This is a genomic window from Pseudomonas sp. W2Aug9 (assembly GCF_023127755.1).
In the GTDB taxonomy this organism is placed as follows: Bacteria; Pseudomonadota; Gammaproteobacteria; order Pseudomonadales; family Pseudomonadaceae; genus Aquipseudomonas; species Aquipseudomonas synxantha_A.
The window spans coordinates 1-85,455 of record NZ_SPKL01000004.1 but is presented as its reverse complement, the minus strand read 5'-3'; the positions used below and the strand labels follow the sequence as shown (position 1 = coordinate 85,455).

The 85,455-nt window shown below is 60.2% G+C and carries 74 protein-coding genes, 2 rRNA genes and 1 pseudogene; 37 read left to right on the top strand and 40 right to left on the bottom strand.

The window, feature by feature from the left end:
* The first annotated feature begins 202 nt into the window (after positions 1 to 202).
* From rrf (E3O56_RS03145) to mrdA, 3 genes are all read left to right on the top strand, one after another.
* A 5S ribosomal RNA gene (rrf, locus tag E3O56_RS03145) occupies positions 203 to 318 on the top strand.
* Between the two features lie 109 nt (positions 319 to 427).
* Positions 428 to 543, top strand: a 5S ribosomal RNA gene (rrf, locus tag E3O56_RS03140).
* A gap of 218 nt (positions 544 to 761) precedes the next feature.
* A complete protein-coding gene (gene mrdA, locus E3O56_RS03135) occupies positions 762 to 2,654 on the top strand; it encodes a penicillin-binding protein 2 (RefSeq protein ID WP_005786773.1) in 1,893 nt (630 codons plus the stop codon).
* A gap of 1 nt (position 2,655) precedes the next feature.
* Here the strand turns inward: mrdA and E3O56_RS03130 are convergent, their stop codons facing one another.
* Positions 2,656 to 3,057, bottom strand: a complete 402-nt coding sequence (locus E3O56_RS03130) for a GFA family protein (RefSeq protein ID WP_103735413.1) — start codon at positions 3,055 to 3,057, stop codon at positions 2,656 to 2,658.
* Between the two features lie 99 nt (positions 3,058 to 3,156).
* On the opposite strand from E3O56_RS03130, the gene E3O56_RS03125 reads away from it, so the two are divergent.
* Positions 3,157 to 3,615, top strand: a complete 459-nt coding sequence (locus tag E3O56_RS03125; protein WP_248089568.1) for an SRPBCC family protein — start codon at positions 3,157 to 3,159, stop codon at positions 3,613 to 3,615.
* A 77-nt stretch (positions 3,616 to 3,692) separates the two neighbouring features.
* Here the strand turns inward: E3O56_RS03125 and E3O56_RS03120 are convergent, their stop codons facing one another.
* Complete coding sequence (locus E3O56_RS03120) at positions 3,693 to 6,452, bottom strand: autotransporter outer membrane beta-barrel domain-containing protein (protein WP_248127827.1); 2,760 nt, start codon at positions 6,450 to 6,452, stop codon at positions 3,693 to 3,695.
* 99 nt (positions 6,453 to 6,551) lie between these two features.
* Complete coding sequence (locus E3O56_RS03115) at positions 6,552 to 8,765, bottom strand: TonB-dependent siderophore receptor (RefSeq protein WP_248127825.1); 2,214 nt, start codon at positions 8,763 to 8,765, stop codon at positions 6,552 to 6,554.
* A 212-nt stretch (positions 8,766 to 8,977) separates the two neighbouring features.
* On the opposite strand from E3O56_RS03115, the gene E3O56_RS03110 reads away from it, so the two are divergent.
* From E3O56_RS03110 to E3O56_RS03100, 3 genes are all read left to right on the top strand, one after another.
* Positions 8,978 to 11,335: a DNA polymerase II gene (locus tag E3O56_RS03110; RefSeq protein ID WP_223019135.1), complete on the top strand. Its 2,358-nt coding sequence runs from the start codon at positions 8,978 to 8,980 to the stop codon at positions 11,333 to 11,335.
* Positions 11,336 to 11,384: 49 nt separating this feature from the next.
* Positions 11,385 to 12,017, top strand: a complete 633-nt coding sequence (locus E3O56_RS03105) for a glutathione S-transferase (RefSeq protein WP_248127823.1) — start codon at positions 11,385 to 11,387, stop codon at positions 12,015 to 12,017.
* A 152-nt stretch (positions 12,018 to 12,169) separates the two neighbouring features.
* Positions 12,170 to 12,742, top strand: coding sequence for a DUF4174 domain-containing protein (locus E3O56_RS03100; RefSeq protein WP_032876911.1), 573 nt, complete (start codon positions 12,170 to 12,172; stop codon positions 12,740 to 12,742).
* Positions 12,743 to 12,801: 59 nt separating this feature from the next.
* Here E3O56_RS03100 and E3O56_RS03095 read toward each other — a convergent pair whose 3' ends face one another.
* The 15 genes from E3O56_RS03095 to E3O56_RS03025 form a co-directional block, all read right to left on the bottom strand.
* A complete protein-coding gene (locus E3O56_RS03095; RefSeq protein WP_032876909.1) occupies positions 12,802 to 14,208 on the bottom strand; it encodes a lipid II flippase MurJ in 1,407 nt (468 codons plus the stop codon).
* Positions 14,208 to 15,029 (bottom strand): acyltransferase, encoded by an 822-nt coding sequence (locus E3O56_RS03090; protein ID WP_005786788.1) that lies wholly within the window; start codon positions 15,027 to 15,029, stop codon positions 14,208 to 14,210. Before E3O56_RS03090 ends, E3O56_RS03095 begins: the two co-directional genes overlap by 1 nt.
* Positions 15,026 to 16,429: an O-antigen ligase family protein gene (locus E3O56_RS03085; protein WP_005786790.1), complete on the bottom strand. Its 1,404-nt coding sequence runs from the start codon at positions 16,427 to 16,429 to the stop codon at positions 15,026 to 15,028. Before E3O56_RS03085 ends, E3O56_RS03090 begins: the two co-directional genes overlap by 4 nt.
* Positions 16,429 to 17,532 carry a glycosyltransferase family 1 protein gene (locus E3O56_RS03080; protein ID WP_248127821.1) on the bottom strand — a complete coding sequence of 368 codons (1,104 nt, stop codon included), beginning with the start codon at positions 17,530 to 17,532 and terminating at the stop codon, positions 16,429 to 16,431. The genes E3O56_RS03085 and E3O56_RS03080 overlap by 1 nt, the downstream gene beginning before the upstream one ends.
* A complete protein-coding gene (locus E3O56_RS03075) occupies positions 17,523 to 18,737 on the bottom strand; it encodes a glycosyltransferase family 4 protein (protein ID WP_103735418.1) in 1,215 nt (404 codons plus the stop codon). The genes E3O56_RS03080 and E3O56_RS03075 overlap by 10 nt, the downstream gene beginning before the upstream one ends.
* A 22-nt stretch (positions 18,738 to 18,759) precedes the next feature.
* Positions 18,760 to 20,100, bottom strand: coding sequence for a beta-xylosidase (locus E3O56_RS03070; protein ID WP_103735419.1), 1,341 nt, complete (start codon positions 20,098 to 20,100; stop codon positions 18,760 to 18,762).
* Positions 20,097 to 21,278, bottom strand: a complete 1,182-nt coding sequence (locus E3O56_RS03065) for a glycosyltransferase (protein WP_248089560.1) — start codon at positions 21,276 to 21,278, stop codon at positions 20,097 to 20,099. The genes E3O56_RS03070 and E3O56_RS03065 overlap by 4 nt, the downstream gene beginning before the upstream one ends.
* Positions 21,278 to 23,257: an exopolysaccharide transport family protein gene (locus tag E3O56_RS03060; RefSeq protein WP_248127819.1), complete on the bottom strand. Its 1,980-nt coding sequence runs from the start codon at positions 23,255 to 23,257 to the stop codon at positions 21,278 to 21,280. The genes E3O56_RS03065 and E3O56_RS03060 overlap by 1 nt, the downstream gene beginning before the upstream one ends.
* A gap of 70 nt (positions 23,258 to 23,327) precedes the next feature.
* Positions 23,328 to 24,155, bottom strand: coding sequence for a polysaccharide biosynthesis/export family protein (locus tag E3O56_RS03055; protein ID WP_032876894.1), 828 nt, complete (start codon positions 24,153 to 24,155; stop codon positions 23,328 to 23,330).
* A gap of 6 nt (positions 24,156 to 24,161) precedes the next feature.
* Entirely contained in the window at positions 24,162 to 25,073 is a 912-nt protein-coding gene (locus E3O56_RS03050) for a glycosyltransferase (protein ID WP_078820824.1), read from the bottom strand.
* Positions 25,073 to 26,533 carry a mannose-1-phosphate guanylyltransferase/mannose-6-phosphate isomerase gene (locus E3O56_RS03045; RefSeq protein ID WP_005786806.1) on the bottom strand — a complete coding sequence of 487 codons (1,461 nt, stop codon included), beginning with the start codon at positions 26,531 to 26,533 and terminating at the stop codon, positions 25,073 to 25,075. Before E3O56_RS03045 ends, E3O56_RS03050 begins: the two co-directional genes overlap by 1 nt.
* Positions 26,533 to 27,972 (bottom strand): undecaprenyl-phosphate glucose phosphotransferase, encoded by a 1,440-nt coding sequence (locus E3O56_RS03040; RefSeq protein WP_078820826.1) that lies wholly within the window; start codon positions 27,970 to 27,972, stop codon positions 26,533 to 26,535. The genes E3O56_RS03045 and E3O56_RS03040 overlap by 1 nt, the downstream gene beginning before the upstream one ends.
* 432 nt (positions 27,973 to 28,404) lie before the next feature.
* Positions 28,405 to 30,891: a TonB-dependent receptor gene (locus E3O56_RS03035; protein WP_103735422.1), complete on the bottom strand. Its 2,487-nt coding sequence runs from the start codon at positions 30,889 to 30,891 to the stop codon at positions 28,405 to 28,407.
* Between the two features lie 105 nt (positions 30,892 to 30,996).
* Positions 30,997 to 31,947 carry a FecR domain-containing protein gene (locus E3O56_RS03030; RefSeq protein ID WP_032876880.1) on the bottom strand — a complete coding sequence of 317 codons (951 nt, stop codon included), beginning with the start codon at positions 31,945 to 31,947 and terminating at the stop codon, positions 30,997 to 30,999.
* Positions 31,934 to 32,449, bottom strand: coding sequence for a sigma-70 family RNA polymerase sigma factor (locus tag E3O56_RS03025; RefSeq protein ID WP_103735423.1), 516 nt, complete (start codon positions 32,447 to 32,449; stop codon positions 31,934 to 31,936). The genes E3O56_RS03030 and E3O56_RS03025 overlap by 14 nt, the downstream gene beginning before the upstream one ends.
* A 130-nt stretch (positions 32,450 to 32,579) precedes the next feature.
* Between E3O56_RS03025 and E3O56_RS03020 the strand changes: the two are divergent.
* Positions 32,580 to 32,750 (top strand): annotated as a pseudogene (locus E3O56_RS03020) (LysE family translocator); the annotation flags it as partial.
* A gap of 499 nt (positions 32,751 to 33,249) precedes the next feature.
* Here the strand turns inward: E3O56_RS03020 and E3O56_RS03015 are convergent.
* A complete protein-coding gene (locus E3O56_RS03015; protein WP_216091010.1) occupies positions 33,250 to 33,930 on the bottom strand; it encodes a DJ-1/PfpI family protein in 681 nt (226 codons plus the stop codon).
* Between the two features lie 88 nt (positions 33,931 to 34,018).
* Here E3O56_RS03015 and E3O56_RS03010 point away from each other — a divergent pair, with 88 nt between their 5' ends.
* On the top strand, positions 34,019 to 34,987 hold the full coding sequence (locus E3O56_RS03010) for a helix-turn-helix domain-containing protein (protein WP_248127817.1): 969 nt from the start codon (positions 34,019 to 34,021) through the stop codon (positions 34,985 to 34,987).
* Here E3O56_RS03010 and E3O56_RS03005 read toward each other — a convergent pair.
* Genes E3O56_RS03005 through E3O56_RS02995 form a run of 3 tightly spaced genes read right to left on the bottom strand, consistent with a single transcriptional unit; the run spans position 34,973 to position 38,491 of the window.
* Positions 34,973 to 35,884 carry an alpha/beta hydrolase gene (locus E3O56_RS03005; protein ID WP_248127815.1) on the bottom strand — a complete coding sequence of 304 codons (912 nt, stop codon included), beginning with the start codon at positions 35,882 to 35,884 and terminating at the stop codon, positions 34,973 to 34,975. The two genes, E3O56_RS03010 and E3O56_RS03005, sit on opposite strands and share 15 nt — an antisense overlap.
* The gene (locus E3O56_RS03000) at positions 35,872 to 37,698 is read right to left on the bottom strand and encodes a glycoside hydrolase family 15 protein (RefSeq protein WP_248127813.1); all 1,827 of its coding nucleotides are present in this window, start codon (positions 37,696 to 37,698) and stop codon (positions 35,872 to 35,874) included. The genes E3O56_RS03005 and E3O56_RS03000 overlap by 13 nt, the downstream gene beginning before the upstream one ends.
* A complete protein-coding gene (locus E3O56_RS02995) occupies positions 37,691 to 38,491 on the bottom strand; it encodes a glucose 1-dehydrogenase (RefSeq protein WP_248127811.1) in 801 nt (266 codons plus the stop codon). Before E3O56_RS02995 ends, E3O56_RS03000 begins: the two co-directional genes overlap by 8 nt.
* A 198-nt stretch (positions 38,492 to 38,689) precedes the next feature.
* Between E3O56_RS02995 and E3O56_RS02990 the strand changes: the two genes are divergently transcribed.
* The 7 genes from E3O56_RS02990 (at position 38,690) to E3O56_RS02960 (ending at position 45,894) form a co-directional block, all read left to right on the top strand.
* Positions 38,690 to 39,064 (top strand): cytochrome c, encoded by a 375-nt coding sequence (locus tag E3O56_RS02990; protein WP_103735445.1) that lies wholly within the window; start codon positions 38,690 to 38,692, stop codon positions 39,062 to 39,064.
* A gap of 98 nt (positions 39,065 to 39,162) precedes the next feature.
* Positions 39,163 to 39,660, top strand: coding sequence for a sigma-70 family RNA polymerase sigma factor (locus E3O56_RS02985; protein WP_248127809.1), 498 nt, complete (start codon positions 39,163 to 39,165; stop codon positions 39,658 to 39,660).
* A gap of 26 nt (positions 39,661 to 39,686) precedes the next feature.
* Positions 39,687 to 40,637 (top strand): FecR domain-containing protein, encoded by a 951-nt coding sequence (locus tag E3O56_RS02980; RefSeq protein ID WP_248127807.1) that lies wholly within the window; start codon positions 39,687 to 39,689, stop codon positions 40,635 to 40,637.
* A gap of 97 nt (positions 40,638 to 40,734) precedes the next feature.
* Positions 40,735 to 43,140, top strand: a complete 2,406-nt coding sequence (locus E3O56_RS02975) for a TonB-dependent receptor (RefSeq protein ID WP_248127805.1) — start codon at positions 40,735 to 40,737, stop codon at positions 43,138 to 43,140.
* Positions 43,141 to 43,301: 161 nt separating this feature from the next.
* Positions 43,302 to 44,354 carry a type III secretion effector protein gene (locus E3O56_RS02970; RefSeq protein ID WP_248089541.1) on the top strand — a complete coding sequence of 351 codons (1,053 nt, stop codon included), beginning with the start codon at positions 43,302 to 43,304 and terminating at the stop codon, positions 44,352 to 44,354.
* A 140-nt stretch (positions 44,355 to 44,494) separates the two neighbouring features.
* Positions 44,495 to 44,812 carry a hypothetical protein gene (locus tag E3O56_RS02965; RefSeq protein WP_032876842.1) on the top strand — a complete coding sequence of 106 codons (318 nt, stop codon included), beginning with the start codon at positions 44,495 to 44,497 and terminating at the stop codon, positions 44,810 to 44,812.
* A gap of 419 nt (positions 44,813 to 45,231) precedes the next feature.
* Positions 45,232 to 45,894, top strand: a complete 663-nt coding sequence (locus tag E3O56_RS02960; protein WP_228309674.1) for a type III secretion effector protein — start codon at positions 45,232 to 45,234, stop codon at positions 45,892 to 45,894.
* 9 nt (positions 45,895 to 45,903) lie between these two features.
* On the opposite strand, the gene E3O56_RS02955 is transcribed toward E3O56_RS02960, so the two are convergent.
* Positions 45,904 to 47,055: an MFS transporter gene (locus E3O56_RS02955; protein WP_032876840.1), complete on the bottom strand. Its 1,152-nt coding sequence runs from the start codon at positions 47,053 to 47,055 to the stop codon at positions 45,904 to 45,906.
* A gap of 596 nt (positions 47,056 to 47,651) precedes the next feature.
* Between E3O56_RS02955 and tssI the strand changes: the two genes are divergently transcribed.
* From tssI to E3O56_RS02935, 4 genes are read left to right on the top strand one after another with little or no spacing between them, the layout of a single operon-like run.
* Positions 47,652 to 49,667 carry a type VI secretion system tip protein TssI/VgrG gene (gene tssI, locus E3O56_RS02950; RefSeq protein WP_078820838.1) on the top strand — a complete coding sequence of 672 codons (2,016 nt, stop codon included), beginning with the start codon at positions 47,652 to 47,654 and terminating at the stop codon, positions 49,665 to 49,667.
* Positions 49,667 to 50,503, top strand: coding sequence for a DUF4123 domain-containing protein (locus E3O56_RS02945; protein ID WP_078820839.1), 837 nt, complete (start codon positions 49,667 to 49,669; stop codon positions 50,501 to 50,503). The genes tssI and E3O56_RS02945 overlap by 1 nt, the downstream gene beginning before the upstream one ends.
* Positions 50,504 to 50,507: 4 nt before the next feature.
* A complete protein-coding gene (locus E3O56_RS02940; RefSeq protein WP_248127803.1) occupies positions 50,508 to 51,269 on the top strand; it encodes a hypothetical protein in 762 nt (253 codons plus the stop codon).
* 14 nt (positions 51,270 to 51,283) lie between these two features.
* On the top strand, positions 51,284 to 53,434 hold the full coding sequence (locus tag E3O56_RS02935) for a lipase family protein (protein ID WP_248127801.1): 2,151 nt from the start codon (positions 51,284 to 51,286) through the stop codon (positions 53,432 to 53,434).
* 8 nt (positions 53,435 to 53,442) lie between these two features.
* On the opposite strand, the gene codA is transcribed toward E3O56_RS02935, so the two are convergent.
* The 5 genes from codA to E3O56_RS02910 all read right to left on the bottom strand — a co-directional run bounded on the left by codA (position 53,443) and on the right by E3O56_RS02910 (position 58,368).
* Positions 53,443 to 54,678, bottom strand: coding sequence for a cytosine deaminase (codA, locus tag E3O56_RS02930; protein ID WP_032876831.1), 1,236 nt, complete (start codon positions 54,676 to 54,678; stop codon positions 53,443 to 53,445).
* A 50-nt stretch (positions 54,679 to 54,728) separates the two neighbouring features.
* Positions 54,729 to 55,997, bottom strand: a complete 1,269-nt coding sequence (gene codB / locus E3O56_RS02925) for a cytosine permease (protein ID WP_078820844.1) — start codon at positions 55,995 to 55,997, stop codon at positions 54,729 to 54,731.
* A 149-nt stretch (positions 55,998 to 56,146) separates the two neighbouring features.
* Entirely contained in the window at positions 56,147 to 56,770 is a 624-nt protein-coding gene (locus E3O56_RS02920; RefSeq protein WP_078820845.1) for an NUDIX hydrolase, read from the bottom strand.
* Between the two features lie 65 nt (positions 56,771 to 56,835).
* Complete coding sequence (gene queD / locus E3O56_RS02915) at positions 56,836 to 57,192, bottom strand: 6-carboxytetrahydropterin synthase QueD (protein ID WP_003190259.1); 357 nt, start codon at positions 57,190 to 57,192, stop codon at positions 56,836 to 56,838.
* Positions 57,193 to 57,288: 96 nt separating this feature from the next.
* Positions 57,289 to 58,368 carry a patatin-like phospholipase family protein gene (locus E3O56_RS02910; RefSeq protein WP_228309680.1) on the bottom strand — a complete coding sequence of 360 codons (1,080 nt, stop codon included), beginning with the start codon at positions 58,366 to 58,368 and terminating at the stop codon, positions 57,289 to 57,291.
* Between the two features lie 159 nt (positions 58,369 to 58,527).
* Here E3O56_RS02910 and E3O56_RS02905 point away from each other — a divergent pair, with 159 nt between their 5' ends.
* Genes E3O56_RS02905 through E3O56_RS02890 form a run of 4 tightly spaced genes read left to right on the top strand, consistent with a single transcriptional unit; the run spans position 58,528 to position 61,119 of the window.
* A complete protein-coding gene (locus E3O56_RS02905; RefSeq protein WP_005786863.1) occupies positions 58,528 to 58,830 on the top strand; it encodes a PepSY domain-containing protein in 303 nt (100 codons plus the stop codon).
* A complete protein-coding gene (locus E3O56_RS02900; RefSeq protein ID WP_078820847.1) occupies positions 58,830 to 59,141 on the top strand; it encodes a PepSY domain-containing protein in 312 nt (103 codons plus the stop codon). Before E3O56_RS02905 ends, E3O56_RS02900 begins: the two co-directional genes overlap by 1 nt.
* Positions 59,141 to 59,809 carry a response regulator transcription factor gene (locus E3O56_RS02895; RefSeq protein ID WP_005786867.1) on the top strand — a complete coding sequence of 223 codons (669 nt, stop codon included), beginning with the start codon at positions 59,141 to 59,143 and terminating at the stop codon, positions 59,807 to 59,809. The genes E3O56_RS02900 and E3O56_RS02895 overlap by 1 nt, the downstream gene beginning before the upstream one ends.
* Complete coding sequence (locus E3O56_RS02890; RefSeq protein WP_032876820.1) at positions 59,806 to 61,119, top strand: sensor histidine kinase; 1,314 nt, start codon at positions 59,806 to 59,808, stop codon at positions 61,117 to 61,119. The genes E3O56_RS02895 and E3O56_RS02890 overlap by 4 nt, the downstream gene beginning before the upstream one ends.
* A gap of 128 nt (positions 61,120 to 61,247) precedes the next feature.
* On the opposite strand, the gene E3O56_RS02885 is transcribed toward E3O56_RS02890, so the two are convergent.
* Positions 61,248 to 63,395: a methyl-accepting chemotaxis protein gene (locus E3O56_RS02885; protein WP_103735436.1), complete on the bottom strand. Its 2,148-nt coding sequence runs from the start codon at positions 63,393 to 63,395 to the stop codon at positions 61,248 to 61,250.
* Between the two features lie 236 nt (positions 63,396 to 63,631).
* Between E3O56_RS02885 and E3O56_RS02880 the strand changes: the two genes are divergently transcribed.
* The gene (locus tag E3O56_RS02880) at positions 63,632 to 64,951 is read left to right on the top strand and encodes a Na+/H+ antiporter NhaC family protein (protein ID WP_177464540.1); all 1,320 of its coding nucleotides are present in this window, start codon (positions 63,632 to 63,634) and stop codon (positions 64,949 to 64,951) included.
* A 123-nt stretch (positions 64,952 to 65,074) separates the two neighbouring features.
* Positions 65,075 to 66,754: a methyl-accepting chemotaxis protein gene (locus tag E3O56_RS02875; protein ID WP_078820849.1), complete on the top strand. Its 1,680-nt coding sequence runs from the start codon at positions 65,075 to 65,077 to the stop codon at positions 66,752 to 66,754.
* Positions 66,755 to 66,758: 4 nt separating this feature from the next.
* On the opposite strand, the gene yegQ is transcribed toward E3O56_RS02875, so the two are convergent.
* Positions 66,759 to 68,072: a tRNA 5-hydroxyuridine modification protein YegQ gene (gene yegQ / locus E3O56_RS02870; RefSeq protein ID WP_103735438.1), complete on the bottom strand. Its 1,314-nt coding sequence runs from the start codon at positions 68,070 to 68,072 to the stop codon at positions 66,759 to 66,761.
* 171 nt (positions 68,073 to 68,243) lie between these two features.
* On the opposite strand from yegQ, the gene E3O56_RS02865 reads away from it, so the two are divergent.
* On the top strand, positions 68,244 to 69,311 hold the full coding sequence (locus E3O56_RS02865) for an AI-2E family transporter (protein WP_005786879.1): 1,068 nt from the start codon (positions 68,244 to 68,246) through the stop codon (positions 69,309 to 69,311).
* 3 nt (positions 69,312 to 69,314) lie between these two features.
* Here E3O56_RS02865 and E3O56_RS02860 read toward each other — a convergent pair whose 3' ends face one another.
* The 3 genes from E3O56_RS02860 to E3O56_RS02850 all read right to left on the bottom strand — a co-directional run bounded on the left by E3O56_RS02860 (position 69,315) and on the right by E3O56_RS02850 (position 70,377).
* Positions 69,315 to 69,497: a hypothetical protein gene (locus tag E3O56_RS02860; protein ID WP_005786881.1), complete on the bottom strand. Its 183-nt coding sequence runs from the start codon at positions 69,495 to 69,497 to the stop codon at positions 69,315 to 69,317.
* Positions 69,498 to 69,588: 91 nt separating this feature from the next.
* Positions 69,589 to 69,783 (bottom strand): hypothetical protein, encoded by a 195-nt coding sequence (locus tag E3O56_RS02855; RefSeq protein WP_003190284.1) that lies wholly within the window; start codon positions 69,781 to 69,783, stop codon positions 69,589 to 69,591.
* Positions 69,784 to 70,002: 219 nt separating this feature from the next.
* Positions 70,003 to 70,377 (bottom strand): hypothetical protein, encoded by a 375-nt coding sequence (locus E3O56_RS02850; protein ID WP_078820851.1) that lies wholly within the window; start codon positions 70,375 to 70,377, stop codon positions 70,003 to 70,005.
* 156 nt (positions 70,378 to 70,533) lie between these two features.
* Between E3O56_RS02850 and E3O56_RS02845 the strand changes: the two genes are divergently transcribed.
* The gene (locus E3O56_RS02845; protein ID WP_248089531.1) at positions 70,534 to 71,352 is read left to right on the top strand and encodes a shikimate 5-dehydrogenase; all 819 of its coding nucleotides are present in this window, start codon (positions 70,534 to 70,536) and stop codon (positions 71,350 to 71,352) included.
* Positions 71,353 to 71,466: 114 nt separating this feature from the next.
* Here E3O56_RS02845 and E3O56_RS02840 read toward each other — a convergent pair whose 3' ends face one another.
* Positions 71,467 to 72,117, bottom strand: coding sequence for a DUF480 domain-containing protein (locus E3O56_RS02840; protein WP_032876803.1), 651 nt, complete (start codon positions 72,115 to 72,117; stop codon positions 71,467 to 71,469).
* A gap of 116 nt (positions 72,118 to 72,233) precedes the next feature.
* Here E3O56_RS02840 and E3O56_RS02835 point away from each other — a divergent pair, with 116 nt between their 5' ends.
* Positions 72,234 to 72,743 (top strand): DUF1993 domain-containing protein, encoded by a 510-nt coding sequence (locus tag E3O56_RS02835; RefSeq protein WP_005786889.1) that lies wholly within the window; start codon positions 72,234 to 72,236, stop codon positions 72,741 to 72,743.
* A gap of 68 nt (positions 72,744 to 72,811) precedes the next feature.
* Here E3O56_RS02835 and sstT read toward each other — a convergent pair whose 3' ends face one another.
* Complete coding sequence (gene sstT, locus E3O56_RS02830; RefSeq protein WP_078820854.1) at positions 72,812 to 74,032, bottom strand: serine/threonine transporter SstT; 1,221 nt, start codon at positions 74,030 to 74,032, stop codon at positions 72,812 to 72,814.
* 241 nt (positions 74,033 to 74,273) lie between these two features.
* Here sstT and E3O56_RS02825 point away from each other — a divergent pair, with 241 nt between their 5' ends.
* Positions 74,274 to 75,428, top strand: a complete 1,155-nt coding sequence (locus E3O56_RS02825; RefSeq protein ID WP_216091021.1) for an MFS transporter — start codon at positions 74,274 to 74,276, stop codon at positions 75,426 to 75,428.
* Between the two features lie 21 nt (positions 75,429 to 75,449).
* Here E3O56_RS02825 and nhaR read toward each other — a convergent pair whose 3' ends face one another.
* A complete protein-coding gene (nhaR, locus tag E3O56_RS02820; RefSeq protein WP_032876794.1) occupies positions 75,450 to 76,352 on the bottom strand; it encodes a transcriptional activator NhaR in 903 nt (300 codons plus the stop codon).
* A 134-nt stretch (positions 76,353 to 76,486) separates the two neighbouring features.
* On the opposite strand from nhaR, the gene E3O56_RS02815 reads away from it, so the two are divergent.
* The 4 genes from E3O56_RS02815 to mnmH all read left to right on the top strand — a co-directional run bounded on the left by E3O56_RS02815 (position 76,487) and on the right by mnmH (position 79,750).
* Positions 76,487 to 76,738 carry a hypothetical protein gene (locus E3O56_RS02815; protein WP_148854435.1) on the top strand — a complete coding sequence of 84 codons (252 nt, stop codon included), beginning with the start codon at positions 76,487 to 76,489 and terminating at the stop codon, positions 76,736 to 76,738.
* Positions 76,739 to 76,769: 31 nt separating this feature from the next.
* Entirely contained in the window at positions 76,770 to 77,519 is a 750-nt protein-coding gene (locus E3O56_RS02810; protein ID WP_005786902.1) for a TerC family protein, read from the top strand.
* A gap of 93 nt (positions 77,520 to 77,612) precedes the next feature.
* Entirely contained in the window at positions 77,613 to 78,647 is a 1,035-nt protein-coding gene (gene selD / locus E3O56_RS02805; RefSeq protein ID WP_032876791.1) for a selenide, water dikinase SelD, read from the top strand.
* Positions 78,647 to 79,750 (top strand): tRNA 2-selenouridine(34) synthase MnmH, encoded by a 1,104-nt coding sequence (mnmH, locus tag E3O56_RS02800; RefSeq protein ID WP_223018810.1) that lies wholly within the window; start codon positions 78,647 to 78,649, stop codon positions 79,748 to 79,750. Before selD ends, mnmH begins: the two co-directional genes overlap by 1 nt.
* A gap of 109 nt (positions 79,751 to 79,859) precedes the next feature.
* On the opposite strand, the gene E3O56_RS02795 is transcribed toward mnmH, so the two are convergent.
* Together E3O56_RS02795 and E3O56_RS02790 are read right to left on the bottom strand one after the other, a co-directional pair.
* Positions 79,860 to 80,915 carry a permease gene (locus tag E3O56_RS02795; RefSeq protein WP_032876785.1) on the bottom strand — a complete coding sequence of 352 codons (1,056 nt, stop codon included), beginning with the start codon at positions 80,913 to 80,915 and terminating at the stop codon, positions 79,860 to 79,862.
* 58 nt (positions 80,916 to 80,973) lie between these two features.
* The gene (locus E3O56_RS02790; protein WP_005786910.1) at positions 80,974 to 81,675 is read right to left on the bottom strand and encodes a hypothetical protein; all 702 of its coding nucleotides are present in this window, start codon (positions 81,673 to 81,675) and stop codon (positions 80,974 to 80,976) included.
* Between the two features lie 252 nt (positions 81,676 to 81,927).
* On the opposite strand from E3O56_RS02790, the gene E3O56_RS02785 reads away from it, so the two are divergent.
* The 3 genes from E3O56_RS02785 to hemB all read left to right on the top strand — a co-directional run bounded on the left by E3O56_RS02785 (position 81,928) and on the right by hemB (position 84,563).
* Positions 81,928 to 82,626: a glutathione S-transferase N-terminal domain-containing protein gene (locus tag E3O56_RS02785; protein WP_248127799.1), complete on the top strand. Its 699-nt coding sequence runs from the start codon at positions 81,928 to 81,930 to the stop codon at positions 82,624 to 82,626.
* Between the two features lie 3 nt (positions 82,627 to 82,629).
* Positions 82,630 to 83,472 carry a PhzF family phenazine biosynthesis protein gene (locus tag E3O56_RS02780; protein ID WP_248127797.1) on the top strand — a complete coding sequence of 281 codons (843 nt, stop codon included), beginning with the start codon at positions 82,630 to 82,632 and terminating at the stop codon, positions 83,470 to 83,472.
* Between the two features lie 116 nt (positions 83,473 to 83,588).
* Positions 83,589 to 84,563: a porphobilinogen synthase gene (gene hemB / locus E3O56_RS02775; RefSeq protein WP_248089522.1), complete on the top strand. Its 975-nt coding sequence runs from the start codon at positions 83,589 to 83,591 to the stop codon at positions 84,561 to 84,563.
* 75 nt (positions 84,564 to 84,638) lie between these two features.
* Here the strand turns inward: hemB and E3O56_RS02770 are convergent, their stop codons facing one another.
* Both E3O56_RS02770 and E3O56_RS02765 read right to left on the bottom strand, forming a co-directional pair.
* A complete protein-coding gene (locus tag E3O56_RS02770) occupies positions 84,639 to 84,941 on the bottom strand; it encodes a contact-dependent growth inhibition system immunity protein (RefSeq protein ID WP_078820861.1) in 303 nt (100 codons plus the stop codon).
* On the bottom strand, positions 84,938 to 85,455 hold a 518-nt coding region (locus tag E3O56_RS02765; protein ID WP_348984251.1), incomplete at its 5' end, for an RNase A-like domain-containing protein. The genes E3O56_RS02765 and E3O56_RS02770, both read right to left, overlap by 4 nt.

Sequence of the window (85,455 nt, the reverse complement as noted above, 5' to 3'; positions counted from 1 at the left end):
AGGCGTTGAGCTAACCAATACTAATTGCCCGTGAGGCTTGACCATATAACACCCAAGCAATTTGACTACTCTAACGAGCATCAGATTGCGGTGTGTGAAGACGCAATGAACCGAAAGTTCGACGCTTACAAAACACCGAAAACTATCACATACCCAATTTGCTGAAGCGAGGCCAACTGGTCGCGACTCAGTACCCGAATTTCTTGACGACCATAGAGCATTGGAACCACCTGATCCCATCCCGAACTCAGCAGTGAAACGATGCATCGCCGATGGTAGTGTGGGGTTTCCCCATGTGAGAGTAGGTCATCGTCAAGATTAAATTCCGAAACCCCTGTTTGCTAACGCAAACAGGGGTTTTGTTTATGTAGAAGCTCATGAATTTCACCGGCACGTTGCCAACTCAACGGTCTGGTACACAGAATTTCTTGACGACAATAGAGCATTGGAACCACCTGATCCCATCCCGAACTCAGCAGTGAAACGATGCATCGCCGATGGTAGTGTGGGGTTTCCCCATGTGAGAGTAGGTCATCGTCAAGATTAAATTCCGAAACCCCTGTTTGCTAACGCAAACAGGGGTTTTGTTTTGGGCGGTCGAAAAGCCGGCTGCCTCTGGGACTCTCGCTTAAATAGCGTGCCGTTGGGGAAATCAATGCAAAGTGTTTCTGCATTTTTGGTATGGTGCAGCACATTTTCACAAGGACTGATCGTTACCCGCAGGAGGCGGCGTCGCTAATTTCCAACGAGATGCTGTAGAAATGCCTGAACCGATACCTATCAAAGATCACGAAAAAGAAAACCGCCTGGTCAACAAACGCTTGCTGGCCTGTGCACTGCTGGTGGTAGGCATCACCTGTGCCCTGGTGGGGCGTATGTATTTTCTGCAAGTGGTGCAGTACGACTACCACTCCACGATCTCGGAAAACAACCGGGTCCATGTACTGCCGATCACGCCAACTCGCGGCTTGATCTATGACCGTAATGGTGTAGTCCTGGCCGACAACCGTCCGAGTTACAACCTGACCATCACCCGTGAACGCACCACCGACCTTAAGGGTGAGCTGGACGCGATCGTCAATCTGCTGCATCTGCCTGCCGAAGACCGAGCGATGTTCGATAAGGCGCTTAAGCAGGCTCGTCACCCGTTTGTTCCGGTCACGCTGTTCTATGAGTTGAACGAAGAACAGATCGCCGTTTTGGCCGTCAACGAGTTCCGTCTTCCAGGGGTGGACGTCGAGCCCCAATTCGTCCGCCACTACCCGCTGGGTGCGCACTTTGCCCACTCCATCGGCTACGTCGGCCGCATCAATGAGAAAGAATCCAAGACCCTTGATTCCGTGGAGTACCGCGGTACCCAATCCATCGGTAAAACCGGGATCGAGCGTTTTTATGAGGCCGAGCTGCACGGCCATGTCGGTTATGAAGAGGTCGAGACCAACGCCCAGGGGCGCGTACTACGCGTGCTCAAGCACACCGATCCGATCCCTGGCAAAAACATCGTCCTGAGCCTCGACGTCAAGCTTCAGGAAGCCGCGGAAGAAGCCCTGGGCGACCGGCGTGGTTCGGTCGTGGCTCTGGACCCGCAAACCGGTGAAGTACTGGCCATGGTCAGCAAACCGAGTTTCGATCCGAACCTGTTCGTCACCGGCATCAGCTTCAAGGAATACGCCGCGCTGCACGATTCCATTGATCGGCCGCTGTTCAACCGCGTGCTACGTGGGCTCTATGCGCCGGGTTCAACCATTAAGCCGGAAGTTGCTATCGCGGGTCTCGACAGTGGCGTTGTCACCCCGCAAACCCGGGTGTTTGACCCTGGCTATTACCAGTTGCCGGACTTTGACCACAAATACCGCAATTGGAACCACAGTGGCGACGGTTGGGTAGACATGGACGCCGCCATCATGCGTTCCAACGACACTTACTTCTACGACCTGGCCCACAAGCTAGGCATCGATCGCCTGCACGACTACCTCGCCGAGTTCGGCCTTGGTCAGAAGGTGTCCCTGGACATGTTCGAAGAGTCCGCAGGTCTGATGCCATCCCAGGCCTGGAAGCGTGCGACCCGTCGCCAGCCCTGGTTCCCAGGCGAAACCGTCATCCTTGGCATCGGCCAGGGCTATATGCAAGTGACACCACTGCAACTGGCCCAAGCCACTGCATTGATCGCCAATAAAGGCATCTGGAACCGTCCGCACCTGGCCAAGACCATCAACGGCGTGCCTCCGGTGGATGAGAACCCGATGCCCAACGTGGTCTTAAAAGACCCGCGTGATTGGGAGCAGGTCAACCATGGTATGCAATTGGTGATGCACGACCCACGCGGTATCGCCCGGGCGGCAGCGCAAGGCGCCCAATACCGCATCGCCGGCAAGAGCGGCACCGCCCAGGTAGTGGCGATCAAGCAGGGTGAGCGCTACAACCGCAACAAGACGCTGGAGCGTCATCGCGATAACGCCTTGTTCGTCGGTTTTGCGCCGGCCGAACATCCGAAAATCGTGATTTCCGTCATGATTGAAAACGGTGAGGCCGGAGGCCGTGTGGCTGGGCCGGTTGTGCGGCAGATCATGGATGCCTGGTTGCTTGACCAGGAAGGTCATCTCAAGCCGCAGTATGCGACGCCAGCCAAAGCGCCAGGCGACCCACGCGTCTGACTCAGGCCTGCCACTCGTCCCAGCGCTCTAAGCCTTCATAGGCCAGCCATGGCACCTCATGGGCCATCCAGATATGCGAGGTGGGCCTGACGCCGGGATCATCGTCCAGCGTCGCCACCCGCACGATCACGTGGGGCTGATGCCCCCGTTCGGCAATCAGATGTGAGCCGCAGCGCGAGCAGAAGCGTCGGAGTTTCCCCGGCGAGGATTCAAAGGATGCCAAAAGCTCTTCACCGTGCGTCCAGCGAAAATGCTCGCGCATCACCCCGGCAGTGGCAACAAACGCAGCTGCGTGTGCCTTGCGACAGCTGTCGCAATGGCAGTGGCTGATGGGCATGTCCAGGCTGTCCACCTGATAGCGCACACCTTTGCACAAGCAACTTCCATTCAATGGGTCAGTCATAACCTATGGCCAGGTCAAGGAGGGGGTCATCATCATCGCGCACAACGCAAGGTTGCGCATTGGTCGATGTCGCCTACTGTTCAAAGAAGGAGGTGACTCATGCACGTATTAGATCGAATCGAACGCAAAGTCCTGCTCAATGCATCGCGTAAACAAGTTTGGGAGGCTCTCACGGATGCCGAGCAATTTGGCAGCTGGTTCGGTATCGCGCTCAAGGGCAAAACCTTTGTAGCCGGGCAAACCATCGAAGCGCCAATTACTTACCCAGGCTACGAACATGTGGTCTGGAAGGCCAGGATCGAACGCGTCCTGCCGCAAACCCTGTTCTCTTTCTGGTGGCACCCCTTCGCGGTAGAGGAGGGCATCGACTACGACAACGAAACACCGACTCTGGTGGAGTTCACCATCGAGGATCACGCCCCCGGCATCCTGCTGCGGGTTGTCGAATCCGGTTTCGACCAGGTTCCCGAGGCACGGCGCCAGAAGGCGTTCAAGATGAACTCCCGTGGTTGGGATGAGCAGATGCGCAATATCGAAAGCTACCTGAGCCCAGCCTGACCCGAACGGGCATCATGGCCGATGCCCGTCTTCACGGCAGCTTCCCGGCAGCGTGCAATCGATTGCTGCAGGCGTTTTTAAAAACTCATCTGCCACTGGCCCACCACCGCATGATTGCGGCTATTGCTGCCCAACTCACCGTTGTAGCCGACACTCACGTTCTGCTGCGCAGACAAACCCACCGCCAACCCCACTTCAACCATCAAGCTGTCGCGGTCCAGTGCGCTACCGTCAATATTGAACGCGTCGCCGCCAATCAAAAAAGCCTGCCGAGTCTTGCTGTCGACATTGCCATAGAGGTGCCGCCAGCCGAAGCTGGCTTGCGGCGTCAGGCTGATGCCATTGTCCAGTTGGCTGAGATGAGCCAGGCGCACCCCGAAGGTACTGCTGACATTGTCCTGGGTTTGCGCGTCCACCTTGAGAGAAGCATCGCCGCCTTTCTCGCGATAGCTGTCGCGGTGATAGCGCTGATAGCCGAGGTTGGCGAAGGGTTCGATATTCAATCGGCCGTTACCCAGCATGTAACCCAGCTCGGCAAAGGCTTGCTGGCTATCGGCATCGTAATCACCCTTGGGGCGCTCGCTGAAACCTGCGAACTCCACTGTGCGCTTGTTGTTACCCCTGTGTTGGCTGTACGCGGCCCCCAGGCGCAACGCCAGTGGGCCATCCTGGCGTACGGCATATGCCCCCGCGTGCCAGCTGCGTAATGAATTATCGACGTTGTGGCTGTCCATATCGGTCTTCGAATAGCCGCCCAGTACACCCAGGCGCCAGAGAGGCGGCAAGGACCAGTCAATACCCAGCAGACTGCCTTGTGTGCGTTGCTGTGAAGACGCATTGCCGTGTTGACCATCAAGCTTGCCGTAGCTGCCGATACCTTGCAGCCACACGCGGCCTCGCGCGTTTGGATCATTCAAGTTGCGCGCACTGCTGGGGATGCCAGTTGCGGCCAGCTCAGGTGTTTGCGCCGGCTCAAGCCCGACGAGCAAGCTTGAACTGCTGCTCATCTGGCGCATGGCCGACAGCATGGACGTGCCCACTTGGCTGCTGGCCGCCAGCGTGGCACTGGCGAGGTTGGCGTTGCCGCTGCCTGCCAGGGCCTCGAGCGCGGCGCTGGCCGTGGTCTCCGAGGTGGCCAGCAGCGCGTCGTAGAGCGGGTTGGGGTTGGGCATCATGGACGGCGGAGGGAAAGAGCCATCCCAGTTGCTCCAGTGGCTCCACTTGATGGACTCGATGCTGTTGACTGCGCGGGCGGCGTTGCGAGTACGGGCGTAATCGATGAACTCGACATCGTTGCGTGTGTAGCTCAGGTTCACGCGGCTATTTTCGTAGCTGAGTGTTGGCGACAGGAACGCGTAGTAGCTGCGCAGGTTGGATTCATCAAAGGTACCCGTGATGCTGCCTGCTTGTAGGACGGTGTACGTGCTGTGCCAGGGATACTCCATCGAGTAACCCGGCTGCGGCCACAAATAGGCACCGTTGAGGCTGGCATTGCCGGCCACATGGGTTGTCGCAGCACTGCCGTCGGGATAAGTAGCGAACTCGAATGTAGAGCCTGGCTTCATGATCAGGTTGCCGTTGACCTGAGGAGCGCCGACAACGGTATCCGTGATCAACCTCCCGCTGACGGTAAGATTGTTGACTGAGCCTCGGCCCCGGTAAGTCGCGCCTTGGTCGACGATCGCGTCACCAGCGATATTGCCCTGGTTGTTTAAGTGACCATTGGCAGAGAGGCGCGCGCCTTCGCTGAAATCGCCGCGACCATTGAGCAGCCAGTAGCCGCGACGCACTTGTAGCAAGTCGAAATTGCGCGTTGCCTCGACCGTCCCGTCGGGTTCACGCGTATCTGAAGGATAATATTGGTAGCCCTCCAGAATCATGGTGTTATGCCCTGCGCCGCCGTCAACTAACCCCTCAAAACGGGCGCCGGGGTACAGCGTCAAGGTGTCGTTGCCGCCTCCCATGTCCAGGGCTACACCATTACCCCCGCTGATCAGGGCACCGTTGAATACCCGGTCGTCGAAATTACCGATAAAACGCGCGCCATAGCCATCAAGCCCACGCAGGTCGACGAAATTTCTAAGCTCCGTTGCGCCGGTTGCCGCCCCATCATGGCCATTACTTACTAAGAGGCCATTGTTGGCACCTGTGATTGAGCCGGTACGTGGAATGCCTGTGGAAGGATCAAAACTGCCGCCGTTGAACAGGTAGCCGCTGCCAATCGATACCCCATCGCTGGTGTTGGCTCGGCCATTATTGTCCGCTCCACTGGCGCCCAATGCCCGGATAACGCCAGAGTTTTCGATGTGGGCAATGCCGCCTACGCGTAGGCCATCGCCATCGATATTCTCCAGGCTCCCCTCTCGTCCGCCAGTGATCGTGCCGTCGTTGTAAACCATGGCATCACCCGTTATCGAGACTCCAGCGCCGTCACGTCCGGTAAGCGTGCCATTATTGCTCAGTAAATTGAGTTGTTCGCCTGAGATTGCGTGCCTGGCGCCCGAGATTACCCCGGTGTTGTCGATGCGCACATCGGTCGCAGCGCCCAGGCTGATCGCGTCTAATTTATCGGCACTGATCGAGCCGTCATTTTGAATGAAGACATTGCGTTGCCAATCAGGCAGGTTTTGGCGAACGCTGACGGCGGTCGTATGGGTGGTGATGCTGCCGGTCTTGGTCACCCACAAACTGGGATTGTAAAAATAGCCACTGCCCACGGTGAGCGGGGTATTGGTTGGGGTATCGATGAATACTTGAGCATGGCTGGCAGGAGAAAGCGAGGCGCCGGAAACAATCAACGAAATAGTCAGGGCCAGACGGCGGGGGACGAACGACATGCGCGAAATCCTTTTCTTGAGTCGTGCTATCTTCCTATATAGCCATTTGATATTGCCAGCGCATTCTCCTCATTAAGATGCGCTGGCCACTCAGGGAGGTTAGAAATCAATCGTCGCCGACAACTTCGCCACCCGCGGATCACCCTGGCTCAGAAATCCACCCTGGGCCGATTCCCAATACTTCTCGTTGGCCACGTTCTCCACCGTGGCGCCCACTGTCACCTCGCGTTGGTCCAGCATGAAGGTGTAGCGCGCACCCACGTCGAAGCGGTTCCAGGCCGGCAGGCTCAGGTTGTTGGCCGCGTCGGCGTACTGCCCGCCGGTGCGCAGCATACGCCCGCTGAGGCTTACGCCTTGCAGGCCGGGCACATCCCAATCCACCCCGGCGTTGAGCTGGAATGACGGTACGCCAATGGCACGGTTGCCGTCGTTGGCGCCGTTGAGGGTGCCCTTGAGTTCGGTTTTCATCAGGGTCACCCCGCCCAGCAAGCGCAGGCCGCTGACCGGTTCGCCGAATACGTTGAGCTCGACGCCCTTGTTGATCTGCTGACCTTCCCGCACGTAGCGGGCGGTGGTGGCGTCGATGGCCTCGGCATAACCCGCGCCGGGCTGCTCGATACGATATACACCCAGGGTCGCGCCATAGGTGCCCATGTCCACTTTGACACCCGCTTCGATCTGCTTGGACCGGGCAGGCGCATAAGCTTGCCCGCCACCGATGACCGTCAGGTTGCCTGATTTGAGCGGCGACGTCGGGCCCTGAGCCAGGCCTTCAATGCGGTTGGCATACAGAGATACGTGCTCCCACGGTTTGAACACAATGCCGTAGACCGGTGTGGTGATCGATTCGTCATAGTTGGCGGTGCGGGTACCGCTCATGTAGTTGTAACTCTGCACCACCATCTGCTGGCGACGTGCACCAACGGTCACTAACAGGCGGTCATCGAAGAACCCCAAGGTGTCGGATACCGCGACGCTACGCACGAATGTCTTGTCGGTGATGGTCGGATCGCTGAAGTCGGTACCTGGGGTATTGCGTGGGCTGTTGAGGGCCGGCGGCGCGCCGGTCACGGGGTTGTAGATATTGGTCAGGGTTTTTGCGCTGGCGAATACATAGGCGTTGCGCGCCTCGGTCCAGATGCCTGCCAGGCCGAAGTTGAGCCGATGGCTCACCGGGCCGGTGTGGAACTTGCCATTGAGGCCACTCATGGCACTGGTATTGTTTTCTTCGTGGGCGATAGTCGAGCCGCTGGCGCTGGCATTGCCGAGATTATCGCTCAAGGTCACCGACGAGTAGCGCCCCATTTCACGGCTGTGCTTGGCACCGGCTGCCGCGTAGGCGGTCCAGTTTTCATTCAGGTCATATTCGGCGCGCAGCATCCCCAAGGTGTCTTCAAGGTTGGTACTGCTCCAGCTTGGCGCGTAGTTGGTGTCTGCCGACGGCGCATCCGGCACCTGGGTGATGGTGCCAAGGAACACCGAGTTACGCCCACCGTTGATACGCTGCTTCTGATACACAAAATCACCGGACAGCCGCAAAGCATCGCCGCGGTAATCAAGGCCGACGGCAAACAGCTTCGAACGCTGGTTTTCATCATCAATCCCGGTATCGCCTTCGCGCTGGGACAGGTTGACCCGTGCGCCAAACCGGTTGTCTTCGCCGAAGCGCTGGCCAATATCCAAGTGTTCGCCAATCCGCCCATCACTGCTGATGTCGGTACTGAAACGACGCAGTGGCACATCATCGGCTCGCTTGGGTTGCAGGTTCACGCCGCCACCAATCCCCGAGCCGGTGGGGGTGACGCCGTTGATAAAGGCGTTAGGGCCCTTGAATACCTCCACGCGCTCCAAGGCGTCAGTGGAAATGATCTGGCGCGGCAGGACACCGTACAAACCGTTATAGGAAATGTCATCGCCATTCAACGGCAAGCCACGAATCATGAACGTCTGGGACTGGTTCGCATACCCCGAGGCCTGGCGCACAGAAGAGTCATTGAGCAACACGTCGCCGACGGTTTCCGCCTGCTGGTCGCGAATCAGCTTTTCGGTGTAGGAGGACATGCTGAAGGGCACATCCATGATGTCCTGGTTGCCCAGCACACCCAATTGGCCGCCGCGTGCAACCTGGCCACCTGCAAACTCAGGGGGCAGCGCTGTGGGCGCCAGGGCTTGGACATTGATGTTGGTGGCGCCCAGTTCCAATACGTTGTCTGAGGCCGCTGGGGTTGCCGCCTGTGCAGCAAGGCTCACGGAGCAACAAAGGGCGAGCAGGGTCGGGCGAAATGGCGCAGCGAAAAGATTGCAGAGGGGCATGGTCGATCCAGACGGCTAACTTATGAGGAAGGGGGCAGCGACGTTGCGCTTCCTCACTGCGCGGATACGACTCCGACGCAAATGATAGTGATTGTTATTAATGTCCTGCAACAAATTTATGCGATTGCGCTCTGCGTGCGCGTTAACCTGCCGCGTTTGTAGAGATGCCGAGTAGAATCACGCCCTGAAAGCGATTCCTGAGGTGCGGTACGGTGGATTTACAGCAGGGTTTTGTCCTGACCCGGCATTGGCGCGATACCCCGTTAGGCACGGAGGTCAGTTTCTGGCTGGCCACCGACCACGGGCCTCGGTGTATTCGCCTACCCGTGCAAACCTCGGTGATGTTCATCCCCGAAGTCCATCGCAAGCCGCTTGATTGGCTGCTCAAGGGCGAGCGCGATCTGGAGTTGCGTGCGCTGCAACTGTGCGACTTCCACCATCGCCCGGTCCTGGGCCTCTATGCCCGCCAGCACCGCCAATTGATGGACATCGAAAAGCGCCTGCGCAGCGCCGGGGTCGATGTCTACGAAGGCGACGTGCGACCGCCCGAGCGTTACATGATGGAGCGTTTTATCACTGCCCCCGTATGGTTCGGCGGCACGCCCGACGCGAACGGCACCGTGCTCGACGCGCAGATGAAGCCCGCGCCCGACTACCGCCCGCGCTTGAAGTTGGTGTCCCTGGACATCGAAACCACCGCCCAGGGCGATCTGTATTCCATCGCGCTGGAAGGCTGCGGCGAGCGCCAGGTGTATATGCTCGGCCCGCCAAACAAAACCGATGCCGTGGACTTCAAGCTCGACTACTGCGACACCCGTGCGCAACTGCTCGAACGCCTCAACCAATGGCTGGCCACCTTTGATCCCGATGCGATCATCGGCTGGAATGTGGTGCAGTTCGACCTGCGCGTCCTGCATGAGCACGCCCAACGCCTGAACGTGCCGCTGTTGTTGGGGCGTGGCGGTGAAGCCATGACCTGGCGCGAGCACGGCAGCCGCAATCATTACTTCGCGGCAGCGGCGGGGCGCTTGATCATCGACGGGATCGAAGCGCTGCGCTCGGCGACCTGGAGCTTTGAATCCTTCAGCCTGGAAAACGTCGCACAAACCCTGCTCGGCGAAGGCAAGGACATTTCCACCCCGTACCAGCGCATGGACGAAATCAACCGCATGTTCGCCGAGGACAAGCCCGCCTTGGCGCGCTACAACCTCAAGGACTGTGAGCTGGTCACACGGATTTTTGAAAAGACCGAGTTACTCAAGTTCTTGCTGGAGCGTGCCAGCGTCACTGGCTTGCCGGCCGATCGTAACGGCGGTTCGGTCGCCGCCTTCACCCACTTGTACCTGCCGTTGATGCATCGCCAGGGTTTCGTCGCGCCGAACCTGGGCGACAAACCGCCCCAGGCCAGCCCTGGCGGGTTTGTCATGGACTCACGCCCGGGCCTCTACGAATCGGTGCTGGTGCTGGACTACAAAAGCCTTTACCCATCGATCATCCGCAGCTTCCTGATCGACCCGGTGGGCTTGATCGAAGGCCTCAAGCATCCCGACGACAGCGACTCGGTAGAGGGCTTTCGCGGCGCACGTTTCTCCCGCACCCGGCACTGCCTGCCGTCCATCGTCACTCGCGTATCCGAAGGTCGTGAAGAGGCCAAGCGCGAGCACAACGCACCGCTGTCCCAGGCCCTGAAAATCATCATGAATGCCTTCTACGGCGTGCTCGGCTCCAGTGGCTGTCGGTTTTTCGATACGCGGTTGGCGTCGTCGATCACCCTGCGGGGGCACCAGATCATGCGCCAGACCCGCGAGCTGGTGGAGGCCCAGGGTTATGAAGTGATCTACGGCGACACCGACTCCACCTTCGTCTGGCTCGGCAGCGCCCATTCTCCGCAGGATGCCAATCGCATCGGCCTGGCGCTGGTGCAGCACGTCAATGATTGGTGGCGCGCCCACCTGAGCACCGAGTACGGCCTGCGAAGTGCTTTGGAGCTGCAATACGAAACCCACTTCAGCCGCTTCCTGATGCCGACCATCCGTGGCGCGGAGGAGGGCAGCAAGAAGCGCTACGCCGGTTTGGTGGTGCGCGACGATGGCAGCGAAGAGATGGTCTACAAAGGCCTGGAAACCGTGCGCAGCGATTGGTCGCCTCTGGCCCGGCAATTTCAGCAGGAACTCTACCGGCGCATCTTCCATCGCCAGCCCCATCAGGACTACATACGCGACTACGTGCGCCGTACCCTGAGCGGCGAATTCGACGAGTTGCTGATCTACCGCAAGCGCCTGCGCCGGCCCTTGCACGACTACGAACGCAACGTCCCGCCCCATGTGCGCGCGGCACGCCTGGCAGACGAGTACAACGACCGCCTGGGGCGCCCGCGCCAGTACCAGCGCGGTGGCTGGATCAGCTACGTGATCAGCGTCAACGGCCCCGAACCCTTGGAAGTGCGGCAAGCGCCCATCGACTACGACCACTATGTGACCCGGCAATTGCAGCCCGTTGCTGACGCGATCCTGCCGTTTGTGAATGATGACTTCGGTACCCTGGTGGGCGGGCAGATGGGGCTATTCTAGGCAATGGATCACACTGTCCCTATCGCCCATCGCTCAGGAGGCAACGCCCATGTACACACTTTATGGCACCGACGAATCCGGTTCCTGCATGATCGAAATCGCCCTGCAGCGCTGCGCCGTGCCGTGGCATCGCGTGGACGCCAGCTCCTGGCAGGACGGCGAGGGCAGCGACGCTCTTGCACGTATCAATCCACTCAAGCAGATCCCCACCCTGGTCACCCCCAATGGCCAGGTGCTGACCGAAAGCGCCGCTATCCTGATCCACCTGGGCCTGGAGTACCCCAAGTCCGAGTTGCTGGCCGGCGATCGTGCGCAGATCCTGCGCGGGCTGTTGTACATCGCCGCCAATTGCTATTCGGCGATCGGCATCATCGACTACCCGCAACGCTGGTTGGGTAATGCCGATGAGGCGCAGCAAGCGCAACTGGTCAGCGGCACACGGCGCTACCTGCACCAGGCCTGGGTCGTGTTTGCCGATCAGTTTGCCGACCAGCTGTTTACCCCGGGCAATGTGCCGAATGCACTGGGCATCATGGCGGCGGGGGTGTCGCGCTGGGATGACGCGCGCGAGGTGCTCGGCAACCTGGCGCCGGGCTTTGCGCAGAGCCTGGAGCGGGTAGACGCCGGCCCTGTTGTGGCCCCGGTTTTTGCCCGGCATTGGCCGCAGTGGAAGGTCTCGTAACCGGAAGAAACAATGCTCCGGCCACTGTCCAAGCCCTTGCGTCGCGGGCGTCCTGACCTACTCTTCTCAAAGTGATGTAGGAATCATCCTTGAATTTGACTGTCGCAGACATGAAACTCAAGAACCCTGCATGGAATTCAAAGGAGGTGCGCATGCTCATCCGGTCGCTGACCCTGGCTACCTTGATGGCTTTTACGGGGCCGTTGTTGGCCGCTGATGATAATCCGCTCAAGCAGGAGTTGGGTAAGACGCGCCCGCTGGTGGTCGTGGAGCTTGATGCTGGAAACCCGACACTGGCAACGCTGAAGAAACAACTGGAAGAGGCTGCCACCAAGCAGTCCTTCGAAGAGCGCAGCATGGTGTTCTACACCGTCAAGTTCGGTAGCATTGGCGCCGAAGGGGAGAAGTTCGCCAAGGACCCAAAGGACAGCAAAAAGCTCACGCCGCCTGAAACCAACGCGCTGATCCGTGCCCTCAAGCTCGGCGTCGGCAGCGGCACCAAGGTGATCCTGATCGGCAAGGATGGCGAGAAGAAACTGGAGAAGACCGTACCGCCGGATACCCTCGACCTGAAGGAATTTTTCAGCGCCATTGACCAGATGCCGATGGCCGAGAAAGAAGCGGCTGCTCCGGTTGTGCCAGAACCTGCGCCTGCGCCTGGCAAGAACGCTACCAAAGCGGGTAAGGCAACCAAGCCGGCTGCGCCTCAACAGCTGGATGACTGAGTCCGTGCAGGAGCTGGCTTACCAGCTCCTGCGCAGGCCGTTGCGGTGGTGGCTCCAGTTCACTGTTTCCACGGCTTGAACCACCCAGCCAACCCTCCCAATACCAGGGCCGCCGTCACGGTACTCAAGCCCAGTTGCCAGCCATCGTTTTGCAGTGGATGCAAGATGACGGCTGCAGAACCCAGTAATACCGCACTCAGCCCCCATTGCAGCGGCCAGCGCAGTTGCCCAAGCAATTGCTGGCGTTGCATCAGCAGCAGGTTGGTGACGATAACCCCGCCCAACGCCGCCAGGGCGATACCCGGCAAACCCAGAAAGTACGGCAGCAGCACCAACAGCAAAGCGTTGACCCCGCTGCCCAGCAATTCGCAGCGCAAGGGCAGGCGCGTGTCGCCGCTGGCATAGGCGTAGCGGGCGAGCATAGCGTTCCAGGCGCCGAACACCAATGGCGTCGCGAACCAGGCCAGCAGGGCGGGCAGTGGGCTGTCGGCGCTTTGGGCGGGCATCAGCAGATGAATCAGCACCGGGCTGGCGCCGATCAGGCCGAGGGCGGCCGGCAGGCTGAGCAGGGTCGCAGCATCCAGGCCTCGGCGCAGCAGGGCCAGGCGCTGCTGGCCTTGTTCGCCGCTCATCATGCCCAGCAGGACCTGGTTGAGGCTCATCAGGGCGATCAAGGGCAGATTGATCAGTTTGCGTGCAAGGTTGACCCACGTGACGGCACCTTCTCCCAGGTAACTGGCGATCAAGCGCTCTAGCAGCGCCAAACCCTGGCTGGCGACATTGCTGGCCAACAATGGTCCGATGCGCCCCAACAGTTCGCGGCCCGCCAGCTTGTCGCCAGTGACTTGCCACGGCCGCCAGCCGAAAGACCAGACCGGCGCCAGCAGCGGCAGGCACATCAATACACTGCCGGCAAAAAAGCTCATGGCCAGTTCGCCGCTGTCGCTTGCGCTGCCACGGATAAACAGGTACAGCACCGGCGGCAGGTTGAACAGCAAAGAGCCCAGCCCCGGCAGCACAAAACGCTGGCGTGCCTGCAAGGGAATACTGAACAACCCATGCATCACCAGGCCCGGCGCACAGGCCGCCAGCCAGCGCAAGTTAGCGGCGGCTTCGGCATGGGCTGCGGCGTCCAGGCCGGGGCCGATCAGGCGCACCCACAGCGGCGCGCCCAGCGCCAATACGGCAAACAGGGCCAGGCCTACTCCCAGCAGGCGTGGAGAAAGGCTGGCCAGCCAGGCTTGCTGGCGTTGTGGGTCGCGTTGTTGATAGAGGGGCAGGGCAGCCGCCGCAAGCAAGCCGGCGGCCAGGGTCATGCGCAACGCTTCGGGCAAAAACACCGCCACCAGAAACCCGTCGCTGCGGCTGCCCGCGCCCCAGGCCGCCACCAGCAGCCATTCGCGGGCAAAACCGGCGACCAGCCCTGCGAGGGTCGCGACGGTCAGCCAGAGCGTGCTGCCGAACATCAGTGGAACAGGGTGAACAGGCCCTTGCCACCCACCTTATAGTTCAGATCATGGCAACGTTCGCCCATGATTTTGGCCCCGGAACCGCCAATGATTTTGTAGGGGGCCACAGCCTTGGCCACCACGGTATTGGCGCTGATCACCGAACCATGACCCAGGTGCGTGCCGTAGCCGATCAACGCCCGGCTGCCGATCCACACGTAGTCGTCGATGTAGATCGGCCCGGAAATCGACCAGAACTCCGGTGCCTGCAAATCATGACTGCCGGCGATGATCAGCACGTGGGAGGCAATCGCCACGTGGTTGCCGATCACCAGCCCGGCGCGGGCGTCTACCTGGCAATGCCAACCGATCACCGTATCGTCACCGACTCTCAAATTGTGGATGCCCAACACTTCGGTGTTACGCCACAAGCTTGTGCCCTTGCCGATCTTCGCGCCGCCCAGGCGCAGCCAGGCAATGCGCACATGGTGGCTGGGGATCTTGTTGATCAAAATGTTGTAGGCCATGTCCCAGGCGTTGCGCCAGCGATCCTTGATCGTTGCCCAGTTTTTGCCATAGCGCGGCAACAGCTTGCCCGGCAGGTCCTGCTTCATACGGCGGAACAAAAGGCGGGCCACCGGGTGCTCAAGGGCGGGTTCCAGGTCGATGGAGTTTATCCAGAAGCGCTTGTTGTCGCCTTCGCCCTCTTCAAACACCACGTCGTTGGCCAGGCACCAGTCCAGCGCCTCTTCCAGGTCCGGCAGGCTCACGCCCAGTTCAGCGGCCAGTGTGGGGAGGCGATCGCGCAAATCGGTGGAGTGAATCATCCGGTGTTTCATGGTTGGTTATCCTTTGGCGCAATAGCAGCAACAGGGGCGGTAATGGAGGGGCGCAGACGCACCTGTTGCAGGCTCATGCCCATCAACAGCCAGAACAGCGCGATCAGTACAAAGGTGAAGCTGAAATAGTGGTCGAAAATCCCCGTCAACAGCGCTGCCATCACGCCGCAGATACACCCCAGCCACAGGGCGTTGTCGGCGGTGACCTTGCGCACCTGGCCCAGCGGCCGCACTTCACGCCACCACAACACCGTGACGGTGATAAACAACAGCATCCCCGGAATGCCGACCTTGTAGATGAAGTTCAGCCACAGGTTGGAGATGCCCAACAGGTTGGTGCCGGGTACGGGTGGGTCGATCTTGAAGCCGATCCCCAGGGGGTATGTCGACATGGCCTCGGGGAATCTTGCGTACTCGTCGAAGCGGATTTCGGTACTGGCGTTGGTGGACGAAAAGATAGTCAGCAAGCGCTCCTGCAACGGCGGATAGAACATCACCAGCGCAACCCCAAACGCCACGCCGATACCGATGATGCGCCCGCTGTTAGGTACGCGCTTATAGGTCAGCCAGATCAGCACCAGCGCCAGGGCCACGATGGCGCCACGGGAAATACTCAGCAGCAGGCCGGCGCAACCCAGCACCGCCACCGCCAGGCCCAGCGCCCGGCGCCAGCCGCTGCGGGTCCAGCCGTAGAACAGCGCCAGGGGGATAAACAGCACCAGCACGCCACCCGTCAGGTTTGGGTGCACCCAGGGCGAGGCCATGCGCGTGTAGTTGGCGGAAAAAATATCCTTCACCGCTTCCGGGTGGGCGTACTTGAGGTCGGTAAGCACCTCGATCATCGACATGGCGTTGCGCGTTTTCAAAAACATGAAAATCGACAGCAACAGCATCGCCAGGTTGCCCAGCAGCAGGGCGACCACCACCTTGTCGCGGTCGGCGTCGGTGCGCAGCAGCAACGGCACGATAAACAGCAACGACAGGTTCATCAGCCAGCGTACCCAGTTCACCGGCCCGTTGCCTTCGGCATGGATGATGACCATGCCCCAGATAAACGGAATAGTGCTGAACAGCATCAACCACATCAGCGCGCGCTCGGTCGGACGCCACAGGATCAAGCCGCGGGTCTTGCCGATAAACGATTGCCAGAACACCCCGACCCAGGTCAGCCCCAACACGGCTTCGCTGATGGTGGTGCGGATCCCCAGTTCCAACGTGGTGTAGGGAATGCTGGTGGCCAACACCGCGAAAATCAGCAAGCCCCACAGGGGAAAGCGGATCAGGGTCAAGGCCACACCCGCGCCGGCCACGACCAGCAAGGCCTTGATCGGCGACAGGGCCAACAGCAAAATGCCGAAGACCAGGCCCAGGAGCAGACTGATGAGTTTTCCTGGCAGCATTAGCGGTCCAATTCCTTGAGCAAAGTATCCAGGCGCGAGCGATAGGCCGGTTCGGCAAATTGCCGGGCCCAGGCGCGCTGCGTTTCGGCGTCTGCCTTGTCGCCCGCGGTTGCCAGTTGCTGCATGACGTTCTGCAATTGCCTGGCATCGTGTGGGTCGAAGCGCGGGGCGCCGGGCGGCGCGACTTCATCCAGGGCGGAACCGCGTGCCACCGCCACCGGCGTGCCGACACTCAAGGCTTCCACCACCGGCAGGCCAAAGCCTTCGGCATAAGACGGCTGCCATAGGCAGTCGGTATGACGGTAGAGGGCTTGCAGTTGGCCGTCGGATAAACCGCTGCACCAATGCAGGCCCGGCAGTTCGCCAAGGGCGGACGGTACATCGCTGGCGTGGCCCACCAGCACAAGGTCCGGCACCTCAGGGTTCGCCGCACGGCAGGCCTGCCATTGGCGCAGGAAAAATGCCATGTTCTTGCGCGGCTCCCGTGTGCCCACCACCAGCCAGTAACGCGCCGGCACGTTGTCTGGCAGCGGTTCTGGCGCTGCATTCAATTCGGGCACCAGGTTGCTCAACACCCGGAACTTGGCCCGGGCCCAGGGGAATACGCGGGCGGCTTCGTTGCAGGAAAACTGCGAAGGGCACCACACCCGGTCAGCCTGCCACACCGACCAGGCAATCGAGGCGCTGTCGATCAAGCGATAGGCCAGGGCCTTGAGCCTGGAGCGATGGAAGTTACGCTGAGTCAGCTGAAACAGATCATGCAGCACCAGGACATAACGGGTGCCGGCGGGTTTGCGGCACAGCGGCAAGCCCATATTGGCCGTGGCGATGTGCAGGTCGATCTGTTGCTCGTGCAAGGCTCTGGGCAAAAATTTGCGCTCGAACCGCAAGCGTACCTGCGGCCGTTGCAGGCCATCCAGCGGGCTGGCCCACGGTGGGCAAATGGCGTTCTGGCGTTGCGGGTGGTCCAGGGGCGCCTCAGTGAACAGCACCACCTCGGTGTTGCCCCGTGCGCGCAGGGCATCTTCCAGCGCCAGGACCTGGCGGGCGATGCCCGACGAGGGCGCAACCGTGGCGGGGCGATAGTCCAGGGCTACGCGCATGGCTGAGACTCCTTAGAGGCGATCAAGGTGCGGTAGATGTGCTCCAGTTCGTCACCGGCCACCGCCCAGTCGTGGTAATGCCGCGCATAATCGCGTGCCGCATCGGCCAGTTGCCGGGCCAGCAGCGGCTGATCCAGCAAACGCACGATGGCATCGGCCAGGGCCTCGGCGCTTTCGCCCGCGAGGTAATGCGCCTGGGATTGCACCGCCAAACCGGAAACACCCTGGGCCGTGCTGACCAGCGGCAAGCCGGCGGCCATTGCCTCCAACACCTTGAGCTTGGAGCCGCCGCCATGGCGCAACGCGGCGACAAAACCGGCGCAGCGCCGTTGCAGGGCGCACAGATCAGGAACAAACCCCAGCCACTCGACACGTTCATCCGGCCAACGGTCGCGCCAGTGTTCGGGCAAGCCGTAACCGGCCACTGCCAGGCGCGCGTTCGGACACTGCAGCCAGACCCGGGGGAATATCTCCTCAAGCAACCACTGCACAGCGTCCAGGTTCGGTGCGTATTCGTAATTGCCGACAAACAACAAACGCTGGCTCTGCGCATCGGCACTGACCTGGGCGAAGGCACGGCTGTCGACGCCATTGACTACCACGCTTACCGGCGTTGCAGTCAACGGCCGCATGGCCTGGGCGTCCGCGTCGGTCACCGCGATCACATGGGCGGCGGCATCGAACGCCTTGCGTTCCCATTGCCGGCAGCGCCATTGGTCGTACTGCACGAACGGCGCAGCCCACTTGGGGAAACGGTCATAAGTGGCGCCACCCAGGCTTGACTCCAGGTTGTGCTCGGTCAGCACAAACTCGCGCTGGCGCTGCTGCAAGGTGCGCAGAAACGGTTGCAGGCTGTAGCTGTGTTCCACTTGAATCACGTCCCAGCGCTCGTTCAACAGTTGCGCAAATTGGGCTTGCAACGGTGCCGACAGGCCATTGACCGTGGTCAACAGCGGCCACGGTGCGAATACGCCCGCGAGCAGGGTCATCGGGTGTTTCAGCGGCCGGCGCGGCACCACGATCAGGCGTTCGAGCAACGGTTCAAGGGCTGCGTGCACCGCGTCACCGGCCGGTGTCTTCGATTGCGCCAGCAGCGTGATGCGATGCCCGCGCTCACTCAAGGTGCGCAGCAAATGATACTGCCGGGTCTTGCCGCCGCTGGTGGTCGGCCACGGCAGATAGGGCACAATCCATAGGATTCTCATGTACAGCTCTCCATGCCCGGGGCTACCACACCAGTATCTGCAAACTCGGCTTCACCGCTGGGCGAATACCGTTGTCGTCGTTCAGGGGCTGCCGGGCTCCGGTCAGCGGGTCCAGCAGTTCTGCGTGTTTGATGTCCGGCAGGCTGATGCTGCTGCCTTTGGCACTCCAGTACATCAACAAGTGTTTTCCGTCAGGCCGAGTCCAGGCCACGCTGTAGAAACTGTCCGGCACATCCTCAAGCTTGGGCGTGGTGCCGGGTTTAAGGGAGGGGCCGGTGATCTCAAGGAAGCGGGCGAGGGCGGTGTATACCGGCTTGGGTTCGCCGTCCAGGTTCAGCAGGCCGTAATGCTGGTCGCGTGGCGAGGCGCGTTGGTCGAGGTCGGACAGCGCGAACAGGAAAATCTTCTGATAGTCCTGGGACGCCATCAACGCCAGGCGGCGCAAGGTGTAGTCGGCCTGCCCGTCGATACCGATCAGGTCCTGCATCTCCTTGGGGCCGGCATAGCTGGACCAGCCCCACTCGGTAGCCCATACGTTCTTGATCCCGGCGCCGTGCAGCATGGTATTGAGTTGATCGCCGCGCAGCAGCACTTCGTTCTTGCCCGGTTCATCGGTTTCCGGGGTCATCGAATAAGGGTGATAGGCCGCGACCATGCCCAGGTTTTGCACGCCCAGCGCGCCGAGCGCTTCGAACATCAGGGTTTTGCCACGCGGCGGCATCTGGCTGTAGTACGCCATGCCGCCCATGACCTGCAGTTTGCCGGGCGCGGCAATATTCAACGCCTGGTGACTGGCCAATAACAATTGCCCGTACTCCTTGGCGTTGACTTTGGGGCGCCAGTTGTTCGGCAGGTTCTGCTCGTTCCACACCTGCCAGGCATCGATATTGGGGTAGCGCTTGGCCAGGAGTGCCAGGCGCAGCGCGTAGATTTCGGGGTCCCGCGGGCGATACTGGTCCTGGAACTGCGCGCCCTTGGGGGCGGTGGTGATAAAGGGCGCCGAGCCCACCAGGTAAAACACCGAGCGGATTTTTTCAGCGCTCAGGGTGCGGTCCAGTTCATCGAAGGTGCTGAGTTGATAACCGTCTTCTGTGGGCTCCAGGCGATCCCAGTGCAGGTCGACCCGCACCCATTGCAACCCAAGTTTCTTGTATTGCTTGATCTGCTGGCGGTACTGCTCGGGCGTGAACCACAGAAAGTGCGCGTTCACGCCAAGGAAGTCCTTCCATACCACAGTGCGCTCCGGGGCCAGATTCACCGGCTGCGCATCGACTTTCTCACTCGACAGCAGGGCGCCACCCACGGCGATTGCCAGCACCAGCGGCAGATAGCGCCACATCGGGCGAACAGATGAAATATTCATCGCAACGGCTCCTCACAAGCATCCCGAAATAATTCGGCAAAACGTTGGGCCGTGGTGGCCCACTGGCGTTGGTGGCCGATTTCCGCTGCCCGGGCAGCCCATTGCCGGGCCTGCTGCGGGTCGAGGATCAAGCGGTTCAAGGCGTTGCTCAAGGAATCGATATCGCCCTGCTGATAGGTGATGCCATTGCCGCCGGCCACCTCTTCAGCAAAGGCACGCGCATTGGAGGTGATCACCCCGCGCCCGCAGGCATTGGCCCACGACAGCGCGCCACTGGTGCCACGCATCTGTCCCAGGAAACCGAGTTTTTTCGATTCGCGGTAGGGCAGCACCATCACATGGTGCGCCTGGATCGTAGCGGCGATCTGCGCCGATGGCAGGTCCAGCTGCCAGTCCACCACATCCTCCAGGTGCAGCGCGCTGATCTGTTGGCGCAGGCCGTCGAGGTAGTTGCCGGCCGGGTCGAAGGTCATTTCCGGGGCGGTGCCGCCGGCCAGGGTCAGGCGTACCTGGCCTCGGCATTGCGGGTGAGCGGCCAGTGACTGGGCCAGGGCCTGGAGCAGATCTTCAATGCCCTTGCCGCGATAGATAAAGCCGAAATACAACAGACGCAGCGGCGCAAGCGGCGGCAAGTCCTGGGGCGCGATGGGCAGGTTGCCGTGAGCAATCACCGCCACTTGCTGCGGGCGCAGGCCCATGCGTTGGCGCAGGCAGTCGCCTCCCAGGCGGGTGAGGGTGATCAGCCGGCGCATACCTTTGGCCAGGCGTCGTTCTTCGTGCAAGGTCAGCGGGTCGGCCAGCAGCGCCGCCGCCTGGGGCAGCGGGTGGGGCAGGCGTTCGAGCAGGGTCAAGGGGAAAAACAGCTTGGCCCGGCGCCAGATCAAGCGCTCCGGGTCATGCACCGTGGCGGTCAACGGCAGTTGTGGGTGTGCCCGACGCAGGTAGTCAAGCGCCTGGAACTCACCGAAGCGCCCACCTCCCAATTCGGCATGGACCAGGTCCACACCGTGCCAGTCAAAGGCTTGCAAGCGCCGCAACTGTTCAGCCAGGTCCTGGCAACCCGCGAGGGGGGTCACCACTTCAAGGCCCAGTTCGATCAACGCGTTGCGCAAATGCGCGGCGTAATCGGCGATTCCGGTCTGCTCCGGTGGCAGAGGTGCCAGCAATGCAATACGCATCAGGCCGCACCGCGCCAGCTGTTGATCCGCGCCAGGACCTTGGCCGGTACTTCGAAGCGGCGGCGGTTGAGGATCATGCCGTCGACTTTGCCGAACGCGGTGGTCAGCAGCGACACCGCGTTCTCGATGGTCGGTACGGTACTGGTGCGGGCTTCGATCACCAGCACGATCTGGTCGGCACGGCGTAGCGTCAAAAAGGCCTGCGGGTTGGACGACAAGGCCGAGGCGTCCAGCAACAGCACTTCACCCGCCGTGGGCGCGTTCGCCCCGTCGACCGAGACGCGGTGGCCACGCTCTTCCAGCAGGCGCTTGAGCTGCTCGATGATAAACGTCACGCCCTCGCCATGCCGCGCCGAGGTCAGGCCCAGGGCAAAGCCTTCACTGGCGATGCGCTCCAGGGGCAGCAGGCTGTACAGGCGATAGAGGCTGGCGGTGACGGCGGCCGGCGTGGCGTCTTGCACGTCGGGGATGCTGCTCCACAGCGGCACCTGGAACATCTCCTGCAAGCGGGTGCCATCGTGGATGCGTTGGTCCAGCAGGTACAGCACATAAATGGTCAAAAAGCCCACGGCTACGCCGGCGGGAATGGCGAACAACAGAATCAGCAGGCTTTTGGGAAACACACGTGACGGGTTCAGGGTGGCGTGTTCGATCAGCGCGATGTTGCTGATCTGACTGTTGTCCAGTTCGTGGTCGATACGCGCCTGTTCAAGATTGTCCGAGTACAAGGCGTAGCTTTTTTCGGCGGCGCGCAGTTGTTGGCTCAGCTTGTTGAGTTCCGGCTCATCGGTCATCGCCTTGTCACGCTGGTCACGCAGTTCGGCGAGGGTCTTGTCGTAGTTCTCGATCTCCCCGGCCAGTTTGCGCTCTTGCAATTGGGCGTCGATCACTTGCTGCTTAACGTTGATCACCAAGCTGTTGGGCGCAGTGTTTTGCGAGCGTTCCAGGCGCGTAGCTTCCTGAGCGCTGAGGGCTTCGATGTCGCGGATGTTCTGTTCGATCTGATTGACCTGCGGCGTGCCCGGCAGGTAGGTGCGCAACAGGCGTGCGCGTTCCACTTGCAGCGCATTGAGCTGGCGCTTGAGGTCCAGTTGGGTGGGATTGAGGCTGGTTTCGCGCATCGTCACCACGTCTGCCGGCTGGCTCTTGATCTGCTGGCTGGCGTTGGCCAGGAGGCTGCGAATGCCCGAGATCTGGTTTTGTGCGCTGACCTTGGCGTCGGTGACACGGTCGATCTGACTGGTGAGGTTCTTCAGGCGCGCATCGACACTGATCGAATCGATCTGCTTCAAACGGCCTTGCAGTTGGTCCTTCAGGCTTTGGATATTTTCCGCCACCTTGGCGCGTTCGGTTTCGTAGAAGGTATGCAGGCTCTTGCGCCCGAGAATCCGCGCACGTTCCTCAAGGTAGGCGTTGACCCATTCCTCGACGATTTTTTGCGCCACAGCCGGGTCGTCCCAGGTGAAGGAAATCTCGATCACTGAAGAACCCGGCTCGTGACCGGCTTTGAAGTTCTTCTCCAGCGAGGTCGCCAGGCGCTCCAGCGGGCTTTGCTTCTCGGCAAGGCCTACGAACTGCAGCACGCTGCGCACGCCGTTGATGACTTCGCCAAGGCCCTTCTTGATGTAGAACTTGGTGACCTTCCAGAAGCCCTGCGGCGGCTCGGAGGTCATCGCCATATAGCGCTCGGCAACGATATGCACGATGGGCCGGCCCGTGAGCATTTTTTCTTCGTCGACAATCGGGTCGTGCTGGGTGCTCGGGGCAATCAGCGTCTGGCGGTTGGCGGCTTCGATCGGCAAGGTGGTGTTGTCCCGCCCCGGCTTGACCAGCAAGCGCGCGTCGGACTCGTAGCGAGCCGGCAACAGGAAGGCACCCAGCACCGCGACGACGATCGTGGTGATCACTGCCAGTTTGAATTCGCGGCGGTAGATGAAAAACAGCCGCAGCAGGTCGCGAAGAGAGCGGATTTCGATCACAGGATCACTCCATTGCATATGGGGTTTACGAAAGACGGGAACGCTTGGTTCGAGTGATACGACGCCCGCTTCATAATCCTTGGCCTGCGTTGATGGTTGGGTTGTTGTAGATGGTGTTGCCGCTGTTTTTCACGTCGCTCTTGTTCAGGTCGTAATTCAAGCCAATGCCAATGCCCTTGTTGATCGGAAACAGCTTGGTGAAGTACATATCCACGGCCTCCACCGTCGCGCCGATGCCCGACTGCGGCACGAAGATCAAATCGCCGCGCTGCAACGCCACCCGCGGGTGATTGGGGTTGGTCAACATGCTCTCCAGGCTGATGAAGTACGTTCTGTACTTGCCATCTGGCCCGGTGCGCAGCAAGGCCACGTTGGAGGCATCCGCCGAGGGCAATACACCACCGGAACTGAGCAGTGCCTGCTCGACGCTGACGTTGCCGGCCAGGTCGAAAAACGCCGGGTTAGACACCGCACCGCCGATAAACACCTTGTTGCTCGGTGCGCTGGCGATGTTCACCGTCACCGCGGGTTCGCGGTAGATGCGCTTGTACTTCTCGGTGATTTCCTTGCCCAGGTCTTCGGGCGTGCGCAGGGCGGCCTTGACCCGGCCAATATTGGGTACCGAGATCACGCCGTCGGGGCGCACGACGAATACGGTCATGTCATCGGCCGCCGCCGGTTCCTGGGCGTCGCGCACGATCCGCAGCGAGTCGCCGGTCTGGATCAGCACCTGGGGTGGTGGCAGGTCGGCCAGGGTCAGCGCCGCTTGATGGCCGGCCTTGAGCGTATTGTTGTCAGGAAGCGGCACCCGCGCAGGGGTCGAACAGCCCGCCAGCCAGATTGAGGCACTCAAGAGGCTGAGCAGGGTAAGACGGGAACGTCGGTTGGTAGTCTTCATGACGGCTCAAGTCCAGTAGGTGGAAAACATGCCCAGACGCCGTTTAAGCGAGTTGGGCAAGTGGCGTTCAAGGTGGCCGAGGCGATAACCCAGCAATTTAAAGGCGCTGCGCATTACTACTTCTGGCGCACGGTGCAGCGCGTTCGCCTCGCGCAATGCGCGCAGTTCGGCCAGCACATAACGCTTACCTTCGCCGCCCGCATCGCCGAACGCCTGGCGAATCCACGCCTCGCGGCCGTAGAACACACCGATATCGAAGTAGCGCTTGAACTCGTCCAGCAAGCGGTAATCGTGGGAGTGATAAACCTGCGCACTGGCGGCGTAGCGCACCTGGTAGCCGGCCAGCAACATGCGTGCGGCGACGTAGGCGTCTTCGCTGCCAATCACATCCTGGGGGAAACCACCCACCGCCTGCAGGGCGCTGCGTCGGTACACCGAAAACGAGTCGGAGCTGAAGCAGGTCTTGATCCCTAGCTGCGGTGCATCGGCCAGGCTTTTGCTGCGGCTGGCCGCCGGGTAATTGAAGTGCCGCGACTGTGCCCCCAGCACCCCTGCACCGGGGTGCGGCAGCTGCCGTCCATAAGCCACGCCATTGAGCGGCTCCAGTTGCAATTCGGCGATCAGGTTGGCGAACGTCTCGGCCGTGGCGGGGATTGCGTCCTGAGTCATGACGATCAAAGCGTCGCCGCCCACCTGTTCACTGGCCCAGCGCCGAGTGCCGCCGTGGTTGAAGTCGCGGGCATCAATCACCTCCACGCGCGCGCCAAACTCGCGAAAGCGCGCCACGGTGTCATCGCTCGATGCGCTGTCGACCACCAGCATCTCGTCCGGTTGCAGGGTTTGCATGCGCAGCGCCGGCAGTAAGCGGTCCAGATGGCTGGCCGCGTTGCGGGTGGGGATGATCAGGGACGTGCGCATCAGGGTTTCTCTTCCACCGGCGCGCGGCCGTAGATGTCGTCATAACGCACGATGTCGTCTTCGCCCAGGTACTCACCGCTCTGTACCTCAATCATCACCAGATCGATGATGCCGGGGTTGGTCAGGCGGTGTTTGTGGCCGGCGGGAATATAGGTGGACTCGTTCATATTGAGCAGGATTTCGCGCTCGCCATTGGTGATCATCGCTGCGCCGCTGACCACCACCCAATGCTCGCTGCGGTGATGGTGCATTTGCAGGGACAGCGAGCCTTTTGGCTTGACCACAATGCGCTTGATTTTGAAGCGCGTGCTTTCTTCCAGCACCGTGTAGGTGCCCCACGGGCGGGTGACTGTGCGATGCAGACTGAACGCCGGGTGATTCTGGCGCTTGAGTTCGGCGACGATATAGCGCACGTCCTGGCTGCGGTGCGCGTCGGCGATCAACAGTGCGTCCGGGGTGTCGACGATGATCAGATCGCGCACGCCCACTGCACCGAGTACCCGCTTGGGCGAGTCGATGTAGCAGTTATGCACGTCGTGCAGGATCGCCTCGCCATTGATCTGGTTGCCATTGTCATCACTGGGGGTGAGTTGGCGCAGCGCTTCCCAGGAACCGATATCGCTCCAGCCAATGTTGCAGGGCACGACCGCGACCTTTGCGGATTTTTCCATCAGGGCCACGTCGATGGAGATGTCCGGCGCGGTACCGAAACCTTCCGGGCTCAGCTCACGCTGGCGACTGCTGCTGTTCTGCAGGCTCTGGCTGTGCTCGAGTGCGGCCTTGGCTGCGTCCAGCACTGCCGGGGCGTGGCTGGCCAATTCTTCCAATAGGCTGGCCGCCTTGAAGCAGAACATGCCGGCGTTCCACAGGTGCTTGCCGCCGTCCAGATAGCCTTGGGCGGTGGCCAGATCGGGCTTCTCGACAAAGCGCCGGACCTGAAACCCGGCCCCCAACGCTGCGCCTTGTTCTATATAGCCAAAGCCGGTTTCGGCACGGTCAGGCTGAATGCCAAAGGTCACCAGGTAACCGGCTTCGGCCAGTGCGCGGGCTTTTTCTACCGCTTGGGCGAAGGCCGTTTCATCAAGGATCAGGTGATCGGCGGGCATCACCAGCAACTGTGCTTCAGCGCCGAAATGCTCCTGCACATGCAAGGCGGCCACGGCGATGGCGGCGGCGGTGTTACGGCCAAACGGCTCCAGCAGCAGCTCCAGGGCCAATCGCTGGGTGTTCACCGCGCGGTAGTCGTCGAGGGTGCGAAACAGCAGGTCACGATTGGTCACCGTCAGGATGCTCTCCACCCCCGGCAAGTGGCTGGCGCGCAGGAAGGTCTTTTGCAGCAGGCTCTGGTCGTCGCGCATGCGCATGAAGGGTTTGGGCATGTTCTGCCGCGAAACCGGCCACAGCCGCGTGCCCGAACCACCGGAGATGATGCACGGGATCAATCCGTTAAGAGGGTTCATCAATAAACTTCCTTGGTGGAAAGGACGGCCGGAACCGTCATGAAAACGATGTACAGATCCAGCCACACCGACCATTTGGCGATGTATTCCAGGTCGTATTCGACTCGCTTCTGGATTTTGAACAGGGTGTCGGTCTCGCCACGGTAGCCATTGATCTGTGCCCAGCCGGTGATGCCTGGCTTGACCCGGTGGCGTGAGCTGTATTCGCTGACCGCTTGCTCGAACGGAACCCCGGCGGCCTTGGTGGCCGTGGCGTGGGGGCGCGGGCCGACCATCGACATATTGCCCAGCAGCACGTTGAACAGTTGTGGCAGCTCATCAATGCTGGTCTTGCGAATGATCCTGCCTACCCGGGTGATGCGCGGGTCCTGGCGTGTGGTCTGGTTCTCGGCGTTGAGGTCGGTCTGTTCGACGTACATCGAGCGGAACTTGAACACTCGGATCAGGTTGTCGTTGTAGCCAAAGCGCTTCTGGCGAAACAGCACCGGGCCCTTGGAATCGAGTTTGATCGCGATGGCCGTCGCCAGCATCACCGGTGACAGCAACAACAGGCCGAGGCTGGCCAGCAGCAGGTCTTCGCAACGCTTGATAAAGGGTGACCAGCCGCGCAGCGGCAACTGCGAGGTGTTGAACATCAGGATGCCGCCCACATCGGTGATGCGGTTATGCCCATAACGCAAGGCAGCCATGTCGGGCACCAGCATGACGTTCACCGACATCTGCCGCAGGCGTTTGACCAGCCCGTTGATACGCTGCTCGGCGGCCCAGGGCAGGGTGATCATGACCTGGTTGACCTGTTCGGAGCGGATCAGCTTTTCCAGGTCGCGGGTATTGCCCAGCAAGGGCAGGCGGCTCAATTCCTTGGGAATGCGCTCGGTACGGTCGTCGATAAAGCCGATCAGGCCGGAACGGATATCGCTGTTGCGCGACAGGTGTTCAGCCACATGCACCGCCGTCTCGGTAAAACCCAGGATCACCGTACGCTGCAAGAATTTGCCGTTCTTCATCAAATGGCGATACAGGCGCAGCATCAATATCCGCTCCACGCCAAACAGCACCAGGCTCATGGAGAACCAGGCCGCCAGGTTGCGTGGGCTCAACTGTGGGAACAGCAGCAGGATCTGGTACATGAACAGCAGGATGCAAAACGCCGAGACCCAGGCCACCAGCATCACGCGAAAACGCAGGCGATTGCTGAACAGATCCTCGGAGTACACCCCCAGGGCCTGGAACAGAATGATGGTCAAGAGCGCAAAGAATACCAGCAGGCCAAGGTAGTGGTTGCGCATGTGCTCGGCGACGGGTTCCGGGTAGAACAACAGGATAATTGCCGGCACTACAGCAGTGAGGCCGTGGATCAGTTTTACGAAGACGACAAAAAACTCAACGAAACCGGGACGAGTCAAAAACAGGCTATCGACCGACGATTTACCGCGCATAGATCAGATCCTCAATACACCACCAGAACGTTCCTATTCGTTTTGCTCATCCATAAGGCAGGTTTGCTTTACAAGTGGTGCAAATCGAACAACTGCAGTTGCTGGGTAATACGTAATGCCTGTTCAGACGCAGGAATTTACGGAGTGATGGCTAAATAGTGGCTTCCTTGAGGTTCCGTGTCAATGATTTGGCTTTTTTTGCCGTTGCCTTCAATGGCTCTCATGAGGCTCCCATGATATGACGATTTATTGACATGAGAGGCCGTGCTTTCAGAAAAATCGAGAATCGATGATGGCTTTTTGGAGTGTAGGAACAAACGTGGGGATTTGCCTGCCAGCGAAAAAAGCTTTTTTTGACAGAAGCAGGGCGGGGGAAGGGGGGTTGTCGAACCAGAGCCGGCTTGCCGGCTCTGGTGCAAGGACTGCTGATGTTTAGAAGTTGCCTTTGAGGCTCAGCGTGAGGTTGCGCGGCTCTCCATAAAGATTACCCCAGCCTGAGGTACCCACGGTCTGGTAGTAGTTTTTATCGAACAGGTTGTTGCCGTTGAGCGCCACAGTCCAGGTGTCGTCCACCTGATACGCAATGCGCGCATTCCACAACGCATACCCGGCCTGTTCCAGTTTGATAGTTTGCAACCGGTAGTTGCTGCTTTGGGCGTTGACCCCTGCGCCGACTGTCCATTTTGACAGTGCACCGTCCAACTGGTAGTCGCCCCACAAACGCAGCATATGCCTTGGTACGTAGGTGTTGGACACCGCGCCTTCGGCTGCGCTGTCGATGTTCTTCAGGTTCTTGGTTTGCGTGTAGGTGTAGCCGCCAAACACTTGCAGGCGTTCAAGCAATTCGCCGCTCAGCTCGGCCTCGACCCCTTGGGCGCGAACTTTGCCCGTGTCGGTGTAGCAGTAGCCGTCGGAGGAGCTGCCGCAGCGGGTCTCGAAATCGGTTTGGGCGGCGTTTTTTTCGATGGCGCGAAACAGCGCCAGGGAGCTGTTGAGGCGCCCGTCAAACCATTCGCCCTTGATACCCAGCTCATAGTTCTCACCCATTTTCGGCTTGAGCGCCGAACCGCTGACCGTGGCGTAGGAGCTTTGTGGCTGGAAGATATCGGCGTAGCTGGCGTACACCGAAAGGTTGTCATTGAGGTCGTAGATCAGCGCGGCAAACGGCGTGACCACGCCGGTTTCCTTGGTGCGTGCATCCTGGTCGGCCCACTCGCCCCAAGCCAGGTTCAAGGACTCACGGCGGTTTTCATACCAACTGACGCGACTGCCGAGAACCAGCATCAATGGTTCGGCCAGGCGCAGGCGCAAGGTGGCGTAGGCGCCGTATTGGGTGGCGGTTTCCTTGACCGTGCCGCCACGGTACATGTTGGGCCAGAAGGTATCGTCGGCAGGTTCCGGGAAGTGGTGGTTGGGGTTGAAAACGCTTTGGCGCTGGGGCAGGTTGCGGATCGCGTAGACATCGTCCTGGGTGCCACGACTGCCATTGGCGCCGAGGATCAACTCATGTTGCAGGCCAAACGCTTCAAATTGACCATCAATGTAGGCATCCAGGCCGTAGTCCTTGTGATCGTAATCCAGCAGCGCGGCGTAGCTGGTGAGCGTAGGGGCCGGGTTGCCATAGTCCACGGTGCTTTCGCTGGCGGCGTATTTGATGTCTTGCAGGTTGCGGCTATGCACGGCGCTGACTTTGAGCTTCCAGTCGTCGTTGAAGTGATGGGTCAGATCGGCGAACAGCGTGGTGCGCTGGCTTTGCCAATCGTTCCAGGCCTGGCCCAGGCAGGTGGAGCGGCTCAGGCCGAGGCTTTTGCCGTCGCGGTAGCGCGGCAGGCCGCTCCAGCACGGTGTGGCGTCGACATCCTCATAGCTGGCGCCGAAGCCTAGGGTGGTGTCAGGGCTGACATCCATGTCCAGCGCCGCGTAAAACGCCTGGTCCTGGCGCTTGGCAAGGTCCATGTAGGAGCCACGATTCTGCTGGCTGACCGACGCACGGCCGCGCACCGTGCCGCTGTCGTTCAACGGGCCGCCGGTGTCGAGTTCGGCGTGGTAGTTATCCCAGGTGCCCGCCGACAGCCCGAGGCTGGTGGTCGGGGTGGCTTGGGGCCGCTTGCGCACGAAGTTCACTGCACCGCTGGCGGTGCCGGCGCCCTTGAGCATACCGGCGGCGCCTTTTAGCACCTCTACCCGGTCATAAATCGCCATATTCGCGCTGAAACTGTCGGCCTGTATGTAGTCCTTGCCGATGTCCAGCGGCACACCATCGAACTGGTACTGACCGAGCATCTTGAAGCCCCGGGAGTAAAAATACTTGCCGCCCATGGGCGACTCGTAGCTGGTGATCCCCGGCGTGCGCTCCAGCAATTGGTCGATGGTGGTGATGTTCTGGTCATCCATCAGCTTGCGGGTCATCACGCTCACCGATTGCGGCGTGCGTCGCAGGCTGTGTTCACCCTTGCCGATGGTCACCGCACCGGTGGTGTAGGAACCGCTGCCTTCGGTGGTGGCGCCCAGACGATCACCAGTGATGGTGGTGGCGCCCAGGCTCAGCGCCGAGCCGGCTTGCTGCTGAGGTAGCAGTAACCAGGCGTTCTGGCCCTGGCTTTGCGCCTGCAAACCCTGGCCCTGGAGCAACTGGCTCAGGGCCTGTTGTGGGGCCAGGGTGCCGCTCAGCCCCGGGCTGCTTTTGCCGGCCACGCTGCCTGCGTCATACGACAGGCTGATACCGGCCTGCCGCGCAAACTGATCAAGGGCGCCGGCCAGAGGCCCGGGCGCAATATTCCAGGCGCGGGCCTGGCGCTCGCTGCCGGGTTCCTGGGCTGTTGCGGTATACGGCAAAGCGCTGGCTGCCACGCACGCGCCAAGAAGAGTGGCATTGAGGGCGTGTCTGAGGGGGGAACGCTTGGAGGGGAACGCTTGCATGACCGCGGGATGCTCCTGAAGGAAGTGGACAACACCGGCCTGTTGATCGGCCTTTCCTTACAGGTCGAATGGCAATGAGAATTCACCTCATTTATTTTCGGCCGCTCAAACCCGAGCGGAGACGGTCACCCAATAGGGGCTGCGGTAGGTCACATTGATCGACAACGATTGCGCCACCAGCTTGAGTACCTGATCGGTGTCTTCCAGTTGATAGGTGCCCGAAACCCGCAGCCCCGCGACGGCTTCGCTGCAACGGAGCAAGCCGTTGCGGTAGCGGCCCAGTTCGGCCAGGAAGTCGTCAAGGCGCATATTGTGGGCGCTGATGACGCCGTCGCTCCAGGCCCAGGGATCCAGGCCATTGGTGGGAGAAGGGCGAATGCCGCTACGGTTGAACAGCACCTGTTCGCCCGGCTTGATCATTTGGCGTGCGCTGGCGTCATGGCTGTCGGCATACACCGCGACCGCACCCTGCTGCACAGCCAGCAGCGTGCCTTGGGCTTCTTCACGTACCACAAAGCGCGTGCCGAGGGTGCGCAGGTAACCATCGCGGGTGTGCACCCAGAACGGACGGTTGTCAGCGCCGGTATTGACCAACACTTCACCCTGACGCAGGTTCACCAGACGCCGCTCGGCATTCAGGGTGATATCGATGGCACTGGCGCTGTTGAGCTGGACCTTGCTGCCATCGTTCAACGCCACCCAACGCCGCTCGCCGGTGGCCGTGCGGTAGTCCGCCATCAGGGCGGGCAGGGGCGTGTAGTCGCGACCCAGCCAGGCCAACCCGGCGGCGCCGGCAAACAAGCCCAGCAGCTTCAAGCCTTCACGCCGACTGATACGTTGGCGCGCGCCATCGAGGGCATGGCGACTGACATGCGCCGGCAGTTGGGTGAAGTCGTCATTCATGGTCGCCACGCGCTGCCACGCCAGTTGATGCGCGGCGCTGGTGTGCAGCCACTGCTCAAAGGCCGCCGTGCTGGCGTCGTCAGCGGTGTTGAAGCGCAGCTTGATCATCCACTGGATGGCCTGGTCCACCAGGCGCGGATCAGCATTCGGCATAACGTAACCGATAGCAGGCGTGCAGCGCCTTGGACAGATCACGCTCCACCGTGGCCTTGGACACGTCCAGGCGCAGGGCGATTTGCGCGCAGGTCAGGCCGTCCAGTTGGGCCAACAGAAACGCCTCGCGCACCCGTGGCTTGAGCTGGTCGAGCAAGCGGTCGATGCGCGCCAGGCTGTCGAGGATCAGCAGGCGGGTTTCTTCGCTCGGCACCTCGACTTGAGGAAAGTGCGCCAGGCTTTCCAGGTAGGCACGTTCCAGTTCGCGGCGTCGGTATTGGTCGATCATCAAACTGCGCGCGATGCTGCTCAAGTAAGCACGCGGCTGCTGCAGGGTTTGTTGCTTGCGCGCGTTGAGCAGGCGCACAAAGGTTTCCTGCGCCAGGTCAGCGGCGTGTTCACGGCAGCCGGTGCGTCGGCTCAACCAGCCGCGCAGCCAGGAATGGTGGGCTTGGTATAGCTGGCCGATGGCGGCATGGTCCAGTGGGTGATCGCTCGACATGGTCATCCTGGCGCAGCAGGCTTAATTGATAATGTTTCGCATTCTAGACGTTGGTTGTGGCATTCAGCAATCACTGGTTTGCTGCGTCAGTAATGTATCCAGCACAATTTTTGTAGAGCCTGTGAGCGCCGTGCTGGCGCTGATCGCGAGTGTGTTTCACGTGCTGCTGGGCATGTTTGGCGGGGTGCTCAGCCGCTTCTTCGCCAAACGCACCAAAAGCGCCTGGCTGCAGAAGTGGGGATTGGCGGCGGTGCTGATGGCGTTGGCCGTGCGCTTGGCGGTGATGTCGCGTCCTGCCTGACGACACGCGGGAAGCCAAGCAGGTTTCTGTGTGGCGAGGGAGCTTGCTCCCGTAACGGCCTGCCAGTCGATGCTCATTTACCTGACACCTCACAATCCAATTGTGGGAGCTGGCTTGCCTGCGATGGCGGCCTGACAGGCGATGCTTCTCTACCTGACACCCCGCGATCCAAATGTGGGAGCGGGCTTGCTCGCGAAGGCGGCCTGACAGCCGACACAGTCATACCGAGTACATATCCATTCCTGCGGTAACGGCCACTTAGGGTTCCGCCCTGACAGCGGCTCACTTTTGAACAGCGTGTCCGGTCCGTACAGGTTGAAGGTTCGCAACGCAGTGTGGTGTTGGGGATTTGCCGGATGGTAGAGGGCGTTCAGTTGCTGGTTGATCGGGTAGTAGAGGGAGGCGGCGAGACGCGAGCGCAGTAACGGCGATGCCTGTCAGTTAAGAAGCAGCGCTGTACTGTGGCGAGGGAGCTTGCTCCCTCGCCACGGATGAACATTCAACCCAACCGTGCAGCCGCCCGCGCCACAATCTCCCCACGCACTCTGCGTGACTCCACCGTGCGCTTGTTGGCTTCCTCCAGCACATGCCGGGGCGCAGTCTCCGGGCGGCCGGAGTCAAACGGTGGGGCCGGCGCATATTCGATCTGCAGTTGCACCAGTTGCGCCGCCGCTTCGCTGTACAACTCTGCGGCCAGGGTCAGGGCAAAGTCGATGCCGGCGGTGATCCCGCCGCCGGTAAACAGGTTGCCGTCACGCACCACGCGCTCCTGCACGGGAACAGCACCGAGCGGGGCGAGCAGGTGGTGGTAGGCCCAGTGGGTGGTGGCCTTGCGACCGCGCAGCAACCCTGCCGCGCCCAATACCAATGAGCCGGTGCACACCGAGGTCATGTAGCGCACTGTCTGTGCCTGGGCCTTGAGAAAATCCAGGGTTTGCGGGTCTTCCATCAACGGGCCCACACCGGCGCCACCGGGTACGCAGAGCACATCCAGGTTCGGGCAGTCGGCGTAAGTAATGGTCGGCGTGAACACCAAGCCAGTGCTGGAGGTGATCGGCGCGAGGTCTTTCCATACAAGGTGAAGCTTCACGTCTGGCAGCGAACCGAGGACATCATAGGGGCCGGTCAGGTCCAGTTGCTGGATGCCGGGGAACAACAGAAAGCCGATCTGCAAGGTCATTGTGCAAGCTCCGAAAGAAATGGACGACCGCACTGTAGAAGCCTAGGCTTTGGCGTGTACGCCATTGAGCCCACTAATCACGCCAATCATGCCCAAGATTATTCATGTACTCGCTTTTGAAAATGCCCAGGTGCTCGATGTCACCGGGCCTATGCAAGTGTTTGCGTCGGCTAATGACCTGTTGCGCCAACGTGGTTTACCGTTGCCCTACGCGGTGAACGTGATCGCCGCTCAGCCTGAACCGGTGAGGACTTCTGCCGGCCTGGCGCTGCTGGCTGAACCGCTGCCCGCCATCGACGCGCCTTGCGATACCCTGGTGATCGCCGGTGGCTGGGGCGTGTACGCTGCCGCTGAAGACCCGACACTGGTGCAATGGGTGCGCGATAAATCCCGGCACACCCGGCGCATGGCTTCGGTGTGCACCGGGGCCTTTCTGCTGGCCGCCAGCGGTTTGCTCGATGGTTGCCGAGTGGCCACGCACTGGACGCGGTGTGAAGAACTGGCACGCAAGTTTCCCGCACTCACGGTGGAGGCCAATCCGATTTTCATCCAGCAGGGCGCGGTATGGACGTCTGCTGGTGTGACCGCCGGGATCGACCTGTGCCTGGCCCTGGTAGAGGATGACCTGGGTCGCGCCATTGCCTTGGAAGTGGCGCGCCACTTGGTGGTGTTCCTCAAGCGCCCTGGCGGTCAGTCGCAATTTAGCGTGACGTTATCCCTGCAAAAGAGCGACAGCCGCTTTGCCGACCTGCACGCTTGGATCGCCGACCATCTGACGCTGGATCTGAACATCGCCACCCTGGCGGCCCAGGCTGGCATGAGCGAGCGTAGCTTTGTGCGCCATTACCGCGCCGAGACCGGCCAGACCCCGGCCCGGGCCGTGGAACTGATCCGTGTCGAAACCGCGCGCCGGCAATTGGCAGACAGCACGACCTCCATCAAACGTATCGCCATGCAGTGCGGTTTTGGCTGTGAGGAGACTTTGCGCCGCAGCTTTGTGCGGGCCTTGTCAGTGACGCCTCAAGCTTACCGGGAGCGTTTTTCACCGCTCCAGTAGTTCCAGCAATGCTTCAAGCGTGACCTGGGGCGCTTCCTGGAAAACATTATGACCAATGCCTGGCAAAACCAGCCGTCGATAAAAACCGCTGAAGTGCTCCACATCGTCATCCTCAAGCGACGGCGGGCCCACACCGTCGTCGGCCCCGCATAACGAAATGCTGGGCACCTTTATCGCCGGTTGCTGCACCAATGCCTGCTCAATGGATTCCAGCGCGGGATCACCCGGCGCATACATGAAACGATGGCGGTAAGAGTGAATCACCACCGCGACAAAGTCCGGGTTATCAAATGACGGCGCAGTCTTGCCATACAGACTTGGCCCTTCACGCCAGGTCGGCGACCAAAGCCGCCATAACAACTCACACAGCTCATGTCGATTGGCGGTCAAACCGTCGACCCCACGCTGGGTGTGGAAGTAATACTGGTACCACAATCGATGCTCGGTTTCCGGTGCCCGAGGCTCAAGGGACTTGGCGATGTTCTGGATGTTGTAACCGTCCCCCGTCACCAAGCCGCGGACCCGCTCGGGCCATAGCGCCGCGACAATACACGCCGCGCGCCCACCCCAGTCATACCCGGCGAGCGTGGCCTGCTTAATGGACAGCGCATCCATGAAATCCAGCAGGTCCTTGGCCAACGCCGCCTGTTGGCCGGAGCGCATGACCTGGTCGTTGATAAACCGCGTCGGGCCATAACCGCGCAAATAGGGGACCAACACCCGATAACCACGCTCGGCCAGCACCGGTGCGATTTCGTCATAACCGCGAGGGTCATAAGGGAAGCCATGCAGCAGGATCACCGGCTCGCCTGCGATGGGGCCGTGGGTTTCATAAGCCACGTCTAGCATGGACGTGCGCACATACAACAGCGGGGCAGGGGACGTCAGGGTTGCCATACAGTCTTCTCCCCACTGAGTTTGCGGTCCAGGAAGGTTGCCGCACTGATCAATGCCAAGTGGCTCAACGCCTGAGGTGTGTTGCCCAAGTGCCGAGCCTGGCTGTCGAATTCTTCGGCGTACAGTCCCAGCGGGTTGGCGTAGCGCAGCAGCTGTTCGAATTCCAGGTGGGCCTTTTCCACTTGCCCGGCGCGGGCCAGGCATTCGACGTACCAGAACGAGCAGGCGGCAAATGCGCCTTCGGTGCCTTGCAGCCCATCGATCTGGCTGTCGTCATTGCGGTAGCGGTAGACCATGCCGTCGCGCACCAGGCTTTTCTGGATCGCTTCCAGCGTCGCCAGCCAGCGCGGGTCGGTGGCCGCAACGAAGCGCACCAGCGGCATCAACAGCATCGAGCCGTCCAGCGCCGTACTGCCGATATGCTGGACGAAATGCCCGCGTTCTTCGTTCCAGAAGTTGCTCCAGATGTCGGCGTAGATAGCCTGGCGTGTCTGGTCCCAGCGCGCGAATGGGGCGGGCAGCGAGCGTTTGGAGGCGAGGCGAATAGCACGGTCCAAGGCCACCCAGCACATCAGGCGCGAGTGCAGAAAGTGGTGTTGCTCGCCGCGCATTTCCCAGATGCCTACGTCTTTGTGGTTCCAGATCTCACACACTTGGTCGACCACTTCCACCGTATGTTTCCAGCCTTCGTGGGAAATGGCTTCGCCGTACTTGTTGACCAGGTAAACCGCGTCCATCAGTTCGCCGTAGATATCCAGCTGGATCTGGTCGAACGCTTCGTTGCCCACGCGCACCGGTTGGGCGCCGCCGTGGCCGCGCAAATGATCGAGTGTGGTTTCCGGCAACTCCTGGCGACCGTCGATGCCGTAGAGAATATTGATTTTGGTCGGCTGGCCGCAGCAGTCGCTGACTCTGCCTTTGAGCCAGCGCATATAGGCGTTGGCTTCCTCGACAAACCCCAGGCGCATGAACGCGTAGACGGTAAACGACGCATCGCGTATCCAGGTATAGCGGTAATCCCAGTTGCGCTCGCCGCCGGGGCTTTCCGGCAGGCCGAAGGTGGCGGCGGCGATGATTGCGCCGTGCTTGCGCGAGGTCAAAAGCTTCAACGCCAAGGCTGAGCGGTTGACCATTTCGCGCCAGCGCCCTCGGTAATTGGACTGGGAGATCCAGCCGCGCCAGAACTTGAGGGTGCGTTCCAGGTACAGGTCCGTGCAGTTGTTGACCACCCGCGGATCATCCTGGCCGCCGAGCACAAATTCGGCGCCCTCGTCCTGAGCCAGAGTAAAGCGGGATACGACTGCATTTTCTTCGAGGGTCAGCGGGTGGCTGCCTACCAGGCGAAGGCCGGGCTGACCTTCGGCGCTGAACAGCACGCCGCTGTCATCGGCTGTGGTGTGGGTCTTGGCACGTGCGTAGTCGTGGCGCACGGCGCAACGCAGGTGCAGGTTGGCCTGGCCGCTGACCACCCGTACTCGGCGAATCAGCAAAGGCAGCTCGTCGACCTCTTCGCTGACCGCCAGCAGGTCGGTGACTTCTACCACCGCCTCGTCACTCAGCCAGCGTGTTTGCAGCACGTTGGTGTCAGGCAGGTAGATCTGCTCGCGGCGGGCGTTAGGCAGGTCCGGGGTAAGCTGGAAGGTGCCGGCGTCGGGCGTGTCGAGCAGTGCGCAGAAGATCGACGGGCTGTCGAATTCCGGCCAGCAGAAAAAATCGATGCTGCCACGGTCGTTTACCAGTGCGGCACTGCGCATGTCGCCGATGATGCCGTGGGCATCGATGGCGCTTTGGGGTTCTTTTTTCAGATCAACCATTGCCGCGAAACTCCGGATAAAGGCTCATGCCACCATCGATGAACAGCGTACTGCCGACCACATAATCAGAAGCATCACTGGCCAGCCACACCACTGCATTGGCCACATCTTCTACATCGCCGACGCGACCGTAAGGAATCAATTTGAGTAACTCTTTCTCCGCAGCGCCTTCAGTGGCTGCGCGGTTGATCGCCGTGCGAATCGCCCCCGGCGCAACGCCGTTGATGCGGATACGTTGCTCGCTGACTTCCTGGGCGAGGGTGCGCATCAGCATCTCCACGCCGCCCTTGGACGCTGCATAATTCACATGCCCGGCCCACGGAATGACTTGATGCACCGAACTCATATGGATGATTTTGCCGGCCGCTCGTGACACGCCCTCACGAACGCCCTGACGATTGAAGATACGCACTGCCGCTCGGGCACAGAGGAACTGCCCGGTGAGGTTGACACCGATCACGGTGTTCCAGTCCTCGAGGCTCATGTCGACCAGGTTGGCGTCTTTTTGCAGGCCGGAGTTGGCCACCAGAATATCCAGGTGGCCGAAGGCATCGAGGGTCTGTGCGAACAGGCGCTCGACATCAGCCTCCTTGGACACATCGCCACCGATGGCAAGCGCCCGACCGCCGTTGGCATTGATCTGTGCGGCAAGGGCCTTGGCGGGGGCCGCCTGGGAATTGTAGTTAAGCACCACTGACGCGCCCGCGTCGGCCAGGGCTTTGGCTGCGCCAGCACCGATACCGGAACTGGCGCCGGTGACCAGAGCCACTTGTTGCTGCAAGGAAATCTGCATCGCCCACCCACTGTGTTTATCCGAGTCCTTTCAGCTGACTGGCGGCGGGGAGCGGAAGTTCACCGCACGGCTTTTACGCCTAGACCGCGGGCCGCAGGTGTAGCGCCGGGGCGCAAGGCAAAGGTTTATCGTAATATGCTGAAAACAAAAGGTAAGGGATGGAGCAAAGGAATGTGTATGTCGACAAGCACCCCAAGGATGAAAAGTTTACTCATTGGCTTATCAGCCGTTTTATCACTGGCTCAGCCATCATTGGCTGTTGCGGAAAACAGCAATGGAAAAACGCTTTATCTACAGCGATGCGGCGTGTGCCATGGACCCGATATAAAGGCCACCGGGCCATTGGCTAAAAAAAGCAATCCCCCCACGCCTGACCTTACAACCGCCGCGTTCAAACAGAAGCTGCATGATTATCCGGGCGTGATCGTCTCGTCGATAATACTTCGCCCAAATGGCAACCTGATTCCAAAGACGTTGAAGGACAACGGTGTGAAGATAGCGCCGCACGCGTGGAGCGTTCAGGATTTCCGCGATCTGCATCAATACATGAGTAGCGTGATTTCAAAAAGTTGAGGGGTTTGAGTGCGGCGGGCGTACCGGCGATGGACAGCAATTGCCCCACTTAATAGGAAGCATTACTATTCACGCCCCGCCTCCTCAGTGCCTTCGCGATGATTCCTCAGCCGCCCCGCAGAACAGGCTTTTTCGAGCACTACGAAGAGTTGATCGGCACCTGGACGCGCCGTTTGAGGAACCGTCAGCAAGCCGAGGACCTGACCCACGACACTTTTGTGCGAGTGCTTGAGTCCGACGCCAGCGAGGTTGCACAACCGCGCGCCTACCTGCATCAAACCGCGCGCAATATCGCGGTGGACGCCTACCGGCGCGCAGAACGCCGCGCGGCGTTGACGTTGCAGGCCGTTGATCACGCCCCCCACAGCGGTGATCCGGAGCATTACATGCACGCGATTCAGTTGGCCGACTCCATCGAGCGGGCCCTGGTCGAGTTGCCGCTCAACTGTCGCAAGATTTTTATCTGGCAGAAAATCGAGGGGCTCACCCAACAGGAAATCGCCGTGCGGCTGGGGCTGTCTAAAAACATGGTGGAGAAGTATATGATCCGCACCCTGCGGCATCTGCGTGACCGCCTGGATGCAATGGCGCCATGACCCGCTTTGAAACAGGATCTTCCACGATGGATAAGCGTGTCCGTGACGAAGCGGCGCAATGGTTTGTGCGCCTGCAAGACGGCCCGTTGAACGCCGAAGAACGGCAACGTTTCGAGGCCTGGCGTGCCGAGCAGCCCGAACACCAATATGAATTCGATGTGCTGCAAGGGCTGTGGAGCGCCACGGATCTGCTGCCCCAACCCCGTTTGCAGGCTTTGTGCGATGCGCCGGCCGAGCGCCCCAGGGGTGGGGCGGTGTTGCGCTATGCGGTAGTGGCCGGTGTGGTTGCCATTGCCGTGGGCCTGGGTTTGTTCAGCGGGCTGGGCCAGTCCAAGCCCTACAGCGCCGAGTTCACTACCCGGGTGGGCGAGCAGCGCCAGGTGGCCTTGCCCGACGGTTCTGTGATGGACCTCAACAGCCGCAGTGTGGTTGCGGTTCACTACGAAAAAGGTCGGCGGGGCATTGAGCTCAAGCAGGGTGAGGCGATGTTCAGTGTCGAGCACGACGCCAGTCGCCCGTTCGTGGTGGCCGCCGGGGCAGGGCAGGTAACGGTCACCGGCACACGCTTCGATGTGCGTCGCGATGACGACCGCACCCGCGTGGTGGTCGAGACCGGCACCGTCAAGGTGCAGGGACGAGCGTCGGCTCAAGTCGTGACGCTCACCGCCGGCCGCGGCACTCATGTCGATACTCAGGGCGAAGTGGCTGCGGCCTATGCCGTAAACCCTGAAGAGCTGACCGCATGGCGCACCGGCAAACTGGTGTTCAACAACGCTAGTCTGGCCGAAGTGGCGCGGGAAGTGTCGCGCTATCGCGAGCAACCGTTGCGCATCACCACGGCAGCGGTGGGCAACCTGCGTCTGACCAGCGTGTTCAACGCCAGTGACACCGACGCCTTGCTCAAAGCCTTGCCACATATTCTGCCGGTTGCCTTGCGCACCTTGCCGGACGGCAGCCAGGAAATTATTTCACGCTGACATTCAGGTTTTTTTCGCATTGTTCGTCTTCTCCTGCAACTGCAACTGGTTTGCATTAACAGCCGCACACTTTTGCGATCACAGGACTAGGTTCGACGTGAAAAAACTCGCCCTCCACAACAATAAAATCTCCCGCTGGGCTCCTCTCGCCCTGGCTATCGCAGTCAGCATCGCGCTGCCTGCCGCACAGGCTGGCGAAGGCGTTCATATTCGCGCCCAGCCCCTGGGTGCAGCCTTGAGCCAACTGGGCCAGCAGACCTCCCTGCAAGTGTTCTTCAGCCCCGACATGGTCGCCGGCAAGCAAGCCCCAGCAGTGGATGGCAACCTCTCGCCTGAACAAGCCCTGCGCCAATTGCTGGAAGGCAGTGGGCTGGATTACCAGATCGACGCAGGCTCCGTAACCTTGCGCACGCTGAGCTCCGGCACTGGCGAAGCTGGCTCGCCGCTGGAACTGGGCGTCACCGACATCAAGGTGGTGGGCGACTGGCTCGGCGATGCCGATGCCGCCGTGGTGCAAAACCATGCGGGTGCACGCACGGTGGTGCGCCGCGAAGCCATGGTGGAGCAGGGCGCGATGAACGTCGGCGACGTATTGCGCCGCGTGCCTGGCGTGCAGGTACAGGAATCCAATGGCACCGGGGGCAGCGATATTTCTCTCAACGTCGGCGTACGCGGCTTGACCTCACGCCTGTCGCCACGCTCCACCGTGCTGATTGACGGCGTACCGGCAGCCTTCGCCCCGTACGGCCAGCCGCAACTGTCGATGGCGCCCATTTCCGCCGGTAACCTTGACAGCATCGACGTCGTGCGTGGTGCCGGGTCCGTGCGCTATGGCCCGCAGAACGTCGGCGGCGTGATCAGTTTCGTGACCCGCGCCATCCCGGAGAAATTCTCCGGGGAAGTCGGCACTACCCTGCAAACGTCCGCCCACGGTGGCTGGAAGCACGTCGAAAATGCGTTTATCGGCGGCACCGCCGACAACGGCATCGGCGCCGCGCTGCTGTACTCCGGGGTCAATGGCAACGGCTATCGCAACAGCAACAACTCCAATGACATTGACGATGTAATCTTCAAGACCCACTGGGCGCCGACCGATCAAGACGACTTCTCGCTCAACTTCCACTATTACGATGCCAGCGCCGACATGCCCGGCGGCCTGACCCAGAAGCAGTTTGACGCCAACCCGTACCAGTCGGTGCGCGACTGGGACAACTTCAGCGGCCGCCGCAAGGACGTGTCCTTCAAGTACATCCGCCAGATTGACGACCGTACCCAGGCTGAAGTGCTGACCTACTATTCCGACAGCTTCCGAGGCAGCAACATCGCCAACCGCGATCTGAAAACCCTCAGTTCCTACCCACGCACCTACTACACCTTCGGCATCGAGCCACGGGTGTCCCATGTGTTCGATGTGGGCCCCAGCACGCAGGAAGTCAGCGTTGGCTACCGCTACTTGAAGGAAGGCATGCACGAGCAGGCCACCAGCCTTAACCTGGTCAACAACGTACCCACGCCAGGTGGGCAGAGCGACGGCCACGTTTATCAAGACCGCACCGGCGGCACCGAAGCCAGCGCTTTCTACATCGACAACAAAATCGACATCGGCCAGTGGACCATCACGCCGGGCATCCGCTTTGAAGACATCCGCACCGAATGGCATGACCGCCCGGTAGTGGCCCTGAACGGCAAGCGTACCGAGGAAAAACGCCGCGAGATTCACAACAATGAACCGCTACCGGCCCTGAGCGTGATGTACCACGTCAGCGACGCATGGAAACTGTTCGCCAACTACGAAACCTCCTTCGGCAGCTTGCAGTATTTCCAGTTGGGGCAGGGTGGTACCGGCAACCAGACCGCCAACGGTCTGAACCCGGAAAAAGCCAAGACCTACGAGATCGGGACGCGCTACAACGACAGCATCTGGGGCGGCGAAGTGACGCTGTTCTACATCGACTTCTCGGATGAACTGCAATACGTCAGCAATGACGTAGGCTGGACCAACCTCGGCGCCACCAAGCACGCCGGTATCGAAGCGTCGGCCCACTACGACCTGTCCAATCTTGACCCGCGCCTCGACGGTCTGACCGCCAACGCCGGCTTTACCTACACCAAGGCCACCTCCGAGGGCGACGTACCGTTCAAGGGCCGCGATCTGCCGCTGTATTCCCGTGAAGTGGCGACCCTGGGCCTGCGTTACGATGTCAATCACTGGACGCACAACCTGGACGTCTATGCTCAGTCTGGCCAGCGTGCGCCAGGCACCGGCACCACCTATATCACCCAAGGCACCGCTGACGGCCAGTACGGTGATATTCCGGGTTATGTTTCGGTCAACGTGCGCAGCGGTTATGACTTCGGTGCGCAACTGTCGAACCTGAAACTTGGCGTGGGGGTGAAAAACCTCTTCGACCAGCAACATTACACACGCTCCAGCGACAATAACGCCGGGATATACCTGGGCGAGCCGCGCACGTTCTTCGTACAGGCAAGCGTTGGATTCTGATCTTCGGTTGATGGCAATAATCGCAGCCCAAGGGTTGCGATTTTTTTTGCCCGCGCCAGGCGTAATGCAAGCCTGCCTGATCTGTTTCCTACACCGTCAAAGCACGTATTGTTGCTGCGTCAGGAACTGTTTCCGACACAAAACCACACATGGGAAAGCTGATGGGCTTCGACACTGCGTTGGAGCGACAAGCTGAAATCGCGCCTACTGCAATGGAGAAACCTATGTCTGTATCGATGGATACATCCGTCTCTGCTTCAACAACGCCAGACCGTTCACAAGTCACTGGCAAGGCTGTCGTCAAAAACACTCGCGAGGCACCTGCTGCGCCTTCTTTCAATGATCAGCGTGCTGCCCATGTCAACTTCCCGACCACGCAAAACAAGGCCGGGCCGGTGTTCGATCACCATCAGCCGGCAACAACCGCGGCTGATGTGCTTGGCCATCAACACAACCCTCCCGGGCTGCATCACTTACTGAGCCAACTCAAGCGCTGGCTCAGTCATTGGTTCCTGGGGCATCGGCCGCCCATGCATCCGGGCTGCAGCAACCCGCCGCCAAGGCCCAACCCCGGGGCAAGCAATCCACCGCCGCGCCCCGACCCTACTGCAGGGGGTAGGCCTTATCCGGTCGCCCCCGGCAGGCCGGATCCGCAATACTCATTAAAGAGTAACGAAGAGTTGGCGCAGCAATTGCGCGACAGCTTCAACGCGTTTAGAGATCCAAATAACCCTGGGTCTATCAGCGTTGACAGCATTCTTGCGATGGCGAAACGAGGATGGTCACCTAACCCGGTCATGAGGGAAAACGCCCGCTTGGCCAATGAGCTGCTGCGACGTCCGGAGCTGATGGCGGCGCTTGACCGGGACGGTCGCACCGGTGCGTTGAATGATCTTATTGATTGGAAAAGCCTGAACGCGGTTATCCAGGGAGATAACTACTTCAAGTACAAGACTGACAAGGAATTGGCCGCTGAAATGCTCGAGCATTTCGATGAACTCAAGGATGGGAGCGGCGGGCCACACCTGAAATTCAAAGACTTGAGGAAACTCGCAAGTCAGGAGCTCACCGGCGATGCAGCCAAGGATCACCTGATCCAATTGGCCCAGGCAGTCATGAAACGGGGCGACCTGCTCAAACTGTTGGATAACCTCGTCAGTGCCGACGGTGATGGAAAGATCCGTCGCAAAGCATTGGCCTTACTGTCGCAATAACCCGCCTTCAGGCGCTGTGCTGCGAAAACGGCGCCTGATTCAATCATTTAAGGAACGGCTTACGCTTATTTGCCACATAGGTGGTAACTGCGGTGGTGCATTGGCCCACTGCTTTTCAGATTTCGCCTGAGGGAAAACACATGACTTCAACTTCGTTTAATTCCTCCCAATCCTGCCGCCTTGAACTTCTGCAAAACACCCAGCAAGTAAACCCTGCGCTGTCCGAGAAGGGCGGAGTATCAGAAGGTATGCCCACTGCCGCGCAGGAATATGTGGCCCAAGCCCGCCGCATGAAAGCGTTTGCCGGCGAGCGAAAATTTCAGGCGCCCGTTGCGGATGATTTTTCCCGGGGCATGTTGGCTGACCGCCAGGTCCCAGTGGCCCGCGCTGATTCACTGAAAAGCACCGGGCTGATCAATAGCCTGGCGACGTGGTGGCGTAGTCGAAAGTCAGGTTGATGCTGCCTTGCCTGGGCTTTTACATATTGTCATTGGTATTCGCTGCTCATCCGGAACTGCCGTCTCCCTCCAACCACACATGAGGTGCTTGTCCGAGTGGAATCCATTCGTTGATCTTGTCATTCCGACACAGGTCACCAAGCGGATATGCATCTGAATAGAGTTGGAGAAAACCCATGAAAATCGAGGGTGTACTACCTCCCGGTCGGCCTCTCGCCCCTGGCGGGTCAGCTGCGCGAGCAACGACGCTATCACCGGTCACTTGGCAGGAAGCTTCTTCCGTGCCGGAGCGAGGGATCTCTCGCCAGCCCACTTTTTTGCGCGGAACGTTATCCGCTCTAAGTCATCGAGACCTACAGAACTTCCCCGCTGAACGGGCGAGCAGTTCCCTGCCGGGTGAAACTTCAACGGACAAGCAATTGGCAAAGGCCCTTGAAAAAGCCTTTGGCCTGTTGCACCCCTTCCTTAATGAGGGGCGCTTGACCTGGATGTCATTGCAGCGGATCGCCGCTCAACCCATGGGTGAAAACGAGGCACTGGACGGCGCCATTCAGGTCGTCAGGGAAATTCTCAAGCGTGCGCGGTTAAGCGACACCATCTTCAGCCGCGACGGCGATATCACGCGTGACAGCCTCAGTGCGGCAGCCCAGGCTTTGCATGGCAACAGCTCGGCGAGTGTGTTCAGCCAGGATCCGTTTCATACCCATGGCAACGCGCAAGTGGTGCAAGCGCTGCAAAGCCAGTTTGAACAGTTGAGAGACAAGACAATGGACCGCACCTTCCTGTTCGAACAACACCAGTACGTTGAGATTGCCAAGCTCAAGGCGGTCATGCAGGACCCTTACGAAGTTGATCAGAAGGGCAGCCCTGTACTGGACACGTCTACCGGCATGCCCAGGCCCCAATACAGTGAGTTGTGTGTCTACACGGCGAAGAACATTATCGAACGCCCAGGTTTGCTGCCTTCATTGGAACGTGCCAACGGCACACGACTGTTTGGCCCACCCCACAAAGAGGGGTGGTTGAGCAACAAAAGCCTCGAGCGCTGGCGGGAGCAGGACGATGCTCGCAAAGCGCGCTGACTGTCGGGCCTATACCTTGAGGATTTTGCCGCTGATGGCCACGGCCGCCAGCAACACCGCAATCAATACAAAGGCGGTACTCAGGCTGCTGCCATGGGCGATAAAACCGATCACCGCAGGGCCGGCGAGAATGCCGGCATAACCGAGCGTGGTGATGGCCGGCACCGCAATATGCTCCGGCATGACCTTTTGTTTGCCGACGGCGGTGTACAGCACCGGCACGATATTCGAACACCCGGCACCCACCAATGCGTATCCAAGCAATGCAGTTTCCCAGGCGGGTAATAGCGTCGCGATGAGCAGGCCGACACACGCCAAGGTGCCCCCGATCACGATCACTCGCGTTGCCCCCAGGCGTCGGACAATGGCATCACCGGTCAAACGCCCAGCGGTCATGGTCAAGGCAAATGCCGCGTAGCCAAGGCCGGCGTAAGCTTCATCCAGGCCGCGCTCGGCACTGAGGAATACCGCACTCCAATCCAGCACGGCACCTTCGGCCAGGAACACGATGAAACACAGGCAACCGATGAACAACACCACACCATGGGGCACCGCAAACGCCGGGCCGGAGCTTTCACTGCCATAAGGCAGGAGGTGCGGTGCGGCCTTGAGCAGCGCCACAACCATGATAGCCACCACTACCAGCGTCGCCTGCAGTGGCGACAGGCCCAGGCCCAGCAACCCGGCAACCCCCGCTGCGCCGACGATGCCCCCCAGGCTGAATAAACCATGGAAGCCCGACATCATGGTTTTACCACTGGCGCGCTCGACAATCACCGCTTGCAGATTGACGGTGGAATCCACGGTGCCCAGGCCCGCGCCGAACAGGAACAACCCTGCGATCAACAACGGGATCGAACTGACAGTGGCCAGCATCGGCAGGGCCAGGCAGATCATGAGCGTCCCTGCGGTCAGTACGCGACGGCAGCCGTAGCGCGATGCCAAGGCGCCTGCTGCCGGCATCGCGATGATCGAGCCAACTCCCAGGCACAACAGCAGCAGGCCAAGCGTGCCTTCATTCAGATCTGCGCGCGCTTTGGCATACGGCACCAAGGGCGCCCAGGCGGCGATACCGAAGCCGGCGATAAAGAAAGCGATGCGCGTCGACATCTGCTCCAGCCGCCCGGGAATTACGGGCGCAGGGGTGGGGATGGCAGTCATGAAAAGTCCTTGGTTTTGCGTTCATCGAGCGATGTTCAGTGTCACATCCTTGCACATCAGGCCCTCTGGAGCGAGCCGGGTTCCCTTCGCGTTCGGAATCAAAAATACGGATCGAGAAAATTATTTTTACAAAGCCGGAACGCTTTGGTGGCTGATAACCACACAGGAGTGATCGAGCCTGTAGGCGGTGGTCTGGAAGGTGTGTAATCCTCGTGAGGGTGGCTGAACCCCAGGTTTCTTGCGACGGATTACCACCTTCCAGACCACCTCCCACAGGTTGGAGGTTCTGTAATACGCTTCCCCTGTCCGATAACGTTGGTGGGCAGATGTCAGCTGTTTCTTCGGAACTTGGTTATTCAGATATAAAATCGCGTAAGAATTTTCTTGTTGTTCTTAGATGTCTTATTGGCTGTATGTCTTGCTTTATAAGCGACACTTCCATCCTCGGTGTACGAAACTTCTTTTTTATTGGGTAAGCGCCGAAAAGCGCGGGAAATCGCTAAGCTTTAGTCTGTTCAGGTGCTTTTTTTCGCAATCCATCCGGTATTGGCGAGGGAGAGTCGTTCAGTTGAAAAGTTGATGGCGGGTAACAAAGGATGGTTAACGCGTTTGTTTCGTCACGTTTCAAATTAGTTCTTTCAGGCATAACTACAGACTTTCAGGTAGTGGCATTCAAAGGCACTGAAGCCCTCGATCAGCCTTACTTCATACATGTGCAACTGGTCAGCGAAGACCCTTCCTTCGATTTGGAGGCGCTGCTTCATCAACCCGCCTATCTGGACTTTGGCGAAGCGGAGCAGGGGCTGCATGGGCAGGTCTACGCCATCGGTCGAGGTGACCCTGGCGTGCGGCTCACCCGTTATCACCTGACCCTCGCCCCGCGCCTGGCCTGCCTTGCCCATCGTCGCGACCAGCGGATATTCCAGCAACGCAGCGTGCCGCAGATCATTGCAACGGTCCTTGAACACCACGGGATCCTTGCCGACGCCTATGCCTTCGAGCTTGGACCGGTGGTGTATCCACCGCGGGTGTTTTGCGTGCAGTACAGGGAATCCGACCTGCACTTTATCCAGCGGCTGTGTGAAGAGGAGGGTATTCACTACCATTTTCGCCACAGCGTGGATAACCATCTGCTGGTATTCGGTGACGACCAGACGGTATTTCGACGGCTGGCGGTGCAGCGTTATTGCTCGTCGGGCGATCCGGCGCTCGAGACCCGGGTTGTCCAGCGCTTCGATCGGCGTTTGCAGGCACGCAGTCAGCGAACCGTGCGTCGAGACTATGACTTTGAGCATCCTTCGTTTTGCCTGCAAGAACAGGCCGGTGCCAAAACGGCAGAACCATGGGAAGACTATGAATGCCCCGGTGGTTTCACCGGCCGTGCCCGGGGGGCGCAACTGGCGCGGCGTGGCCTGGAGCGCCATCAGCGTGATCGCCATCGGGTGTTGGGCAAAAGCGATCAACCCGCGTTACGCAGTGGTCACTTTCTTGAACTGTGCGGTCACCCGGATCCAGCGTGCAATGACTTATGGTTGCTGACGTCGGTGCGTCATGAGGGCTACCAGCCGCAGGTGTTGGAAGAGTCGGCATTCGAGGCCGGCGGGTTTCAGGGCTATCGCAACCGATTCACTGCAACCCCCTGGCGCGCAGTGCATCGCCCGGCCCTCAAGCACCCCAAGCCGACGATCAGTAGCAGCCAGACCGCAACGGTAACCGGGCCCGTTGGAGAGGACGTGCATTGCGATGCCTATGGCCGGGTGAAGGTGCGCTTTCATTGGGATCGCCTGGACAAAAACGACGATACGAGCAGCTGTTGGCTGCGGGTGGCGTCGGGCTGGGCCGGTGACGGATTTGGCGCGCTGGTCATTCCCCGGGTAGGCATGGAAGTGCTGGTGAGCTTCCTGGAAGGCGACCCGGACCAACCTTTGGTCAACGGCTGCCTGCCCAATGCGTCGCACTTGCCGGCTTACCCCTTGCCACAGCACAAGACACGCACGGTACTGCGCAGCCGCAGCTCCCCAGGCGGTAGCGGTGGCAATGAGCTGCATCTGGAAGACCGCAGTGGCGAAGAGCTCATCTACCTGCGCGCCCAGCGTGACCTGGAACAACGGGTGGGGCATGACAGCCGCCTGGAAGTGGCAGGGGAACGGCATGAAGTCATTCGGGGAACCAGTACGGTTCGGTTGGAGAGTGAGGAGCGTCGCCATATTCTCGGTGCTCGCAAGGTCGTGCTCGAGGCGCATGACCACCTCGACGTACAGGGCGATAGCCTGACCCGTGTTGCTCAGACCCTGGTGATCGAAGCCGGGCAACAGGTTCATCTCAAGGCTGGTGCCAACCTGGTGATTGATGCGGGTGCGCAACTGAGCCTGAAGGCTGGCGGAGAGCACCTGCTGATTCAGGCCGGAGGTATTTTCAGCAGCCGGCCCATCATCCTGGGCGGTTCACCGTCCGCAACGCGCTCGGTAACGCCCCCGCCAGTTGCCCGCGCGCAAGTTTCTGCAGCGCAAGGCGTCATCATGGATTTGGCTAAAAAACTGGGGGCGGACTTTTGCCCCCTGTGCGAATGCTGCCGCGAAGGTCAGTGCGATATTGCGGGGAGGGCAGCTTGATGGACAGCCTGGTCACTCGATGGATGGCCCGACAACAGCAACAAGGCTACCACCTGTGCCTGATGCTTGAGGGGAGTCATGAGGCTAGCCAACCGCTGCTGGCAGGGCGCGACCTGTCGCGTTATTGCAAGCTCTACAGCGAGACCGATGCGGCGCAGTTGGCGAGTTCTGGCCCGCTGATCCTATTGCTGGAACAAATGAATGAGCCTGCACTGATCGACCTGCTGCAACATCCCGAGTCGAACTGGGGATGGCTCTTTAGCCTATCCGCTGCCGACTTGGCGGGTGCAACGCGACATTGGCGCGACAGGCTGCTGGTGGGGCCGACGGGGCAGCGGGCGCTCTATCGTATTCACGACAACCGCACCCTGGCCCGCGCCTTGCTCCATCTATCAAAGGAGCACTGGCCGGTCTATCTCGGGCCGCTGGTCAGCGTGTGCTATTGGCATGAAGGGCGCTGGCACCAAAGCGAAAACCCTGCTCCGGGCGATTATTCGGCACCGGATCCAGCGCCCTGGCTGGATACGCCAAACCCACAGGCCGAAGCCATCCTGCACGCCAATATCCTGCGTTATCTGCTCGCGGAGCACAGTGAGGACCTGGCGGCATTGGTCGAATTCCAGGACCCCAAGGTCTGGCTCAGCCAAATACTGGAACAGGCGCGGACCTGGCAATGGCGCAGCCCCGAGCAGTTGGCGTTCCTGGTGGTGCGCCGGTTGGAAGAGACGATCCGAAGCAGCGTTATTCATTGGCCGCCTCGGGCTGGGGAAACACCTGAAGTGCATTTTGACCGGGTCGTGGAGCAGTGGCACAGGGAGGTGGGAAACGGTGAGTAGGTGGATGGCAGCGGTGTTGCTTGTTCTTGGGGGCGCGGGGATTCCGGGGTGCGCGGGGCGGGTGGTGGATAGTTTTACATTGGAGGTGGATTTGCCGGCCCAGTTTGAACTTAAAACTGCTGCCAATTACCGACCTGCGACGGGTGAACGCTGCGTTTTACCCAGGCGTCGAGGTAAGAGACCAGAGCGAAAAGTCTTTTTCACGGAATACAAACCGGTAGCGAGCAGGATTAGCTATGAACTGCCGCTGGCTGAAACGGTAGAGGGTTGCCCGTTGGTACTGCGCAGTGTGGAGTTTGGTTTTTATGCGAAGTGGGGCGCGCGGGATACAGATGTGGGGGGGGATGATGCCTATATCTCTATTAGCGATCATCTGGATATACCTGAGATGCAGGAGAAAGGAGTGAAGGAGCTATCAGGTCAGTGTCAATGGTTGTTTCGGACAGTAGGTCCCTTTCATGCAATCAGGAAAATCCTCCAGTGCCGTTCGGTTAATTCGCTAGGACAGTTGCAGACAACACGCGTTGGTGGAACTGCACAGCGCGATCAACTGCGGGGGAGAACCCTCAGGGTGATGCTAAAGATGACTGATGAGGAACGCCCCGCTTTTGGCGATAACTGGGTCGCTGTTCCAGGAGGGTGGAAACGCTGCAAGGGTATAGATTTTGCCGATCTGGATGCTTACTGCAATGGCAATAACACCGATTTCAAGCCAATAAAAATGCCGGATGGCCGCATCTGCAATATTTATCCAACGTGTGAGTGATAAGGAGTTAAGCCATGTATTTGGACGCAAGGAAGCGATCCTTTTTCAGCGACAGTGCGCCAGCTTGTTCATTGCGAGGGCACTGGGTCAGCTTTTGCCTGGTCGATGAGCTCGGGGTTGGCGCGACGTATGGCGGCCTGCCATATACCGTCCGCGACAGTGTAGGACAGCAGTACAAGGGTAGATTGAATGGAGAAGGCTTTGCCAAGCTGGAAAATATTAATAGCGGCCCCGTCATCCTTGTTTTTGATGACCTGTATTCAGGAGCAGGGCAGCCATATCGTCGGTTAATGATGCGACCGACCTATCAGCTTCCAGTTACCGAGCTTCAAGTTCGTGCTGAGCAGACTGGATTTGCTATGGCCGATGGGCGTCGCGTTGAGGCTAATCCTGCACAACAACAAGCCAACCAATTCTACCAAGTCGAAGTCAGGGATCTAGTACGCCATGTTGCCCACTTACCTGCGATAACGCCTCGTGCCCATAGTCCCAAACGTCATGTACTGAAAATGATGGCCGACCTTGGATTCGGCCCACCCGAGCCAACGTTGTCAGGTATCGTACTGTTCCCCAACAACCACACTGTCCTCGAAGTACGACCACTACGGGCGTTGCGCCCAATGCTATGTATTGAAGACAGATTCAGTGCCCTGAACCTGTACCAGCTCGCATTGTTTGCCGCGTTGAGTTATTGCGATTTTGGGCAGGAACCCTCAGAAAGGCCTTTGCATGAAGTCCGGTTTCCGCTGGATCCAAGCGTTGGAAATTTATTCGCTGAACAGCTTTCGTTGTATCACGAAGCCTGGCGAATTGACCCGAAGCAAGTGCAGCGTTTTTATCCGCTCTATGAAGAGGTCCCTTATTCCAGCCGTTTCGAAATCCTGCCATTCGATCCTGAGTTGTATCCCCAAAACCGACCGGAACTGAAGGAAGAACAGGAGCACCCTGCGCGCTTGCACTTTTTCGATGACGAAAAATTCGGCACCGACACCCAGGCTTTCATCACTCACCACGATGAGGTAATCCTGATCGCTGTGCGAGGAACCGTCAGCCGTGCCGATGTGCTACGTGACGCAGACGCCCATCAGGTAGCGTTTGCCGAAGGCGTTGGAAAAGTGCATGACGGATTTTATCAAGCCTACCGGGCTATGCGTGATTTCGTATTGCGATACCTTGATCAGTTTCACACCGGCCAACGCATTGTAATTTGCGGCCACAGCCTCGGCGGCGCCATTGCATTGCTGTTGGCCGAAGGACTGCGCCGAACGCCGGACGCCCACTACAACATCCTCCTTTACACCTATGGGGCGCCCCGTGCCGCTGACTCCGAATTCACTGCCGGCGCTTCATCACTGGTCCACCACCGCATCGTCAATCACAACGACCCCGTGCCTAGTGTCCCCGCCCCGTGGATGAACACCACCGCCAAACTCTGGATACCCGGTGCCATCACCTTATTCAGTACTCCTGTACCCGGTGGCCTGTTGTTCGCCGCCGGGTTGGTGCGCATGGGGGGCAACCCCTATCAACATCATGGTGAACAACATCACTTCATGCCGATCACGCTCCCGGATGGCACCCATTCTTCGGTGTTATGGAAGCCGGGCTGTGAGTCCATCGAAGAGACGGGTTGTAATCGCGCATTGCAACTGCAGGGCGACATGCCCGACCGCGACAATCTATTGAGGCAGCTTTTTCAGGCCGGTCAACACTTCATGACCACCAGCTACATCCCTGCGGCCTGGGCTACATTGCGGCGCTGGCAACAAACCCTGGATAGCCAAGGCCCCTTGGTGACTCCAAGGGAGTTTGAGCTGCTCGACCAGGCTCTTGAGGACATGCGCGCGCAACTGCGGGCCAAACGGCGTGACCTCGCCCGTCTACGCCCTGCCAATGATCGCAGCCATGAAACCAACGATGCCTTGAACGCCGAGATCGACCGTTTGCACACCAGCCGTGAGCGTCTGGCCAGCCTGCGCTGGCGTCGCCTTCAAGCCCGCGATGTCTACGGCAGTCATGCGGGGGCTGCGCACCTGCACGCCAGCCTCAAACGCTGGTTCAGCCACCGTGAGAATCGCGAGCCTGCTCAATTTGCCAGCATCCCACCGCCTTCCCACGATGATCTGGCAAGGGCGCAAACACTGGATATCGACTCCATCGTCTAGCCACCGGGTTACATAAACTCCACCTGTGCCGGTTGCCGCTTCATCAGCACCTTGCCATTGCGGATCGAGTACAGCGGCAGGCCCTGGCTACGAATGACTTCGTAGTCGCTGTCGGCCGACAGGATCAGCAGGTTGGCGGGGCGGCCGGCTTCCAGACCGTAGCGGTCACCCAGGGCCATGGCCTTGGCACTGTTGTCGGTGACCAGGTCCAGCGCGCTTTGCAGGTTGCGGTAGCCGAGCATATGGCAGATGTGCAGGCCGGCTTCCAGCACGCGCAGGATGTTGCCATTACCCAACGGGTACCAGGGGTCGACGATGGAGTCCTGGCCGAAACACACGTTCATGCCGGCTTCGAGCAACTCGTTGACACGGGTGACGCCGCGGCGTTTCGGGAAGCTGTCGAAGCGGCCTTGCAGGTGGATGCTTTCGGTGGGGCAAGACACAAAGCTGATGCCGGAATGCCCCAGCAGGCGAAACAGTTTGGCGCAGTACGCGTTGTCGTAGGAGCCCATGGCCGTGGTGTGGCTGGCGGTGACGCGGGTGCCCATGTCGCGGCTGCGGGCTTCTTCGGCAAGTACTTCGAGAAAGCGTGAGTGAGGGTCATCGGTTTCGTCACAATGCACGTCCACCAGGCAACCGGTGCGTTCGGCCAGGTCCATGAGGAACTTCACCGAACTGACCCCTTGATCGCGGGTGTATTCGAAGTGGGGGATGCCGCCGATTACGTCGGCGCCCAGGCGAATGGCTTCCTCCATCAACTCGCGGCCATTGCGGAACGACTCGATGCCCTCCTGGGGGAAGGCAACAATTTGCAGGTCGATCAGGTGCGTGCTTTCTTCACGCACTTGCAGCATGGCTTTGAGCGCGGTGAGGTCCGGGTCGGTGACGTCGACATGCGTGCGCACATGCTGGATACCGTGGGCGGCGAGGGCCTGGATGGTTTTTTTGGCCCGGGCCTTGGTGTCTTCCTGGGTAATGGTGGCCTTGCGTTCCCCCCAGCACTCGATCCCCTCGAACAGCGTACCGCTCATGTTCCAGCGCGGTTCGCCGGCAGTGAGCGTGGCATCAAGGTGGATGTGGGGTTCGACGAAAGGCGGTATCACCAGGTTGCCGGCGGCGTCCAGATCGCCGGCCGCGAGCGTGGGAACGCTGGTTTGCGCAGTAATACTGGCGATCCGGCCGTGTTCCAGGTGCAGATCATGCAAGCCTTCACGGTTGCGCAGGCGGGCATTGATGATGTGCATGGTCAAGTTCCTCTTGGCTAAAAACAATCAGGCAGGCAGCCGCCGGATCCTCAAGGCGATATCGATGCCCCGGCGGTCATGATGCGTAGTATGGCGCTGAGCAACACGTAGGTCAGCGATGCGGCAACAATTCCCACCAGCGGCGCGACCCATGGCGAATTGAACGCCAGTACGGTACCCACCCCATACGCTACCAGACCCGGCCAGTTGAATGCCGGCAGGCGAGCATCCGCCAGGCGCGGGTATTGGCCCCCATAACGATAGAAGAAGTCCGCCATGATCACCCCGCCAATGGGCGGGATCACGGTGCCCAGCAGGATCAGGTACGGCACCAGCAGGTCGTACATGCCAAGCAAGGCGAGCAGGGTGCCGATTACTGCACCGGCCAGGGTCACCGTTTTGCGGCGCTGGGTGCGCAGCAGGTTGCAACCGGCGACGGCGAAGTTGTAGATGGTGTTGTCCTGGGTGCTCCAGATATTGAGCAGCAACATCGCCATCGCGGCCATGGCGAAACCTTGCAGCAGTAAAACCTCTACCACATCCGGTTGCTGATAGACGATGGCGCCATAGGCGCCGATCAGCACCATCAGGCCATTGCCGATAAAAAAGCCGATCAGGCTGGCCAGCACCGCGACCTTGGCCGAGCGCGAAAACCGCGTCCAGTTGGTGGCCTGGGTCGCACCGCTGACGAAGGTGCCGAACACCAGGGTAATCGCCGTGGACAAGTCCAGCTCTGCGGTCGGCACCACCGCCAGCAGCCCCGGTAGCCCGCCGACCTTCACCGTGGCGACCCACATCGACAGGATCAACAATAACCCCATTGCAGGCACTGCGATCCAGGACAGGATTTCCAGCCCGCGATACCCCACATAGGCGGTGGCGCAGAACAATAAGCCAAACACCATCATCAGCCCCAGCACACTGCCTGGGCTCAGTTGGAAATATTTGCCCAATACTACGGCCGCCGTGGCAGTGCCCCAGGCATACCAGCCGATCTGGGTAAAACCGAGGATCAAGTCGCTGAGCTTGCTGCCCACTTCGCCAAAACAGAAACGCCCCATCAACACCGAATTCAGGCCGCTCTTGAACGCGATGTAACCCAGGCCTGCGGCATAGATACCCAACAACAGGTTACCCAGGGCCACGACGCCGAGCATGTCGATGAAACTGAACGCCACCCCCAGCTTGCCGCCGGCAAACATGGTTGCGGTAAAAAAGGTAAAACCCAGCAACACCATGGCCGTGGACGCAAGGCCTTTGCGCGCATGCAGGGGGACTTCGCTGAGGGGGTAATCGTTGCCAGGTGGTTGCTGCGTCATGGGGGCTGCTCCCTGAGTAGTGACGCAGCTCGTTTGCATCGTGCGTGCCAACGCAGAGGCGGGTAGATATCAGCTAGCGCAAGCAAGCCCCTTCAAGTTACCCCAGCCCAATCCGGTGCAGAAGCAGTGCAGCGGTGAGCCAAACTGGCTCAGTCGAACAGCGTCTGCGTGGTCTCACCCCGATGAAACGCAAAGGCCGCCTCAAGATCACTTTCAATCGTGCGCCCGCGAGACAGGGGCGGCAGATCATCCAGTGTGAAAAAACCGACTTCGGTGGTTTCAAAACCTGCCATGGGCGCGAGTTGGTCCACCCGGTCACACAGGAAGTACAACTTGTAGAAATCCCTCACATCCGGCCGGTACAAGCCCTTGGCTTTGTGCGTCACGCTGTATAACGTCCTTGCGGTGACCGTCAGCCCGGCTTCTTCGCGGATTTCCTTGACAATGTTCTCGGCCGCCGACAAACCGATGTCGGCATAACCACCCGGTAATGCCCAGCAGCCATCCGTCGACTCCCGTACCAGCAAAATCCGCTCACCTTCGATCACTGCACCGCGTACATCGATCATTGGCGTCGAATATCTCTGGGCAAAATCCGAGACCAGGCCGTTGATACGCTCCAGCGGCACGTTGCCCAATTGCGCCAGCATGGTGTGGGCGATCAGGGCAATTTCTTCCAGACGTTCGCGCTCGAAATCATCGGTGCAGAAATGCAGCCCCGTGGAAGCCAGTGCCTGCAAGCGCTTGGCGTGGGCCAGCCAGGTGTTTTCCATCACGTTCTCCTGTAGGCATTTCCAAAAAAAACCACCCGCAGGTGGTTTTTCCAACACGCTACCGCTTACTCGCCGCGATAGATGCAGCCGCTGGTGCAAGTCTCATGGATGCGGATTGCACTGAGCTCCGGCAGCAGAGGTTTCAATTCATTCCAGATCCACTTGGCCAGCACTTCGCTGGTGGGGTTTTCCAGGCCGGGGATGTCATTGAGGTAGTTGTGGTCGAGGCGCTCATAGAGCGGCTTGAAAATCGCCTTGATCTCCGAGAAGTCGCGAATCCAGCCGGTATGGGGATCCAGGTCGCCGCTCAGGTGGATGGCCACCTTGAACGAATGCCCATGCAGGCGCCCGCATTTATGGCCTTCCGGTACGTGGGGCAGGCGGTGGGCGGATTCGAATGTAAATTCCTTGAAGATTTCCACAGTGTTTTCAGCTCGTTCAGGTGTCTGGCAGGCGGCGAGTTTAACAGTTTGATCAACCCTTGCGCATACCGCCCCTCGCCAGCAGGCCCTATGGGGTCAAAGGGCTTGCAAGTGTTCGCCCAATTTACCGTTATCTGCCAATGCCAGGAACTCATCCCCCAGCCGCTGGCTCTCGCTCATCGCGGTTTGCCAATATTTGTTGCGGCTCGGGTCGTCGCCCATAAAGCGCTTGAAGTCACTGCGGTCTGGCAGTTTGCCGTGGGGCAGGCGGGCCAGGTAGTCCCTGGATGGCGCCAGCAACAATACATCCTGCAAGCCTTGCGGGTTGCTGCGTCGCCACGGCAGGCCCTTGTCAAACCAGCCGGGGATGACTCGGTCGGTGAAGTGCGGGTACAGCACGATGTCATCGCCGTGATAGGGCAGGTCGAGGTGGTAGTCCAGCAGGCCGCCGTCGCGGTAGGTGCCGGCCCCGGCGCCGGGCAGGTCGCGCACGCCTTGCATGACCATGGGGATTGAGCCGGATGCCAGTAGCGCCTGGCGCAGGTTGCCCAGTTCCAGGTCGATGAAGCGCGAGGCAAAGTCCTTGAGCGGATGTACCGGCGGCGCCTGGCGCGGGTCGTGGATGATCAGCCGCTCGAAATGCCGCGACAGCCGGGCGCGGCCCCGCAGGTTATCGGCAATTACCGACGACAAGCCCAGCCCCAGCCGCCCACGGTGGTCATCGGCAAGCAGCCCGTGGCTCTTGACCACCATGATGTTCAGCCGGTAGTCGGGGTTGTCCAGCACCCGCGCATCACGGCCGGCCAGCAGGTCATCGAGCATCCGTTGGCAGCTCTGACTGACTTCGGCCATGGTCACGCCCTTGGCAAAGCGCTGCTCGTTATACAAGCGGCCCAGGTCCAGCAAGCCTTGCACCGGGTCGGGCAGGCAGGCGCTGGCAAACCGCCACGAACCAATGGAGGCGCCGATCAGCGCGCGTTCCCTTGGTGCGCGCGGCAACCAGTCACCGAACAGCGCCAAGTCCAGCCCTTGGATACCCAGGGCCTTGGGGCCACCGGCCGCACCGGGGAGGATACCCACGTCGGCAGGCGCAAGTCCCTGTTCGCGAATGTGGCTGAACGCACGTTTGCCTGCCTTGAGGGTCAAGGCAGGGAACTTGATATGGATGGCAGTCATACCGGTCTCTGTTGAGGCAAGCGGAGCATTATAGAAAATCTCGCTGGCAGTGGGGAAAACGGTCCGCTTGGAAATTGCCATGGTGGCAATTCAGTTTCAGTTAAGTTGCGACAGGTACCGTGACCGGCGTAGGAAAACATCATGTAACGGAGACTTATCATGAAGCGCCTCACTGTTCTGGGCGCCGCCGCTATCATCATCGTTACGGCGACCCAGGCCGCCGCGGCGGACCCTGACAAGCCACTGATCGTGCCCGCCACTGTTACTATTGTCGCTTTCGATCAATTGGAAGCCACGGCCCTGGCCCTTCACCCCGGTTCGACGCTACTGGACACCGACCTGGATGAGGAATACGGCAAGTACGTCTACGAAGTGGAGCTGCAAGATGCCGACGGCATTGAATGGGACGTTGAATTGAACGCGCTCACCGGGCAGGTTCTCAAGAATCATCAGGATACGTAATGAAGGTAAATTTACGCGTCGGCAGTCGAGTGGCGCTGTTGCTCATGATTTTTTGCTCCAGCCTGGCGGCCCGCGACCTCAACCAGGATGAAGCCCTGGCCCTGCGCCAGCAGGGCGTGATTCTGCCGCTGGAACAGCTGCTGCACCAAGCCATGGCGCGTTATCCCGGCTCGCGGCTGCTGGAGGCCGAGCTGGAAAAGAAACACGGGCAATACGCCTATGAAGTGGAATTGGTGACCACCGAAGGCGTGGTACGCGAGATCAAGCTGGACGCGACCAATGGTGTGTTGATCAAAGATGAGGAAGACTGATGCGCCTGCTTCTGGTGGAAGACAACGTACCCCTGGCCGACGAACTGCTGGCCGGCCTGCAGCGCCAGGGCTATGCGGTCGACTGGCTGGCCGATGGCCGCGACGCCGTGTATCAAGGGCGCAGCGAGCCGTATGACCTGATCATCCTCGACCTTGGCCTGCCTGGCTTGCCCGGGCTTGAGGTGCTGGCGCAATGGCGCGCCGCCGCGCTGGCCATCCCGGTACTGATCCTCACCGCCCGCGATTCCTGGGCCGAGCGTATCGAAGGGCTCAAGGCCGGAGCCGATGATTACCTGAGCAAACCCTTTCACCCCGAAGAACTGTACTTGCGCATCCAGGCGCTGTTACGCCGCTCCCACGGCCAAGCCAACCAGCCAACGCTGCAAGCCGCCGGCCTGCATCTGGATGAAGGTCGCCAGTGTGTACTGCGCGATGGCGCCGAGATCCAACTGACGGCCGCTGAATTTCGCTTGCTTCGCTATTTCATGCTGCACCCCGAACAGATTCTGTCCAAAAGCCATCTGGCCGAGCATTTATATGACGGCGAGACCGAGCGTGACTCCAATGTACTGGAGGTCCATGTCAACCATCTGCGCCGCAAACTGGGGCGCAGCGTCATCGAAACCCGGCGCGGCCAGGGCTACCGATTTGGCGCCACCCCGGCATGAAGTCGATCCAGCGGCGCCTGAGCCTGGGGTTGATCAGCGTGATGGTGATCGTCGGCGTGGTACTGGCGCAGACCAGCCTCTTGCTGTTCGAAGCAGGCTTGCAGCGCTACCTGGAGGCGGGCTTGCGCAACGACAGCGAGAACCTGCTGGTGGCGCTGGTGCGCGGGCCCAACGGCGTCCAGTTGGATGAACAGCGCCTGTCGCCGGCTTATCAGCGGCCGTTCTCCGGGCATTATTTTCGTATCGACTTTGCCGATGTCCATTGGCGCTCCCGTTCACTGTGGGATCAGGAGCTGCCCAGGCTCCCGGAGGCGGGGCTCAAGGGCAACCTGCAATTGGGCCCGGAAGGTCAACAGTTGTTGGTGTTGCGCTCGGACTACAAGCGCTTTGGCAAGTTGATTTCCATCAGCGTGGCGCAGGACTACACACCCGTGCGGGAAAGCTTTCGCCTGATGCGTCAGGTGGGCCTGGTGGTGGGGGTGGTGGCGCTGCTGCTGGTGCTGGTGCTGCAACGGGTCACCGTGCGTCGCGCCTTGCGCCCGCTGGAGACGGCGCGCAACCAGATCGCCCAACTGCAGCAAGGCCAGCGCTCCCAACTCGACACTCAGGTGCCGCAGGAACTGGAACCGCTGGTAGCGCAAATCAACCATTTGCTGGCCCACACTGAAGACAGCCTCAAGCGCTCACGCAATGCCCTCGGCAACCTGGGCCATGCGCTGAAAACCCCTATGGCGGTGCTGTTGAGCGCAGCCTCCAGTGATGCGCTCAAGGATCATCCGCAGTTGAGCCAGTTGTTGCGCGAGCAGTTGGAACAGGTGCAGCAGCGCCTCAATCGCGAGCTTAACCGTGCCCGCCTGGCGGGCGATGCGCTGCCGGGTGCACTGTTTGACTGTGAAAAAGAACTACCCGGTTTGTTGGCCACCCTGCGCATGATCCATGGTGAGCACTTGGACCTCGCCTATCATGTCGCGCCGGGTCTGCATTTGCCCTGGGACCGTGAAGACCTGTTGGAACTGCTGGGCAACCTGTTGGACAACGCCTGCAAGTGGGCGGATGCCGAGGTGCGCTTGAGCGTCAGCGAGACGCCCCGGGGCTACGTGTTAGCGGTGGAGGACGACGGTCCGGGCATTCCTCAGGCCCAGCGCGACCAGGTATTCAGTCGCGGCGCACGCCTGGATGAGCAGAGGGTCGGCCATGGCCTGGGATTGGGGATCGTGCGGGACATCGTTGAGGTGTGGGGCGGGGTGTTGCAGTTGCAGGAAAGTGAGCTGGGTGGGCTCAAGGTATTGATCGAGCTACCACGCCGCTAGCACTGACCCACCCCAGTTCAAAAATGTGGGAGCTGGCTTGCCTGCGATAGCATCGACTCGGTTTGCCTGAAATACCGAGGTGTTGCATCGCGGGCAAGCCCGGCTCCCACAGAAAAGCCTGGCTGCATTCAGACCCGAAACTGATCCATCAACCCCTGCTGCTGGTTGGCCAGGCTGTTCAACGCCTGGCTGACCCGCGCCGATTCATTGGCCTGTTCCGACAGCGACTCGGTTACATCGCGAATGGTCGCCACGTTGTTGTTGATCTCTTCGGCCACCGCGCTTTGCTCTTCGGCGGCGCTGGCGATTTGCAGGTTCATGTCGCTGATCACCGTGACGGCGTCGCCAATCTGGCGCAAGGCCGTGACGGCCTGGCCGACTTGTTCGACGCTGCCTTGGGCCTGGCGATAGCTGTTGCCCATGGAGCTGACCACGTCGGTAGTACCGTTTTGCAATTGTTCGATCACCAGGCGGGTTTCTTCCACCGACTCCTGGGTGCGTCGTGCCAGGTTGCGCACTTCGTCAGCGACCACCGCAAAACCTCGCCCGGCCTCGCCGGCACGGGCGGCTTCGATAGCGGCGTTAAGCGCCAACAGGTTGGTCTGCTCGGCGATGCCACGAATCACTTCGAGCACCGAGCCGATCTTCTCGCTGTTAGCGGCCAAGCCTTCCACCTGGGTCATGGCGGTGCTCATATCGGCGGCCAGGTCACCAATGTTGGCGGTGGTGCGGTCTATGACGGTCAAGCCTTCGCGCGTCGCCTGGTCGGCATCCTTCGCAGCTTGGGCCGCCTGAGCGGCACTGCGGGCGACGTCCTGGGCGGTGGCACTCATTTCATGGGACGCGGTGGCCACCTGATCCACCTGGCGATACTGCTGTTCCATGCCGGCACTGGTCTGCGTAGCAATCTCGGCGGACTGGTCGGCGGTGCCGCGGGCGTCCTGCACCGAGCGCTTTACCTCGGCAATGATCGGTTGCAGCTTGTCGAGGAAACGGTTGAACCAGCCAGCCAATTGGCCCAGTTCGTCCTGTTTGCTGTAAGCCAGGCGCCGGGTCAGGTCGCCTTCGCCGCTGGCGATGTCTTCGAGCATATGCGCCACGCCAAGGATCGGCCGAGTCACACTGCGCGCCATCAGCCACACCAGCACCAAGCCAACCACAGCGGCCAGCAGGCCCAGGCCCAGTTCCAGCAGGGTGCCCTTGGCATTGTCAGCGTCCAGCTGGGTTTTCAGCGCCTCGGCGGGGGCTACCAGAACTTTTCCCGGTACATCCAGCAATACGCCCCACGACTTGCCCCCTGGGATCGGCGCAAACGGCGCCAGCACCTTGAGTTGCTGGTCGGTGCGCAGGCTGTGGGTCTGGGTGCTGTCGGCCAAGGCACTGACCAACTGCGCACCGCTGGCGGTGTCGACCTGCTCCAGGCGCTGGCTGAGTTTGCTGGCATCCGGGCTGTAGCCGGCCAGCAAGCCGGTGGGGCTGAGGATGCTGACTTGGGTCTGGCCGTCGTACAGCTTCTGGCTGGCCTGTTGGCTCACGGCCTGCAAGCTGTTGAGGTTGATGTCCACCGACAGTGACGCAATGACTTTGCCATTGACCATCAGCGGGAACACGATGCTGGTCATCAGCACGTTCTGGCCGTCGATCACATAGAAATAGGGTTCGATCACACACGGCTTGAGGGTCGTGCGCGGGCAGGTGAACCAGGCGTTGGCTTTTTCACCGCTTGGGCTAATGGAGGTGTCGGTCATGTCGCTTTCAGGCAGCGCCATTGAGGTGATCTTGCCCGGCGTTGGTTGCGACCAATACAGGGCGAACCGGCCTTTGTCATTACTGCCCAGTTCCGCCTGGTTGGCGAATAGCTCGTCTTTGCCATCCAGCGCATTGGCTTCGAATACCAGGGACAAACCCAGCAGGTCGGGGTTGGCCTGTAAGGCGGCCTTGACCTGGCGGGTCAGGTCTTCACGGGTGTCGAAGGCATCGAGAAAGCGTTTCTCCGCCTGTTCGCGCAAAAACAGTACCTGGCGGGAAAACCCATGGCCGTATTGGTAGGCATCCATGAACTGCTGGCGAATGCCCAGCGCCTGCACTTCACCTTGGGCCTCAATGCGCGCCTGGGCGGCTTCGTCGAGCATCTTCATGCTGGACGCCTTGACCTGCTCCGAGCTCTGCGCCATGCGATACAGCGACAGACCCACCAGCAGGGTCACGATCCCAAGCAGGCACAGGCCCGCCAGCAGGGTGATTTTCCATTGAATGGAGAGCTGCCTGAGCGACATCGGGACATCCTTACCTGAAAGCACATGGAAACAGTTTATCGGCCGGCGCCCGTGGTTCTTTATTCAAACGCCCCATTTAAACCTCAAAGCGGCGTCGTTTTTTGACATGAGCGCCTGCCTGCTGCAAAGTGCGCGCCCTCTAATAAGACCTCTTTCAAGCCTGCACGCCGGCAGCTGTTCCCATGGGCCGTGCGCGGGCATGCCTGTCTTTTATGTTTTTGCTTGAGGTAACCATGATTAACGCAGTCATCGCCGCGGTCGGCACCATGCTCGTGCTCAGCCTGTCCCGCGTGCATGTGGTCATCGCCATCATCGTTGGTGCCCTGGTGGGCGGCTTGACCGGTGGCCTGGGGATCGACGCCACGCTCAAAGCCTTCAACGGCGGTCTGGGCGGTGGTGCAACCGTCGCCTTGTCTTACGCACTACTGGGCGCTTTCGCGGTGGCCATTGCCAAGTCCGGCCTGGCCCATGCGCTGGCAGACAAAGCCTTGCTGCTGGTGGACCGCCAGGAAGCCAGCGGCGGCAGCCATGTCAAATGGCTGTTGATCGGCCTGTTGTGGGTGGTGGCGATTGCCTCGCAGAACATCCTGCCGATCCATATTGCGTTCATTCCGTTGCTGGTACCGCCGCTCTTGTACGTGCTGACCAAGCTGCAACTGGACCGCCGCCTGATTGCCTGCGTGATGACCTTCGGCCTGATCACGCCGTACATGTTCCTGCCGGTGGGCTTCGGCAATATCTTCCTCAACCAGATCCTGTTGGCCAACGTGGCCAAGAGCGGCGTGGATATCAGCCAGGTCAACGTCACTCATGCCATGGGCCTGCCGGCACTGGGCATGGTGGTCGGCCTGCTGGTGGCGGTGCTGATCAGCTACCGCAAAAAGCGCGTGTACGATCTGAAGAAAATCGAGCGTGTCGAGCAAGTGGCGGTGCAGTACAACCCTCTGACCCTGCTGGTGGCCGGCCTGGCGATCGCCTCGGCGTTTATCATCCAGTTGTGGCTGGACTCGATGATCATAGGCGCCCTGGCCGGGTTCCTGATCTTCTCGGTGTCGGGCATCGTGCGCTGGAGCGACACCGATGACCTGTTCACCGAAGGCATGAAGATGATGGCGATGATCGGCTTCATCATGATCGCCTCGTCGGGCTTTGCCGAAGTGCTCAAGGCCACCGGTGACGTACGCTCACTGGTGGAAGCCTCGGCGGCGTTTATCGGTCATAGCCGCGGGGTAGGGGCGTTGCTGATGTTGTTGGTGGGGCTGTTGGTCACCATGGGCATCGGCTCGTCGTTTTCCACGGTGCCGATCCTTGCCGCGATTTTCGTGCCGCTGTGCGTACAACTGGGCTTCAGCCCGTTGGCCATCGTGTGCATCGTCGGCACCGCCGGTGCATTGGGCGATGCCGGCTCGCCCGCCTCGGACTCCACCCTCGGCCCCACCTCCGGCCTGAATATCGACGGTCAGCACCACCATATCTGGGACACCGTGGTGCCGACCTTCCTGCACTACAACATCCCGTTGCTGGCGTTTGGCTGGCTGGCTGCGATGACGCTCTGACGCAAGCACTGCACCTCTACGGTGGCGAGGGAGCTTGCTCCCTCGCCACACAAGCTCGCTCCTACAGAAATCACTTACCTGGCCGTTAACCTCTCAAGTCGCCACTAACAAGAGAGAAAAGCCATGCGTCTGAGTTTGAAGGCCAAAGTCCTGGCCCTTGCCGTTGTGCCGGTGTTGCTGTTTGCCGTGGTCATCAGCCTCACCACCGTGTGGATTCTGCAGGGCCAGGCCCGCAACGAAGTGGATGAAACCCGCCAGCGCCTGCTCGACGACGCCAAGGCCACTTTGCAAGGCTATGTCGAGGTGGCCATGACCACCATCAAGCCGCTCTACGACGCAGCCGCTCCCGGCGATAGCACGGCGCGGGCGCAGGTGGTCAAGTTGCTGTCCAACACCCGCTACGGCAAAGACGGTTATTTCTTCGGCTACGACTCCGAAACCATCCGCCTGTTCAAGGGCAACAGCCCGGACGGCGTAGGCAAAAGCTTCAAGGACAACCGTGACCCCAACGGTGTCTACGTCAATCGCGACCTGGTCAAGGTCGGCAAGGACGGCAGCCACTACTTGCAATACAGCTCGACCCAACCCGGCCAGACCGAACTGGTACCCAAGCTCGGCTACACCGAATACCTGCCCAAATGGGACATGGTTATCGGCACCTCTGTGAACCTGGACGGCATCGAGGCCCAGGTGGCGGTGGTCCAGGACAAGGTCGAGCAGCGTATGCAAGGCGTGCTGCTGAGCATCCTTGGCGTGGCTGTGGTGGTGTTGCTGGTGATTGCGGCGGTGGGCATGTTAGTCGCCAATACCATCCTGCGCCCGCTGAACCTGATGAAAGCCAACCTCGACGACATCGCTGCCGGTGAAGGCGACCTGACCCGCCGCCTGGCCATCACCAGCCAGGATGAACTGGGCGACCTGGCCGGCGCGTTCAACCGATTTGTCGATAAAATCCACGGCCTGGTGCGCCAGATCACCGAAATGACCGCCCAGCTCACCGGGCTGGTGAGCCAGGTGTCCGACCAGGCCCAGCGCTCCGAGCAGGCCATGGAACGCCAGCGTCACGAGACCGACCAGGTGGCCACCGCGATCAACCAGATGTCGTCCGCGGCCCATGAAGTTGCGCGCAGTGCCCAGGGCGCTGCGGTCGCCGCGCAACAGACCGACGCCGAGGGCCAGGCCGCCAAACGCGTGGTGGACGGTAGCATCGCGCAGATTCACGCGCTGGTGAACGATATCCGCAGCAGCGGTGTGTCCCTGGACAGCCTGCAGCAGGATGTGTCGTCGATTGTCAGTGTGCTCGGTGTGATTCGCTCGATTGCCGAACAAACCAACCTGCTGGCGCTCAATGCGGCCATCGAGGCTGCGCGGGCCGGGGAGGCCGGCCGCGGGTTTGCCGTGGTCGCCGATGAAGTGCGCGCCCTGGCCAGCCGTACGCAAAGCAGCACCCAGGAAATCCAGGGCATGATCGATCGCCTGCAAAAGGGCACCGAAGCCGCCGTTGACGCGATGCGCCGCTCCAGCGATGCGGGCGAAGGCACCTCGGCCCAAGCCAACGAAGCCGGGGCGTCCCTCGATACCATGGCCCAGCTGATCGGTACCATTAACTCGATGAACGCGCAGATCGCCAGCGCCGCCGAAGAGCAGACCGCTGTGGCCGAAGAGATCAACCGCAGCGTGCATCAGATTGCCGTGGCGGTGGACAGCGTAGCGGATGAAACCCAGCTCGGCGCCCAGACCTCGCGCAGCCTCGCGGACCTTGGCCAGCGGTTGGGGCAATTGGTCGGTCAATTCAGGATCTGAGGTTCTACAAATCGCGCATCAGTAGGCCAAAACGCAGGTCCATCTCGACCGGCAAGGGCACATACACTGTGTGCCCATCTCCCGGCGCCACCTCAATGGCTTGCCCCTTGGCGTTGTGCAAGGTGGCCAAGTCAAAGTGAAAGTTGCCGGCGGGCGTCATCAATTCCAGATGATCGCCCACGGCAAAGCGATTCTTTACCTTGACCTCGGCCAACTCCCCGCGACGTTCGCCGGTCAATTCCCCAACAAACTGCTGGCGCTCGGACACCGAGCTGCCGTTCTGGTAGTTCTGGTATTCGTCGTGCACATGCCGACGCAGGAAACCTTCGGTGTAGCCACGCTGGGCCAGGGACTCCAGATTGGTCATCAAGCCGCGATCAAATGCGCGCCCGGCCACCGCGTCGTCGATCGCCTGGCGATACACCTGGGTGGTGCGTGCGCAATAGAAATGGGATTTGGTGCGGCCCTCGATCTTCAATGAGTGCACGCCCATCTGCGCCAGGCGCTCCACGTGCTGCACGGCGCGCAAGTCTTTGGCGTTCATGATGTACGTGCCATGTTCGTCTTCAAAGGCCGGCATTTGCTCATCGGGACGGTTGGCTTCCTGTAACAGGAATACCTGGTCGGTGGGTGTGCCGACCCCCAGCGTCGGCTGATGGTGCTGGACGATGTCGCCGGTCGCGTTCTCCACTGCCGGCGTGGCCTGGTATTTCCAGCGACAGGCATTGGTGCAGGTGCCTTGGTTGGCGTCGCGCTTGTTCATGTAGCCCGACAGCAGGCAGCGCCCGGAATAGGCCATGCACAGGGCGCCATGTACGAACACCTCCAGTTCCATGGTCGGTACGTGCTGGCGGATCTCGCCGATTTCTTCCAGGGACAGTTCCCGCGACAGGATCACCCGGCCAATGCCTTGCTGCTGCCAGAATTGCACGCTGGCCCAGTTCACCGTGTTGGCTTGTACCGACAGATGAATCGGCATCTGCGCGAAATGCTGGCGCACCAGCATGATTAGCCCAGGGTCGGACATGATCAGCGCATCCGGGCCCATGGCGATCACCGGCGCCAGGTCCTTGAGGAAGGTCTTGAGCTTGGCGTTGTGTGGCGCAATGTTCACCACCACATAGAAACGCTTGCCTTGCCCATGGGCTTCCTGGATGCCGAGGGCGAGGTTGACGTGGTCGAATTCGTTGTTGCGCACGCGCAGGCTGTAGCGTGGCTGGCCGGCGTAAACCGCATCGGCACCGTAGGCGAAGGCGTAGCGCATGTTTTTCAGGGTGCCGGCGGGAGCGAGCAGTTCGGGGGCAATCATCGGAAGCATGGGCGTGGGTCGCAAAAAGGCGCGAGGGTAGTGCACGGGCGGTCACAGTTTATTGACCCAGGTCTAAACAAGCCGATCTATGCTTGTTCGATAAACAAGGGCACTCCCAGGTTTCGCCGCGGACTAAGCAACAGGGCTGACACCGGCCCGGCTTTCTCATATGGACCGGACATGAATCAAACCAACCTGCAATTCAAAACCCTGCTGCTATTGCTGGCGCTGGTGACCATCGCCTTTATCTGGATATTGCTGCCGTTCTATGGCGCGGTGTTCTGGGCAGTGATCCTCGGCATCATCTTCGCGCCGATGCAGCGCCGCCTGCAGCAGCGCTTCAGTTGGAACCGCAACCTGACCTCCCTGACCACTTTGATGGTGTGCCTGGTGATCGCGATTCTGCCCGTGATCATTACCAGTGCGTTGCTGGTTCAAGAGGGGGCCACGCTGTATAAAAACGTCGAAAGCGGCAAGCTCGACGTGGCCGGTTATATCGAGCAATTCAAGAACTTCCTGCCGCCGTACTTCCAGCAACTGCTCGATCGCTTTGGCATGGGCAACCTGGAAGGGCTGCGCGAAAAGGTGGTCAAGGGGGCGATGCAGGGCAGTCAGTTCTTCGCTTCCCAGGCGTTCAGCTTCGGCCAGGGCACCTTTGATTTCCTGGTGAGCTTTTTCATCATGCTGTACCTGCTGTTCTTCCTGCTGCGCGATGGCCCCGAGCTGGTGCGCAAGGTGCGCACGGCGGTGCCATTGGCCGAGCCGCAAAAGCGCCGCCTGCAACTCAAGTTCAACCGGGTGGTGCGGGCCACGGTCAAGGGCAACGTACTGGTGGCCGTGACCCAGGGTGCGCTGGGTGGTTTGATCTTCTGGTTCCTGGATATCCCCAGTGCGTTGCTCTGGGCGGTACTGATGGCGTTCCTGTCCTTGCTGCCGGCGGTGGGCGCAGGGATTGTCTGGGCGCCAGTGGCCGTTTATTTCCTGTTGAGCGGCGCCATCTGGCAAGGCGTGGTGCTGGGGCTTTTTGGCGTATTCGTGATTGGCCTGGTGGACAACGTGCTGCGTCCGGTCCTGGTGGGCAAAGATACCAAGATGCCGGACTACCTGATCCTGATCTCGACCCTGGGCGGCTTGTCGGTGTTTGGCCTCAACGGCTTCGTGATCGGGCCGCTGGTGGCGGCCTTGTTCATGTCGTGCTGGGCGTTGTTCGCCGAAACCAAGCCGCGGGTCAAGTTGCCCTTGCCTTAGGTCTCAGGCCTGGAGCCTGAAGTCGGCCGCCAGCCGGCGTTGTGTTTCGGCGTCAGACAACGAAGTGAGCGGGCCGCTGATAGGCTCGCCATCACGTACCACGTACCAGCAGGCAAGCAAGCCGAGCTTGCGCAGAGGGGTGGGAACGGCGCTACCGATGACAGACATGATTTGAACAGTGGGCATAAGGACCTCCAATCGCTATGGAGGCCACCTTAAGGGGTGTCGCTATCCAGGAAAAATCACCTGGCTCGATAGTCGACATCAACGCCAGACGTTAATCCACCACCTGGTCGAGCATGTTCACCACTTCGTGTTCACTGAGCAGCCCCTTGCGCACCAGGTTTTCAGCCAACAGCGCCAGGAACTTCGCGCTGCGATGGCCTTCAAGGTGCTTGAGCTCGGTCAAGGCGCTGTAGACCTTGCTGGACGTGCAGAGGCCGGCGGTGCGGTGCGGATTCTGGGTGGGCATGTTCGTTCGTCCTTAATTGTTATTGGTGGACCGGGTCGATAGTGAGACTGTTTTATGACGCAACCATGACAGCGCACGCCTGGGCCGATCAAGAGGATATGCGACTCTTGTACTGTGGGATTGTCGTCATAGCGACATTGGCAGGATTAAACCGGACGTTCCAGGCAAAAAAAGGCCCCGCATGTGGGCGAGGCCTGTTCCACTCAAGTCAATTGAAACTTACCAACCGTGCCGGTAGTAGCCGTGGGGAGGGCCGTAGTAGCCGCGAGGCGGGCCATAATAGCCACGGGGAGGCCCGTAGTAGACCGGCGCCGGGCGATAGTAAACCTGCTGCTGCACGTACACCGGTGGTGGCGGCGCGTAATAGACCGGCGGTGGGGCGGCATACACTGGCTGCGGTTGCACATACACCGGCTGTTGCACATAGACCTCACGAGGCTGGCTGGCAACCACGGAGCCGACGACTGCCGCGCCCACAAGTGCACCCAACACTGCCGGGCCACCCCAACCACCACCGTGGGCGGAGGCTTGGCCGGCCATCGCGAGTGCGCCGATAAGCAAGGCGATTCTGGGGATTTTACGCATCATGGTCATTCCTCGGTTAGCCCCTGCGCTTGTGGTCTGCAATCAATAGACCCAAGGATTGTCGCGGGGATACTTTTAAGACAACGTATTTCAAAAAAACAGCACGGCCAGTAGGTAAAGGTTGTGTAAGGTCTGTACCGATTTGCTTACTTAAAGGAGTTACCCATGCAGATGCATCCCAACAAGGACACCCAGCTGTGCATGTCGCTGTCGGCGCGCCCTGGGAACTTTGGCCTGCGTTTTCATAACCATCTGTATGAACAGCTGGGGCTGAATTTCTACTATAAAGCCTTCAGCAGCCAGGATTTAGCCGGCGCGATCGGTGGCATCCGAGCCTTGGGCGTGCGGGGTTGTGGGGTTTCCATGCCGTTCAAGGAGGCGGCCATCGCGCTGGTGGACGAACTCGACGATTCGGTTCAAGCCATTGACTCGCTGAACACCATCGTCAACACCAACGGTCATCTCAAGGCTTACAACACCGATTACATTGCTGTCGAGCAACTGCTGAAGAAGCACGCCGTGCCGAAAGATTCCACCTTCGCCCTGCGTGGCAGCGGCGGCATGGCCAAGGCGGTGGCCAGCGCCTTGCGTGATGGCGGTTATGCCAGCGGTGTGATCGTAGCGCGCAATGAGGTGGCGGGCCGGGCATTGGCCAGCAACCTGGGGTATGAGTGGCAGGCGGACCTGGGCGACCTGCGTCCACAAATGCTGATCAATGTGACGCCCATTGGTATGACAGGCGGGGCCGAGGCGGATGCATTGGCGTTCGATGCGGGTGCGATTGATCAGGCAGAGACTGTCTTTGATGTGGTGGCGATCCCGGCTGAAACGCCCCTGATCGTGCATGGGCGTGCCAAGGGCAAGCGGGTGATTACCGGGTTGGAAGTGATCGCGATCCAGGCGTTGGAGCAGTTTGTGCTTTATACAGGCGTGCGCCCAACGCAGGAGCAGTTCCAGGCGGCAGTGGCCTTCGCCCGAAGCTAAAGACTTACACAAATCCACTGTGGGGCTTGCTCGCGAATAAGGTGTGTCAGTCAATGGATTCTTAACTGATGCACCACTATCGCAGGCAAGCCAGCTCCCACATGTTTATCTGCGTTATGCCTGTTCCAACTGCGCCAGCCGTTCTTCCAGTGCGGCAATCCGCGCTTCCAGCTCTTCGATCCGTTCCACCGAAACAGCCCCCGCGCTACGCTCTACTGGATTGCCTCGCGCGGTCATGATCGCTTCAATATCCGCCGGATCCCCCAGCGCGTGGGTATACCGATCTTCCCGCTGGCCCGCCTGGCGCGGCACCAATACCGCCAACCCTCGGGCAATCAGGCGTTCCAACTGGTGAACGACCTGCTCGGCATCTTCAAAGTCATGCATACGCCCGCTACGGGTCAGCAACTCGTTGACCGTCTGCGGCCCCCGCAGAAACAGCAACCCGGTCAAGATCACTTGGGCCGGCACCAGTTCCAACGCCTTGTCCACACGGTGTTCCCAGCGGTCGGCACGGCTACCCATCACCAGGCGGGTAAAGCCTTGGCCCTCCAGCGCGCGCAGGCTTTGGCCGACCTGGCCCTGGCTGAGGTTCATCACCGGCTCACGGCTGGTTTTCTGATTGCAGGCCAGCACCAGAGCGTTGAGCGTCAGGGGGTAGGTTTCCGGGTGGGTCGCCTGTTTTTCGATCAGGCAGCCGAGGATGCGGATTTCCGTGCTGTTCAGGCGCGGCTCAGGGGTGTCGGTGTCATGTTCGGCGGTCATCGCGCGTTCCCTATGCAGTGAAGGTCACCAGCGTAATCCTCAAAAAATAAAAGACAAGCGCCGGGCATGGCTATAATCGCCGCTGGTTCCAACCCTGCCATTATCGTGAGACTGACATGACTATTTCCCTGTACGCCGCTTCTATCCCAGTCTTCAAGCAAATGCTCAACGCATTGAGCGATGTGCTGAACAAAGCCGAAGCCCACGCTACTGCAAAGAACATCGAGCCCAATGCCCTGCTGCAAGCGCGCCTGTTCCCGGATATGTTCCCACTGGTGCGCCAGGTACAGATCGCCGTGGACTTCGCCAAAGGCGTGTCGGCACGCCTGGCCGAAATCGAAGTGCCCAAATACGAAGACACTGAAGTCACCTTCGCCGACCTGCAAGCGTTGATCGCCAAGGTCCTGGCGTTTGTCGACACCATCAAGCCCGAGCAGATTGACGGCAAGGAAGGTATCGAGATCGTCACCCGCCCAGGCACCCCGAAAGAGAAGCGCTTCAGCGGCCAGTCCTACCTGCTGACCTACGGCCTGCCGCAGTTCTTCTTCCACGTCACCACCGCTTACGCTCTGCTGCGTCATAACGGTGTGGAAGTGGGCAAGCGCGATTACATGGGCGCGTTCTAAACCGGCAAGCATAAAAAAGCCCGGTGTCGTTCGTGATTGAACGGCACCGGGCTTTTTTTGCGAGGCGTTTAAGCTGCCTGTTCTTCCTTGCCCAGGCAGGCCGCCGCTGTAAACAACACATCGGTAGACGAATTCAGCGCCGTTTCCGCCGAATCCTGCAATACGCCGATGATGAAACCGACGGCCACCACCTGCATGGCGATTTCACTTGGAATGCCGAACAGGCTGCACGCCAGTGGAATCAGCAGCAGCGAGCCGCCCGCTACACCGGAGGCCCCACAGGCGCAAATGGCCGCGACCACGCTGAGCAGCACCGCGGTCGGCAGGTCCACGGCAATCCCGAGGGTGTGCACGGCCGCCAGGCTTAGCACGGTGATGGTGATTGCCGCACCGGCCATATTAATGGTGGCACCGAGCGGGATCGACACCGAATAGGTGTCTTCATGCAGGCCCAGGCGCTTGCTCAACGCCAGGTTGACCGGAATGTTGGCCGCCGAGCTGCGGGTGAAAAATGCAGTAATACCGCTTTCACGCAGGCACATCAGCACCAATGGGTACGGGTTGCGGCGCAGTTTCCAGAACACGATGGCGGGATTGATCACCAGCGCCACGAACACCATGCAGCCGATTAACACCACCAGCAGGTGCGCATAGCCGAGCAAGGCGCCGAAACCGGAGGTGGCCAGGGTCGAGGCCACCAGGCCGAAGATGCCCAGCGGGGCGAAGCGGATGACCACGCGTACGATCAGGGTCACGCCGTTGGACAGGTCGTCCAGCACCGTGCGGGTGGTTTCACCGGCATGGCGAATGGCAACGCCCATGCCGATGGCCCAGGCCAGGATACCGATGAAGTTGGCATTCATCAGTGCGCTGACCGGGTTATCCACCACACTGAGCAACAGGCTTTGCAGTACCTCGCCAATGCCGCCGGGAGCGCTCACCGTGGCGTCATGGGTGGCCAGTACCAGAGAGGAGGGGAACAACGTGCTGGCGACCACTGCGACCACGGCGGCGGAAAAGGTGCCGAGCAGGTACAGGAACAGGATCGGGCGGATATGGGTTTCCTGGCCATGCTTATGGTTGGCAATCGAGGCCATGACCAGCACAAACACCAGGATCGGCGCAACGGCCTTCAGCGCCGTGACAAACACCTTGCCGATAAAGCCCGTGGCGCGTGCGGCCTCGGGGAACAGCAAGGCCAGCACGATCCCGGCGATCAGGCCGATGACAATTTGTGTGACCAGGCTGACGCGCATTAAACGTTGCAACAGGGAAGGGGCAGCAGTCATAAAGAGTTGTCTCTAGTTTTTTTAGTAGGGCACAGCATTGCAGGCAGAAAGTACTGTAGGAAGCAGGCGCGAAGTCTAGCATGCTGTAGGACGCGTCTCGTTCGCTGCGGCATTCCGTCACCCGTTTACGTCGGATTTGGTCAAGTCCCGACATGTTCTGTTAAGATTCACCCCTCTCATCTTTCCTCTCTATCAGCGAGCCCTTCGGGCTGTCGTTGATGTCGCTGTTTCTGGAGTTTGCATGTTGTTCCCTATCTTGCTGCTGTCGGCAGCCGGTTTTACCGTGCTGACCACAGAATTCGTGATCGTCGGCTTGTTGCCCTCGATCGCCCGGGACCTGAATGTCAGTGTGTCCCAGGCCGGGCTGCTGGTGACGCTCTTCGCGTTTACCGTGGCGGCGTTCGGCCCCTTCCTGACCGCCTACTGCGCGCGGTTCCAGCGTAAGCGTCTGTTTATCAGCATCCTGATCATGTTTGCGGTGGCCAATACCGTGGCGGCATTGGCGCCCAATATTTGGATAATGTCCCTGGCTCGCTTGATTCCGGCGTTGGGCTTGCCGGTGTTTTGGGCCTTGGCCAGCGAAACGGCGGTGGACATTGTCGGCCCTGAATTCGCCGGGCGTGCCATTGAAAAAATCGGCTTCGGCATCGTCTGCGCCACCGTGTTCGGGATTCCGGTAGGCACGCTGATTGCCGATATGTTCGGTTGGCGCACCGCCTTTGCAGTGCTTGCGGTGATTGCCCTGGCCAAGGCGTTATTGCTGTTCATTTACCTGCCGGTGACCCAGGCAAAGAACGAGCAAGTCACCTTGCGCTCGCAATTCAAGATCCTGCGCAGCCCGGTGATGCAGGGCCACATCCTGCTGTCGATCCTGGTCTTCAGCGGCATGTTCACCGCCTATACCTACCTGGCGGATATCCTTGAGCGCTTGGCAGGGTTCGACGGCACGCTGGTGGGGTGGTGCCTGATGGGCTTCGGCGCGGTCGGGCTGATCGGCAATTCCCTCGGCGGGCGCGCGGTGGATCGTCACCCCTTGATTGCGTCCATAGTGTTCTGCGGGTTTATGATCGCGGGCATGGTGGCAGTGGTGCCGGCGATTCATTCCACCATTGGCCTGGCGGCAGCGATGGCGGTATGGGGCGTGACCCAGGCGGCGATGTTCCTGGTCAGCCATGTGCGATTGATGAAGGCGGCGCCCCACGCGCCGGCGTTTGCCGCCTCGCTGAATATCGCCGGGGCCAATCTCGGCATTGGCCTGGGTGCAATGGTGGGTGGGCATGTGATTGACACCCTGGGCCTGGGCAGCCTGGGCTTTGCCGCCTCAGGGTTCATCCTGGTGTCGATCCTGCTCGCACTGTGGCTGATGAGCGCCAAACCTCGCGCGGCCAGCGCCTGATCAAAGGGGCGTGCAGTTTTTTCAGGGCAGGGCGGTAAACAACTCGCGTCTTGCCCCTTCGGTAATCGCCACGATGCCGGGGTGCTTGACCTTGCGCTCCACCGAGATCGCATAGAACGACTCGGTCACCGCGTCGGTCTGGCCGATCAGCGCCACGCCGTATTGGCGCACCACCTCATCGGCAATCACGCTGGGGGCGATGAAGATTCCGCTGCCGGATTGCCCAAACGCTTGCATCAACGCACTGTCGTCGAATTCACCGATGATCCGCGGTTGAATCTGCTGCTCGGCAAACCAGCGCTGCAACCGGCTGCGCACTACGGTCTCTGCCCCCGGAATCAATAACGGCGCACCGTGCAAACACTGTGGGAAATCGCCGCCATGCTGGTCAGCCAACGCCTGGGTGGCGAAAAAACTGATGCCGCATTCCCCCAGTTTCTGGCTGTAGCCCTTGATATCCAGATGGCTCGGCATCGGGCTGTCGGAAATCACCAGGTCCAGGCGCTGGATCGCCAGGTCGGCGAGTAAACGTTCGAGTTTGTCTTCGCGGCAGGTGATGCGCAGCGGTTCGCTCAGCTCCATGGTGGGGGCGATCAGGCGGTAGACGATGGATTTTGGCACCACATCCGCCACGCCGACCCTGAACGGGATCTGTTGCTCATCGGGCTGGGCGCGCAGCATCGTCTCAAGTTCGTTGCCCGTCTGGAACATCTGCTCGGCGTAGGGCAGCGCCTGGCGCCCGGCTTCGGTCAGCTCAAGCTGGCGCCCCACCCGCTGAAACAGAGCAATGCCAAAGGTTTGCTCCAATAGGCTGATCTGCCCGCTGATGGTCTGGGGCGTGAGGTTCAGCTGTTCGCAGGCACGCACGATGCTCCCAGTCTTGGCCACCACCCAGAAGTAATGCAGTTGTCGATAATTGAGCATCGGGGTCTACACTTCGTAAAAATCGAAGTATACGCGAGAAAAATACGAATTTTCCTGAACTGTTCACCTGCATAGAATGCATCGCTATCGCGGGGCCACTATTTGGACCCAATGGTTCTAATGAGGAATACAGCATGAAACTCAATTCCCTGGGCGCGGCGTCGCTGCTTGCGCTTTCATTGGTGATGGTCGGCGGTTGTGATCAGGTCGAGAAAAGCGCGCAGCAAGTGTTGGGCAAAGCCAGCGAATCGGCCAAGCAAGCGATCGATGACACCCAGAAGGCTGCCGAACAGGCATTGAGTGAAGCGACCCAGGGCTTGATCAATCCGCAGAAGAAAGATGATCAGGAAGAAAAAGACGCTGAATCGAACACCCAAGAAACCTAATTTCCAAGCACTACCACGTCAGGACTGACCTATGGATTACCTTTTACAACTGGCCGCCAGCCCCACCGCCTGGGTCGCACTGGCTACCTTGATCGTCATGGAAATCGTGCTGGGCATCGATAACCTGATCTTTATCTCGATCCTCACCAACAAACTACCCGAGCAGCACCGGGCCAAGGCGCGGCGCATCGGTATCAGCATGGCGCTGGTATTGCGCCTGGGCCTGTTGAGCACCATCGCCTTCATCGTGCAGTTGACGGCGCCGGTGTTTGAAGTGTTCGGCCAGGCGTTCTCCTGGAAGGACATGATCCTGATCGCCGGTGGCCTGTTCCTGGTGTGGAAGGCAACCACCGAAATCCATCACAGCATGGACCCGGAGCCTGAAGAGAAAGCAACGGTTGGCAACACCGTGGCCATCGGCTTCGCGGCGGCCATCGGGCAGATCCTGTTGCTCGACCTGGTGTTCTCCATCGACAGCATCATCACGGCCGTGGGCATGACCGAGCACTTGCCGATCATGATCATTGCCGTAGTGACCTCGGTGATTGTGATGCTGGTGGCGGCCGAACCGTTGGCCAAGTTCATCAATGACAACCCGACCGTGGTGATGCTGGCCCTGGGCTTTTTGATCATGATCGGCATGACGCTGATCGCCGAAGGCTTCGGCGCCCACGTGCCAAAAGGCTACGTGTATGCGGCCATGGCGTTCTCGGCGGCTATCGAATGCCTGAACATCGCGCGGCGTAACCGCCACAAGCGTTTGCTCGCTGCCCGCGAGTAACCGCTGACCCAAAAGGCCGGCTGCGCTCACAAGAGCCCAGCCGGCCTTTTGCTGTCTGTTAGAATCGGCCCACTTGATAGCTTGAGGTCTTCCATGAACGAGCCGATTCGCCTTACCCAGTACAGCCACGGTGCGGGTTGCGGCTGCAAGATTTCGCCCCAGGTGTTGGAGGTGATCCTTGCCGGCAGTGGCGCACAGAACCTGGACCCCAACCTGTGGGTGGGCAACGCTTCACGCGATGATGCGGCGGTATACGCCATTGACGACGAGCGCGGCGTGGTCTCCACCACGGACTTTTTCATGCCGATAGTCGACGATCCCTTCGACTTCGGCCGCATCGCTGCCACCAATGCCATCAGCGACATTTATGCCATGGGCGGCGACCCCTTGATGGCCATCGCTATTCTTGGCTGGCCGGTCAACGTGCTGGCGCCGGAGATTGCCCGCGAAGTCATCCGCGGGGGCCGTTCGGTGTGCGACGCTGCCGGTATCCCGCTGGCGGGTGGGCATTCCATTGACGCCCCGGAGCCGATCTTTGGCCTGGCCGTTACCGGGATCGTGCAAAAGCGCCACATGAAGCGCAACGACACTGCCACTGCCGGCTGCAAGCTGTACCTGACCAAGCCTTTGGGCATCGGTATCCTCACCACCGCCGAAAAGAAGGGCAAGTTGCGCGAGGCCGACGTCGGCCTGGCCCGTGACTGGATGTGCACCCTCAACAAGCCTGGCAGCCGTTTCGGCAAGTTGGCCGGTGTCACTGCGATGACAGACGTTACCGGTTTCGGCCTGCTCGGCCACTTGGTGGAAATGGCTGACGGCAGTGGCCTGACGGCCCGCATCGAGTATGCAAAAGTCCCACGTCTGCCAGGGGTTGAGTACTACCTGGACCAGGGCTGCGTGCCGGGCGGCACCTTGCGCAACTTCGAGAGCTACGCCAGCAAGCTCGGGCGCGTGCAGGAGTTGCACAAGCGCGTACTGTGCGACCCACAGACCAGCGGTGGCCTGCTGATCGCCGTCACCCCCGAAGGCGATAGCGAGTTTCACGCGGTAGCCGCCGAACTGGGCCTGAACCTTGAGCCAATCGGCGAACTGCTTGAGCGACAGACCAACGCGGTAGAGGTGATTTGATGGCAACTGACATCACCGATTACCGCGACATCTTCCTTAATGACAGGCCGATGATGGATACCCGCGCGCCGGTCGAATTCGTCAAGGGCGCGTTCCCCGGCGTGGTCAACCTGCCGCTGATGACCGACGACGAGCGCCAGCGGGTGGGCACCTGTTACAAGCAGCAAGGCCAGCAAGCTGCAATCGTCCTGGGCCATGAGCTGGTCTCTGGATCGATCAAGGCCGAGCGCATCGAGCAATGGGCGCAGTTTGCCCAGGCTAATCCGGATGGCTACCTGTACTGCTTTCGTGGTGGGCTGCGTTCGCAGATCGTGCAGCAATGGTTGAAAACCGAAGCGGGCATCGAGTATCCGCGTGTCGGCGGTGGCTACAAGGCAATGCGTACGTTCCTGCTGGAGACCCTGGAACAGACGACCGCTGAATGCGATTTCGTGCTGCTTGGCGGTATGACCGGTACCGGCAAGACCGAGGTATTGGGTCAACTGCGCAACGCCCTGGACCTGGAGGGCCATGCCAACCATCGGGGTTCCAGCTTCGGCAAGCGTGCCACCGCGCAACCGTCCAATATCGACTTCGAGAACCGCCTGGCGGTGGACCTGTTGAAGAAACGCGCAGCGGGCATTGGCCAGTTCGTGGTCGAAGACGAGAGCCGCATGATCGGCAGCTGTGCGCTGCCACTGCCATTGCACAAGGGGATGCAGACGTTTGCGATGGTGTGGCTGGAAGACAGCGTTGAGGGCCGCGTCGAGCGCATCCTGAAGGATTACGTGGTCGACCTGTGCGCCGAGTTCATTGACGTGTTTGGTGAACGCGGCCAGCTATTATTTGCCGAGCGCCTGACCCAAAGCCTGGCCAATATTCACAAGCGTCTGGGCGGTGAACGTTTCCAGCGGCTGCAGGCGATTTTGCAGGACGCCCTGGCAGAACAGGCGCGCAGCGGTGCAGTGGACCTGCACCGCGTGTGGATCGAAGGCTTGTTGCGCGAGTATTACGACCCGATGTATGCGTTCCAGCGCGAGAGCAAAGGCGCGCGGATCGAGTTTGCCGGGGAGCAAGAGGCGGTGGTGGAATATTTGCGTGAACGAGCAGCTCGGGTGGGGTGATCTTTCGGACGCCATCGCAGGCAAGCCAGCTCCCACCTTTTGAAGTGTGAATACATACAAAGGTGGGAGCTGGCTTGCCTGCGATGAGGCCATCAGCCCCACTGAAAATCTAAAGAATCACCGCCCCAATCAACCCACACACCACTCCCACCAGCATGGTCAACCCGGCCACCGTCACCAGTACCCGTGCATCGAAATCCTTGCGCAGCATCAGCAGCGACGGCAGGCTCACGCTCGGCAGGGTCATCAGCAGGGCAACGGCCGGGCCGGTGCCCATGCCCAGGGTCATCATGGTTTGTACGATGGGTATTTCTGCCGCTGTAGGAATCACGAATAACGTACCGACGATCGCCAGCGGCACCAGCCACACCAGGCTGTTGGCCATCGCCCCGTCCACATGGGGGAACAGCCACACCCTTGCTGCACCGAGGATCAATACCGCCAGAATGTACACCGGGATGGTGCTCCAGAACAGTTGCCACAAGGTGCGCAACCAACGGCTCAGGAAGGGTTGCGACTCCAGGGTGCTTACTTCGGCGACAGCCTCCAGCGCCGCTTCCGGCACTTGATCAGGGCGCGCGATACGCTGCGCTACCAGAGACACCCCCACCACCAACACAATCCCGGCCACCAGCCGCAGCGCGGTAAAGTCCCAGCCCAGCACAAACCCCATGAACACCAGCGTGGCCGGGTTCAACACCGGGTTGGCAATCCAGAACGCCAGCGCCGCGCCCACCGACACCTGCTGACGGCGCATGCCCGCCGCCACTGGCGCTGCACAGCAACTGCACATCATTCCCGGCAAGGCAAATAGCCCGCCGCGCAGGGTCGAGCCCAGCCCGGCGCGGCCAAACAGGCGCAGCAGCCAGTCGCGAGGGATCAGTACTTGCAGTAATGAACCGAGGATCACCGCCAGCACTGCGGCTTTCCAGATCGCCAGGAAATACACTTGGGCGTAGGCCAGCGCCGCTGTCAGGGGCGAGCTTTGCTGGTCATTGAGAATCGAGGCGCCAATGCTGTGGTTGTCCGCCGCTACAAACGCCTTGAGGTAGTAGGGCGACCATTTCACATAGTAGAGGCCGATGCAGGCCACCAGCAGAAACAGGGCAGGCTTGTACCAGAACGACCAGCCCCGATTGGGCTGGGAGGACGCGAGGTTGGACATGAAGAGGATCCGCAGGTGAGTCGATAGCCGGGCATCATACGCCCCTGCGGCTCACGCTTCAGATATCTGCACTGACCTGGGTCGGATCCGGGCAGGTTTCATCGCCGTTATTCAGCCCCTGCTTATAGTTGCGACTGAGCAGCGAGGCCTTGCCGTTGTGCCAGGTCAGCGTCAATACGTACAGGGAGTCATAGTCATTGCCAGACCAGTCATCGGTGAGGGTGTGCTTTTCTCCGGACGCTTCGCTGGCGACTTTGTTGATCAGCTCCGGCAGATAACCATGGGACCAGGCCGTGTAGATCGTCGCGTTGCGGTACTTGTCCTCGACCAGTTCTTCGGCCAGGGCGCTGGTGTCATTCGCTGAGAATTCGATGTTCACCGGTAGGCCAAGCTTGATCGCGCTGGGGCTGATGGTAATCAGTGGGCGAATGTAGCTGTAGGAATTGTCCAGTTCGCCTTCCTCGACATTGCGTGTCGGGTTGGCGGCAAACACGTAGTTGGCCTTGCCAAACTTCTCCGGCAGGACAGTAGCCAGGTTCATGGCACGGTTCAGGCCCTGGCAATTGAGCTGGCCCAGGCCACCGGCCGGTTTTTCGCCGTGGCGCAGGAATACCAGGGTTTGCACGCCGTCCACGGGTTGGGCACGGCTTTCACGGGCGTCGAGAGCGGTGACGATGGCCGCGCTGACCAGCAGCAGCGGCAACATCATGTATGAATAACGTTTGAATCGTTGCACAAGGCGCAGAGGCTTGATCTTCATTATAGGTTCGAGTCTTCGTGCGTCGGGTTAAGGCGGACAGGCCCGGCCCCAGTGACGCGGCAAGCGTCCTGCGGTATTCCCTGTCGATATAGCAAGGTGCCTCCATTTACCCTTCGGGCGCTCTTAAGAGTGCAATCGGGCGTTTTGGTTCGCCCAGAGGGGATACTAGTGGGCAAATGTTGCGCAACGATGACCCATGCACGGTGGCGGGCAGATGACTATCATGAGGGCTTTCCGTCCAGGGGGTTCTCGATGAACGCACTCGCCGCTTTCCCGATCAACAGCAAATGGCCTGCCCAGCACCCGGATCGCCTGCAGTTGTATTCGTTGCCCACGCCCAACGGCGTCAAGGTGTCGATCATGCTCGAAGAACTGGGGCTGCCCTATGAAGCGCACAAGGTCAGTTTCGACACTCAGGATCAGATGTCCCCGGAGTTCATGTCCCTGAACCCCAACAACAAGATCCCCGCGATCATTGATCCTAACGGCCCGAGCGTGCAGCCGCTGGCGCTGTTCGAGTCCGGCGCGATCCTGATCTACCTGGCGGAAAAGACCAGCCAGTTGCTTTCCGAAGACCCGGCCACCCGCTATGAAACCCTGCAGTGGCTGATGTTCCAGATGGCCGGGATCGGCCCGATGTTCGGCCAGGTGGGGTTCTTCAACAAGTTCGCCGGCAAGGCTTATGAAGACAAGCGCCCGCGTGACCGCTACGCCGCTGAAGCCCGGCGCTTGCTGGGCGTTCTGGAAAAACGCCTGCTGGGTCGCACCTGGATCATGGGGGACGAGTACAGCATTGCCGACATCGCCACTTTCCCCTGGATTCGCAACCTGATCGGTTTCTACGAATCCGGCGACCTGGTGGGCATTGCCGATTTCCCTAACGTACTGCGCGCATTGGACGGCTTTGTCGCACGTCCGGCGGTCATCCGTGGCCTGAATATTCCGAGCTGAAGCATGCCGACTTTCGAGTTCCAACAACTGGATGTATTCAGCCGCGTACCGCTTAAAGGTAACCCGTTGGCCGTGGTGCTCGGCGCCGATAGCCTCACTGACCAACAGATGGCCGACTTTGCCAACTGGACCAATCTCAGCGAAACCACGTTTTTGCTGACACCCAGGGATCCACGGGCCGACTACCGCGTACGCATTTTCACCACCCTCACGGAACTGCCGTTTGCCGGCCACCCGACGTTGGGCAGTTGCCACGCCTGGTTGCAGGCCGGTGGCGTACCCCGAGGCGAGGAGATTGTTCAGGAGTGCGAAATCGGTCTGGTGCGCATCCGCCGCCAAGGTGATGAACTGGCGTTTATCGCGCCGCCGTTGTTGCGTGCAGGGGCCGTGGAGGCTCCGTTGCTGGAACGCGTGCGTCTGGCATTGAAGCTGGCGCCCGAGGCGATTGTGCGCAGCCAGTGGGTCGACAATGGTGCCGGGTGGCTGGCGGTGATGCTGGCTGATCGTGACGCGGTGCTCGCGTTGCAACCGGACTATGCGCAACTGCTGGGCCTGGCCGTGGGGGTGATCGCTCCCTGTGATCCGGTGCGTGACGCGGTAGACGCGCAATTTGAAGTGCGCGCCTTTATCGCTGGCGACGGCGCCCCTGAAGACCCGGCCACCGGCAGTTTGAACGCAGGTGTTGCCCAATGGCTGCTCGCCGAGGGCTTGGCGCCCAGCCGTTATGTGGTCAGCCAAGGCACGGCGATGGGGCGAGCAGGGCGTATTCACATCGAGCGCCAGGGCGATGAGGTGTGGGTCGGCGGCGCCGTAGCGCTGTGTATCCAAGGGCAGCTACAGCTCTAGATCAATAAATTGTTACGCGCCTGGCAATACACTATTGGCCCCTTGGCATTTGTGTTGCCGGGACTTGGGGGCATAAGCTTTGGCCCCAAAGATTTCAGCCATTTTTCAGGAAAGCCATGACCAGTCAGTTCCCCCAAGCCCGCCCACGTCGCCTGCGCCGCTCCCCGCAACTGCGTGGCTTGTTCCAGGAAAGCGAATTCACCCTTAACGACCTGGTGTTGCCGATCTTCGTTGAAGAAGAAATTGACGATTTCGTACCGATTACCAGTATGCCGGGCGTGCTGCGTATCCCGGAGAAGAAACTGGCCGGCGAGATCGAGCGTTACGCCCGTGCCGGCATCAAGTCGGTAATGACCTTCGGCGTGTCCCACCACCTCGACGCCAACGGCAGCGATACCTGGAAAGAGCGCGGCCTGGTTTCGCGCATGTCCTCGATCATCAAGGACGCAGTGCCGGAAATGATTGTGATGTCCGACACCTGCTTCTGCGAATACACCAACCACGGCCATTGCGGCGTGATGCACGGTGCCCATGTCGACAACGACGCAACCCTGGTCAACCTCGGCAAACAAGCTGTGGCCGCTGCCCGCGCCGGCGCCGACGTGATCGCTCCGTCCGCCGCCATGGACGGCCAGGTCCAGGCCATCCGCCGTGCCCTCGACGACGCCGGTTTCACCCACATCCCGATCATGGCCTACTCGACCAAATTCGCCTCGGCCCTTTACGGCCCCTTCCGCGAAGCGGGCGGCAGCGCCCTCAAGGGCGACCGCAAAAGCTACCAGATGAACCCGATGAACCGCCGCGAAGCCGTGCGCGAATCGCTGCTGGACGAACAGGAAGGTGCCGATGCGCTGATGGTCAAGCCAGCCGGGGCTTACCTCGACATCATCCGCGACATCCGCGAGGCGTCACGCCTGCCGGTGGCGGCATATCAGGTGAGCGGTGAGTACGCGATGATCAAGTTTGGCGCACAGGCGGGGGCGATTGATGAGGATCGAGTGGTGCGCGAGACATTGGGGTCGATCAAGCGGGCGGGGGCGGATTTGATTTTTACCTACTTTGCGATGGATTTGGCGTTGGCGGGGATCTAAAGGCATCTCTGAACCTGTGGCGAGCGAGCTTGCTCGCGCGGGGCTGCCTAGCAGCCCCGTATCTCGGCCAGAAAATTATTTAATGGCGTTCTTTAATGCTAAGGCAACATGGTTTAACCACGTTTCCCCATCATTCCATTCATTAGGGTAATAGTAATAACAGCCGATATCAGAGAGTAAAAAGTCTTGAAGCTCTTGCTCTGTTTTTTTGGCTGATACCAGTTTTTCTAGCTCTAATAGCACTATTACTATCGTATCTTCAGACGATTCCGAGATAAAAAAATCAATTACGTCGTTTGCGCTTTTGTGATCATCAACCCAATCTTGATTGAAGTACCCAGCAAGAAATTGCTGTAGCTCGGGGTAGTCTTTGTTCATGGGTTTGGAAAGCCTGTGTGAATTCGATATCCAGTATGCATTTTTTGGTCTCTGCGAATAATTAAGTAAATTTCTTTTCCGGGTACAGATGTCGTAGTGTTCTTTCTGAAACTTGTGCCTATTGGCTCTTGGGATGGTTGAGTGATGACTATCTGCTGGTTGTTTCCTTGTAGGAAGTCTTTGATTTTGTCTTGATTGTTATCCAATACCTTTGAAATGGCGAGTTCAGCTGTTGCGCGATCATGAAAAGTAGAGGCTGCCGGGATATGTGGTTCCCGCCTCAAGCGGTCAAGCAATTGTTGATCCGTTCTACCGACATGCTTTTCCATAAGATGTCCTCCTGCCGCCTCATGTGCGGCTAAACCTCCTCCTGGAACGATTACGCTATAAGGCCCTTCAGGGCAGCTTGTTTTTTTACAGCTTAGTCCCAGCGGATCCACCCACCCTGTGGGATTGGGCACGTACTGGTACGCGTTGATCCCGCCCGCCAACTTCACCGGGTCCGGCGTCAGAT

Coding starts and splice junctions, on each gene's coding strand:
- E3O56_RS02885 (WP_103735436.1), bottom strand. CDS start 63,395: ATGTCGCTCAGGCAGCTCTCCATTCAATGGAAAATCACCCTGCTGGCG.
- E3O56_RS02955 (WP_032876840.1), bottom strand. CDS start 47,055: ATGACTGCCATCCCCACCCCTGCGCCCGTAATTCCCGGGCGGCTGGAG.
- E3O56_RS02905 (WP_005786863.1), top strand. CDS start 58,528: ATGAAGCGCCTCACTGTTCTGGGCGCCGCCGCTATCATCATCGTTACG.
- E3O56_RS03000 (WP_248127813.1), bottom strand. CDS start 37,698: ATGGTTGATCTGAAAAAAGAACCCCAAAGCGCCATCGATGCCCACGGC.
- mnmH (WP_223018810.1), top strand. CDS start 78,647: ATGGCAACTGACATCACCGATTACCGCGACATCTTCCTTAATGACAGG.
- E3O56_RS02790 (WP_005786910.1), bottom strand. CDS start 81,675: ATGAAGATCAAGCCTCTGCGCCTTGTGCAACGATTCAAACGTTATTCA.
- E3O56_RS03090 (WP_005786788.1), bottom strand. CDS start 15,029: ATGAAACACCGGATGATTCACTCCACCGATTTGCGCGATCGCCTCCCC.
- E3O56_RS02815 (WP_148854435.1), top strand. CDS start 76,487: ATGAAACTCAATTCCCTGGGCGCGGCGTCGCTGCTTGCGCTTTCATTG.
- E3O56_RS02835 (WP_005786889.1), top strand. CDS start 72,234: ATGACTATTTCCCTGTACGCCGCTTCTATCCCAGTCTTCAAGCAAATG.
- sstT (WP_078820854.1), bottom strand. CDS start 74,032: ATGACTGCTGCCCCTTCCCTGTTGCAACGTTTAATGCGCGTCAGCCTG.
- nhaR (WP_032876794.1), bottom strand. CDS start 76,352: ATGCTCAATTATCGACAACTGCATTACTTCTGGGTGGTGGCCAAGACT.
- E3O56_RS03040 (WP_078820826.1), bottom strand. CDS start 27,972: ATGCGCGGTAAATCGTCGGTCGATAGCCTGTTTTTGACTCGTCCCGGT.
- yegQ (WP_103735438.1), bottom strand. CDS start 68,072: ATGCTTCCGATGATTGCCCCCGAACTGCTCGCTCCCGCCGGCACCCTG.
- E3O56_RS02985 (WP_248127809.1), top strand. CDS start 39,163: ATGATTCCTCAGCCGCCCCGCAGAACAGGCTTTTTCGAGCACTACGAA.
- E3O56_RS02935 (WP_248127801.1), top strand. CDS start 51,284: ATGTATTTGGACGCAAGGAAGCGATCCTTTTTCAGCGACAGTGCGCCA.
- E3O56_RS03115 (WP_248127825.1), bottom strand. CDS start 8,765: ATGCCCCTCTGCAATCTTTTCGCTGCGCCATTTCGCCCGACCCTGCTC.
- E3O56_RS03050 (WP_078820824.1), bottom strand. CDS start 25,073: ATGCGCACGTCCCTGATCATCCCCACCCGCAACGCGGCCAGCCATCTG.
- tssI (WP_078820838.1), top strand. CDS start 47,652: ATGGTTAACGCGTTTGTTTCGTCACGTTTCAAATTAGTTCTTTCAGGC.
- E3O56_RS03035 (WP_103735422.1), bottom strand. CDS start 30,891: ATGCAAGCGTTCCCCTCCAAGCGTTCCCCCCTCAGACACGCCCTCAAT.
- E3O56_RS02865 (WP_005786879.1), top strand. CDS start 68,244: ATGAATCAAACCAACCTGCAATTCAAAACCCTGCTGCTATTGCTGGCG.
- E3O56_RS02920 (WP_078820845.1), bottom strand. CDS start 56,770: ATGGAAAACACCTGGCTGGCCCACGCCAAGCGCTTGCAGGCACTGGCT.
- E3O56_RS03045 (WP_005786806.1), bottom strand. CDS start 26,533: ATGAACCCTCTTAACGGATTGATCCCGTGCATCATCTCCGGTGGTTCG.
- codA (WP_032876831.1), bottom strand. CDS start 54,678: ATGCACATCATCAATGCCCGCCTGCGCAACCGTGAAGGCTTGCATGAT.
- E3O56_RS03095 (WP_032876909.1), bottom strand. CDS start 14,208: ATGTTCGGCAGCACGCTCTGGCTGACCGTCGCGACCCTCGCAGGGCTG.
- E3O56_RS02825 (WP_216091021.1), top strand. CDS start 74,274: ATGTTGTTCCCTATCTTGCTGCTGTCGGCAGCCGGTTTTACCGTGCTG.
- E3O56_RS02850 (WP_078820851.1), bottom strand. CDS start 70,377: ATGACCATGATGCGTAAAATCCCCAGAATCGCCTTGCTTATCGGCGCA.
- E3O56_RS03030 (WP_032876880.1), bottom strand. CDS start 31,947: ATGCCGAATGCTGATCCGCGCCTGGTGGACCAGGCCATCCAGTGGATG.
- E3O56_RS02770 (WP_078820861.1), bottom strand. CDS start 84,941: ATGAACAAAGACTACCCCGAGCTACAGCAATTTCTTGCTGGGTACTTC.
- E3O56_RS02890 (WP_032876820.1), top strand. CDS start 59,806: ATGAAGTCGATCCAGCGGCGCCTGAGCCTGGGGTTGATCAGCGTGATG.
- E3O56_RS03075 (WP_103735418.1), bottom strand. CDS start 18,737: ATGAGAATCCTATGGATTGTGCCCTATCTGCCGTGGCCGACCACCAGC.
- E3O56_RS02795 (WP_032876785.1), bottom strand. CDS start 80,915: ATGTCCAACCTCGCGTCCTCCCAGCCCAATCGGGGCTGGTCGTTCTGG.
- E3O56_RS02910 (WP_228309680.1), bottom strand. CDS start 58,368: ATGACTGCCATCCATATCAAGTTCCCTGCCTTGACCCTCAAGGCAGGC.
- E3O56_RS02845 (WP_248089531.1), top strand. CDS start 70,534: ATGCAGATGCATCCCAACAAGGACACCCAGCTGTGCATGTCGCTGTCG.
- E3O56_RS03130 (WP_103735413.1), bottom strand. CDS start 3,057: ATGACTGACCCATTGAATGGAAGTTGCTTGTGCAAAGGTGTGCGCTAT.
- E3O56_RS03070 (WP_103735419.1), bottom strand. CDS start 20,100: ATGAATATTTCATCTGTTCGCCCGATGTGGCGCTATCTGCCGCTGGTG.
- E3O56_RS02875 (WP_078820849.1), top strand. CDS start 65,075: ATGCGTCTGAGTTTGAAGGCCAAAGTCCTGGCCCTTGCCGTTGTGCCG.
- E3O56_RS03105 (WP_248127823.1), top strand. CDS start 11,385: ATGTACACACTTTATGGCACCGACGAATCCGGTTCCTGCATGATCGAA.
- selD (WP_032876791.1), top strand. CDS start 77,613: ATGAACGAGCCGATTCGCCTTACCCAGTACAGCCACGGTGCGGGTTGC.
- E3O56_RS03120 (WP_248127827.1), bottom strand. CDS start 6,452: ATGTCGTTCGTCCCCCGCCGTCTGGCCCTGACTATTTCGTTGATTGTT.
- E3O56_RS03125 (WP_248089568.1), top strand. CDS start 3,157: ATGCACGTATTAGATCGAATCGAACGCAAAGTCCTGCTCAATGCATCG.
- E3O56_RS02980 (WP_248127807.1), top strand. CDS start 39,687: ATGGATAAGCGTGTCCGTGACGAAGCGGCGCAATGGTTTGTGCGCCTG.
- E3O56_RS02855 (WP_003190284.1), bottom strand. CDS start 69,783: ATGCCCACCCAGAATCCGCACCGCACCGCCGGCCTCTGCACGTCCAGC.
- E3O56_RS02895 (WP_005786867.1), top strand. CDS start 59,141: ATGCGCCTGCTTCTGGTGGAAGACAACGTACCCCTGGCCGACGAACTG.
- E3O56_RS02995 (WP_248127811.1), bottom strand. CDS start 38,491: ATGCAGATTTCCTTGCAGCAACAAGTGGCTCTGGTCACCGGCGCCAGT.
- E3O56_RS02860 (WP_005786881.1), bottom strand. CDS start 69,497: ATGCCCACTGTTCAAATCATGTCTGTCATCGGTAGCGCCGTTCCCACC.
- E3O56_RS03100 (WP_032876911.1), top strand. CDS start 12,170: ATGCTCATCCGGTCGCTGACCCTGGCTACCTTGATGGCTTTTACGGGG.
- E3O56_RS02900 (WP_078820847.1), top strand. CDS start 58,830: ATGAAGGTAAATTTACGCGTCGGCAGTCGAGTGGCGCTGTTGCTCATG.
- E3O56_RS03005 (WP_248127815.1), bottom strand. CDS start 35,884: ATGGCAACCCTGACGTCCCCTGCCCCGCTGTTGTATGTGCGCACGTCC.
- E3O56_RS02785 (WP_248127799.1), top strand. CDS start 81,928: ATGAACGCACTCGCCGCTTTCCCGATCAACAGCAAATGGCCTGCCCAG.
- E3O56_RS02940 (WP_248127803.1), top strand. CDS start 50,508: ATGGCAGCGGTGTTGCTTGTTCTTGGGGGCGCGGGGATTCCGGGGTGC.
- E3O56_RS02945 (WP_078820839.1), top strand. CDS start 49,667: ATGGACAGCCTGGTCACTCGATGGATGGCCCGACAACAGCAACAAGGC.
- E3O56_RS03085 (WP_005786790.1), bottom strand. CDS start 16,429: ATGCTGCCAGGAAAACTCATCAGTCTGCTCCTGGGCCTGGTCTTCGGC.
- mrdA (WP_005786773.1), top strand. CDS start 762: ATGCCTGAACCGATACCTATCAAAGATCACGAAAAAGAAAACCGCCTG.
- E3O56_RS02965 (WP_032876842.1), top strand. CDS start 44,495: ATGACTTCAACTTCGTTTAATTCCTCCCAATCCTGCCGCCTTGAACTT.
- E3O56_RS03080 (WP_248127821.1), bottom strand. CDS start 17,532: ATGCGCGTAGCCCTGGACTATCGCCCCGCCACGGTTGCGCCCTCGTCG.
- E3O56_RS03025 (WP_103735423.1), bottom strand. CDS start 32,449: ATGTCGAGCGATCACCCACTGGACCATGCCGCCATCGGCCAGCTATAC.
- E3O56_RS03015 (WP_216091010.1), bottom strand. CDS start 33,930: ATGACCTTGCAGATCGGCTTTCTGTTGTTCCCCGGCATCCAGCAACTG.
- E3O56_RS02970 (WP_248089541.1), top strand. CDS start 43,302: ATGGGCTTCGACACTGCGTTGGAGCGACAAGCTGAAATCGCGCCTACT.
- E3O56_RS02990 (WP_103735445.1), top strand. CDS start 38,690: ATGAAAAGTTTACTCATTGGCTTATCAGCCGTTTTATCACTGGCTCAG.
- E3O56_RS03010 (WP_248127817.1), top strand. CDS start 34,019: ATGCCCAAGATTATTCATGTACTCGCTTTTGAAAATGCCCAGGTGCTC.
- hemB (WP_248089522.1), top strand. CDS start 83,589: ATGACCAGTCAGTTCCCCCAAGCCCGCCCACGTCGCCTGCGCCGCTCC.
- E3O56_RS02840 (WP_032876803.1), bottom strand. CDS start 72,117: ATGACCGCCGAACATGACACCGACACCCCTGAGCCGCGCCTGAACAGC.
- E3O56_RS03055 (WP_032876894.1), bottom strand. CDS start 24,155: ATGAAGACTACCAACCGACGTTCCCGTCTTACCCTGCTCAGCCTCTTG.
- codB (WP_078820844.1), bottom strand. CDS start 55,997: ATGACGCAGCAACCACCTGGCAACGATTACCCCCTCAGCGAAGTCCCC.
- E3O56_RS02810 (WP_005786902.1), top strand. CDS start 76,770: ATGGATTACCTTTTACAACTGGCCGCCAGCCCCACCGCCTGGGTCGCA.
- E3O56_RS03065 (WP_248089560.1), bottom strand. CDS start 21,278: ATGCGTATTGCATTGCTGGCACCTCTGCCACCGGAGCAGACCGGAATC.
- E3O56_RS02780 (WP_248127797.1), top strand. CDS start 82,630: ATGCCGACTTTCGAGTTCCAACAACTGGATGTATTCAGCCGCGTACCG.